The sequence below is a fragment of the Streptomyces albus subsp. albus genome, from assembly GCF_000719865.1.
Lineage (GTDB): Bacteria > Actinomycetota > Actinomycetes > Streptomycetales > Streptomycetaceae > Streptomyces > Streptomyces albus_E.
In genome coordinates, this window is record NZ_JOID01000002.1 from 1 (window position 1) to 115,343 (window position 115,343).

At 73.2% G+C, this 115,343-nt stretch carries 81 protein-coding genes and 2 tRNA genes (1 of these 83 running past the window's edge); 37 read left to right on the top strand and 46 right to left on the bottom strand.

Annotation, left to right across the window (positions count from 1 at the left end):
• Positions 1–209: 209 nt before the first annotated feature.
• A complete protein-coding gene (gene tnpA / locus IF83_RS0102355; protein ID WP_078843091.1) occupies positions 210–638 on the bottom strand; it encodes an IS200/IS605 family transposase in 429 nt (142 codons plus the stop codon).
• A 26-nt stretch (positions 639–664) separates the two neighbouring features.
• Between tnpA and IF83_RS0102360 the strand changes: the two genes are divergently transcribed.
• Positions 665–1,822, top strand: a complete 1,158-nt coding sequence (locus IF83_RS0102360; RefSeq protein WP_244176775.1) for an RNA-guided endonuclease InsQ/TnpB family protein — start codon at positions 665–667, stop codon at positions 1,820–1,822.
• 485 nt (positions 1,823–2,307) lie between these two features.
• On the opposite strand, the gene IF83_RS0102365 is transcribed toward IF83_RS0102360, so the two are convergent.
• Positions 2,308–2,868 carry a hypothetical protein gene (locus tag IF83_RS0102365; RefSeq protein ID WP_030542315.1) on the bottom strand — a complete coding sequence of 187 codons (561 nt, stop codon included), beginning with the start codon at positions 2,866–2,868 and terminating at the stop codon, positions 2,308–2,310.
• Between the two features lie 2 nt (positions 2,869–2,870).
• Complete coding sequence (locus tag IF83_RS0102370; protein ID WP_030542316.1) at positions 2,871–3,623, bottom strand: hypothetical protein; 753 nt, start codon at positions 3,621–3,623, stop codon at positions 2,871–2,873.
• Between the two features lie 360 nt (positions 3,624–3,983).
• Between IF83_RS0102370 and IF83_RS0102375 the strand changes: the two genes are divergently transcribed.
• The 6 genes from IF83_RS0102375 to IF83_RS0102395 all read left to right on the top strand — a co-directional run bounded on the left by IF83_RS0102375 (position 3,984) and on the right by IF83_RS0102395 (position 12,244).
• Positions 3,984–5,090: an LLM class flavin-dependent oxidoreductase gene (locus tag IF83_RS0102375; protein WP_030542317.1), complete on the top strand. Its 1,107-nt coding sequence runs from the start codon at positions 3,984–3,986 to the stop codon at positions 5,088–5,090.
• Positions 5,091–5,269: 179 nt separating this feature from the next.
• Positions 5,270–5,782, top strand: a complete 513-nt coding sequence (locus tag IF83_RS0102380; RefSeq protein WP_244176776.1) for a hypothetical protein — start codon at positions 5,270–5,272, stop codon at positions 5,780–5,782.
• Entirely contained in the window at positions 5,779–6,453 is a 675-nt protein-coding gene (locus IF83_RS0102385) for a hypothetical protein (protein WP_051722411.1), read from the top strand. Before IF83_RS0102380 ends, IF83_RS0102385 begins: the two co-directional genes overlap by 4 nt.
• Positions 6,453–11,333 carry a putative T7SS-secreted protein gene (locus IF83_RS29750; RefSeq protein ID WP_051722379.1) on the top strand — a complete coding sequence of 1,627 codons (4,881 nt, stop codon included), beginning with the start codon at positions 6,453–6,455 and terminating at the stop codon, positions 11,331–11,333. Before IF83_RS0102385 ends, IF83_RS29750 begins: the two co-directional genes overlap by 1 nt.
• The gene (locus IF83_RS31535; RefSeq protein WP_158710977.1) at positions 11,326–11,820 is read left to right on the top strand and encodes an Imm50 family immunity protein; all 495 of its coding nucleotides are present in this window, start codon (positions 11,326–11,328) and stop codon (positions 11,818–11,820) included. The genes IF83_RS29750 and IF83_RS31535 overlap by 8 nt, the downstream gene beginning before the upstream one ends.
• Positions 11,821–11,830: 10 nt before the next feature.
• Positions 11,831–12,244, top strand: coding sequence for an Imm50 family immunity protein (locus tag IF83_RS0102395; protein ID WP_158710978.1), 414 nt, complete (start codon positions 11,831–11,833; stop codon positions 12,242–12,244).
• Between the two features lie 488 nt (positions 12,245–12,732).
• Here IF83_RS0102395 and darG read toward each other — a convergent pair whose 3' ends face one another.
• The 3 genes from darG to IF83_RS0102410 form a co-directional block, all read right to left on the bottom strand.
• A complete protein-coding gene (gene darG, locus IF83_RS31540; protein ID WP_078843094.1) occupies positions 12,733–13,794 on the bottom strand; it encodes a type II toxin-antitoxin system antitoxin DNA ADP-ribosyl glycohydrolase DarG in 1,062 nt (353 codons plus the stop codon).
• On the bottom strand, positions 13,739–14,263 hold the full coding sequence (darT, locus tag IF83_RS31000; RefSeq protein ID WP_158710979.1) for a type II toxin-antitoxin system toxin DNA ADP-ribosyl transferase DarT: 525 nt from the start codon (positions 14,261–14,263) through the stop codon (positions 13,739–13,741). The genes darG and darT overlap by 56 nt, the downstream gene beginning before the upstream one ends.
• 344 nt (positions 14,264–14,607) lie before the next feature.
• A complete protein-coding gene (locus tag IF83_RS0102410; protein WP_030542323.1) occupies positions 14,608–15,135 on the bottom strand; it encodes a GNAT family N-acetyltransferase in 528 nt (175 codons plus the stop codon).
• A gap of 183 nt (positions 15,136–15,318) precedes the next feature.
• Between IF83_RS0102410 and IF83_RS0102415 the strand changes: the two genes are divergently transcribed.
• Positions 15,319–16,776: an FG-GAP and VCBS repeat-containing protein gene (locus IF83_RS0102415; RefSeq protein WP_030542324.1), complete on the top strand. Its 1,458-nt coding sequence runs from the start codon at positions 15,319–15,321 to the stop codon at positions 16,774–16,776.
• Between the two features lie 202 nt (positions 16,777–16,978).
• Here IF83_RS0102415 and IF83_RS0102420 read toward each other — a convergent pair whose 3' ends face one another.
• From IF83_RS0102420 to IF83_RS0102430, 3 genes are all read right to left on the bottom strand, one after another.
• Positions 16,979–17,719, bottom strand: coding sequence for a DUF6629 family protein (locus tag IF83_RS0102420; protein WP_030542325.1), 741 nt, complete (start codon positions 17,717–17,719; stop codon positions 16,979–16,981).
• Between the two features lie 287 nt (positions 17,720–18,006).
• The gene (locus IF83_RS0102425) at positions 18,007–18,672 is read right to left on the bottom strand and encodes a lytic polysaccharide monooxygenase auxiliary activity family 9 protein (protein WP_030542326.1); all 666 of its coding nucleotides are present in this window, start codon (positions 18,670–18,672) and stop codon (positions 18,007–18,009) included.
• A 338-nt stretch (positions 18,673–19,010) separates the two neighbouring features.
• Positions 19,011–20,678 carry a putative bifunctional diguanylate cyclase/phosphodiesterase gene (locus IF83_RS0102430; RefSeq protein WP_394297297.1) on the bottom strand — a complete coding sequence of 556 codons (1,668 nt, stop codon included), beginning with the start codon at positions 20,676–20,678 and terminating at the stop codon, positions 19,011–19,013.
• An 898-nt stretch (positions 20,679–21,576) separates the two neighbouring features.
• On the opposite strand from IF83_RS0102430, the gene IF83_RS0102440 reads away from it, so the two are divergent.
• Positions 21,577–22,887, top strand: coding sequence for a M6 family metalloprotease domain-containing protein (locus IF83_RS0102440; protein ID WP_244176777.1), 1,311 nt, complete (start codon positions 21,577–21,579; stop codon positions 22,885–22,887).
• A 172-nt stretch (positions 22,888–23,059) separates the two neighbouring features.
• Here the strand turns inward: IF83_RS0102440 and IF83_RS0102445 are convergent.
• From IF83_RS0102445 to IF83_RS0102485, 8 genes are all read right to left on the bottom strand, one after another.
• Positions 23,060–23,133: transfer RNA gene (locus tag IF83_RS0102445), tRNA-Lys, on the bottom strand.
• A gap of 62 nt (positions 23,134–23,195) precedes the next feature.
• Positions 23,196–24,020 carry a bifunctional DNA primase/polymerase gene (locus IF83_RS34490; RefSeq protein ID WP_244176779.1) on the bottom strand — a complete coding sequence of 275 codons (825 nt, stop codon included), beginning with the start codon at positions 24,018–24,020 and terminating at the stop codon, positions 23,196–23,198.
• A gap of 113 nt (positions 24,021–24,133) precedes the next feature.
• Entirely contained in the window at positions 24,134–24,508 is a 375-nt protein-coding gene (locus IF83_RS0102455; RefSeq protein WP_030542331.1) for a hypothetical protein, read from the bottom strand.
• A gap of 151 nt (positions 24,509–24,659) precedes the next feature.
• Positions 24,660–25,982, bottom strand: coding sequence for an AAA domain-containing protein (locus IF83_RS0102460; protein WP_030542332.1), 1,323 nt, complete (start codon positions 25,980–25,982; stop codon positions 24,660–24,662).
• 358 nt (positions 25,983–26,340) lie between these two features.
• Complete coding sequence (locus IF83_RS0102465) at positions 26,341–28,023, bottom strand: hypothetical protein (protein WP_078843127.1); 1,683 nt, start codon at positions 28,021–28,023, stop codon at positions 26,341–26,343.
• Positions 28,014–29,762 (bottom strand): hypothetical protein, encoded by a 1,749-nt coding sequence (locus tag IF83_RS34495; protein WP_244176781.1) that lies wholly within the window; start codon positions 29,760–29,762, stop codon positions 28,014–28,016. The genes IF83_RS0102465 and IF83_RS34495 overlap by 10 nt, the downstream gene beginning before the upstream one ends.
• A 686-nt stretch (positions 29,763–30,448) precedes the next feature.
• On the bottom strand, positions 30,449–31,180 hold the full coding sequence (locus tag IF83_RS0102480) for a DUF7873 family protein (RefSeq protein ID WP_030542334.1): 732 nt from the start codon (positions 31,178–31,180) through the stop codon (positions 30,449–30,451).
• Positions 31,181–31,264: 84 nt separating this feature from the next.
• Positions 31,265–32,725 (bottom strand): hypothetical protein, encoded by a 1,461-nt coding sequence (locus tag IF83_RS0102485; protein ID WP_030542335.1) that lies wholly within the window; start codon positions 32,723–32,725, stop codon positions 31,265–31,267.
• Positions 32,726–33,003: 278 nt separating this feature from the next.
• Between IF83_RS0102485 and IF83_RS0102490 the strand changes: the two genes are divergently transcribed.
• Both IF83_RS0102490 and IF83_RS0102495 read left to right on the top strand, forming a co-directional pair.
• Positions 33,004–33,525: a hypothetical protein gene (locus IF83_RS0102490; RefSeq protein ID WP_030542336.1), complete on the top strand. Its 522-nt coding sequence runs from the start codon at positions 33,004–33,006 to the stop codon at positions 33,523–33,525.
• A gap of 79 nt (positions 33,526–33,604) precedes the next feature.
• Positions 33,605–34,492, top strand: coding sequence for a spermidine synthase (locus IF83_RS0102495; RefSeq protein WP_030542337.1), 888 nt, complete (start codon positions 33,605–33,607; stop codon positions 34,490–34,492).
• A gap of 157 nt (positions 34,493–34,649) precedes the next feature.
• Here IF83_RS0102495 and IF83_RS0102500 read toward each other — a convergent pair whose 3' ends face one another.
• Positions 34,650–35,240 (bottom strand): hypothetical protein, encoded by a 591-nt coding sequence (locus tag IF83_RS0102500; RefSeq protein ID WP_107046685.1) that lies wholly within the window; start codon positions 35,238–35,240, stop codon positions 34,650–34,652.
• A 133-nt stretch (positions 35,241–35,373) separates the two neighbouring features.
• On the opposite strand from IF83_RS0102500, the gene IF83_RS0102505 reads away from it, so the two are divergent.
• Both IF83_RS0102505 and IF83_RS0102510 read left to right on the top strand, forming a co-directional pair.
• Positions 35,374–36,060 carry a response regulator transcription factor gene (locus IF83_RS0102505; RefSeq protein ID WP_030542339.1) on the top strand — a complete coding sequence of 229 codons (687 nt, stop codon included), beginning with the start codon at positions 35,374–35,376 and terminating at the stop codon, positions 36,058–36,060.
• Positions 36,061–36,151: 91 nt separating this feature from the next.
• On the top strand, positions 36,152–37,744 hold the full coding sequence (locus tag IF83_RS0102510) for a sensor histidine kinase (RefSeq protein ID WP_030542340.1): 1,593 nt from the start codon (positions 36,152–36,154) through the stop codon (positions 37,742–37,744).
• Positions 37,745–38,198: 454 nt separating this feature from the next.
• Here IF83_RS0102510 and IF83_RS0102515 read toward each other — a convergent pair whose 3' ends face one another.
• The 4 genes from IF83_RS0102515 to IF83_RS0102530 form a co-directional block, all read right to left on the bottom strand.
• Entirely contained in the window at positions 38,199–39,716 is a 1,518-nt protein-coding gene (locus IF83_RS0102515; RefSeq protein WP_078843095.1) for a GH1 family beta-glucosidase, read from the bottom strand.
• Between the two features lie 144 nt (positions 39,717–39,860).
• Positions 39,861–40,658 (bottom strand): carbohydrate ABC transporter permease, encoded by a 798-nt coding sequence (locus IF83_RS0102520; RefSeq protein WP_051722414.1) that lies wholly within the window; start codon positions 40,656–40,658, stop codon positions 39,861–39,863.
• A 124-nt stretch (positions 40,659–40,782) separates the two neighbouring features.
• The gene (locus IF83_RS0102525; protein WP_030542343.1) at positions 40,783–41,886 is read right to left on the bottom strand and encodes a carbohydrate ABC transporter permease; all 1,104 of its coding nucleotides are present in this window, start codon (positions 41,884–41,886) and stop codon (positions 40,783–40,785) included.
• 5 nt (positions 41,887–41,891) lie between these two features.
• Complete coding sequence (locus IF83_RS0102530) at positions 41,892–43,220, bottom strand: ABC transporter substrate-binding protein (RefSeq protein ID WP_030542344.1); 1,329 nt, start codon at positions 43,218–43,220, stop codon at positions 41,892–41,894.
• 252 nt (positions 43,221–43,472) lie between these two features.
• On the opposite strand from IF83_RS0102530, the gene IF83_RS0102535 reads away from it, so the two are divergent.
• Positions 43,473–44,501, top strand: coding sequence for a LacI family DNA-binding transcriptional regulator (locus IF83_RS0102535; RefSeq protein ID WP_030542345.1), 1,029 nt, complete (start codon positions 43,473–43,475; stop codon positions 44,499–44,501).
• A 165-nt stretch (positions 44,502–44,666) separates the two neighbouring features.
• On the opposite strand, the gene IF83_RS0102540 is transcribed toward IF83_RS0102535, so the two are convergent.
• From IF83_RS0102540 to IF83_RS0102555, 4 genes are all read right to left on the bottom strand, one after another.
• Entirely contained in the window at positions 44,667–46,433 is a 1,767-nt protein-coding gene (locus IF83_RS0102540) for a glycoside hydrolase family 6 protein (RefSeq protein ID WP_030542346.1), read from the bottom strand.
• An 881-nt stretch (positions 46,434–47,314) separates the two neighbouring features.
• Positions 47,315–47,387, bottom strand: a tRNA-His gene (locus IF83_RS0102545).
• A gap of 118 nt (positions 47,388–47,505) precedes the next feature.
• A complete protein-coding gene (orn, locus tag IF83_RS0102550; protein WP_030542347.1) occupies positions 47,506–48,108 on the bottom strand; it encodes an oligoribonuclease in 603 nt (200 codons plus the stop codon).
• 5 nt (positions 48,109–48,113) lie between these two features.
• A complete protein-coding gene (locus IF83_RS0102555; protein ID WP_030542348.1) occupies positions 48,114–49,430 on the bottom strand; it encodes a helix-turn-helix domain-containing protein in 1,317 nt (438 codons plus the stop codon).
• Between the two features lie 829 nt (positions 49,431–50,259).
• On the opposite strand from IF83_RS0102555, the gene IF83_RS0102560 reads away from it, so the two are divergent.
• Positions 50,260–50,781 (top strand): universal stress protein, encoded by a 522-nt coding sequence (locus IF83_RS0102560; protein ID WP_030542349.1) that lies wholly within the window; start codon positions 50,260–50,262, stop codon positions 50,779–50,781.
• 617 nt (positions 50,782–51,398) lie between these two features.
• Here the strand turns inward: IF83_RS0102560 and IF83_RS0102565 are convergent.
• From IF83_RS0102565 to IF83_RS0102585, 5 genes are all read right to left on the bottom strand, one after another.
• The gene (locus tag IF83_RS0102565) at positions 51,399–54,389 is read right to left on the bottom strand and encodes a M56 family metallopeptidase (protein WP_158710980.1); all 2,991 of its coding nucleotides are present in this window, start codon (positions 54,387–54,389) and stop codon (positions 51,399–51,401) included.
• Between the two features lie 12 nt (positions 54,390–54,401).
• Complete coding sequence (locus IF83_RS34230; RefSeq protein WP_208605837.1) at positions 54,402–54,935, bottom strand: hypothetical protein; 534 nt, start codon at positions 54,933–54,935, stop codon at positions 54,402–54,404.
• Positions 54,936–55,195: 260 nt separating this feature from the next.
• Positions 55,196–57,082 (bottom strand): glutamine--fructose-6-phosphate transaminase (isomerizing), encoded by a 1,887-nt coding sequence (glmS, locus tag IF83_RS0102575; RefSeq protein WP_030542352.1) that lies wholly within the window; start codon positions 57,080–57,082, stop codon positions 55,196–55,198.
• Positions 57,083–57,242: 160 nt separating this feature from the next.
• Positions 57,243–57,518 carry a hypothetical protein gene (locus IF83_RS0102580; protein WP_030542353.1) on the bottom strand — a complete coding sequence of 92 codons (276 nt, stop codon included), beginning with the start codon at positions 57,516–57,518 and terminating at the stop codon, positions 57,243–57,245.
• A gap of 86 nt (positions 57,519–57,604) precedes the next feature.
• Positions 57,605–58,564, bottom strand: coding sequence for a DUF4429 domain-containing protein (locus IF83_RS0102585; RefSeq protein ID WP_030542354.1), 960 nt, complete (start codon positions 58,562–58,564; stop codon positions 57,605–57,607).
• Between the two features lie 321 nt (positions 58,565–58,885).
• Between IF83_RS0102585 and IF83_RS0102590 the strand changes: the two genes are divergently transcribed.
• Positions 58,886–60,553 carry a beta-N-acetylhexosaminidase gene (locus IF83_RS0102590; RefSeq protein ID WP_030542355.1) on the top strand — a complete coding sequence of 556 codons (1,668 nt, stop codon included), beginning with the start codon at positions 58,886–58,888 and terminating at the stop codon, positions 60,551–60,553.
• A 106-nt stretch (positions 60,554–60,659) separates the two neighbouring features.
• Here the strand turns inward: IF83_RS0102590 and IF83_RS0102595 are convergent, their stop codons facing one another.
• The 7 genes from IF83_RS0102595 to IF83_RS31555 all read right to left on the bottom strand — a co-directional run bounded on the left by IF83_RS0102595 (position 60,660) and on the right by IF83_RS31555 (position 68,504).
• Positions 60,660–61,394: a phosphotransferase family protein gene (locus IF83_RS0102595; protein WP_030542356.1), complete on the bottom strand. Its 735-nt coding sequence runs from the start codon at positions 61,392–61,394 to the stop codon at positions 60,660–60,662.
• A 7-nt stretch (positions 61,395–61,401) separates the two neighbouring features.
• Entirely contained in the window at positions 61,402–61,884 is a 483-nt protein-coding gene (locus tag IF83_RS0102600) for an NUDIX domain-containing protein (protein WP_051722382.1), read from the bottom strand.
• A gap of 42 nt (positions 61,885–61,926) precedes the next feature.
• A complete protein-coding gene (locus IF83_RS0102605) occupies positions 61,927–63,339 on the bottom strand; it encodes a hypothetical protein (RefSeq protein ID WP_158710981.1) in 1,413 nt (470 codons plus the stop codon).
• Positions 63,340–63,518: 179 nt separating this feature from the next.
• On the bottom strand, positions 63,519–64,550 hold the full coding sequence (locus IF83_RS0102610; RefSeq protein ID WP_030542359.1) for a glycosyltransferase family 4 protein: 1,032 nt from the start codon (positions 64,548–64,550) through the stop codon (positions 63,519–63,521).
• A 553-nt stretch (positions 64,551–65,103) separates the two neighbouring features.
• Positions 65,104–66,186 carry an ATP-binding protein gene (locus IF83_RS0102615; RefSeq protein ID WP_030542360.1) on the bottom strand — a complete coding sequence of 361 codons (1,083 nt, stop codon included), beginning with the start codon at positions 66,184–66,186 and terminating at the stop codon, positions 65,104–65,106.
• Entirely contained in the window at positions 66,183–67,607 is a 1,425-nt protein-coding gene (locus IF83_RS0102620; RefSeq protein ID WP_051722383.1) for a protoporphyrinogen/coproporphyrinogen oxidase, read from the bottom strand. The genes IF83_RS0102615 and IF83_RS0102620 overlap by 4 nt, the downstream gene beginning before the upstream one ends.
• A gap of 153 nt (positions 67,608–67,760) precedes the next feature.
• Complete coding sequence (locus tag IF83_RS31555) at positions 67,761–68,504, bottom strand: ATP-binding protein (protein WP_347877088.1); 744 nt, start codon at positions 68,502–68,504, stop codon at positions 67,761–67,763.
• 89 nt (positions 68,505–68,593) lie between these two features.
• On the opposite strand from IF83_RS31555, the gene IF83_RS0102625 reads away from it, so the two are divergent.
• A complete protein-coding gene (locus tag IF83_RS0102625) occupies positions 68,594–69,367 on the top strand; it encodes an aminotransferase class IV family protein (RefSeq protein WP_030542362.1) in 774 nt (257 codons plus the stop codon).
• A gap of 75 nt (positions 69,368–69,442) precedes the next feature.
• Positions 69,443–70,426: an SUMF1/EgtB/PvdO family nonheme iron enzyme gene (locus tag IF83_RS0102630; protein ID WP_107046686.1), complete on the top strand. Its 984-nt coding sequence runs from the start codon at positions 69,443–69,445 to the stop codon at positions 70,424–70,426.
• Positions 70,427–70,726: 300 nt separating this feature from the next.
• Here IF83_RS0102630 and IF83_RS0102635 read toward each other — a convergent pair whose 3' ends face one another.
• Positions 70,727–71,479, bottom strand: coding sequence for an SDR family oxidoreductase (locus IF83_RS0102635; protein WP_030542364.1), 753 nt, complete (start codon positions 71,477–71,479; stop codon positions 70,727–70,729).
• Positions 71,480–72,300: 821 nt separating this feature from the next.
• On the opposite strand from IF83_RS0102635, the gene IF83_RS0102640 reads away from it, so the two are divergent.
• The 9 genes from IF83_RS0102640 (at position 72,301) to IF83_RS0102680 (ending at position 93,892) form a co-directional block, all read left to right on the top strand.
• Positions 72,301–73,362, top strand: coding sequence for a nucleotidyl cyclase domain-containing protein (locus IF83_RS0102640; RefSeq protein WP_208605838.1), 1,062 nt, complete (start codon positions 72,301–72,303; stop codon positions 73,360–73,362).
• Positions 73,359–75,842 carry a hypothetical protein gene (locus IF83_RS0102645; RefSeq protein ID WP_244176785.1) on the top strand — a complete coding sequence of 828 codons (2,484 nt, stop codon included), beginning with the start codon at positions 73,359–73,361 and terminating at the stop codon, positions 75,840–75,842. Before IF83_RS0102640 ends, IF83_RS0102645 begins: the two co-directional genes overlap by 4 nt.
• A complete protein-coding gene (locus IF83_RS0102650) occupies positions 75,839–77,302 on the top strand; it encodes a hypothetical protein (protein ID WP_051722384.1) in 1,464 nt (487 codons plus the stop codon). Before IF83_RS0102645 ends, IF83_RS0102650 begins: the two co-directional genes overlap by 4 nt.
• Before the next feature lie 196 nt (positions 77,303–77,498).
• On the top strand, positions 77,499–80,039 hold the full coding sequence (locus IF83_RS0102655) for a VWA domain-containing protein (protein WP_051722385.1): 2,541 nt from the start codon (positions 77,499–77,501) through the stop codon (positions 80,037–80,039).
• 45 nt (positions 80,040–80,084) lie between these two features.
• The gene (locus IF83_RS0102660; protein WP_167343570.1) at positions 80,085–84,740 is read left to right on the top strand and encodes a tubulin-like doman-containing protein; all 4,656 of its coding nucleotides are present in this window, start codon (positions 80,085–80,087) and stop codon (positions 84,738–84,740) included.
• Positions 84,737–87,643 (top strand): hypothetical protein, encoded by a 2,907-nt coding sequence (locus tag IF83_RS33565; RefSeq protein WP_037678375.1) that lies wholly within the window; start codon positions 84,737–84,739, stop codon positions 87,641–87,643. Before IF83_RS0102660 ends, IF83_RS33565 begins: the two co-directional genes overlap by 4 nt.
• Before the next feature lie 128 nt (positions 87,644–87,771).
• On the top strand, positions 87,772–89,832 hold the full coding sequence (locus IF83_RS33570; RefSeq protein WP_158710982.1) for a protein kinase family protein: 2,061 nt from the start codon (positions 87,772–87,774) through the stop codon (positions 89,830–89,832).
• Entirely contained in the window at positions 89,832–92,963 is a 3,132-nt protein-coding gene (locus tag IF83_RS0102675) for a hypothetical protein (protein ID WP_030542371.1), read from the top strand. The genes IF83_RS33570 and IF83_RS0102675 overlap by 1 nt, the downstream gene beginning before the upstream one ends.
• 185 nt (positions 92,964–93,148) lie before the next feature.
• A complete protein-coding gene (locus IF83_RS0102680; RefSeq protein ID WP_030542372.1) occupies positions 93,149–93,892 on the top strand; it encodes a class I SAM-dependent methyltransferase in 744 nt (247 codons plus the stop codon).
• A gap of 240 nt (positions 93,893–94,132) precedes the next feature.
• On the opposite strand, the gene IF83_RS0102685 is transcribed toward IF83_RS0102680, so the two are convergent.
• Genes IF83_RS0102685 through IF83_RS0102700 form a run of 4 tightly spaced genes read right to left on the bottom strand, consistent with a single transcriptional unit; the run spans position 94,133 to position 100,234 of the window.
• The gene (locus IF83_RS0102685; protein ID WP_030542373.1) at positions 94,133–95,293 is read right to left on the bottom strand and encodes an acyl-CoA dehydrogenase family protein; all 1,161 of its coding nucleotides are present in this window, start codon (positions 95,291–95,293) and stop codon (positions 94,133–94,135) included.
• Positions 95,294–95,298: 5 nt separating this feature from the next.
• Positions 95,299–96,267: a hydroxymethylglutaryl-CoA lyase gene (locus tag IF83_RS0102690; protein WP_030542374.1), complete on the bottom strand. Its 969-nt coding sequence runs from the start codon at positions 96,265–96,267 to the stop codon at positions 95,299–95,301.
• Positions 96,254–98,569: an acetyl/propionyl/methylcrotonyl-CoA carboxylase subunit alpha gene (locus IF83_RS29770; RefSeq protein WP_037678377.1), complete on the bottom strand. Its 2,316-nt coding sequence runs from the start codon at positions 98,567–98,569 to the stop codon at positions 96,254–96,256. The genes IF83_RS0102690 and IF83_RS29770 overlap by 14 nt, the downstream gene beginning before the upstream one ends.
• Positions 98,570–98,602: 33 nt before the next feature.
• Positions 98,603–100,234 (bottom strand): carboxyl transferase domain-containing protein, encoded by a 1,632-nt coding sequence (locus tag IF83_RS0102700; protein ID WP_030542376.1) that lies wholly within the window; start codon positions 100,232–100,234, stop codon positions 98,603–98,605.
• 199 nt (positions 100,235–100,433) lie between these two features.
• Between IF83_RS0102700 and IF83_RS0102705 the strand changes: the two genes are divergently transcribed.
• The 3 genes from IF83_RS0102705 (at position 100,434) to IF83_RS0102715 (ending at position 103,408) form a co-directional block, all read left to right on the top strand.
• Positions 100,434–101,042, top strand: a complete 609-nt coding sequence (locus tag IF83_RS0102705; RefSeq protein WP_030542377.1) for an SACE_7040 family transcriptional regulator — start codon at positions 100,434–100,436, stop codon at positions 101,040–101,042.
• 275 nt (positions 101,043–101,317) lie between these two features.
• Positions 101,318–102,475 carry an acyl-CoA dehydrogenase family protein gene (locus IF83_RS0102710; RefSeq protein ID WP_030542378.1) on the top strand — a complete coding sequence of 386 codons (1,158 nt, stop codon included), beginning with the start codon at positions 101,318–101,320 and terminating at the stop codon, positions 102,473–102,475.
• A 45-nt stretch (positions 102,476–102,520) separates the two neighbouring features.
• A complete protein-coding gene (locus tag IF83_RS0102715) occupies positions 102,521–103,408 on the top strand; it encodes an acyl-CoA thioesterase (protein ID WP_030542379.1) in 888 nt (295 codons plus the stop codon).
• Between the two features lie 183 nt (positions 103,409–103,591).
• Here IF83_RS0102715 and IF83_RS0102720 read toward each other — a convergent pair whose 3' ends face one another.
• Positions 103,592–104,380: a phosphatase gene (locus tag IF83_RS0102720; protein WP_030542380.1), complete on the bottom strand. Its 789-nt coding sequence runs from the start codon at positions 104,378–104,380 to the stop codon at positions 103,592–103,594.
• Between the two features lie 153 nt (positions 104,381–104,533).
• On the opposite strand from IF83_RS0102720, the gene speB reads away from it, so the two are divergent.
• Entirely contained in the window at positions 104,534–105,664 is a 1,131-nt protein-coding gene (gene speB / locus IF83_RS0102725) for an agmatinase (protein ID WP_244176787.1), read from the top strand.
• 88 nt (positions 105,665–105,752) lie between these two features.
• On the opposite strand, the gene IF83_RS34500 is transcribed toward speB, so the two are convergent.
• Complete coding sequence (locus tag IF83_RS34500) at positions 105,753–106,064, bottom strand: ATP-binding protein (RefSeq protein WP_051722386.1); 312 nt, start codon at positions 106,062–106,064, stop codon at positions 105,753–105,755.
• Positions 106,065–106,469: 405 nt separating this feature from the next.
• On the opposite strand from IF83_RS34500, the gene IF83_RS0102740 reads away from it, so the two are divergent.
• The 4 genes from IF83_RS0102740 (at position 106,470) to IF83_RS0102755 (ending at position 109,451) form a co-directional block, all read left to right on the top strand.
• The gene (locus IF83_RS0102740) at positions 106,470–107,324 is read left to right on the top strand and encodes a helix-turn-helix domain-containing protein (protein WP_030542383.1); all 855 of its coding nucleotides are present in this window, start codon (positions 106,470–106,472) and stop codon (positions 107,322–107,324) included.
• 11 nt (positions 107,325–107,335) lie between these two features.
• Positions 107,336–107,548, top strand: a complete 213-nt coding sequence (locus tag IF83_RS0102745) for a DUF397 domain-containing protein (protein WP_030542384.1) — start codon at positions 107,336–107,338, stop codon at positions 107,546–107,548.
• Positions 107,549–107,689: 141 nt separating this feature from the next.
• Positions 107,690–108,406 carry a S1 family peptidase gene (locus IF83_RS0102750; RefSeq protein WP_030542385.1) on the top strand — a complete coding sequence of 239 codons (717 nt, stop codon included), beginning with the start codon at positions 107,690–107,692 and terminating at the stop codon, positions 108,404–108,406.
• 85 nt (positions 108,407–108,491) lie between these two features.
• Positions 108,492–109,451, top strand: a complete 960-nt coding sequence (locus IF83_RS0102755) for an aminoglycoside phosphotransferase family protein (RefSeq protein ID WP_051722388.1) — start codon at positions 108,492–108,494, stop codon at positions 109,449–109,451.
• A 51-nt stretch (positions 109,452–109,502) separates the two neighbouring features.
• Here IF83_RS0102755 and IF83_RS0102760 read toward each other — a convergent pair whose 3' ends face one another.
• Entirely contained in the window at positions 109,503–110,417 is a 915-nt protein-coding gene (locus IF83_RS0102760; RefSeq protein WP_208605839.1) for a PIG-L family deacetylase, read from the bottom strand.
• A 431-nt stretch (positions 110,418–110,848) separates the two neighbouring features.
• On the opposite strand from IF83_RS0102760, the gene IF83_RS0102765 reads away from it, so the two are divergent.
• The gene (locus IF83_RS0102765) at positions 110,849–115,060 is read left to right on the top strand and encodes an ABC transporter ATP-binding protein (protein WP_244176788.1); all 4,212 of its coding nucleotides are present in this window, start codon (positions 110,849–110,851) and stop codon (positions 115,058–115,060) included.
• Between the two features lie 170 nt (positions 115,061–115,230).
• A protein-coding gene (locus IF83_RS0102770) for an ABC transporter substrate-binding protein (RefSeq protein ID WP_051722418.1) crosses the window boundary here: on the top strand, positions 115,231–115,343 show its 5' portion. Its footprint extends 1,135 nt past the window's final position; the window shows 113 of its 1,248 coding nt (coding positions 1–113); the start codon lies at positions 115,231–115,233; the stop codon falls past the right edge of the window.

Sequence of the window (115,343 nt, forward strand, 5' to 3'; positions counted from 1 at the left end):
AGCCGTCAGCTCAGGCACCCCGTCATCCGACCGCGACTCCAGCGACATCCCACGCTCCCCATCCCGCCAACGACCATAGCCATCAGCAAGACGAACGACGCAACCCTGCTCGAATCACGAGTTTCCCAACGGAGTCGTTCACGCCCGGGAGGAAGCGCTTCTCAAGATAGGGGTGACCCGCACCGGCGCACGGGTCTGCACTGTTGACCTCAGCCGGGTCGCTTCTGGTTCTCGATGTACTCCTTGATGATCGCCAGCGGTGCGCCGCCGCAGGAGGCGGCGAAGTAGGACGGGGACCAGAAGTGGTCGCCCCACAGGTACTTGCGGATGTGGCCGGGGAACTCCTGGCGGAGCCTGCGGGCGGAGACGCCCTTGAGGGAGCCGACCAGCCGGGAGATGGCGACCTTGGGCGGGTAGTGCACGAGCAGGTGGATGTGATCGCGTTCGCCGTTGAACTCCACCAGTTCGGTTTCGAAGTCGGCGCACACGGCCCGCATGATCTCTTCGCAGCGCGTAAGGATCTCGTCAGTGAACGGGCCGCGCCGGTACTTGGGTGTGAAGACCAAGTGAGCATGAAGGGTGCAGACGACCGTGCGGCCCCTGCGAATGTTGGGGTTTGGCTCCCAGCGTGGTGACATAGATCAACTGTAGTACGATGCCCGGCATGAAGATCGTGACACAGGTGAAGCTGATGCCGGAGGCCGACCAGGCCGCCGCACTCGGCGCGACCCTGCGCACGGTCAACGACCTGGCGTGCTGGGTCTCCGAGGTGGCGTTCGCCCATGGTGTGCCGCGTGAGTACGAGCTGCGCAAGCACACCTACGCCCACCTCAAGGAACAGGGCCTGGGCGCGCAGGCGGCGCAGCACGTCATCAAGAAGGTCCGCGACGCGTACACGACGCTGCACGCCAACATCCGGGCCGGGAACTACGGCAAGCCGGGTTCGAAGCGGCGCCGGAAGGTGGAGTCCAAGCCGGTCGCGTTCCGGCCCGAGGCTGCGCAGCCGTACGACGACCGGTGTTTGAGCTGGCAGTACGACCAGCAGACGGTGTCGATCTGGACTACCGCAGGCCGTCTCAAGGGCGTGCGGTTCACCTGCTCCGCCGACGCGTTCAAGGTGCTCCAGCCGTACCGCAAGGGCGAATCCGACCTGATCGAACGTGACGGCGTCTTCTACCTGATCGCCACCTGCGAGGTACCCGAGGCCGAGACGTACGAGCCGGACGGCTTCATCGGCGTGGACCTCGGCATCGCCAACATCGCCACCACATCCACCGGCTACCAGGCCGCCGGACGGCAGCTCAACCGCTACCGCGAGCGTCAGCTTGCCCTGCGGGCCAAGCTCCAGAAGAAGCGCACCAAGTCCGCCAAGCGCCGACTGAAGGAGCGATCCCGCCGCGAGGCGCGGCACGTCAAGAACACCAACCACATCATCTCCAAGACGATCGTGACCGAGGCTGAACGCACCTCGGCCGGGATCTCCCTGGAAGAACTCAAGGGAATCCGGCAGAGGGTACGGCTCCGCAAGCCCCAACGGGTCGCACTCCACTCCTGGGCGTTCGCCCAGCTCGGAGACTTCATCGTCTACAAGGCCAAACGGGCCGGTGTGCCTCTGGTCTTCGTTGATCCCGCGTACACGTCGCAGACGTGCGCCGAGTGCGGCCACGTCGACAAGCGCAACCGTGTCGACCAGGGGGTCCGTGCCAGTACCGTGCGATCCCGATGTTCTTACGACCGGGGAGGGAGAGCAGGGGGGAGAGCGTGCACTCGTCGTCACGGGCGAAGTAGGCGCCCTCCTGTGGTGGCACCTTCTTCCCGGTGAAGCGGATCCATTCCGTACCCGGTCCGCAGTCGTTGCGCCAGTACATGCGCGGATGGCTGGAGATGATCTCGAAGCCGCTGCGGATCAGCAGCCCCATGAAGAGCAGATTGATGAAGTGGGTCGCGCGCAGCCACGCCGGAAAGCCGAGTTCTGGGTCCGCGGCCGCGGCGACGGCAGTATCGATCACGGGGGTCCTCCTGGTCGTTGAACCGCCTGATGCCCCCTTGTTTTACATAGAATTTATTTGTTTTAACGATGCCCTGCTGGGCCTAAACGTTCCCTGCCGTTGGTCCCGGGACATGCGTCGGTATTGCTTGGGGGATGTGGGACCTTCGGCCCTGGTGCTGCCGCGGCGGAGTACCTCTCAGATGCGAGGGAGGAGACCGCGGACAGGCCCTCGGGGGCATCGCTCCCGAGGGCCTGTCCGTGCGTGGCCGGGCGCGGCGCGGAGCCGTGGAGGAGGGCACCGCGCACTCACCGGACCGCTACGTCCCGGCGCCGGTCCCCGCTCCGGCTCCGGGCCGGCTTCCCGGCGTGGGAAGAACGGGACGTGCCGCGCCGTCCTTGGGGCACACCCAGGAGGCGGTTCCGTCGACCACTTCGGCCACCGGGGGATGGCCGTGCCCGCGGACCGGGCACGGGGGGGTCGGCGTGCCGCCGGCCACCTCCTGGACGGCCTCCTGCAGTTGCCCGGCGAGGAGCGCCGCCGCCTCGGCCTCGCCCAGTCCTTCGCCGAGGAGCACGTTGACGGCGGAGCCGTCGCGGAAGGCCAGGGTGACGGCCACCGCGGCGCCCGGGCCGGCGTTCTCCCCGGCGTCCGCTCCGGTGCCGTGGGCGCGCCCCTCGTCCGCCCGGCCCTCGTTCTCAGTTCGGCCCTCGTCCGGGCGCAGCCGGAGCCGGGAGGTGAAGGCCGCCGGGCCGGTCTCCGGAGCGCCGGGCTCGTCCGGTGCGCCGGCCGTCACCTCCAGGGTGTGGCCGGCCGGGTCCCCGAGCTGGCGCAGGATCTCCTCCGCCCAGCTCCGTACGACGGTGGTGCTCAGGCGCATCGCTACTTCTTCGCCTTGACGGCGGCGGCCCAGGTGAGGGTGCCCACGCCGGGCCGCCCTCCGATCCGCACCGGGAAGGTCATGTAGTCCTGGAACTGCACGACGTCATCATGCCGGACGGGCTTGAGCGTGCCGTGGAACAGATAGTTCTTGCCCACCACGTGCCCGGCGTTCCTCGGCATGGCCTTGCCGTTCTTCCACCACGAGACGCCCCGCTCCCGAACCGGGCCGGTGATGACGGACTGTACCCGCGCGGAGATCCTGAAGCCCCAGTTGATCGTGGAGTGGCGGCAGTTGAAGCGGGCGTGGAGCGTGCCGTTGGCGTCGCTCCAGCTCGGGTTCTTGTCGCAGCGCAGGATGGCCGGCCTGCGGCGCTTCTCTCCCGGCGCCGCGGCCGGGGTCCGGGCTCCGGCCGGCGCCGCGAGGGGTACGGCCGACGGCGCGCCCAGGACGGACCGCAGCTGTTTCCGTTCCGCCGGGGTCAGCTTGGGGGCGGAGCCGTCCCGTTCCGGGGCCAGCGTGATGCGGAGGCTCGACTTCCCGTTGTCCCTGAGGGCGGTCGAGGTGAAGCTCCGCGGCCGGTCCGGGCCGCGCTCCGCGGCTCCCGGGTGGCCGGCGGCCCCGGCCGCAGCCGGCTGTTCCACGCCCGCGGCCCCCGGCTTCGCGGGTGCCGCCTGTGCCGTCCCGATGGCGGGCGCGACGAGCGCCAGCGCCACCGCGCTGATCATCGTGGTGTTCTTCATCGTCGTGCGCATGTGAACTCCCCCGAGCCGCCGCGATTCGCCGAGGGCACCCTGCCCACGGGGCGGCGGCGCGCGGGGACCAATCTAGGAGAGCAGAGGGGGCTATTGATGCTGTTCCGCAGCAATTGGCGATATTCAACCCGCTCTGTCTGATTCGCCAATTTATGTGATGAGCGGCGTGACGGGCGGCGTGGGGAGGGCGCGGAGGAAGGTGAGCCGGGGGTCGGGAATAACCGGAGTAGCTCTCCGGTTGTCCGGCCGGCACGCGGAAACGCGCACGCCGGACGACGGCACGCCACACCGCGCACGCCGGAGGGCGGCGCGCGCGCCGCGTCCGCGCCCGGATCAAGACCCACCAGGGAGGCAGGCCGCATGGCCACCGAGCACGACACCATCCGCGGCACGGCGCGGGGAACCGCCCCGGTCCCGCTGTCCGTACTGGACCTCGCCACCGTCGGCAGCGGAACCACCGCCGGGGACGCGCTGCGCACCAGCGCCACACTCGCCCGCACCGCCGAGCGGCGCGGCTACCACCGCTTCTGGGTGGCCGAGCACCACTCCATGCCCGGTATCGCCAGCTCCTCCCCGGCCGTGATCCTCGCCCACCTGGCGGCGCACACCGAGCGCATCCGGCTGGGCTCCGGCGGCGTGATGCTCCCCAACCACGCCCCGCTGGTGATCGCCGAACAGTTCGGCACCCTGGAGGCCCTCGCCCCGGGCCGGATCGATCTCGGCCTCGGCCGCGCCCCGGGCACCGACGGCGCCACGGCCGCGGCCCTGCGCCGTACCGACCGCCTGCACGAGGGCGCGGACGACTTCCCGCAGCAACTCCTCGAACTGACCCGCTTCCTGGACGACGGCTTCCCGGACGGCCATCCGTACAGCCGCATCCACGCCGTCCCCGGCCCCGTCCAGGCCACCTCGCCCGGCGGTGTGCAGTCCACCGGCCGGCCGGAGATCTGGCTGCTCGGCTCCAGCGGCTTCAGCGCACAGCTGGCGGGCTCCCTCGGGCTGCCGTTCTCCTTCGCCCACCACTTCTCGGCGGCGAACACCCTTCCGGCGCTGGAGCTGTACCGGGAGTCCTTCCGCCCCTCGGCCGTCCTCGACGAGCCGTACGCCGCCATCGGCGTCGCGGTGCTCGCGGCGGAGGACGAGAAGGAGGCCCGCCGCCAGATCATGACCGGCGCCCTGTCGATGCTCCGCCTGCGCACCGGCCGGCCCGGCCTCGTCCCGACCCCGGAGGAGGCCGAGGACTACCCGTGGAGCGCGCGGGAGCGCGACTTCGCCGACAGCTGGATCGGCAACATCGTCCACGGCACGCCGGACGTGGTGCGCGAGGGCCTCGACGCGCTGGCGAAGCGCACCGGGGCCGACGAGATGATCCTCACCTCGAACGTGCACGGCACGGACGCCCGCCTCCGCTCCTACGAGCTGATCGCCGACGCCTACGGCATGCCGGGCGGCTCCGGCACGGAGTGAGCCCCGAGGCGGCCCGGGAAGCCCGCACCCCCGCGAACAGCCCGGCGGCCCGCGGACGTTGACGGCGCGCTGCCGTCGCCCCGCGGCCCCCGGGGCGGGGTGCCCCGCTGTCGGTCGCGCCCGGTACGGTACGGAGCGTGACGGGGAGCCACGGGGAGTGTGGGGTACGGGGGGCTGCGGTGGACCTGCCGGAGCGGATCGCCGCGGTGCGCGCGGGGAGCGGTGAACCGGCCGCGATGGTCGGTGAGTTCCGGCGTACGGCGGTGCTGCTGCCGCTGTCCGGCGGCCGCTTCATGACCGGCCATGAGGGCGGGGTCCGCTGGATCTACGCCTTCACCGGCGAGCGGCAGCTCGCGCGGTTCGCGCGGGCGCGCGGGGCGGCGCCGGGCGAGGCGTGGGAGTACGCGGCGGTGCTCGGGGCGCGGGTGCTCGACGTGCTCGTCCCGGAACTGCCCGGGCCCGCCGGGGTCGCCGTCGACGTGGCGGACGAGGACGGCTCGATGCTGCTGCCGCCGGTGCGCGGCGTCGTCCCGGACGAGGCTGCCGGGGACGCGGCGGCGGCAGCGGAGGGGGCAGCGGCAGCCACGGGGGCGGCAGCGGCGACGACGACGGGGGCACCGGGGGCCGCCGGCGCCCCCGCGGGCGCCGGCCCCGCCGTACCGCGGCAGCGGCCGAGCGGGTGGGCCCGGTGAGCGGGGAGGAGGATCTGCGGTTCGGCCGGGAGTCCGTGCACCTGATCACCAAGGGCCTGAACGCGGCGATCGGCGAGCTCAAGGAGATCGGCAGCGCGACCGACGCCGTCATGGGCAGCGGTATGCGGAACCTGGAGCTCACCGCGATGGAGGCGGGCGGCGCCGAACTGGCCGACGCCTTCGAGGGCTTCTGCGACCGCTGGGAGTGGGGCGTCCGGGCCCTCGTCCAGGACGCCAACGAGCTCGCGGCCCGCCTTGGCCTCGCCGCCGGCCTGCTCCACGAGGAGGACCGCTACTGGGGCGCCACCTTCAAGGTGACCGCCAACGCCGTGGTGGCGACCGGCAATCCGCACGCCACCGAGGAGGAGATCGCCGAGCAGAGCTACCGGGAGATCGTCACCCCGGACGCCCCCGACTACAGCGCGGAGTCCTTCCGGCAGGCCGGTGAGGACATGAAGCAGACCTGGCTCGACACCGGCCGCGGCGTGGTCACCGAGGGGCAGGGCGGCCAGGCGGCCTCCGGCCTCCGCGATCTGATCGGCATGGACGACGACGCCTACGCGCAGGGCGTCGACGAGGTCTTCGGCCCCTCCCCGGAGCAGCGCGCGGCCCAGCAGGAAGCCGGGCCGGACCGGGAGCCGGCCCAGGACCCGCCCGGGAGTGAGCCCTGATGGCGGGCGTCGGGGATTTCATCCCGGACCCGGTCGAGGAGTGGGCCGAGGACCGCGCCGAGGAGGCCGGCGACTTCGTCGAGGGCCTGGGCGACGGGACGGCGGACGCACTGGAGAGCGTCGGCTGGCAGGACGGCGCCAACTGGGTCCGCGAGAAGTCCGGTTCGGCGGCCAACGCCATGGGCGCCGATGTGGCCGAGCTGGACCTCGGGCAGAGCGAGGACCCGAAGAAGCTGATCCACGGCAGCCCGGGCAAGCTGCGCTCCACGGCCGGCCATCTCGCCGATTTCCGCCGGGCGTTCGAGAACGTCGGCAACGGCCTCAAGAAGGTGGACGCCGGCGCGCTCAAGGGGGAGGCGGCCCGCGCCTTCGAGGAGAAGGTGGCCGGGGAGCCGAAGCGGTGGTTCGCGGCGGCCGACGCCTGCGAGAAGGCCGCCAGGGCGCTGAACGACTTCGCCGACACCGTGGAGTGGGCCCAGGGCCGGGCCCGGACGGCGATCGACCTGTACCAGCGGGGCAAGCGGGCCGCCGCGCAGGCACGGGCCGATCACTTCGAGCAGCTCGCGGCGTACGGCGCGGCCCTCGAGACGTACAACGCCCTACCGGCGGAGAAGCGGGACGCGGCGGACCGCCCCCGCAAGCCGGGCGACCCGGGCGACGTGGGCAAGGCGGAGTTGACGGCCGCCCGGGATCTGCTGGAGGAGGCGCGCCGGCAACGGGACGCGGCGCTGCGCACGGCCGCCGCCTCGGTGGGGGCGGCCCGCGACAAGGCCCCGGCGGCACCGTCCTACGCCGAGCAGGTCCAGGACGGCCTGCTCGGGATGCATCTGGAGGGCTCCCACCGGGTGGGCGGCCTCCTGCGCGGCAGCGCGGGCGTCCTCAACTACATCCACGCCGTCAACCCGCTGCACCCGTACAACCTCACCCACCCCGCCGAGTACGTCACCAACCTCAACGCCACCACGGCCGGCCTGGTCCAGACGGTCAACGACCCCGGCGCGACGGCCAAAACCCTGTACGACCAGTACCAGAAGGACCCGGCGGAGGGGCAGGGCCGCCTCCTCCCGGAACTCCTCGGCACGCGCGGCGCGGGCGCGGCGAAGAAGATCGCCGGCGCGGGCCGCCACACCGCCGGAGGCAAGAGCGCGGCCCGCGGGGACCTGGGCAAGGACGGCCCCGAGACCCACAAAACGAAAGACTGCGACCGGACGTGCAAGGGCACGGACCCCGTCGACCTGGCCACCGGCCGGATGTACCTTCCGCAGACGGACGTGGTCGTCCCCGGCGCGCTGCCGCTGGTCTTCACCCGCCGCGTGGAGTCCGGTTACCGCAGCGGCCGCTGGTTCGGCCCGTCCTGGTCGTCCACCGCCGACCAGCGGCTGGAGATCGACGCGGAGGGCGTCGTCCTCGTCACCGAGGACGGCCTGCTGCTCGCCTATCCGCACCCGGCGCCCGGACAGCCGACGCTCCCCGCGATGGGCCCGCGCCAGCCCCTCGACCGCACCCCCGGCGGCGACTACGTCCTCACCGACCCGGAGACCGGCCACGTCCGCCACTTCACCGGCCCGGAGGGCGCGGAGCCCGGCGGCGACGGCGAAGCCCGGCTGGCGGAGATCACCGACCGCAACGGCCACCGCCTCACCTTCGAGTACGCCACGGACGGCACGCCCCTCGGCATCGTCCACGACGCGGGCCACCACGTGCGGTTCACCACCGAGGACGGCCGGATCACGGCCCTGCACCTGGCCGCGGCCGCCGACGACGGCTCGGACCTGGAGCTGGTCCGCTACGGCTATACGGACGGCGACCTCACCGAGGTCACCGGCTCCTCCGGCCTGCCGCTCCGCTTCACGTACGACGACGAACGCCGCGTCATCGCCTGGACCGACACCAACGACCGCCGCTACGACTACGTCTACGACAACCAGGACCGCTGCATCGCCGAAGGCGGCACGGAGGGCCATCTCGCCCTGCGCATCGACTACGGCACCGCGGACCCGCGGACGGGCCACCGCACCACGACGGTCACGACCGCCCAGGGGCACACCAGCCGCTATCTGATCGACCGCCGGTCCAACGTCATCGCGGAGACCGACCCCACCGGCGCCGTCACCCGCACCGCGTACGACGCCCACGACCGGGTGATCTCCCGCACCGATCCGCTCGGCCACACCACGGCCTTCCGCTACGACGAGGCCGGCCGCCTCACCGCCGCCGTCCACCCCGACGGCAGCGAATCGACCGCCTCCTACAACGACTTGGGCCTGCCGACCGCCGTCACCCACCCCGGCGGCGCGGTCTGGCAGCAGAGCTACGACGAGGCGGGCAACCGCCTGACCCTCACCGACCCGTCCGGCGCCACGACCCGCTACACGTACGACGACCGCGGCCACCCGGCGTCGGTGACCGACGCCCTCGGCCACACCACCACCGTCCGCTGCGACCAGGCCGGCCGCCTGCTGTCCGTCACCGACCCGCTCGGTGGCGAGACGGCGTACGAGCGCGACGCCCTCGGCCGGATCGTCACCGTCACCGACCCGGCGGGCGGCCGGACCCGCCTGGCCTGGTCGGTGGAGGGCAAACTGCTGCGCCGCACGGGCCCGGACGGCGCGGAGGAGTCCTGGACGTACGACGGCGAGGGCAACTGCACGACGTACACGGACGCCGTCGGCGCCGTAACGCGCTACGAGTACACCCACTTCGACCTGCTGGCGGCCCAGACCGGCCCGGACGGCGTCCGGTACGAGTTCGAACACGGCCCGGACCTGCTCCTCCGCACGGTCACCAACCCCCAGGGCCTGACCTGGACTTACTCCTACGACGCCGCGGGCCGCCTGGTCTCCGAGACGGACTTCGACGGCCGCACCCTCACCTACGCCTACGACGCGGCGGGCCGCCTGGCCTCCCGCACCAATGCCCTCGGCGAGACCATCCGCTTCGCGCACGACGCGCTGGGCCGCATCACGTCCAAGGACGCGGCGGGCACGATCACGCACTACACGTACGACCGGGCCGGCCGCCTGACGGAAGCGTCGAACCCGGACGCGACGGTGCTCCTGCACCGCGACCGCCTCGGCCGCATCAAGTCGGAGACCGTCAACGGCCGTACGACGTCGTACCGTTACGACGCCCTGGGCCGCCGCATCAGCCGTGTGACCCCCATGGGCGCGCAGGCCACCCGGACCTACGACGCGGCGGGCCGCACCGCGTCCCTGTCCACCTCGGGCCACGCCTTCACGTACGCCCACGACCCGGCGGGCCGCGAACTCTCCCGCCACTTCGGCGAGCGGGTCACCCTCACCCAGACCTGGGACCCGGCGGGCCGCCTCACCACCCAGTCCCTCCTGGCCCAGCCGACGAGGCTCCGGGACCCCGGGACTGCGGGGCCGGACGCGGCGGCCTGGGAGCCGGGGGCGGCGGGTGCGGCCGGACCGGGCGTGATGCCGGGCGCAGGTGCGGGAAGCGCACCCGCACCGGGCACCGGGGCCGCGGCTGCGGCCGCACCGGGCGCGGGGACGGCCGGCAACGGGACGACCGGCTCCGGGCCGGCGGGGTCGTCCGGAACGACCGACGCCGCCGAGATCCGCCAGCACCGGGCGTACGCCTACCGCCCGGACGGCCACCTCACCGCCGTACACGACCAACTAGGCGGCGGCGAATGCCGCTTCGACCTCGATGCCGCAGGCCGGGTGACGGCGGTCCACGCCGCGAACTGGGCCGAGCGCTACGCCTACGACGCGGCGGGCAACCAGACCGAGGCAGCCTGGCCCTCCGCCCACGCCTCGCCCGAGGCGACGGGCCCCCGCACCTACACCGGCACCCGGATCACCCACGCCGGCGCCATCCGCTACGAACACGACGCGCAGGGCCGCATCACCCTCCGCCAGAAGAAGCGCCCCTCGCGCAAGCCGGACACCTGGCGCTACGAGTGGGACGCGGAGGACCGCCTGACGGCGGTGGTGACCCCGGACGGCACGCGCTGGCGCTACCTGTACGACCCCCTGGGTCGCCGCACGGCCAAACAACGCCTGACCGCCGACGGCTCAATCGCCGAGGAAGTGACGTTCACTTGGGACGGCACGACCCTCGCGGAACAGACGACAACATCCCTGGACCTGCCGAACCCGGTCACGCTCACCTGGGACCACGACGGCCTGCGCCCGATCGCGCAGACCGAACGCATCACGGCGGCCGGCGCCCCGCAACACGTCATCGACGCCCGCTTCTTCGCCATCGTCACCGACCTGGTCGGCACCCCCACCGAACTGGTCGACGAGTCCGGCACCATCACCTGGCACACCCGCACCACCCTCTGGGGCACCACCACCTGGGCCGCCGACAGCACGGCCTACACCCCCCTCCGCTTCCCGGGCCAGTACTTCGACCCCGAAACGGGCCTCCACTACAACTACTTCCGCTACTACGACCCGGAAACGGCCCGCTACACCAGCCCGGACCCGTTGGGACTGGCACCGTCTCAGAACCCCTCAACTTATGTCCGCAATCCACACAAGTGGGCCGATCCGCTCGGTCTTGCTCCGTGCCCGCGGAGTTTCGCTGATGCCAAGGCGCAAGCGCTACGGGACGCAGGTATACCTGAAGGCGCCGAGCCGCTCGACGTGAATGACTACGTGTCGGCCACCGGGCCTGAGTGGCAGGGTTCGAAGCAGCTCATGGATGATAACCATCAGCCGATCTATTATCGGGAAGAATACTACGAGACGCCATCCGGAGAGCTCATCACTTTCCAAGATCACTGGTTCGGCCATCAGAGGCCCGGAGAGCCCGGGTATCAGCCTCCACATGTCCACGTTCGACCATTCGATGATCCGAGGAACGGGCAACTCCCCGGGTGTGAGGAGCATTACTACTATGACTGAATCCTGGAGAGGTCTGCTGCGTAATGGCGACTTGCTCGCTCCCTATTATGTGCAAATTCCCGATATTGATCGCGTTGTAATTCACTCCACATACCTGGATCGCAGAGGCCCAACACTGGTGTTGCGATTGGACCTTCCCAGGTTTGCGGACAGGCCCTTGCCGGAGTGGATTGAGGCCGGATGTGATCGGATCCAATGCCACGTAAAGTTCCTCGCGTTGAGTGACGTCCGTATTCAGCGCGTCCGGTTTCCGGCCGAAGCAAGGATCAACATTGATCGGCGGGAGGATGGCAGGATCGGCGTCCGTGTAGCTTCGGATATTGGTGATATGGAATTCATTAGCAGTGATTCTCTTACGGTCGGGCACATCGGCGCGTTCCGATCACGTGATGGTTCGGAAGGCCGGCATTTTTTCGCGAGCAAGTTGGACAGGCGGCGGTTCGGGGACTTTCTTCCTGCTGCACATGAGAAGGGCTTCTATGGGTAAGAGCGGGTGGATGAGCAGAGTCGGCGGCGATCCAGAAGACCTTTTGGATCTGTTCGATGAGTTTCCGGAGTTGACCGGTCAAGCTCTTTTTTCAGTGCATATTGATGAGCGGGACTGTCGGATCGATCTGGGCTTCGAGAACGCTGGCTTGCCGTCCCGCCCTCGCCGGGCATGGGTGGAGCAGGGCCTCAATGCGTTTGAAATGCACCTGACCTTCTTTGGTATCCGAGACCTGGTTCTCGAAGGTTGGACAGGGACTCCGAAGCACACAGTTCACTTCGGGTGGATGGAGGAAGGCCGCACTCCCGCGCGGGATTCCGAGGTGCGGATGGAAATCAGAGGTACTGGGGAGTTGATCTGCTTCACGGCGCAGTCCGTCAAGCTGACAGACGTGAGGGCTTACCGGGCCTCGCAGGCCATATGATATGGAATTGAGGCTTTATGTCTGCCTACCACCGGGGCGGGGAGGTCCGACTCGTCCGGACGCCGGAGCCACACCCGGCTTTACGTGGATCACTTCGCTGAGAAACTGTGTTGTTGACGCTCGGGGTAGTTGAATCGCGAGTAGGGGGATGGGTGGCGTGCTTGGCGTTCGCCAAGAACTCGAGGCCGTGGTCACGGCGATTCTGCCACTACACCGTGCAGGGCGGTGCCAGGATCTCCTGGTCGAAAACCTACCTACAGGGGCTTCGCCCGTTTGGCAGCCCAACGTCCATTCAGTCAAACAGGTTGGAAAGAGTTCACGGTCACGCGCTTGCAGCCCGGCAAAGCAGCCTTGATCGCGTTCCGGCCGCCCTCGCGCAAGCGGTTCTGAGGCCGCTCAGAGCGGGCTATCGCACCGCGGTCGACGAGCTCGCACCGATGGCGGCGTCACCAGCAGTGGCGTTGCGTCGGCCCAGTGACCGGTCACACTTACACAAAGCCTGTTTCGGACAGGCGTTGCCACGCTGTTTGTACGTGGGCCTCTGTGAAGAGGCGCTCCTTCCGGTGGTTCCACGTCTTGATGCACGCCGTTACCGATTCGGGGTTTGGCGGAGGCGTCACGATTTCTTCGGCAGCGAAAAGAACGGTACTCAACAGTTCCATGCCGAACGCGTCTTCAAAGCCTGCTGTCAGGGATTCGAACCTGGCAGCGGTTTCTTCGAACTCCGGATACTGCTTCAGGAACTGTTCAGCTTCGTTGACCGAATCTTTATTGAGTTCCAGAACTGCCTGGGCTCCGCTAGTGCCGTCCCCAAATCCAGTGAGGAAGTGGCCCTCCATCGCAGACACCGCCCTGTCAAGGGGCTGTGAATATGGGCCGTAGATACCCTTCTCGAAATGAAGCCCCAATGTTAGATGCAGCTTCTGCAGAAGGTACGCAACTTTGTGGGCTTCGAGAAGTGAAACGCGTTGTTCAAAAGCGAGACCGCGTGAAATCCCACTTTTGATATACCGATTGAGTGCGGCGAGAAAAGCTGCGCGTTCACGCGTCATCTCGGGCGCCCGGGTGGCATTCGGCATCGATGATGCGCTGGGCGCTCCAGACGGTTCGTAAACACGAACTTCGACGCCGGGAATCGTGCCCAGGGTTCGGCGGATCATTGGCTCGACTTCACGCCAGGAAAGACCGCCGTTTCCACACCCGAGGGGCGGTACGGCGATGGACTTGATCCCGCGCTCAACGATTTCGTCACGCAGCGCTACGAGCCCTGAGGCGATGTCTTCGATCCGTGACGGCGCGCGCCAGTGGCGCTTCGTTGGGAAGTTGATGACGAACCGTGGGCCGCCCACTTGCCCGACCTCGTGCACGTGCATCCGACCGACCATGACATCGCCGCGATCACAGGACGCCTTGTAGTCATTGAAGTTCTCCGGATATGCCCGCTTGAACTGCAAGGCGATGCCTTTGCCCATGACGCCCACGGTATTGACCGTGTTAACAAGGGCATCGACATCTGCCAGGAGCAGGTTGCCGGTGCCACGCGTGATCATTGCTGCCCTTCCTTGGGTTCGCCCAGTACGGTGCAGCCATGATCTCCCAGTCGACGACACTTGGCATCATGCTGAGGTCGGTGAAATGTCTGGTGATCTCGCTTGCGCAGTTGCCGTCGCTGAACACGAAGGGTCTGTGGGACTCCATGACGCCGTCGACGGACGTGACCAGGTAGACAAGCGGGGACTGCCCGTCCTGGTAGGTGACGACGCCGCCCCGGCTGATGACGTAGAGCATGGGAGAGCGCGGAGCGAAGTAGAACGGGACGTAGTCGGCTGGACAGCCGTAGGGCGGAACAGTGATCTGCCGCGACCGCCGTTCGGCTTTGACCGCCCTGTCTCCGCACTCTCTCAGCACGCCCCCGCGGCTCTGCATGACGGTGTCCGAGACCAACTGCTTCTCGACGAGGATGTCACGCAGGTTGCGCACGTGCGTGAAGTGGAACAGTCGTCGTTCCCCAACGTTCATCACAAGAGCTGAGTACACCACACCTGCGCCCGGTGCAGGCTGGCTGTTGGGCCGTCAACCACTGGTGTTGCCAGCTTTTTTGCTGCTGCGGTCTCCAACGGGAACAGTGGTGGACGTTGCCGTATCTCAAGACGCAGTTCTGCAAACTTGGGGCAGAAGCGTGACTGGCGAGATGCTGCTGAGCGCTGGAGCGCATGGAGTCCTGCGCCTTTTGGCTGGCTGAGTCGGGGGAACGTATCCACCGGTTCATACGCGAGGCCAAGGCGGGGGAGTGGGACGATCTGGTCTGATCCGGGGCGGTGAGGCCGGTCCCCGCTGCGGCACGCTGCCACGTGCTCGCTTGATCACTGCTGCGGATCGGCCGGGGCGCGCGGATCTCGCAGGTCGCGCAGGTCCCGGACGAAGCGCAGGCCCGGGCGGCCGTCCAGTTCCGTTTCGCCGGTGGCGGTGAAACCCGTGCGGGCCAGTACGGCCCGGGAGCCCGCGTTGTCCAGGGTGGTGGCGGCGTGCAGCCTCGTCAGGCCGTACTCCGTGGCGGCGCGGGCGCAGATCTCGCGGACTGCGGCCGTGGCGAGGCCGCGCCCGGTGGCCCTTTCGGCGATGCGGTAGCCGAGCTCCGCCGAGCCGTCAGCCGCCGCGTCGACCAGGTTGACGCGGCCCAGCACCTCACCGTCCTCGTCCACCAGCACGTGGAAGAAGCAGACGCCCGCGGCCTGCTCCTCCAGCAGCGCGCGGAGCCGGGCGTCGAAGTGCGCGAAGTAGTCGTCGCCGCGGTCGGGGATGGAGGCGGCGAAGAAGGCCCGATTCTCCCGCTCGAACTCCAGCAGCGCGCGGGCGTGTTCGGGACGGAGGAGCTGGAGCTGCTGCGGCATGCCGTCAGGCTAGCGGTGTGGTGCGCGACGGGTCCGGCCGCTCCATGTGCGAGGCCGGGGCTTGCCGGCCTGGCGGGTTGGCCGGCGCCACGTCGTCAGCATCCGGAACCTCTCCTTTCCTACAACCCTTCAGGTTCACCAGAGGTCACCTTTGTGCCCACAGGTATCTCCTGGAAGGAACCCATGCCCCAGTCCCACCACAAGCGCTCCCGGCGTCCCGTCGTCCTGGGCGCCACCGCCGTCGCGGCAGCCCTGGCCGGCGGCCTGCTCATCGCCCTGCCCGGCGCCGCAAGCGCCGCGCCCTCCGGTCTCGCCGACGACTTCAACGGCGACGGCTACCGCGACCTGGCGACCGCCGCGCCGGGGGCCGTCGCGAACGACAAGGAGAAGGCCGGCGCCGTCGTCGTCAACTACGGCTCGTCGAGCGGGATCAGCGCCTCCCGCAAGAAGATCACGTCGCAGAGTTCCTCCGGTGTGCCGGGCGCCTCCGAGGCGGACGACCGGTTCGGCACCGAGCTGGCGCACGGCGACCTCAACAACGACGGCTACGGCGATCTCGTCGTGGGCATCCCCCTGGAGGACGTCCCCGGGGACATCGACCGTGGCACGGTGACGATCCTGTGGGGCAGCTCGTCCGGTCTGTCCGGCGGCACGACGATCAGCGATCCGAACCCGTCGGGCCACGACCGGTTCGGCCAGTCCCTCGCGGTCGGCGACTTCACCGGCGACGGCAGGACGGACCTGGCGGTCGGCTCCACCGGCAAGGACGTGTGGATCTTCAAGGGCGGCTTCACCACGTCGGGCGGCGCAGCGGGGACGCTGCGCTTCGACGCGCAGATCGAGTCCGGCGCGTATCCCAAGGGCGCCGTCCAGTTGGCCGCCGGGGACTTCGACGACGACGGGGCGGACGACGTGGTGGTGGCCTCCTCCGCGGGCAACTTCGTCTACCGTGGCGCCCCGGCCGGGCCCACGCTCCAGACCGAGGTGGGCAAGGGTTACGCGAGCGCGCTCACCGTGGCCGACTTCGACCTCGACGGGCACGACGACCTGGTCGTCGGCATTGACTCCGTCGACGTCCTGGACACGACGGCGGACGGTGGTTACGTCACCGTGTTCCCGGGCGGCGCGGCGGGCGTCGACGCCTCCCGCGGCACCGTCTTCAGCCAGGCCACCGAGGGTGTGCCGGGGGCGGACGAGTCCAACGACTCGTTCGGTGGCGCGCTCGCCGCGGGCGACGCCGACGGCGACGACTTCCCGGACCTGGCGGTCGGTGCCTACTTCGAGACCATCGGCTCCGCCTCCCACACCGGTAACGTCTGGGTGCTGCGCGGCGGCCCCTCCGGCCTGACCGCGACCGGAGCCCAGTCCTTCAACCAGGGGACCTCGGGGGTACCGGGCGCCAATGAGTCGTCCGACTGCTTCGGCGGCGTCGTCCACCTCGCCGACCTCACCGGGGACGACCGTGCCGACCTGTCCGTCGGCGCGGCCGGCGAGAACAGCGACGACGGAGCCGTGTGGATGCTGCGCGGCGCCTCGGGCGGCATCACGGCCTCCGGCGCGGTGAGCTTCAGCGGGCCGACCGTGGGCATCGCCCGCTCCGGGGACGACCCCATGTTCGGGAAGACCATGTCGGGCTCCTGAACACCCGGAAACACAGCCGGAGGGGGCGGCACCGGAGGATCCCGGTGCCGTCCCCTCCGTTGTGCCGGCTGATGACCTGGTGCGCCATGGCCGGCGACGTCGCCTGTCGCGCACCCGGTGATCGTGGTCCACAAGCGGCCGCGCCCGCTGCCGCACGGCGGAACCGTCGTCCGCGCCGGCCGCCCCCATCCGGCGCTGCCGGTCAGGAGGACAGCGGTGCGCCGGCGCCGCTTCCCGCCCGCCGCAACACCCAGACCAGCAGCAGCACGGACGCCACCGCCGCGAACGCGCACCAGGTGGAGACGAACTCCGTCCGCCACAGCGCCGCGCAGATCACCGCACCGGCCGAGAGGACGGCACCGAGCCGCCGCAGCGCGGGATCGGCGGACAGCAGCAGGGCGCCCAGCGTGGCCAGCAGATATCCGGCGAAGACCAGCGGTAGCAGCGGCACGTCGACGGCGTAGCCGATGGTGCGGCCGCGCACCTCGGCCGTGACGGCCCCCGTGGCCAGGGAGTACGCGAGGACGGCCGCGGTGACGCAGCCGGCGGCGACCGGTACGGCGGCGCCCGGCGCGGCGGCGATCCGTGCGGCGGCGGTCCGTACGGCGGTGTCCGGGGCAGCGCCGGTCCGTACGGCCGCCCGCCCGTGCCCGTGCGGGCGCCCGTGGACGGAGCCAGGGCCGGGCGGCCCGGCGAGCAGCACGCCGAGCGGGACCCACAGCGGCAGCAGCGGCAGCGCGATCACCGCCCAGGCGAGGACGACGGGGCCGGAGCCCCCGCCGTGGCGCCAGAGAAAGGACTCGACGATCTGGTGGGCACCGAGGAGCAGCGGCAGGGCGGCGAGGGGCAGATCGCCGCGGCGGCGTACCCCGGCCAGCGCGGCCGCGCCGACCGCGCAGATGCCCGCGCCCGCCACGAGATCGGCCGTCGCACTCCAGCACATGGCACCACCCGGGGAACGAAAGCCCGGGAACCGGAGGCCGGGACACCGCCGTCCCACGCTAAGTGATCACGGTGGACCCGGCCACCGGGACCCCTGCCACCGGAACCACCGGCCCCGGGCAGCGGAGAGCCCCGCCGGGCGCGGGAGGTGCCAGGCGGGGCTCCGCTCTGTGGGTGCGGCGGGCACGGCGCGGTGAACGCGCCGTGCCTCGCCGCGGGGGGTGGCCCCGCGCAGGACGGTGACGTGGGGTGTGCGTCACCGGCCCCCGCGGGCTCCGTGACGCGGGATCAGAAGGTCACGTCACTGCACAGGTAGTACGACTGGTCCATGTGCGAGGCCTGCCAGATCGTGAACACGACGTGGTTGCCGGTGCGGCCGGGGGCGCTCACGTCGAACGAGATGTTCTGCGCGGGGGCGAAGCGGCCGGTCGTCTTCACCAGCTCCAGGCTGCCCCAGGTCAGCTTCTGCGTGGCCGGGTCGAAGCCCTGCTTGGTGACGTAGACCTGGAAGAAGTCCGCGCCGTGGCTGGCCTGGTCGTACAGCTTCATCGTGAAGTTGTTGCTGATCTTGGTGGTCTTCCACGGGCCCACGGCGTCCATGGCGCGGTAGCGGCCGCTCTCGGTGTTGCCGCCGCTGCAGAGCTGGCCGTCGGGGATCGCGGAGCGGAAGTTGCCGCCGACGCCGTTGCGGTACAGACCGTTCCAGTTCCACATGGCGTTCGGGTTGTCCTGCCACGCCTGCCAGCACATCGGGTCTTCCTGCTGCATGGCGGGGTTCATGTGGTCGCCGCCCCAGCGCTGGTGACAGCTGTAGGCGCGGGCACCCGGGTCGACGATCGAGCCGTGCGCCGCCGCCGTGTCGGCCCAGGGGACCAGGCAGAGCAGCGAGGCGAAGAGCAGCGCGAAGGCGCGCAGCGCCCATCTCGGGGATTCAAGGACTCCGTGGACACGCATGGTGGGGGTCTCCGGTTTCGGCTGGGGGGACGTCCGGGTGCTCCTGGGGTGGAACCGATGTGGGAGCGCTCCCATGGTTATGGACAGCGTTACCCGGAGGCGCAGGGCCGAAAACTTCGATTCTCAACTGGTTTGATTGCAGAGCTACTTCGGCCGCATTCCGGGCCGGGGCCACCGATGGCCGGTGAGCAGTGCCTGAGGGGCCGTCAGCCCCGCATCCGTCAGCCCAGCAGTCGTCAGCCACGCCCCGGAACCCGCACTCGCGTGCCGCGTCCGTGCGGCCACCGGCCCGGCCGCGAACCGAACCGCCGGCCTCCCGCCCCGGCGCGCCCCCCGTCTCAGCCGTCCAGCAGGGACGACACCCGCTCCGGGTGCAGCGGCCGGGCGTAATACCAGCCCTGGCCGGTGTCGCAGCCGAGACGGCGCAGGCGGTCGGCCTGGTCCGCGTTCTCGACGCACTCGGCGGTCACGGTCAGCCCCAGCCGGTGGGCCAGGCCGACGAGCGCCTCGACGATGGTCTCGTCCGCCGGGTTGGCGTGGGCCTTGTCGCGGAAACCCCGGACGAACGCCCCGTCCAGCTTCAGGACGGAGGCGGGGAGCCGGCTCAGATAGGCCAGGTTGGAGTAGCCGGTGCCGAAGTCGTCGATGGCGATGGTGACGCCCATGTCGCTCAGCGCCCGCAGCGCCTGGAGGGGGCGGCCGGCGGAGCCCATGACGGCCGACTCGGTCAGCTCCAGCTGGAGCAGGTGCGGCGGCAGGCCCGTCTCGGCGAGGATCGCCGCCACGTCGGCGACGAGGTCGGAGTCCCACACCTGCCGGACGGCCACGTTCACGCTGACGAAGATCGGCCGCTCCGGCCGCTGCAACTGCCAGAGCCGGGCCTGGCGGCAGGCGTTGCGGAGCACCCAGCGCCCGAGCTGGACGATGGCGCCCTCCTCCTCCGCCAGCCCGATGAACCGATTCGGCCCCAGGGTGCCGAACTCCGGGTGCCGCCACCGCACCAGCGCCTCGACACCCTGCACGGCACCGCCGTCCAGGCTCACCAGCGGCTGGTACTCGAGGGTGAACTCGCCCCGTTCGATGGCCGGCCGCAGCGTGCTGGCCAGCGCCTGCCGGTTGACGCGGTGGGCGTTGCGCTCCGGGTCGAAGAGGGTCCAGCGGGCCTTGCCGTCGGCCTTGGCCCAGTAGAGCGTGGTGTCGGCGGCCTGCATGAGGGCGGTCGCGGTGGTCCCGGCGGCGGCGCGCTCCACGACACCGATGCTCGCCGACAGCGACAGCCGCTGTCCGGCCAGGTCGAAGGGCTGCAGCAGCGCGTGGAGGACGGCGTCGGCCAGCTCGGAGAGCTGTTCGGTGCCGGTGGACTCCTCGACCAGGACGGCGAACTCGTCCCCGCCGAGCCGGGCCACGAGATGGGCGCCGCGTCTGCCGTAGCCGGCGCGGTCGGCGCAGTGCGCCAGGCGCTGGCCGACGGCGTGCAGCAGCCGGTCGCCGATGCGGTGCCCGAGGGTGTCGTTGACGGCTTTGAAGCCGTCCAGGTCCAGGTAGCAGATGCCGATGCGGCCGCTGCCGCCGCGGTCCTGCCCGGCCGCGTCGAGCGCCGCGGCGAGCCGTTCGAAGAACAGGGCGCGGTTGGGCAGCCGCGTCACGGGGTCGTGCATCCGCAGATGGTGCAGCCGGGCCTGGAGGTCGCGCCGGTCGCTGATGTCCGCGACCGACAGCAGCGCGCGGGAGGGCGCGGCGCCGGGGCCGTCCTCCGGGAGCGGTGCGACGGTGACCTCGGCCCACAGGGGCCCGCCCTCGGGGTTCTTCAGCCGGCGGGTGCAGCGCATCCGTTCGCGGTGGCCGCGCAGCACCTCGCGGTACGCGGCCCGGGTGCGGGCGTCGTGGAAGAGGTCGAGGAGTTCCGCGGCGGGTTCGGCGGCGAGCCGGGCGGGGTCGGCTCCGAGCAGGGCGCCCAGGGCGTGGTTGGCGGTGACGACCCTGCCGTCGCCGTCGAGGACGGCCATGGCGAGCCGGGCGGCGTTGAAGGCGGCGGAGTGGTCGCGGGCCTCGGCCGGCGGCACGGAGCGGGTGGCGGGCGCGAGGCCCGGCCCGGTGGGCGGAGCGGGGGAGAGGCCGGTGGGCGGTACGGGGTCCGGACCCCGCCCCGGTGTCGTGGCGGTGGTGGGGGTGGGGCCGCCCGGGGCCGGGTTCCGCGGGGGCGAGGCCGGCGGGCCGGGCCGTGCCGCGGTGGGGGAGCCCGGTGGCGGGGTGGCCGTCCGGTGGCCGGGCGGGGCGGATGCCGGTGCCGGCCTGAGCGCGGGTGCGGGCGCCGGAGCCGAGGGGGGCGCGGGGCGTGCCGGGGCCGTGCCGCCCGAGGGCGCGCGGCGCCACACGGCCACGCCGCCCGCGATCGTGCGGCCGGTGACCGGGGCGCCGGCGGGCGCGGGCCCGCCCGCCGCCGCCGGCGGGGGAGCGGGGAGGCCGGGCGGGGGTGGCGGAGAAGCCGTCCGGGAGGCCTGGGACCTGCGGAAGATCTGGCTACTCTCCGTGAAGGTCGGCAGGGTGATTTCCGGTCCCGCGCCTGGCCTGCTGGGTGATCCGCTCACCGTTCACTCCCGCTGAGGACTCGACTCGTACGAATGGCGGAACCGGCCGCTCCGGTGCCGTGAGGGCTTCCGGGGGAGGGGTCCGCGCTGGAAATGTGCCGATCATAGAGGTTGGTGCGGTCTCGTTCCATCGAACGGCCCACGGAGGGGCGTACGGCAGAGCGGCTGTCCGATCGTTTCTGCGGGAGAGCGTCCGAAGGCGCGATGGTCAACGAGTGTGCGTGACGTTGAGTTACGCACTGGCGTGCCGGCTCACCTCACCCGACTGGATCAATGAAACATGGTGAGTATGTAAATATCCCCGCAAAGTGGACGCGTGTCCTGTCCCACGTCCGGGGAGGCCGACGTGTCGCACTCGCTGACGTCCGGGGGAGCGGAGGGCCGGTCCGTCCGGTCCCGGCCGCGGCTCCGCCGGGCGGCCGCGGGCGGGATGTCCTTCACGGCGATGCTCGCCACCTCGCTGGTCGCCGGGCCGGCCACGGCCGCCGTGCTCGACGACGCCTGTTCCCTGACGCGCACCGCCGTCCACCACTCGGAAGGGCTCGACACCTGGAACCCGGACTATCCGAAGCCCCGGAACGAGCTCCGCGCGGTCATGGTCTTCCTCTCCTTCCCGGACGCCGAGCCGGTCGTCACGCCGGACGAGCTGGTCTCCGACTACTTCCCGGAGACCGCGCGCTTCTTCGAGCGCGCCTCGTACGGGAAGTTCCGGCTCCACGTCGATCCGGTGCGCACATGGCTGAAGATGCCCGCCGCCTCGACCACCTACGGCATAGGGCGGGACTGGGACACCGAGCTGCGGGCGGCCTATCTGGGCGACGCGATGGGCCTGGCCGACCGGGTGGTGGACTTCTCGGGCTACGACATCGTCTATCTGGTCGCCGACCCGGACGCCCCGGGCGTCGACTCGGACGCCACCAAGGTCGTCAACTTCGACGAGCCCATGCGCGTCGACGGGGCGGACGTCCGGAGGATCGTCACCGTGTTCGAGCAGCGGCCGCCGGACCGCAATGTGCTCGCCCACGAGACCGGCCACGTGTTCGACCTGCCCGATCTCTACCACCGCCCGAAGCACGGCAAGGGCGACTGGGACACCCATGTGGGCGACTGGGACCTCATGGGCAGCCAGTTCGGCCTCGCGCCGGACTTCTTCGGCTGGCACAAGTGGAAACTCGGCTGGCTGGACCGGGGAGACGTCAACTGCGTCAGCGACGAGGGCGCGAGCGCGCACCTGCTCGTGCCCGTCGCGGCGCGTGCCGGGCGCGGCGCGGTCGCCGGGACCCGGCTGCTGGTGATCCGTACCGACCCCTCGACGGTGCTCGCCGTCGAGGCGCGGGCCGCCGTGGGCAACGACCTGACCACGTGCACCGAGGGGGTGCTCGTCTACCGGGTGCACAGCGAGACGGGTTCCGCCGAGGGGCCCGTCAAGGTGCTGGACGGACACCCGCACTCGGGCGCCTGCTGGGACGGCTCCGTCCTCCCGGCGCTGGCGGACGCCCCGCTGGGCGTGGGGGAGCGGCTGACGGACCCGGAGAGCGGGGTTTCGGTGGAGGTGCTCGGCACGGATACGCGCGGACGCTGGACGGTACGGGTGGACCGGCCCGCGGAGCGGTCGGCGGAGCTGTGAGCGGGGGCGCGGGGACGACGGGGGCGGGGGCAGCCCCGGGGTTCGGGCCGTAGCGGGCGGGCTGTTCCGGGGCCGCCTGCGCCCCTCCCGGGCCCCGCGAGAAGGGGCCCGTACATGACGAAAGGCTTTCCCGCCGGAGCGGAAAAGCCTTGGTCAACGGTGAAACCGTAAGTGCGCCGCCAGGGACTCGAACCCCGGACCCGCTGATTAAGAGTCAGCTGCTCTAACCAACTGAGCTAGCGGCGCCCGACGGGAAAGACATTAGCATCCGCATCCGGGTCCGCGAAAATCGGAAAGCCGCGGTGAGCTCAGCAGGCGCCGGTGGGGGCGGTGAGAGCCGGGACGGGCAGCGCCCGCCCGGCCGCGGCACCGCCCGGAACGGCCCGGGCACAGGCCCACCGCAGTGTCTCGGCGCCGGGCAGCCAGGGATGCCGGACATCGGGCGCCGCAAGCCAGCGGGAGAGCGACGGACGGGCGGAGCCGGCTCCGGACCCGGTGCCGGGAAGGCCGGCGCGGGGAAGTCCGGTGCCGGGAAGACGGGTGCCACGGTCGGCGGGGCCGGGGTCGACCAGGCCGGGGCCGGGGGCGGGGCCGGGGCCGGGGCCGGGGGCGCCGGCGTGTGCGGACGCGACGGCGGAGGGCCGGCGCTTCCCGGACGCCGTGGCGGCGGAGGCGGGCAGGCGCAGCGGCGGTACGGTCACCGCGTCGCCCGTGCCGTGGCAGAGCAGCGGCGGTACGGCCGCGCCCCACTCCGCCGCGGCGAGCAGGGCGGGCAGCCGGCGGGCCGTGCCGGGCTCGGTGAACAGCAGCAGTCGCCCGCGGTGCACGGCCACCGGGCCGGAGCCGGGGCCTTCCGACCACAGCCGGTCCAGCAGCCGGCGGCCGAACATGCCCGGAGCACTGATCACGTCGAACGCCGTCCCGCAGGGCAGCACGACCGGGGATTCCGGCCGGGCCGCCCAGAGGGCCAGGACGCGCTGCGGGGCCGGGGCGGCCGACGCGAGCCAGGCCGCCCCGGCGGCTGTGACCCGGGCCGGGACGAGGGAGCCGTCGTCCGGCGCGGGAGCCCGGAAGAGGGCGAAGCGGGTGGATCCGTCGGGGTGCTGCCACGGTCGCGGCTGCCAGTCGCTCATGGCGTCCATGTTTATCGGTCGGAGCCCCGCGTATCCGGTGCTTGCCGGAATTCGGCGGGGCGTGGCGGGATGGCTGCCCTCCGGGGCACCCCCCGCGGGCGGTCCGGCCGGGCTCAGTCCGCGGAGGAGTCGCTGTCGCGGAGGAGTTCGCGACCGAAGTCGATCATGCGCCGGGTGTAGTCCTCCGACCACTCCGCGCGCTCGGCGATGGCCGCCTCCGGCAGCCGGTCGAACCGCTTCGGGTCGGCGAGCTGCGCCGCCGCGATCGCCTGGAACTCCGCCGCCCGGTCGGCGGCCGCGCGGAACGCCAGCGTCAGCTCCGTCGAACGGGACAGGAGCTGCCGGGGGTCCTCGATCGACTCCAGATCGAAGAAGTGCTCGGGGTCCGCGACCGCCTCGGGCGGCTCGAAAAGGAGCGCCGCCGGCTTGCGGTGGCGCGGCGCCCCGCCGCGGTCGCGGTGATCGGGAGCCGAATGCGGCTCGGTCATCTACGTGCCTCCCGGCTGTTCGGTTCGCTCGGGCGCCCGGACGGGCCTCCCGCGCCCGCGCACCCCGTCCATTGTCCAGGGACGCGCAAGAGGGCCCGCGGGTGAGCACCCGCGGGGCACGGCTCACGGCTCACGGGGCACGGCTCGCCGGTCACGGCCGCCAGCGCACCCGGTGTTGCGCCAGCCGCGTCATCACGGCGTGGTTCGCCTCCCAGCCGTCGGGGAACTTCACGGTCACCCCCAGCTGCACCGGTTCCGTGGACGGGTGCCCGTCCAGCAGCTCCGTCACGCCTTCCCGGCACACCACGACGCACGCGTGCCGGTGGCGGGAGGTGAGCACGCACAGCCGGCCGGTCTCCAGATGGAAGGCCGTGGCGTCGGGACGGCCGGAGAGCGGGTGCAGCACGACCGTCACGTCGAATTCCCGGCCCTGCAGCCGGTTCGCCGTGTCCACGGTGACCTCGCCCGCGCCCAGGGCGGCGAGCGCCTCCCGCACGGCCGCCGCCTGGTCGCGGTGCGCCGTGCCGACGGCGATCCGGCCGGCGTCCAGCGGCACCGCGTCCCGGCGCTCGTCGGCCGTCACCCCGCGCCGGTCCAGCAGCCGCCGCACCACCTGGGCGACGGCGCCCACGGCCTCCGGATCGGTCCGCGGCGTGTGCCGCGCGGGCAGCTCCAGCAGGCCCCAGCCGGACCCGGCGGCCTCGTCCAGCACCCGGTCCACCGGCGAGCCGTCCGCCGCCGCGCCGAAGGACAGCCGCCGGTCGTCCGGCCCCGTGCCGCTGCGGAACGGCGTGTAGGGGTAGAAGGCGCCGGACACCAGCGGCGCCGCCGACGCGGGCAGCCGCCAGGACACCGGCAGCCGGTGCTGCGGCAGCGCCGGGTTGTGCGCGAGCAGGGTGGAGACGGCGCTGGCCGACGGGTCGTACGACAGCCCGGCCCACTGCTCGGCGCCGACGACGCTGAACGGGTCGAGCTGCCCCGGATCGCCGACGAACAGGGCGCGCTCGAAGAGGCCCGCGACGGCCAGCAGGGCGTCCGAGCGCATCTGGTACGCCTCGTCGACGATGGCGTGCCGCCAGGGCTCGGTGTTCTTGACGTGGGCCCACTTCGCGGCCGTGGAGATCACGACCTCCATCCCCGCCAGATCGGCGGCCTTGGCGGAGGTGCGGACCGCGGGGTGCCCGTCGAGGATCTTGTCGTACGGGTCGGGGTCGCTGCTGTGCAGCCGGCCGACGGGGAGCTCCGGGTCGGCGGTCGCCAGCCGGTCGACGAGATCGTCCACCTGGGCGTTCGTCTGCGCGACCACCATGAGGCGGTGCCCGGCGGCGGCCAGCTCGCGCGCGGCCCGGACGACCAGGGTGGACTTGCCCGCGCCGGGCGGGGAGTCCACGACCACGCCCCGGTACGGGCTGTGCAGGGTGTCGTGGAGGATCGCCTCCGTCGCACGGGCCGCCTCCGCGCCGGGATCGAACAGGGCACGGCCCGGGCCCGGGGGGTGCTGCGGGCCGGGGCCGCCGCTGCTCTCCGCCGGGGGACGGGCCGGTGAGGGGAGGCCGGTGCCGGTCACGGGGAATCCTTCCGGGGCATCGGACCCCGCCCCGTCGCGCGGTGGTTGGGGCGGTTCAGGGGCGGAGTGCGGGAGTCCCCGCGGGTGCGGAGGGGCCGCTCGGGACCGGCGTACGAACCTGCCGGGCGGGGGCGGCGGGCCGGAGCACGGCCGGCCCCGGCGGGAGCGGGAGCGGTTGCTCCGCCCGGGGTCGGCGCGCCCTCGCGCTCCGCGGCCGGGGTCCGGCTTCCGGTCCCGCCGAGGGGAGGAGGCGGGGACACGAGGATCACAGGAAGTCCTCCGGGGTCGTCGGATCCGGGCTGGTGTCGAGAACGGCGGGACGCCCGGCGAGGGCGGCGAGGCCGGACGCGCCAGCCGGGTTGGCGGGACCGGCCGGTGCCGGACCGCCGGCGTCCGGGACGACCGGTGGGCCGCCGTGGGTCCACGGGGTCCGTTCCGGATCGGGCAGGTCCGGCCCGCCCCGGGGAGCGTGTTCGAACAGCGTCCAGCACACGCGGTCGCCCGGCTCCGGCACCGAGCCCTCGTCCGGCACCTTGCCGCGGCCCATGCCGCCCGTCAGCCGGACGACGACGCCCTCCGGCCGCCGCTCCACGAACTCCCCGGGCTGGCTCCTGCCGTCAGGCAGCGCCCGGTACACCTTCGTCCGCTCGGCCAGATGCGGCAGGTCGTCCGTCCGGACCGTGACGAGGGGACGCGGCATCGGCCGCCGCCCCTCCGAGTACGCCATCTCCACCGCCGCGACCTCGCCCGCGAAGGCCTCGCCGGCCAGCCGCCGGGCCGCCATCACCAGCGGATCGTCCAGCGCCTCCTGCGCGTCGAGCTGGGCCTGCGCCGTCTCGCGCGTGGCGAGCTTCTGCGCGGCCGTCACCGCGTCGTCCCGCTTGGGCTGCGGCGGCTCGCCGGCCCGGACGCGGTCGCGGTGCGCCGTGTACGACCAGCGGTCCCGCTTCCAGCGGTCCGCGACCCGGCCGCCCGGCGGCAGCTCCCGCAGCAGATCGACCCCGCGCCACAGGGCGTCCCAGGTGGGCCGCAACTGGCTCTCGACCAGGGCGCGGATCTCCTCCTCGGCCGCCGTCACGTCCCGCCGCGCATCGCGCAGCCGGCGGGGAGCCCCCGCCTCCGCGGCGGCCGCCGCCTCCGACCGCGCCCGGTCGTAGCGGCCCATCGCCGGTGCCAGCCGCTTGTTGTCGAACGCGGGGTCGGTCGCCGGACCGGCGGGCGGGCACAGCAGCAGGCCGTCCCCGTCGCGCTCCACCTCCGCGCGGAGCGCCGCTTCGGCGCCGGTCAGCCCTTCCGGGGGGTCGATCCAGCCGAGCAGCGCGCCCAGATGCTGGTCCTCGGCGCCGCTCTGGCCCGTCGTCCAGTGCCGAGACAGCAGCCCCGTCATCGGCAGCAGCAGGGAAGAGCCCGGCACCCGGGACCGTTCGCCGTAGTGCGTCAGCCAGCGTCCGAGCAGCGGCACCCGGGGCGGCGCCGGATGAGGCGCCTCCGGATCCTGCTCGGCGGTGCGCCGGAAGCGCATCGAGCGGCCCAGCAGCCGGACGAACGAGACACCGGCCGCGCTCGGCACCAGCAACTGCGGCGCGTCCGCGCAGAGTTCGACCTGCACTGGCACCTTCTTGCCGGACTCGGGGTCGGTCTCCTTGCGCTCCTCCAGTTCGACGCCGTCCGCGTAGGCGTCGATGTACGGCAGCAGCGCCTCGGCAAGCTCCGCCAGGAAGGCCGACCGCAGATCGCGGTCGCGCGGCTGGGGCACGACGAGCAGCCGGGGCGCCGCGCGGTCGCTGCCGACCAGGGCGCCGAGCGGGGCACCCGCCTCACCGGCCGTGGTCAGCGGGACGAAGGCCATCGGCCGGTCCGAGAGGTGGCGGTGCCGCACCGTGGCCCCCGGCCGGGCCCGCCCGGCGGCCACGGCCTCCATCCGCGCGAGGGTGGTGATCAGCGACATGCGGGGTCCTCCTTCCGGCGCCCGGCGGCGGGGAGTTCCGTACTCCGCTCCGTACCCCGCGCGGTGCTCCCCGCGGCGGCCGGGGCCTCCGCGGTGCTCCCCGCGGCGGCCAGGGCCTCCGCGCGCAGGGCCGCCGCCCGGCGGAGCGCTGCCACGGCCGGGTCGGCCGGATCGCCGCGCTCGCCGTGGGCCGCCGCCAGCACGCTCTCCACGGTGGTCAGCCCGCCCAGCTCGCCCCGCACACCGCGCCCCAGCGCCTCCACGGCACCGGTCTCGCGGGACCGGGCCCGGCAGTGGAAGGCCAGCTCGCAGGCGGCCAGGCACTCCGGGGCGTAGGCGGCGGGCACCGCGTCGACGGCGGCCGTCAGTTCCTCCGCCGGCCGGGTCGGCGTCCGGTCGTCGTCCGCGAGCCGCAGATCGAACGTCGTGCCCTCGGGCAGCGCGGCCGCGATGTCCTCGATGCGGGTCAGCCGGTCCAACTGGCGACGGGTTACAGCGAGTTGCTTGCGCACGTCGACGGGCTCGGCCGTGGGGAGGTTGGAGAAGTCCTTGGGGCAGACCAGCAGGATCGTGGACCGCACCCGCCCGGCACCGAGCGGTCCGGCCTCCGGCCCGGTCCCGGTTCCGTGCGGTCCGGTCTCGGCTTCGTGCGGTCGGGCGTCCGGTGCGCGCCCGGTGCCGTGCGGTCGGGCGTCCGCTCCGTTCCCGGTTCCGCGCGGCCCGGCGTCGGGTCCGTTCTTGGCGCCGTCCGGCCCGGCGTCCGGCCCGGTCCCGTGTGGTCCGGTGCCCGGCTCGTTCCCGGTCCCGTGTGGTCCGGTGCCCGGCTCGTTCCCGGCTCCGCGTGGTCCGGTGTCCGGTCCGTTCCCGGTTCCGCGCGGGCCGCTGTCCGGCCTTTCCCCGGTCCCGGGGCCGTCGGCGGGCACGTCTCCGGGCCGCTGCCCGTGCGCCGCGTCCGCCGACCGGGCCCGCGCCTGCGCGGGCAGCGCGGCCGCGCCGCCGGGGCCCGGCCGCCGGTCGATCTCCTCCGCCAGCCCGCGCAGCGCCAGGACGTACACCGCCGCCTGCCGGGCCGCCGCGCCGACCTTCGCGGCGTCCGCCGAACCGTCCACGACGGGGAAGGACTTGACCTCCACGACCGTGCAGCTCCCGTCCGGATGCACGGCGACAGCGTCGGGCTCCAGCATGGCCGGCGAACCGGCGACGTCGAGCCGCACCATCGGGTGGAACAGCAGCGTCCAGCCCCCGGCGGCGAAGGCCTCCGCCAGCGCGAGCCGGGTGCGCGCCGTGCGGCCCTCCGGGCCGGGCGCGGAGAGGTCGGGCACGCTCACCTCGCCCGGCTCCGGCGCGGGCTCCGCGCCACCGAACCGTTCGCGCAGCAGCCGGATCAGCTCCGCGCCGCCGTCGGCCCGGACCCGCGCTTCGAAGACGTTGCCCCGGACGAAGGCGAACTCCGAGCGGCCGAAGCCCGCCGGGGACCCGAGGGCTCTGGCGAGAGCCGACTTGTCGACCCCGGCCCCGTCGAGCAGCGCCCGCCGGCGGCAGCCGGGGTTGGCGGCCAGCGCGGCCAGGGCGCGGGCGTCCAGCGGACGGGGCGTGGCGTCCCGTCCGCGCAACTCGGCGAGCCGCTGCCGGAGCGGCGCCACCGGTCGGTGCGCGGCCTGCGGCGACGGCGCCGGGCCGGCCGCCGGGCCGGCCGTCGCCTCGCGGCCGTGCTCGCGGTTGTGGAGGGAACCGTTCATCCGCCGAAGTCTCGCATCCCCCACCGACAGCCGCGGCGGACCCCCGCGCCCGGTGCGGCGGTCGCCGCCGCGGGGTGGGTCCGGCCGGGCGCGGGACGACCGCGCCGCCGGGGCCGTACCCGGGGGCTGTGCCTCGTGCCGGTCCGGGCCCCGCACCGGGCCTGTCTCCGGTGTCCGGCCGGTGCCGTGCGTTCCGTGCCCGGTCCGGTCCGGCGTCCCGTGAACGTGGCGGAGCCCGGGAGTCGTATCCAGCTCCCGGGCCCCTGGGGATGCCACCCAATTGCGCACGCCGATGGCGTTTAAGAGGACGGGTCAGTCATGAAGCCGTCGTGTTCTGCCTTTGAACTACCGCACCGCGAGAGGTGCAGGCGAGAGTTGAACTCGCATCCGACGGCGTGTGCCCGTTCTCGGTCGATCCGGCGATCGGTGGCGATGCTGAAGCTGGAGCGAGAGTCTGAGATTGAGCGCGGCTGCCTCTGCCGGTTGGGCCACCCCGGCCCGTGGTCCCCATGGGGACGTTGTGCCGGGGGGAAGGACTCGAACCTTCACTGACACCGCTTCTTCAGGCTGAACTTCAGTTTCAGCTTGCGCTCCGCGCGCGGACCGGTCCTCACCCGGCCCACGCCTGGTCGCGCACCCCCGCGCTCGCACGCGGGGGCGATCGTGGATGCTACCCGCGCCCGGCGTCAGCCGAACAGGTAGCCGAACACCGCGTCCCCGACACGCTGGTCGGTGACCTCGGCGCCGTTGGCCTCCTCACGGGCGAACTTCACCGCCTGCTGGAGCCTCTCGACCCGCTCCAGCACCTCGTTCACCCGCCGGGCCGGCAGCGCCCCGGAGAACTTCACCGTCGTCCAGTACCCGACGGGCACGTCCTCGTAGTACACCTCGACCTGCGCCGGGTGCTTCTCGGTGGCCTCGGCCTTGACGTGGTTCCGCGGCACCTTCTTCGTCCGGATCGTGCGGACCGCGTCCGTCTTCCACCAGTCCGTGGAGGGGTCGAGCGACCAGGACTCGGCGGCGTCCAGGACGGGAAGCTTCTTGACGAAGGTGTGCAGATCCGTGAGCTGCTTCTCCAGGAACAGCAGGTAGCTGACCGGAACTTGGGAAAGGACCGTCCGCCCGTCGACGGTGACGTCGGCGCGGGCGGTGCAGTTGGCCCAGTCCTTGGTGGCGGTCACGTCGAACAGGCGCGTGAGCGAGGCGGACATGTCGCGCAGCACGTCCTCGGCCTTGATCTGCACCCGGGTGGACTCGGGCGGCAGGACCTCGCCCTCCTCGTCCTTCGGCTGGTACGTACGCGAGATGCCGGCCAGCAGCGCGGGCTTCTGCAGCTTGTGGTGCGCCGCGGTGACGTCCTGGTACGACTTGCTCTTGACGCTCTTCTCGACAGCGATGATCTGATTGAGCTTCGCCACTGCGTCCCCCCCTTCGAACGGGTAGGAACGTACCGCATCGCACACACCCGGGCGCCAGCGATTTTCGGGCCGCCGGCCGGGCCGTCAGCCGTGCAGGGCGAGGAAGTCGGCCACCGGCGCCGACCGCCGGTACGGCAGCAGTTCGCGCGCCGTCCGGTCGAGCATGGCCCGGATCCGGGTGGACCGCACCTGCTCCAGCAGGGCGATCACCTCCCGCCCGGCCGCCGCCGCCTCCTCGATCTCCCCGCCGCGTGTCAGGTCGCCGGCGAGCTGAGCGGTGAACAGCGCCCGGTTGCGCACGAAGTGGGGTTGCTGGAGCCGTACCGCGCGCCGCGCGTGCCGGGCGGCGCGCGGCCAGTCGCCCAGGGCCGACCAGCACTGCGACTCCAGTCCCTCCAGCTCCGCCTCGCCGAAGAAGGACATCCATTCCGGATCGGCGTCCGAGGGGCCGCGGGCGAACAGGATCCGGGCGCGCAGCAGCGCCTGTTCGCAGGCGGCGCGGTCGCCGAGCCCGGCCCAGCCCCCGGCCTCGCGGAGGGCCAGCAGCGACAGCAGCCGGTGGGAGGGGAGTTGACGGGCGGCCTGCTGCGCGGCCTGGGCGGCCCGGACGGCTTCCCGGGGCCGGCCCGCGTCCCGGGCGAGGAACGCGGTGTTGCAGAAGGCGTGCGCCTCCAGGCCGGGGTCGCCGGAGACCCGCGCGGTGGCGAGCGCCTCGGCGTAGTGGGAACGGGCGTCGTCGAGCCGTCCGGAGTCGTGGGCCAACCAGCCCACGGAGAGGGCGAGTTCACCGGCGCCCACGTACAGCCGGTCGCGGACCGGCTGGCGGGGGGCGCCCGCGTCGAGCAGGGCGTAGGCCTCGCGCAGGGGCCGGGTGGACCGCCGGTAGAGGCCGTCCCCGCCCTGCCGGTCGTCCAGCACGCGGATCAGGCGGACCGATTCCTCGACGGCCTCGGCGTCGGCGGAACCGGCGCGGAGGCGGGGGGAGGCGGCGGACGCCGGTCCCAGGGCGGCGGTCGCCACGGCGGCGGTTCCGCCGGTCATGAACGCGCGACGCAGCACGTCGCTCTCCTCGGGGGTGTCGGCTGATGGACGGGGGATTCCGGCCGCGTCCGCGAGCGGTTCCGGCGGGCCCGCGAGCAGGTCCGCGAGCAGGCCCGCGGACCGGTCCTGGAGGCCGCCCGCGGGCGGAACCCGGGGCGGGCCCGGGAACGCGCCCGGCGGAGGGCCCGGAGACCGTCCGGGGAGGGCGCGCGACCCGCGGCCGCGCACCGACTCCCGGGCCTGGAATCCCATGTCCTGGAGCGTGTGCCCCGGGAACATGTGCCGGAACACCCGTTCATACGCGTAGTTGGGGCAGCGGATCTCACCGGATTCGACCCGCCCGATGTAGCGCGCGTCACACGAGACCTGTTCGCCGATCTCGCGTGCGGCGCGGCGCACCGCGGCGGCGAACTCGCCCGGGGAGCGGGAACCGCGCAGCTCGCGGAACGCGGTGTTCGGCCGCGGCGGGGGCCGGTTTCCGGAGGACGACGACGATGACGCCATGGCGAGCCCTCCCTGGCGGTGCGCGGTGCTGTGCCCCGGTCGGGGCGGGGCCTGCGGGCGGCGGGCGGGTGCCGGCACCGCCGCCGATGGCAGCAGACCGTACTCCTTGTAGCGGAGTTGTTACACGCGGTTTGATGACAAAACGGATATCCCGCCCACGATCCGCCATGAACCGCCATCCTTTCCAGCGGTGTGCCGCCGTTGCCGTTGACATCCCCCGGTCGTTGTTCCCGGTGGACACGGAGCGTTCGGCTCCCTTCAAAGGAGGGTTTCTCTTGTTGAAGTCCGGCGTGGACACCAGTGGTTCAAGGGCGGCGGCCGGATACGGCCGCGGAGCGGACCGGGGCGCCGCCGCGGAGCGCGGACAGCGCGGTTACGGAAACGCTTCCGCACACGGCTTCGGCCGCTGCGATCTCGTCACCGTGCCGGCCCGGCAGGGGCTGGAGGCGGTGGACATCCTGCGCCGCGGCGGCGCGGACCGGCGGCCGGGCGGTACCGGCGGCACCGGCGGGGCCGGTACCGGCGGCGTCGGGCCCGTCCTGCACGACGGCGGCTGCGACACCATCGGCTTCCTCGTCCCGGCGGGCACCGCCGAGCGCTGGGACCTCCCGGGCAGCGCCTGCATCCGCACCCCCGCCCCCGACTCCCGGCCGGCCACGGGTTCCGACGCCCCGCCCGTGGCCGGTACGGGCTGGCTGGTGCCGCCCGAGGCGGCCGCCGACGTCACCGACCCGGCCGCGCTGCGGGCGGCGCTGGGCGAGGCCGGCCGGCTGATCGAGGCCGTCGACCGCTGCCGCTGAGGCGGACGGGCCGTGCCGGGCGCGCTCGGCCGGGACCCCGGCCGCTGCTCCGGCGCCCCCGCCGACGGATACTGGCCCCATGGCGAAAGGCAGGGCCAAGGCCCGTACGGACGGCGGGCGCGGGCGGTCGCGGGCGGCCGAGCCCCTGGGCGAACGGGTGGACGGCGGCCTCGCCGAGCTCATCCCGGACCGCGAACGGCCCCGGGCCTGGACGCTCACCGTCGACGGAGCGCCGCAGTCCCATGTGGACCTCGACGATCCGGCCCACCTCGACTTCGCCTACCAGCGCCGCCTCGGCCACATCGCCGACCTGGCCGCGCCGCCCGGCCGCCCGCTGCACGTCCTGCACCTCGGCGGCGGCGCCTTCACCCTCGCCCGCTATGTGGCGGCGACCCGCCCCCGCTCCACCCAGCAGATCGTCGAACTCGACGCCGGGCTCATCGCGTTCGTGCGGCGCGAGCTGCCCCTGGACAGCGGCTGGCGGATCCGGGTGCGCACCGGCGACGCCCGCGCGGGGCTGGCGAGGATCCCCGAGGGCTGGGCCGATCTCGTCATCGCCGACGTGTTCGGCGGCGCCCGCACCCCCGCGCACCTCACCAGCACGGAGTTCACCGCCGAGGTGCGGCGCGTGCTGCGTCCCGGCGGCTGGTACGCCGTGAACGTCACCGACGGCCCGCCCCTCGCGCATCTGCGGGCGCGGATCGCCACCGTCCGCGCGGTCTTCCCCGAGCTGTGCCTGGCCGCCGACCCGGCCGTGCTGCGCGGCAGACGGTTCGGCAACGCCGTGCTGCTGGCCGCGGACGGGCCGCTGCCCGTCGCGGAGTTCACCCGCCGGGTGGCCGGCGACCCGCACCCCGGACGGGTCGAACACGGGCGCGCCCTGGACGACTTCACCGGGGGCGCGGCCCCCGTCACGGACGCGGCGGCACAGCCCTCACCGGCCCCTCCGCCGGACACCTTCGGCTGACGGCTGACGGCTGACGGTTCATGGTGCATGGCCGCCGGGCCCGGAACTCCGCACCGGTCGCCGGGTCGTGGCCGGTGCTGTCGCCACTGCCGGCGGCGGCCGAGAGGGCCCGCCGGTCGCGCGGATGCCGGTGAACAGCTCGGCGCAGACGGCTCGTTCAGCCCTCCACGACCTGCACCTTCGGCGGGTGGCCGTTCCAGGTGCAGAACACGGAGGTCGTCCGCGCGCCCGAGGTGAAGTTCACCCGGATCCACTCGGTCTGCTCCCACACCTGCATCTCCCAGCCCGCGTCCGGGGTCGCCGACACCAGGCTCGCCGAACGCTCACCGAGGTCGAAGACGACACGTCCGCCCGCCACGGGATAGCTCTTGACCTCGCCGTCGGAGGCGGGCGAGGAGGGGGGCGTCGACGGCTTCGCCGGCTGCGAGGGCCCTCCGCCCCCGGGCTTCCGCCCGCTGCCGGACGGCTCGGGCGACCGATCAGGCCCCTCCGGCCGCTCCGGCGGAGAGGTATCGGCGGAGGCCGGCGGCTCGGAACCGGGGCTCGCGGAGGCGCCGTTCTCCGCGCCGCCCCTCGCTCCGGCGTCCCCGCCCGCCACCGCGCCGGCACCGACCGGCAGGGCGCGCGGGCGGTCGTAGGCCGTGCCGGTGAGCGCGGTGTGGACGCCCCACCAGGACAGGGTGGTGGCGGCCCCCGTCGCCAGGAGCCAGGCCGCGCCCTGTGCCAGTCCTCGTAGCATCGCCTGCATCCTCCCTCAGCCGGCGCGACGTTGACGATCCGGCCCCCGGCCGCACTCCCACCGCACTTCCGCCGCACTCCCGCCGTACTCCCGGCCGCACCGCCGTGGGACGGCCGGCTCCGCATGGCGTACGGTGCCGCCCATGGCACGTGTGCTCGTGGTCGAGGACGACCAGTTCGTACGCTCCGCCCTCATCCGGCACCTCTCCGACGCCTCGCACAGCGTACGCAGCGTCGGCACCGCCCTGGAGGCGCTCCGCGAGGTGGCCCAGATCGGCTTCGACGTCGTCATCCTCGATCTGGGGCTGCCCGACCTCGACGGGGCCGAGGCCCTGAAGATGCTGCGCGGCATCACCGACGTGCCCGTCATCATCGCCACCGCGCGGGACGACGAGACGGAGATCGTCCGGCTCCTCAACGACGGCGCCGACGACTATCTGACCAAGCCGTTCTCCGTCGAGCACCTGTCCGCCCGGATGGCGGCCGTGCTGCGCCGCTCGCGGGCGGCCGGTGGTGAACCGCACGCGCGCGTGCTGCGCGTCGGCGGGCTGCTCGTCGATCCGCTGCGCCGCCAGGCCGAACTGGACGGGGTCCCGCTCGATCTGACGCGGCGCGAGTTCGATCTGCTGGCCTTCCTCGCCGGGCGGCCCGGGGTGGTGGTGCCCCGGCGGGAGCTGCTGGCCGAGGTGTGGCAGCAGTCCTACGGCGACGACCAGACCATCGACGTCCATCTCTCCTGGCTGCGGCGCAAGTTGGGGGAGACGGCGGCCGCGCCCCGCTATCTGCACACGCTGCGCGGGGTCGGCGTCAAGCTGGAGCCGCCCCGGTGAGCGGCCGGGCGGGAACCGCGCGTGCGGGCCTGGCGGTGAGCTGCGCGGCGGGAGCGGCGGCCGGCGGGCGGGTGGCTGTGGGGTGGCCGGTATGAGATGGGCGCTGGTCAAGATCTGTCTGGCGGTCACCGCCATGGTCGTGGTCGCCTTCGCCGTGCCGCTCGGTCTCGTGGTGGGGGAGATGGCGCGGGACCGGGCCTTCGCGAACGCCGAGCGGCAGGCCGCCGCCATCGGTCCGGCCCTGGCCATCACCACCGACCGCGCGGAGCTGGAACGGGCCGTCGCCAGCACGGAGTCGGGCGCGGACGGCCGGATCGCCGTCCATGTGCCGGCCACCGGGGGCGGGACGGGAGAGGAGGCGGCGGACGAGGCGGAAGGCGCAGCCGGAGACGCGCCGGGGGACGGCGGCGGATCCGGGTCCGGGGACAGGGAGGCCCGGGCCGCACCCGAAGCCGCAGCCCTACCCGAAGCCCCAGCCGAAGCCGGGGCCGCGGCCGGAGCCGTGGAGATCGGCCGGAGCCGCGCCTCCGGTGCCGACCTGGCCGCGGCGACCCGGCGCGGCCGGGGCTCCGTCACCGCCGTGCCGGGCGGCTTCGCGCTGCTCCAGCCGACCGCCGTCGGCGCCGGGAAGACGGCCGTCGTCGAGGTGTTCGTGCCCGACGCGGAGGTCACGGCCGGGGTGCGCACCGCCTGGCTGGTGCTGGGCGGGGTCGGGCTGACGCTGATCCTCGGCTCGGTGGCGGTCGCGGACCGGCTCGGCACCCGGATGGTCCGCCCGGCCGAGCAACTCGCCGGAGCCGCGCAGGAGCTCGGCTCCGGACACCTCGCCACCCGCGTCCCTGTCGCCGGACCGGCCGAACTCCGCGCCGCGGCGACCGCGTTCAACTCCATGGCCGACGAGGTCGTCCGGCTGCTCGCGGGCGAGCGGGAGCTGGCCGCCGACCTCTCGCACCGGCTGCGCACCCCCCTCACCGTGCTCCGTCTCAACGCGGCGTCGCTCGGCGACGGCCCCGCCGCCGACCAGACCCGGGCGGCCGTGGCCCAGCTGGAGACCGAGGTCGACCAGATCATCCGAACCGCCCGCGAACAGCGGCCGCCGGGACGGCCCGCGGAGAGCCCCGGGGCGGCGGACGGCGGCGCGGGCTGCGACGCCTCCGAGGTGATCCGGGACCGGATGGCCTTCTGGTCGGCGCTCGCCGAGGACGAGGGCCGCACCGCCGGGCTCGCCGGCGTCGAGCGGGCCGCCCGGGTGCCCGTGGCCCGCCCCGAACTGGCCGCGGCCGTCGACGCCCTGCTCGGCAACGTCTTCCGGCACACCCCCGAGGGCACGGACTTCGCGGTGGACGTCCACCACGCCGACGGCGCCGTGATCGTGCTGGTCTCGGACGCCGGACCGGGCATCGACGACCCCGAGGCGGCGCTCCGCCGGGGACACGGCGGCGGCGGGCGCGGCTCGACCGGGCTGGGGCTGGACATCGTGCGCCGGGTCGCGGAGTCCACGGGCGGTGACGTGCGCGTCGGCCGCTCCGTGCTCGGCGGCACGGAGGTGCGGATGTGGCTCGTCCTCGACGGCGGGCGGCGGCGGTCCGGCGGCCGCCGCGTGGACCGGCTGATGCGGCGCGGCCGGTGGGGGCGGCGGGGACGGCCGGGGCGGACGACGGGGGACGCCGGCACACCGGTGTGAGGCGGCGGAGTACGCCGGGCGTGCCGGGCGGGGTTCGGGACGGACGGCCGGGGTCGGCGCGGCCGGGCGGACGGCAGGCTTGGGGCCCGGGGGAAACCGCGGGCGCGCCGGCGGACGCGGCACCGTTCTCCGGGGCCGGGGTTAAGCGCGGTCGATCCCCGTCTTAAGGCAGTGATAAATGCCGAACTCCCCTGCGAAATAGGCGCTTTCGCCGGAATCCGGTTGGCTACCGTACTCCGCGTACCCGCCTCCGCGTGGCAGCGGGGGCAGGGACGGGAGAGCAGCGCGCGGCGGTGTGGGGCCTGACGGCAGGACGAGCCGGAGCCCGGAACCCGCCGCCCGTGAGCCGCCACCCCCCACAGGTGCGCCCCGGCCGGCAGCCCCCACCCCGGCCGGGGCGCGACCGCGTCCGGCCCCTCCCGCGTTCCCCGGGAGGGGCCGGACGCCGGTCCGGCTAGGCGGCCGGAACCGGTCCGCTGTCCGCGCCCGCCACCGGGTCCGGTTCCGGGTCGGTCACCGGGTCCGGCAGGACGTTCGTCCGGGACAGCCGCGCGTACCAGTGCGCGCTGCTCTTCGGCACGCGGGCCAGGGTGTCGTAGTCGACGCGGATCAGGCCGAAGCGCTTGGCATAGCCGAACGACCACTCGAAGTTATCCAGCAGCGACCAGAGGAAGTAGCCGCGCACATCGGCCCCGTCGGTCATCGCCCGGTGCACGGCGGCGAGATGGCCGTGCAGATACGCGATCCGCTCCGGGTCGTGCACCTTTCCGCCGGGGCCGGGCCGGTCCTCGTACGCGGCGCCGTTCTCGGTGACCAGCAGCGGCAGCCCGGGTGCCTCGCGGGTGAAGCGCATCAGGAGTTCGTGGAGGCCGGTCGGGTCCACCGACCAGTCCATGGCGGTGAGTTCGCCGGGCGGCTGGTGGAAGGCCACGTCCTCGGCGCCGATCCAGGGGGAGTGGTCGCTCTTCCCGTGGCCGTCCCGGCGCGGACCGTCCGCGCCGTCGCCGGCCGACACCACGGTGGGCGCGTAGTAGTTCAGGCCCAGCGCGTCGAGCGGGTGTTTGGCGGTGGCCAGGTCACCGTCGCGGACGAAGGACCAGTCGGTGATCCCCGCTGTGTCCGCGAGCAGGCTCTCCGGGTAGCTGCCGTGCAGCATGGGGTCGCTGAAGACGCGGGTCGCGAGGGCGTCGATCCGCCGCTGGGCGTCCGCGTCGGCGGGGGATCCGGTCAGCGGCCGCACCACGCCCGCGTTGAGGCTGACGGTGATCTTCCCCTGGCCGGGCAGGACGGAACGCAGCGCCGTGGCGCCCAGGCCGTGGGCGAGGTTGAGGTGGTGGGCGGCGCGCAGCGCGGCGGCCGGATCCGTCCGCCCCGGGGCGTGCACCCCGGAGCCGTAACCCAGGAAGGCGCTGCACCAGGGCTCGTTGAGGGTGGCCCAGAGCTCGACGCGGTCGCCGAGGGCCTCGCCGACCAGCCGCGCGTACTCGGCGTAGCGGTACGCGGTGTCGCGCTCGGGCCAGCCGCCCGCGTCCTCCAGCTCCTGCGGCAGGTCCCAGTGGTAGAGAGTCGCCATCGGCTGGATGCCGGCCGCCAGCAGCTCGTCCACGAGGGCGCGGTAGAAGTCCAGACCGCGCTGGACGGCGGGGCCGCGGCCGGTGGGCTGGACCCGGGGCCAGGCGACGGAGAAGCGGTAGGAGCGGTAACCCAGCTCCTTCATCAGGGCCACGTCCTCACGCCACCGGTGGTAGTGGTCCGTGGCGGTGTCCCCGGTGTCGCCGCCGGCGGTCCGGCCGGGGGTGTGGGAGAAGGTGTCCCAGATGGAGGGGGTGCGGCCGTCCTCCCGGACGGCGCCCTCGATCTGGTAGGCGGCGGTGGCGGTGCCCCAGAGGAAGCCGGGCGGGAAGCGGAACTCCCCGGAGGGCGGCACCCGGGGGGTCTCGGAGACGTCGTGGACGTCGGGCACATCGGTCATGGAAGCGCTCCCATCAGAGTCGTCGGGCGGAGCAGTGCGAGGTGCGGAGCAGTGTGATCAGGGGGAACAAGGGCGGGGTGGGCGGCGGGCGCGCGCCGGCCGGGTCCGGCCCGGCACCGGGCGGCCGGGCGGCGGGAAGGGGGGTCAGCCCTTGACGGCGCCCTGCATGATGCCACCGACTATCTGCTTGCCGAAGAGGGTGAACGCCAGCAGCAGGGGCAGCGTCCCCAGCAGCGCGCCCGCCATGATCACCGACTGGTCGGGGATGTAGCCGCGGCCCAGTCCGGTCAGCGCCACCTGCACCGTGGGGTTGTCCTGGGTGAGCGCGATGATCGGCCAGAAGAAGTCGTTCCAGGCCTGGACGAAGGTCAGCATGGCGAGGACGGCCATCGCGGGCCGGGCCGCCGGGAACACCACGTGCCACACCACCCGCAGACTGCTCGCTCCGTCCACCCGCGCCGCCTCGATGATCTCGCTCGGCAGCGCCTCCACGAGGTACTGGCGCATGAAGAACACCCCGAAGGCGCTGACCAGCGTCGGCAGGACGACGGACTGGAGCTGGTTGGTCCACTCCAGCTCGGCGATGGTCATGAACAGCGGCACCACACTGAGCTGCGGCGGGATCATCATCGTGCCGATCACCAGCATCAGCAGCACCTCGCGGAAGCGGAACCGCAGCTTGGCGAAGGCGAAGCCGGCGATGGTGCAGAAGAGGACGGTGCCCACCGTGATGGTCCCGGCCACCACGGCCGTGTTGAGCAGCGCCAGCCCCATGTGGGCGTCGGTCCAGGCGGTCTGCAGATTGGGCAGCAGATCGGAGCCGAACCAGAAGGGCGGCGGGGTCTGCGAGAGCCGGGTGTTGTCGCGGGAGGCGGCGACGGCCGTCCACACCAGCGGGAAGAGCGAGCCCGCGGTGAAGAGGATGAGCACGGCGTAGCTGATCCGGCCGCCGTACGACTGGCCGCCGGCCCGGCCGGCCCTCCCGGCCGCGCCGCGCGGCTTCCCGCCGCGCCCGCCGGCTCCTCCGGTCCCGTCGGCCGTGCCGGCCGGTACGAGGGTCTTCACGTCAGCTCCTCCTCAGCCGTCGGGCGATCAGCCAGTTGACCAGGGCGATCAGCAGCAGGATCAGGAACATCGCCCAGGCGATCGCCGAGGCCCGGCCGAGATGGAAGTTGAACCAGCCCTGCTCGTACATATAGAGCCCGAGGGTCTGGTACGCGTGGTCCGGCCCGCCCTTCTGCCCGCCCGCACCCCCGAAGAGCAGCGGCTCGCCGAAGAGCTGGGTGGCCCCGATGGTGGAGACGACGACCGTGAAGAGGATCGTCGGCCGCAGCGAGGGGATGGTCACATGGCGGAACTGCTGCCATCGCGTGGCCCCGTCCAGCGCCGCCGACTCGTACAGATCGCGCGGTACGGCCTGCATGGCGGCCAGGTAGATCAGGGTGTTGTAGCCGGTCCACCGCCAGATGACGATCGAGGCCACGGCGAGCTGCGAGGTCCAGTGCCCGGTCTGCCAGTTGATGTTCTCGATGCCGAGGAAGCCCAGCGCCCAGTTGATCATTCCGTAGTCGCGCCCGAACAGCAGCACGAAGACGAGCGTGGCGGCCGCCACGGACGTCGCGTACGGGGCGAGCATCGCGACCCGGAAGAACATCGCGCCACGCAGCCGGTAGTTGAGGATGTGGGCGAGGCCGAGGGCCATCAGGAGCTGCGGCACGGTGGAGATCACACCGATGGTGAAGGTGTTCCGCAGGGCGTTCCAGAAGAACTCGTCCTCCAGCAGCCGGGTGTAGTTGTGCAGCCCGGCCCACTCCATGGTGGTCGGTTCGTGCAGCGACACCCGGTGCAGTGAGGCCCAGCCGGTGTAGAGCAGCGGGAAGAGCCCGAAGGCGGTGAAGAAGAGGAAGAAGGGCGAGATGAAGAGGTAGGGGCTCCAGCGGACGTCGCGGCGGTAGCGCCGGCTGCGCCGCGCGGCCTGCCGGTCCGCCTTCCGCGCGGCCTTCGGGTCCGTTCTCCCGTCCGCCCTCGGGTCCTGCTTTCTGGCGGCCTGCGCGGAGGACTTCCGTCCCGTCCCGCCGGCCGCCCGGGACATCGTGCGGGGGGCCGCGTCCCCCGGTCCCCCGGAAGCGGGGGTTCCGGGGGACGCGGCCGCGGAGGAGTCGGCAGTCAACCGGCTCACCGGTCCAGCAGGTTGTCGATGTTCTTCAGCGCGGCGTCCCAGCCCGCCTCGGGCGACTTGCCCTGCTGCTCGACCTGGAGGACGCCGACGTCGGTGAACGCCGTCTGGATCGCCAGATCCTTCTCGCCGAGGACGAGGGTGGGCATGTCCTCCGCGGCCTTGCTGAAGATCTCGCCGATGGGCGCGTCACCGAAGTACGCGTGCTCCGCGCCGGCGACGTCCGGCATCTCGTACGTGGTCGGCGAGCTGGGGAAGGAGGCCTGCTCCCGGAAGAGCTTGGCCTGCTGCTCGGGCGCCGTCAGCCAGGTGGCGAGCTTGACCGCCTCCTCCTTGTTCTTCGCCGCCTCCGGCACGGAGAGGAAGGAACCGCCCCAGTTGGCGGGCCCCGGGGCCGGCGCGATGTCCCACTGGTCGGCGGCCTTGGGCCCCGCCTTCTCCTTGATGTAGCCGAGCATCCAGGCGGGGCAGGAGACGGTGGCGAACCGGCCGTTCGCGTACGCCTGGTCCCACGGCTTGTCGAACTGCTTGAGGCGGGCCGTCATCTTCCCCTCTACGGCGCGCATCGCCAGGTTCCAGGAGTCCTTGACGGCCGGGCTCTTCTTGTAGATCAGCTCGCCGTCGCGGTCGTAGAAGCGCTCCACGCGGCCGGAGACCGAGGCGTTGAAGAGGCCGGTGGCGGTGTCCATGTAGACGGTGCCGGAGGGCGCCTTCTTCATGTACTTCTCGCCGGTCTCGACGTACTTCTCCCAGTCACCGGCCCAGAGGGCGCCGACCTTCTCGCGGTCGGTGGGCAGCCCGGCCTTCTCGAAGAGGTCCTTGCGGTAGCAGATGGCCATGGGGCCGATGTCGGTGCCGAGGCCGATGGTCCGGCCGTCCTCGGCGGTGGCCTGGTCCCACTTCCAGTCCAGCCAGTTCTTCTTGTCGACGCCCTCGGCCCGGCCCAGGTCGACGAACTTGCCGGCGTGCCGGTTGACCGTCTCGGCGATGTTGCCGACCTCGATCGCCTGGATGTCCTGCAGCCCGCTGCCGGTGCCGAGGTGGGTGAGGAGCTGTGGGTAGTACTGGTCCGCCCGCTCGATGGACGTCTCCTTGATGACGACGTCCGGGTTCAACTTCTGATACTCGTCGTAGAGCCCGGCCTGCTTGAAGCCGAAGACGCCGAAGACGCCGACGGTGACGGTCTTCTTGCCGCCGGCGCTTTCCCCGGAGCCTCCCCGGCCACTGCCGCCACTGTCGTCGGCGCAAGCCGCCAACAGACCGGTGAGAAGGGCGGCGGTGGACGCTATGGCTGCCGTACGCCGGGAGATGTGGGCTGATCTGCGCATGACATCCTCCTGGTCCCTGCGTATCGTCCCCCTGCCGAACTGGTGCAACGGAAAACCATGTCGGTGGGCATGGTGGAGGGACGTACGAGAGATGTACGCGTTCTCTTCTTGAGAGCGCTCTCATCCGTGACGTCTTGAAGGTTCACGGCTCACCGGGAGAGTGTCAAGGCCGTAGGACGGAACGTGCTGACGGGGGAGTGATGTTGAATGGTCCAACAGCCACGGACGCAGGCTGGGAGCGGGAGGCGGACCATGCCGATGACGAGAAGACACGGTGGCAGGCCCACCCTGGAGGAGGTCGCCGCGCGCGCGGGGGTCGGACGCGGCACCGTCTCCCGCGTGATCAACGGATCGCCCCGCGTGAGCGAACGGACCCGGACGGCCGTGGAACACGCCATCGCGGAGCTGGGGTACGTACCCAACCGGGCGGCGCGGGCGCTGGCCGCCAACCGCACCGACGCCGTCGCCCTCGTGATCCCCGAGACCGAGACCCGGCTCTTCGCCGAGCCGTACTTCTCCGACATCATCCGCGGCATCTCCGCCGAACTCGCCGAGACCGAGATCCAGCTGCTGCTCACCCTGATCCGCACCCCCAAGGAACGCCACCGGCTGACCCAGTTCCTCGGGGCGCACCGGGTGGACGGCGTCCTGCTCGTCTCCGTCCACGCGGACGACCCGCTGCCCGATCTCCTGGAGGAGATCGAGATGCCCGCGGTCCTCAGCGGCCGCCGGGCCGCCGGGGAGTCCGTGCCGTACGTCGACTCCGACAACGTCGGCGGCGCGGCCGCCGCCGTCGAGCATCTGATCGGCCGGGGCCGCCGCCGCGTCGCGACGATCACCGGCCCCCTGGACATGTACGTGGCCCAGTGCCGCCTCGACGGCTACCACCAGGCCATCGCCGCGGCCGGGCACGAACCGGACGAGGCCCTGGTCGAGCCCGCCGACTTCACCGAGGAGGGCGGCCGCCGCGCCATGCGCCGGCTGCTGGAGCGGCGCCCGGACCTCGACGCCGTCTTCTGCGCCTCCGATGTGATGGCCTCCGGGGCCCGCCAGGTGCTGCGGGAGGCGGGCCGCCGCATCCCGGAGGACGTGGCCCTCGTCGGCTTCGACGACTCGCCGGTGGCCCGTCACATGGACCCGCCGCTGACCAGCGTCCGCCAGCCGATAGAGGAGATGGGCCGGACGATGGCCCGGGTGCTGCTCCGCGAGATCGGGCAGCCCGACTCCGGCAGCCGGCAAGTCGTGCTCCCCACCGAACTGGTGCGCCGCGGCTCGTCCTGAGCGCGGCACCCGGCGGAGGGCCGGGCGCGGAAGGGTGGGCGCGGAAGGGCCGGACGCGGAAGGGGGAGCCGGCGGGCCGCCGGCTCCCCCGGAGAGAGCGCGTGTCACGCAATCCGTCCCGGTGCGGGGGCGGGGCGTCCGGTCACCGGCCGCCCCGCCGGACCGCTACAGCGGCGGGTACGCGTTCGCCAGCAGCTCCTCGAACTGCGCCTGGAACCAGTGGCCGGAGACCGGCGCGTCCGGCAGGGCACCCGACGGGTTGTTCAGGTTGCGCGGGTTCCCCTCGTAGGTGGGGTCGCACATCTGGTCGAAGCCCTTGCCCTCGTCGTTGTCGATCTCCTTGCTGGCGCCGTCCGACTCGCCCGGGGGCTTGACCCACGCGTAGGCGTCGATGCCCGGGGCGGGCGCGGCGGTGGGCCGCTCACCGAGACCGGCACCGGCCTGGTTGCACCAGTTGCCCTGGTGAATGCGGCGGTCGACGCGGCTGCCGTTCACGTACTCGTCGACGGTGGTCTTCTCCGCCGGTCCGGTCGGACGGTCGGGGCCGCCCCAGCCGTTGCGGGAGGTGTCGATGACGACACCGACCTCCTCGTTGAAGCCGGCGGAGACCGCCTCCTCGCGGAACGCCTGCGAGAAGGTCTGGATGTCCACGTAGCGGTTCCAGTCCACCCACTTCGACTGGCGCACCATCTGGCCGTTCACGGACTCGTCGATGGAGAAGTACGGCTCCTCGATGGCGCCGTAGTTGGCGACGTTGGCGGCGAAGCCGGCCACGTCGTCGACGGTGGCGCCCTCGGAGGTGGCCGCCTCGTGCAGCAACTCGGCGGTCGGACCGAAGTTGTCGTCCCAGCCGATCCAGCCGTGGTGGCCGATGTCGATGTAGTTGTAGACGTTCCCGATGTCGCCGAAGGTGGCGAGGGCGTAGCCGACGCCCTTGACGTAGTTGCCGTTCGCCTTCATCACATCGCAGTTCTCGGTGGCCGTGGCGCTGTCACCGACGTTGGTGATGAGGTTGGGCAGCGAGTCGATCTCGATGGTGTTGACGATCCGGATGCCGGCGTACTTCGGGTCCGACAGGATCTCGGCGATCGGGTCGATGAACTCGTTCTTGTAGCGGTCGATCTCCGTCGGGCCGAGTTCGCCCTGGGAGGCCAGCGCCGCGCAGTCCCGGCCGGGCAGGTTGTACGTGACCATCTGGAACACGTCGGCGTCCTGCTCCAGGGCCGCGTCGAGGTGGTCGCGCAGGCCCATGGTGTTCTCACCCGCGGAGCCCGACTCGATCGCGGAGATGCGGTCCAGCCACACCGCCGTCGGCTGGTCGGCGATGGCCTCGCCGCCGCTCTTGGCGGCCTGTGCGGACCAGTCCGGGTTCACATAGACCTTGGCGCCCTCGAAGGGGTTGTCCACGCGGTCGCCGGGCGGGTCGGCCGGCTCACCGGGGTCCCCGTCCCCCGGACCGCCCGGGTCGCCGGGGCCGCTGCCGTCGGCCGTGCAGGTGACGCCGTTGAGCGTGATCGTGCCCGGGACGGCGTTCGACCCGCTGAACGTGGCCTGGAAGCCGAAGGACGCCGTGCCGCCGGAGCTCAGGGCACCGCCCCACGAAGGGCTGGCGACCGTGACGGCGGCGCCGCTCTGGGTGATGTCGGCGTTCCAGCCCTGCGTCACCTTCTGGTTGCCGGCGAACGTCCATCCGACGTTCCACGAGCTCAGGGCGTCACCGGTGTTGGTGACGGTGACGTTGGCGGTGAAGCCCGTGTCCCACTGGTTCTGCACCTTGTATTCGGCCGTGCAGCCCGCGGCGGCCGGGGCCGCGGAGGCGGTGCCCGTCAGCGCGGTGCCGGTGCCGGCGGCCGCGAGCATGAGGGCACAGGCCGTGAGGGCGGTACGTCTCGGCCGCTTGCGGCGGCCCGTCGGTGAGATGGTGCGGCTCATCAGCGATCCTCCTGTAGATCGTGCGATGGTGCGCGAGAACGGGTGCCGGGGCGCCCGCTGTGCCGCCGGACCGCCGTCCGGACCAGGTGGAGTGGTCCGGCCGGGCCGCCGTGCGGGCACGCCTCCTCGCCGCACCCGCCGCCACGCAGGCGGGTGTCGGTGAAGGAGAGAAACGGAGCCGTCCGTACGGGACGGCGGATGGCGCTCTTCGGAAGCGGAGCCGGGCATGACGCGGGCGGCGGCGGGGGGTGGTGCCCGCTCGCTCGCGCTGCGGCCGGCGGCCGAGGGGGGTGGGTTCTGTGGGGCGTGGAGGTGTCCGCTTCCGCCGTGGAGGTGGGGGGCATCCGCGGCGGGGAGGGGACGGGGGCGGGGGGTCTCAGAAGGGCTCCGCGGTCATCGGTCGCGTCGTGCGACGCCCTCCCAAGACTGTGGAAGCGCTCCCATTTCTGTGCCAGACCATAGCCCCGCCCTTCGAGGGTCAACAAGAGAGCGGACGGATCTTTCCTTTAAGTCCCTGTTAAACGGCGGGGAGTTGGCGGGCTCACCCCTCCCCGGATCCCGTCCGGGGCTCGCATACATGTGGGAGCGCTCCCAGAAACCGCCCTTCAGTGCGCGCTCCGGGGAAGCGCCTCCGCGGGCGCCTCCGGGCCGGGGCCGGGCAGGAGCCGGGCCGGAGGGCCGGGCAGGGCCTCGGGCGACCCGGAACTCCTCTCGACGGGGCCCGAGGGGAGGGGCCCCGCCCCTTCCCTCGGGCGGGCCGGTGCGGCGGCTGCGTTCCCGCCGCGGTCCGCCGGGCGTCCGCCGTGCCCCACCGGCTCCTCGCGGGGACCCTGCATGACGAAGGCCCGGTCTGCTTCCGCAGACCGGGCCTTGTCGTTCAGGGTGAGTAACGGGACTCGAACCCGCGACATCCTGGACCACAACCAGGTGCTCTACCAGCTGAGCTATACCCACCATGACCGGCTGTGCACCGGCCGAGAAAAAGTGTACACGTTCTGAAGGGGCGCTCGCGCCAGCCTTTCCGCGGGAGCCTCCGGACCCCCGGACGCTCCCGCGGAAGACGGTGCCGGATCTAGCCCGCGGGCAGCTTGTGCTTGGCCGCGATCGCCTTGGCGGTCGACGAGTCCGGGCCGGGCGAGGGCACGAAGACCGCCTCCCGGTAGTAGCGGAGCTCGGCGATGCTCTCCCGGATGTCCGCCAGCGCCCGGTGGTTGCCGCTCTTCTCCGGGCTGTTGAAGTACGCCCGGGGGAACCAGCGCCGGGCCAGCTCCTTCACCGAGGAGACGTCCACGATCCGGTAGTGGAGATAGCTCTCCAGGTCCGGCATGTCCCGGGAGAGGAAGCCCCGGTCGGTGCCGACGGAGTTGCCGCACAGCGGGGCCCGGCCGCGCTCCGGCACGTGTTCGCGGACGTAACGGAGCACCTGCCGCTGAGCCTCCTCCAGGGTCGTCCCGCCGTCGAGCTCGGCGAGCAGGCCGGAGGCGGTGTGCATCTCGCGCACCACCTCCGGCATGGTGGTCAGCGCCTCCGCCGGCGGACGGATCACGATGTCCACCCCCTCGCCCAGCACATTCAGCTCGGAGTCGGTGACCAGGGCGGCCACCTCGATCAGAGCGTCGTCGGCCAGCGAGAGGCCGGTCATCTCGCAGTCGATCCACACCATGCGGTCGTTCATGCGCCTCACCCTACGGGGCGGTCGCGCTGACCGGGCACGGAGGACCGCCCGACCGCCCGTCCGCCGTGCTCCGCGAGCCGTCCGGCGTACGTCTCCGCGTCGGGCAGGGACGGCTCCCCGGCCGGTGTGCCGTGGCCGCTCTGCTGCAGGGCGTTCGCGCGGCGCAGCGCCGCCAGCGAGGCGGCGGCGGACGCCGGCCCGTCCGGGCGCGGGTCACCGGCCGCCGGCCGGTCGGAGCGGTCGGGTCTGTCCGGCCGCTCCAGGCGCTCCGCCCGGTCCTGCCGCTCCGCCCGCTCGGCCCCGGTCTGGGGCCGGCGGGCCCGGTAGGCCGCCCGGTACGCCGCGGGGGAGGACCCGAGCTGGCGGCGGAAGTGCCCGCGCAGCGCGACGGGTGAGCGGAAGCCGCAACGGCCCGCCACCTCGTCCACGGAGTAGTCGGAGGTCTCCAGGAGCCGCTGCGCCTGGAGCACCCGCTGCGTGATCAGCCACTGCAGCGGGGCGCTCCCGGTGAGCGACCGGAACCGCCGGTCGAAGGTCCGCCGGCTCATATAGGCGCGCGCGGCGAGGGTCTCCACGTCGAACTGCTCGTGGAGATGCTCCAGCGCCCAGGCGACGACCTCCGCGAGCGGGTCGGCGCCGATCTCCTCCGGTAAAGACCTGTCGAGATAGCGCTCCTGCCCGCCGGTGCGCCGGGGCGGCACCACCAGGCGCCTCGCGAGCGCTCCGGCGGCCTCGGCCCCGTGGTCGGTCCGCACGATGTGCAGACAGAGATCGATGCCCGCCGCCGTTCCGGCGGAGGTCAGCACGTCGCTGTCGTCGACGAACAGTTCCCGCGGGTCCACATGGACCGACGGGTACCGCTTGGCGAGCGTCGGCGCGTACATCCAGTGCGTCGTGGCGGGCCGGCCGTCGAGCAGCCCGGCCGCGGCCAGCACGAAGGCGCCCGTGCACAGCCCGACGATCCGGGCGCCCTCCTCATGGGCCCTGCGCAGCGCCTGCAGCGCCTCCTGCGGCGGCGGCGATGTGATGGACCGCCAGGCCGGCACGACGACGGTCCCGGCGCGCGCGAGCGCCTCCAGGCCGTACGGCGCGGTCAGTTCGAGTCCTCCGGTCGTCCGCAGCGGGGCCTCTTCACCGGCGCACACCAGAAGCCGGTAGCGGGGAACGCCGGCGTCCTGGCGGTCGATACCGAATACGGACAGCGGGATGGAGCTCTCGAATATGGGGCCGCCGCTGAAGAGCAGCACTGCGACGATCTCCCGGCGGCGGCGGCCGGAAAGCTTCCGGGCGGCCTCCGGTACGGTCGTGGAGTCCTGGCTCATGGAACTAAGCCCCCCTCGGTGGTCGCGGCTCCTCGATGGTGTCGAACCTGCACGTTTCCCCTCGGTCCTGCACGAGTCCCCCGCCGTGAATGGCCAAGATCGAATCTACTGTGTCCCATGTGGTCGGCGAGACAAGTTCACCACCCACCGCTAAGTCGACATGGCAACTTGGCGTAAAGCATTCGATCACGAAGCGTCGCACTCGACGGCCCCGGTGGGAAGTGGGCCCGGTGGCCAACACGCCGCCGCCGTAGGGGGCGAGAGCCGTTCGCGGCCGTTTCTTCGCAGGTGGGAAGGGGGTTGGGGGCGGGGTTCGCCAAAGGGTGTACTGGTGCGCCAAGTTGGCCGAAAAGAAGTGGGATCAGGAGTTCGAGTCCGGCGGTTGTACGGAGCGCGCCGTGCGCGCGCGTGTGCGCCCGCCGTGCGCCCCCTCGCCGTGCGGCGCCGGCCCCCGGCCCGCCGCCGTCCGGGCCTCCGGCGGCCCGGCCGCCGGAGGCCGCCGCGGAGGCGGCCGCGCCGTCCTTCCCGCGCGGGAGCCGGCGTCGCGCGGCTTCTCCGCCGCTCCGGGCCGGCCGGCCCGGGCGCGCCGCGGACCGGCGGGCATTGCGCTGCGGGCCCGCCTCCGGCATGCTCCCGGAAAGCCGCAGCCGGCGGCTGCGCCGGTTGCCGGCCCCGGGCCGCCCGGTGGCGGAGCCTGGGCAGGCGGGGCAACTCGCCGTACCCTTGGGGCCAAGGGCTTGGGAAGTGGATTCCCGGACTATCGCCCCCGCGACCGCTCGGCCGCCAACCGCCGTTCCCTCCGCAGAGGACATTCTTCGCCGAGATACCGATGGCCGGTCACGAGATCCCCGAACCCGCCGACCGCAAGCAGGTCGCCGATCCCCTGGCGCACCTGGAAGCGGCGGACGAGACGCGCCAGACCTGCGATCCCGCCTTCCGGCACGGAGTCGTCGTCGGTTTCGACGGCTCCACCTCCAGTGAGCGGGCCCTCGCCTACGCCATCGGCATGGCCCGGCGCACCGGCAGCGGCCTGATCATCGTCCATGTGGCCAACCGGCTGCCCACCACCGTCTGGGCGGGCTGCGAACCCCCGGTCTTCGTCGATGTGCCGGACCACCGCACCGAGGTGCTCGGCCTGGAGCTGGCCTGCGCGGACCATCTCGCCGAGGTGTCGTGGATCCTGGTCGAGCGGGGCGGCGACATCTGCCACGAACTGGAGGAGGTCGGCCGGGAGTACGCGGCCGACGCCATCGTCGTGGGCTCCACGCACGGCCTGGCCGGCCGGATCTTCGGCTCGGTCGCCGGGCGGCTGACGCGCCGGGCCCGGCGCCCGGTCGTCACCGTTCCCTGACCGGGCGGCGGCCGGTTCCCGCCGTGCCCGGCCGGGGCCGCGGCCGGTTCACGCCCGATACCGGACGGGGGCGCGCACCCGGCGCGCGGCGCCAGGAGTCGCGATCGCGTACGCGGCGCGCCGGCCCGGACGCGCCGCGTGACGCGGGATGTCCGGAACCCGCCGCGCCCCCCTGCCTCCCAGCGCCCCTTTCTCGCCTCGGGTGCCGCCGCCGTCGCGGCCGGTTTCCGTCACCCCTCGCGGGACCGGCCGGCGCGGGGCTCCCGCGCCGCGATCGGCGCCGGGCTTCCGTCCCGGGAACGGCGGCCGGGGAGCCGCCCACCGCCCCGGACCCCGCCCGCAAGTGCGGAAACTACTCGCGCGTATGAGTGAAATCGGCCCAGGTGGCGGGTATTTGACCTGTGAAGTGCTGCCGCCTTCCGGACGTGACGGTCACCGGCGGGCGGCATCCGGGCCGGCGTACAGGGCAGCGCGGGCCCCGGGGGAGACCGCCCCCGCGCGTACGGTGGCACGCGCGGGGGCCGGCCCCGTCTCCCCGGCGTTCTCCGGGCCCGCGTGGGCCGGATGCCGCCGGGCGCTGCCTCGGCCGACGGGTGGAACAGCTCTGGGGCGGCAGCTCACCGAGCCGGTTCGCGCGCCTGCCGCCTGAATCTCAGGTAGTCGTCGTAACCCGCTTCGCGCAGCACTGCTTCCACCCTCCCCGCCGCCTTTCCGGCGCTGTCCCCGGCCGCGAGCAGTTCCCGCATCGCTTCGGTGAACAGGGTGATGTCCTGCTGCCGCAGGGCGTGTTCGCAGTCGGCGCTGCCCTTCTGCGCCCTGAGACCGAGGGTTTGCCAGGCGGTTTGCGCCTCGCGGTCGGGCACGCGGAAGTAGGCGTGGTTCACCCAGCCGGCGATCCTGCCGTAGTCGGCGCAGATGGGCCGGAGGCGGGCCAGGTAGGGCAGCCGGATGTTCTCGGTGTCCACGGCCGAGCGCAGGACGGTGCGCAGGTAGTCGTCGTTGGCCTCGGCGTGCTCCAGCAGAAAGCGGCCGCCCAGCCGGTGCCAGGCATGGACCTGCCGTGCCCTGGTGCCGGCGGCCACGGCGGGGGCTGTGGCCTGTATCCATTGCCGGGTGGTCTGCTGAGACGTGGCGGCGTCGGGGACCATGGTGTGGAACGCCGCCAGGGAGACGGGCTCCACCACGGCGACCGCCACCGCCGCCGCCACGGCCGTGGCCGTTCCCAGGCGGGCCCCGAGGCGGCGGGCACCGGCCGCCCGGCCGACGCGCGGTGCGGGCTCCTCGCCCGCCGCGTCCTCCGCCTGCCGCGTCCCACCCGGCCGCACGCGCCGGAGGAGTGATCCCGCCGCGGCCGCCAGGAGCGCGCTGATCGCGGCGAGCGCGAGGACGCCGTTGACCAGACGGGGCAGCGTCCACGCCATGGTGTCCCAGACCGGACGCCAGGAGCAGTCGCTCTCCAGCGTGTTCAACGGCCCGACGCAGCCGTCCGAGGAGACGAGCAGGGCCATTCCCACGAGCCCGAGCAGGGCCGAGGACTCCGCAACGATCAGGGCGGCGACCAGTCGGCGTCCCCGGCCCGACTGCGTCGCCGCGACGGAAGCGGCCACCGCCGCCGGCACCAGCAGGGCGGCGAACAACCACGTCAGATACTGCGCTTCGTGCAGGCCGGCCCCGTCCCGCGGGGCGGTCGGCGGTGCGGGCAGCAGGGCCTGCGCGCCCGCGACGGCGAGCCAGGCCGCGACCCCGCCCAGCAGCCCGGGTCCCAGGACCCGGCGCAGAGGCGGCAGCGGCTCCCCCGTCGCCCCTGGCGGGCTGTCCCCGCCCGGCAGGGCGTTGGTCACCCAGCGGGGAGTGCCAGGGGGCCGGCCGAGCGCCCAGGCCGTCAGCGGTACCACCCATAGGACGGCCAATGCGGATGGAATTAGCGGATAGGCGACGAAGCCGCCCAGGATCGGCCAGGCGGCCGCCAGGGTGGACACGACGGCCGAACCCGCCGCCTCCGTGTCACCGGTGGCACCCGCACCGCCGGAACCGGGGAACACGTTCAACACGCTCTGTCGCATGGCGCTGTCGCTGTACGACGCCCCGGCCGCCCAGGACGTGCCGTCCATGGTCCACCAGGCGAACCACGCGGACAGCACCAGCGTGGCGGCCCCCAGACCGGCCAGCAGCGGCGGGCGGAGGGAGTGCCCGCGCCAGGTACCGGCCCACAGCCGGGCGCACTGAGTGACCCACCAGGCGAACGCGACCCCGGCGCACACGACGAGAAGTAGGACGGCGGGCCGTGGCGGAACCCACTGGGCGTCGCTCACCCCGTATCCGGTGATCAGCCCGCCGGCACCGAGTCCGGCACCGAGCCACAGACCCGCCCGCACTCCCGAGGGGATCCTGTCGCCCGTGAGGACCGCGTAGGCCACCGACCGCCACAGTGCGGTCCCGATTACCCCGGCGACCAGGGCGGCCGGGGCCAGCGAGACCAACTGGATCCGCCACAGGCTGTACAGGTTGTAGGCCCACAGATACGTCAGCAGGTGGGTGGTGAGCATCGCCGCCGCGGCCCCGGTCAGGAACATCGGCAGGGCGCGGGCCCCGAAGAGCGGGGCCGGGTCCGCCAGGGCGCCTCGGCGTTCGTCCCAGCGCGGGTGCGTGCCCCAGAACTCCCGCAGCGGGCCGAGCGCGCTCCGGAGCCGGCCGCTCGCCGCGGTCGGCTCCGGGACGTCCCACTTGTGCGGGTCCGCGCCCCAGCGCACCGCCGCCAGATCCGCGAAGACCTCCCGGCCGCGCAGCACGTCCGACCGCGCGAGGAAGACGAGGGCGGCGGTGAGAGCGGGCAGCAGCAGGCCGCGGGTGAGCGACGGGAGGTCGGTGGGCTCGCCCCACCAGGTGAGGAAGCCGTGGACCCGCCTGCCCGACCAGAGGAGATAGGGCAGGAGGACCAGCGCGAGGAACACGCGCCAGACGGCGACCGTGCCGTAGGTGACGGTGATGTCCCGGTTCGCGATGTGGGCGAACTCGTGCAGCAGGACGGCCCGGAAGCGCTCCGGGTCACGGCGCCGGCAGGCGATCAGGCCACCGGACAGGCACACGGTCGGCCGGCGGTTGCGGCCGAAGACCACGGCCCCCGTGGCCACCGAGGCCCGGTCCACGATCACCCGGGGGACCCGGGCCAGGCCGGCGGTCGCCGCCAAGCCGGCCAGCAGCGCACGGATGTCACCGTCCGGATCCACCGATTCCAGCGGAACGGCACGCCGGCGCCTGGCCTTCCAGACGGGCAGCAGGACGAACAGGAGCGCGGCGGTGACCAGCAGCAGGATCGGCCAGCTGTAGAGGAGCCACGGCGCGGGCGGTGGCGCGTGCTCCTCCATACAGGCCCGGTAGGCCACGGCCTGGCTCAGGGCGTTGATCGCCGAGGCCATGTCCCCGTTACGGTCCGGATCGATCCCTGCCGCGAGGGTGCAGTCGATCGCATCCGTGTGGCGCAGGGAGTTGACGACGGGCAGCATCATCGCCCCGCCCGAGGCGAGCAGCAGGACCACCAGCAGGGCGAAGCGCACCGTGGTCCCGGCGCCCATCGCCCGTTCGTCGATCCGGGGCCGAGCGGCCGTCACCCCCATGGCGTGCTAGCCCTCCGGCGTGGGACCGGCCACGGCGGGCGGGCCCGGCTCGCCCTCGTCCGGGGGAGGCGGCTCGGCGAGGACCAGCCCGGCCACGACCGTGTTGGCGATCTCCGAGGCCTGCGGGGCGGCGAGACCGCGCTGTTCGGCGGTCTCCAGCACCAGCCGCTTCACCTCGGCGAGCTGTTCGCGGGTGAGCGGTGGCACCACGACCGGCGGAGGGCTTCTCCGGAACAGCCTGCGCAGCGCACCGGCCGACGCTCTCGACGCGCGCTCCAGGGCGATGTCGCCGATGCGCCGGGCCGCCTGGTCCAGGGCCAGCCAGACAACCGGGGTGACCAGCACGGCGATCTCGCCGACGCCGAAGCCCAGCGGTTCCCGCCGCTGTCCGTGACCGCTCAGGCGGCGGACGGCGGCGGCGTCGTCCAGCTCCAGGACCCCTTCCAGCAACGGAAGTTCCTCCGGTGCGAGTTCGGTGATGACCTCGCGGACCAGATCGCGGACCGCGCGTCCTCCGGACGCGTGTGCCTCTGCAGCCATGTGTCCCCCCGAGGACCCGGTGCTCTCCCTGGCGACCGGGTCGGCCGACGACCACTGTGGCACGTCCGCCGACCGCCTGCCGGTGATTCCCCGGTCTCCGCCGGGCGGCCCTGCGCGCCCGACGACTGGTGGGTGCGGCCCGGCGGCACCCGTCGCGCGAGTGCCGGGCCGTCCCTCTCACCCCGGCCCAACGACCGGAGAGGCCAAGCGTCACACGATCCGGCGGAAAGCCCCGGGGGCGGCCCCGGAGCAGGACAACCTCACTCCACCGTCACGGACTTGGCCAGGTTGCGCGGCTTGTCGATGTCCCGGCCCAGGGCCAGCGCCGAGTGGTAGGCCAGCAGCTGGAGCGGGATGCCCATCAGGACCGGGTCCAGCTCGTCCTCGTTCTTCGGCACCACGATCGTGTGGTCGGCCTTCTCCTGCTCCCGGTGCGCCACCGCGAGGATGCGGCCGCTGCGGGCCTTGATCTCCTCCAGCGTGGCGCGGTTCTTCTCCAGCAGTTCGTCGTCCGGGACGATCGCGACGGTCGGCACGGCCGGCTCGATCAGGGCCAGCGGGCCGTGCTTGAGCTCGGACGCCGGATACGCCTCGGCGTGGACGTAGCTGACCTCCTTGAGCTTCAGCGAGGCCTCGCGGGCCACCGGGAAGCCCCGCACGCGGCCGACGAACATCATGCTCTTCGCGTTCGCGTACTCCGCGGCCAGCTCCGCGATCCGCTCCTCGTCGCGCAGGATCCCGGCGATCTGCTCCGGGAGGCGGCGCAGTCCGGCGATGATCCGCTTGCCGTCGGCGACGGAGAGATCGCGGATGCGGCCGAGGTGGAGGGCGAGCAGGGCGAAGGCCACGGCGGTGTTGGTGAAGCACTTGGTGGAGACGACGCAGACCTCCGGGCCGGCGTGGACGTAGACGCCGCCGTCCGTCTCCCGGGCGATGGCGCTGCCGACGACGTTGACGACGCCCAGCACCCGGGCCCCCTTGCGCTTCAGCTCCTGCACGGCGGCGAGGGTGTCGTAGGTCTCGCCGGACTGGCTGACGGCGATGTAGAGGGTGTCCGGGTCCACCACGGCGTTGCGGTAGCGGAACTCGCTGGCCGGCTCCGCGTCCGCCGGGACGCGGGCCAGCTCCTCGATCAGCTGGGCGCCGATCTGCCCCGCGTGGTACGCCGAGCCGCAGCCGAGGATCTTGACCCGGCGGACGGCGCGGGCCTCGCGGGCGTCGAGGTTGAGGCCGCCGAGGTGGACGGTGGAGAAACGGTCGTCGATCCGGCCGCGCAGCACCCGGTCGACGGCGTCGGCCTGCTCGGAGATCTCCTTGTGCATGTAGGTGTCGTGGCCGCCCATGTCGTACGACTCGGCCGCCCACTCCACGGTGGTCGGGGAGGCGGAGGTGCGGCTGCCCTCGGTGGTGTAGGTGCGGTAGTCGTCGGCCTTGACGGTGGCCATCTCGCCGTCGTCGAGGGTGACGACCTGGCGGGTGTGGCTGACCAGCGCGGCCACGTCCGAGGAGACGAACATCTCCTTCTCGCCGATGCCGAGGACCACGGGGGAGCCGTTGCGGGCGACGACGATCCGGTCCGGGTAGGCGGCGTGCAGCACGGCGATGCCGTAGGTGCCGTCGATCATCCGGAGGGCGCCGCGGACCTTCTCCTCCAGGGTCTCGGAGGTGTCGCGGCCGATGAGGTGGGCGAGGACCTCGGAGTCGGTCTCGGAGCTGAACTCGACGCCGTCGGCGAGGAGTCTGGCGCGCAGCTCGGAGGCGTTGTCGATGATGCCGTTGTGGACGAGGGCGACCTGCCCGGTGGCGTCCAGATGGGGGTGCGCGTTCTCGTCGTTCGGGGCGCCGTGGGTGGCCCAGCGGGTGTGGGCGATGCCCGTGGTGCCGGAGAAGCGCTTGGGGAGGCGGGCCTCCAGGTCGCGTACCCGGCCCTTGGCCTTGGCGGTCTTCAGGGCGCCGGCCTTGCCGGGCCCGGCGGCCCCAGCGGTCTTTCCGGCTCCGCCTGCCTTCCCGGCTCCGGTCGTCTTGCCGGCCTTGGCGCCGATGGCGATGCCGGCCGAGTCATAGCCCCGGTACTCCAGCCGCTGCAGACCTTCGAGCAGCAGCGGGGCCGCGTCTCGCTGACCGATGTAACCGACGATTCCACACATGGATGTACCTCAGACCCTCGTTGTCGTGCCGCGTGCCGTGTCTGCGTGCCGTGTCTGCGTGCTGCGTTCTGCTCCGGTGGCGGACTGTTCCGCTCCGCTCGCCCGTGCCGGGGCCGGTCCTGCTGCCGGTGCTGCCGCCGTCCCGGGTGCCGGGCGGCGGTCAGCCGTAGATCATCCGGCGCAGCTGCCTCAGGGAGAGCTCGGGGGGCGCCACCGCGCGGTGCGGCAGTTCCGCCGCGATCCGGTCGTAGATCTCCGCGTTCGCCAGCCCGGCGGACCGCAGTTCGCGGTGGCGGCGGCGGACGAAGTCCTCGACCGTCTCGTCGAAGTACGCCAGGACGTCCAGCACCACCCGGACCGCCTCGCCGCGATGGAGCGGCGTGGAGCGGACCAGGTGGTCGACGAGGTCGTCGTGGGACGCGGGGCGTTCGAGCATGCGTCGATAGTGGCCGTGAACGCCATGATTCTGCAAGAAATCTGCCCGGAATCGGGCAGGGGGCGCCGGAAGAGGGTCCGGAAACGCTAGAAGCGGCCGAGTACGGCCTTCTTGGCGGCGGTGAACTCCTCGTCCGTGAGGACCCCCGCCTGCCGCAGCTCGCCCAGTTCCCGGAGCCGCCGCAGCAGCGCGTCGTGGTCCTCGCCGCCCGGGCTCCGGGGGGCGGGGAGGGGGTCCGGCGTCTTGGCCAGGGCCACGGCGGGCCGGCCGCCGGTTCCGGCCCCGCCTCCGGCTCCGTCCCCGCTCCGGTCCGGCCCGGCGGCGGCGGGCGCGGCCGGATGGGGCAGCCGGGCGGCCACGGCCGCGGCGGCCAGGGCCATCAGGGGGTCCTTGCGGAAGCCGTACAGATCGACGGCGTACGGGTCGTGCTTGGCCGGCATGCGGCTGCCGCCCGCCACGGCGCCGGACCCCTTCGGCAGGAAGCGGAGGTAGCCGTTCTCCAGCCCGGCCGACGGCGACCACTCCACCCCCTCCACATCGCGCAGGGCGAGGGCGCGGGGCCCGCCGGACTTCTTCGACTCGTCCGTCTTCCAGTTCCACTCCAGCCGGATCTGCTCACCGTCGAAGGAGACCGTGCCGTCCCCGGCGCTCGCCGACAGCGGCACGGACGGGCCGGGCAGCAGATAGCGGTCGGTGGGGCCGGAGGGCACCTGCTCCAGGAGGAGGGTGTTGCGCACCTCGTCGACGAAGTACCCGGCGAGATCGGCGCGACCCGGTTCCACGGCCAGCTGGTAGGGGTCGTTGGCGCCGTCCAGCTTGCTGCCGGTGACCTGGAGCAGCGGGTCGGCGCCGTGCCGGAGCCGCAGCCGCAGCCGGCCGCCCTTGCGCCCCGGTTCGTGCGAGACCCCGGCCACGGCCGCGAGGGGGACGGCCAGTTCGCCGAGGGTCCGGCGCAGCAGGCTGACGCTCTTGTCGTGCCCGGGCACGATCCGGACGGTCTCGCCGTCGAAGGTCCAGGTGCCGTCCCGCTGGGTGATTTCCGCCATGGGCCGATTCTGTCAAATGACGCGCGGGCGGCGGGGGTTGAGCCGGACTCCGCCGCCCGGGTCGCCCCCGGCCCCGCCCCCGGCCCCCGCCGCTCAACCGCCTTGCGGCGTACCGCCGTTCGCGCGCCCTTCGGTCGTACGGAGTCCCGCCGGCCCGGAGCCGCAGGCGGCGGGGCCGCACCGGGGCGGGCCGGTGCCGAGGCGGCGGATTGGTCTACACCTAAATTGGTCTACACCCTTGACCCCGTCGGGGCGCGCCGGTCTCATGGGACCCGTCGGTCGCTCCACCCCCACGGACAGAAACCGTCGAAAGGGATCGTCGTGCGACGAACTGGCGCCTCCAGCAAACAACCCCGATCCATCGCGAGAGTCCTCTGCGCGTTACTGCTCGTCGCCACGGGCGGAGCCGTGGCCACCGGATCCGCCTCGGCCGCGCCGGAGCGCGGCACCGGGGCCGGCACCGGGGCCGCCCCGGACGCCGGCTTCGACCGGCTCGTGCCCGCGCCCGCCTCCGTACGGGCCGGCGGCAAGCCGTACCGGATCGGCCCCAAGACCCTGATCCGCGTGGACCGTTCGCGCGAGGGCCGGCGGATCGGCGAGCACCTCGCCTCGGTGCTGCGCCCGTCCACCGGCTACAAGCTGCCCGTCACCACCCGTCCCGGCCGCGGCGGCATCGAACTGCGGCTCGGCGCCGCGGGCGGGTCCGCGGAGCAGGCCCGGGGCGGCGCGGAGGAGAAGGGCGCGGTTGCCGAGGGCTACCGGCTGCGCTCCACGCCGACCGGCGTCACCATCACCGCCCCGCGCCACGCGGGTCTGTTCCGGGGCGTCCAGACGCTCCGTCAGCTGCTGCCGGAGCGGGTGGAGGCGGACAGCCGGCAGCCCGGCCCGTGGACCGTCCCCGGCGGCACCGTCGCCGACGCGCCGCGCTTCGCGTACCGGGGCGCGATGCTGGACGTCTCCCGGCACTTCTTCACCGTCGAGCAGGTCAAGCGCTACATCGACCAGATGGCGCTCTACAAGATCAACAAACTGCATCTGCACCTCTCCGACGACCAGGGCTGGCGGATCGCGATCGACTCCTGGCCCCGGCTGGCCACCTACGGCGGCACCACGGAGGTCGGCGGCGGCACCGGCGGCTACTACACCAAGGACGACTACCGGGAGATCGTGGCCTACGCCGCCGAGCGCTATCTGGAGGTCGTCCCGGAGATCGACATGCCGGGCCACACCAACGCCGCCCTGGCCTCGTACGCGGAGCTGAACTGCGACGGCGTCGCCCCGCCGCTCTACACCGGCATCGAGGTCGGCTTCAGCTCGCTCTGCGTGGACAAGGAGATCACCTACGACTTCGTCGACGACGTGGTGCGCGAACTCGCCGAACTGACGCCGGGCCGCTACCTCCACATCGGCGGCGACGAGGCCCACGCCACCCCGCACGAGGACTACGTGGCGTTCATGGAACGGGCCCAGGAGATCGTCGGCCGGCACGGCAAGACCGTCGTCGGCTGGCACCAGATCACCGGGGCGAACCCGGTCGAGGGCGCCGTCGCCCAGTACTGGGGCACGACCGGCACCGAGCCGGAGGTGGCCGAGGCGGCCAACGACGGCACTCCCGTCATCCTCTCGCCCGCCAACCGGGCCTACATCGACATGAAGTACAACGAGGACACCCCGCTCGGGCTGAGCTGGGCCGGCTACGTCGAGGCGCGGCAGTCCTACGACTGGGACCCGGGCAGCTACCTCCAAGGCGTGGCGGAGGACAAGATCCTGGGCGTCGAGGCGCCGATGTGGTCCGAGACGCTGGAGACCAACGACCACATCGAGTTCATGGCCTTCCCCCGCCTCCCGGGCATCGCCGAACTGGGCTGGTCCCCGGCCGCCACGCACGACTGGACGGACTACCGTCAGCGCATCGCCACCCACGGCCCCCGCTGGGACGCCCTGGGCATCGACTACTACCGCTCCCCGCAGATCCCCTGGGCGGACTGAGCAGCTGAACAGACTGGTGGACGCCCTGTGTTCTGCACCGGACGTCCACCGGTTGTGGGGACGGCAGAAGAGCGGGCGCCCGCAAGGTGCCCGCATGTTCGGCCCTTCACCTCGGCTGGCTCAGAGCCGCGTCGGCGAGTCGGTGAATTCTCCAGTACAGACGCAGGCGATGCTCGGTGGCCGCGTCATGAACGTGCACGAGGTCGGCAATCGACGACAGGTCGTCCAGCCGGAGACGCACCGCTAGGCGGGCCAGGTCTGAGAGTGGGTCACCGAACGCGGCCAGCTCCCAGTCGACCAGGACCAACTGCCCAGTGTGCTGACGGATCAGATGGCCGGGCTGGAGGTCGTGGTGCAGGAGCCGGGGCTGGACGTCCAGCGCGGTGTTGTTGATCTCGTTGCGCAGGCTACGAGCTTCGGAAGCCAGGTGCGGGGCGGCGGTCTCGTAGGCTTCCAGACGGCTGTGGAGGTAGGCGGGCCAAGTCGGGTAGTGGAGAGCGCCCGCTACCCGACCCGCGTGGTCACCGGGTATGCGGTGGACCGTGTTGAGAGGAATGGCGAGTTCGGCGAGGAGTCGCCCGGCGGGGACCGACTCGGCGGTGACGAAGCGCTGTGCCGTCCACGGCGGGTCACCGCCGGTGCCGGCTCTGAGCAGTCGCGGTGCCGGAGAGCCGTGAGCGGCAAGGAGGCGGAGAGTGGCGGCCTCGTTCGTGGCGCGGGCGGCGGTGCCGTAATGCTTGAGAACGTACGGTGTCGGGGCGTCGACGAGCCAGACCCGGTTGGCCTGCCCAGTGGTGATCTCATGTGCGGTCGGTGGTACGCGGCCGTCAATGATCGGCACTGGCAACTCAGGCGACATCGCCCAGGTAACCGGTCGGGATCTCGCCTGACCGGGCAAGGGCGGCGATCGGGGCGCGGAGCGCGTGCGGCAGGAGGTTAACCGAAGGAACCCTTTCCAGCGGCACCCATTCCAGGCCGGTCTGGACGTCGTCGGCCTCGTGGCCGCCGAGGTCGTGGGGGTCACCGGTCGGAGTGCAGAGGAAGACTGTCTCGATGCGGTGGGTGGCCGCCTCCGTGGCGGCGTGCTCGTGGTTGGCGCCGATGTACTCGCGGACCCACAGCAGCCGGTCTGAGGTGACGGCCAGGCCGGTCTCCTCGTATACCTCGCGGCGCGCGGCGTCGGCGAGGTTCTCGCCCGGGTTCTGTCCGCCGCCGGGCAGGAAGTAGCAGCCCTGGCCTTCCCAGACGGCCCGGATGAGGAGGACGTGGCGATCGTGGAGGACGACGGCCTTGGCGGAGGTACGGATGACGGGGGTGACGGTCTCGGGCATGAGCTCTACGGTCTTCCTGCCTGGTCGGGTGATGGGCTGGGCTCATCGCTCGGTCTTGCCGAACGTCGTGCGGCGTCCGGTGAGCCGGCGGCAGATGAGCTGCCAGGGGCCTACGAGCCGTACGAAGGGTTGTACGGGGCTGGTGGCGATGAGCGCGGCCCATCGTAGAGGCGTAAGACGCGGGGAGGTTGGGACGGCGCCGCCCGGTGGGCGGGCGGCGGCGTGCAAGCGTGGGACCAGGGACATCAGCCGCGCCGTGAGGACCGGTCCATGCAAGGCCACGCCTACGGCCGAGACCGCTGCCCATACCGGGCCGCTCCACCACGAGGAGAGGACGGCCGCTGCGGTGATCGGAGCGCCGAACAGCCAGGCCGCTTCATCGGCCCACTCCCGCAGGACCAGGGCACCTCTTGCTGTGCGGGACAGCGAGCCCGGCAGGTGGGCGACCGCACGGGCATGCCGGTCGGGGCGCGCGGAGGCGGTAAAGGCGAGGGCGTGGAGGTTGGTCACCCCCCTGAGGTCAGTGTACGGCTCGTCCAGGACGGCGGTATCGACGGCAGTGATGCCCTTGCCGAGCAGGGTGAGGCGGTGGCCGGTACCGAGGTCCTCCATTGGCTCGGGAAAGCCGCCGAGTGTCCGCAGAGCGGGCAGATGGACGCCCATCCCGCACCCGACCCCATAGACCATCGGGCGCAGCAGCGCCCGCAGAGGCCCTGGAAGCCGGGACGTGGTCAGGTACTCGTGGAGCCGGACACGGGAAAGCTCAATGCCCAGTGAACGGCGGACCTGGTACATCCACTCGCCGGCCAGAAGCAGCCCCGCCGGACCGTCCCGGAAAGGATGCCTGAGCAGCAGGGGCAGCCTCTGCTCCTGGGCCAGGGCAGGGAAGCCACCCGTACGGCGTCGATGGGCGAGCGCGGCCTTGGCGAAGGCCCGTAGTGCGCGTACATCCGCGATTGCGTCGGCATCGTAGACGAGCACGAACGTGTCGCCTCCGTCTTGCTCCTCTCGCCAGCCCAGGGGTCCGAGTACCTCATTCAGGTGATCGACGGCGAAGTTGAGCTGACCCGCCTTCCGGCCACCGGTGTCTGGCTGGTGGAGGTGTACCAACCGCAATGCCTGGGAGGGTCTGGTACCCGTGAGTCCTGCGACAACTTGGGCGGTCGTCGGCTCCGCGTCGAACAGTTCGGTGAGGACGGCCAGCCGGTCCTCTGGCTGCACCGTGTTGACCGCAGCCGCTACAGCGCCTTGACGAGGCCCGGGGAACAGACCACGCAGACGGTCAGGGACGAGAGGGAACGTGTCGGCGAGGTATGGCAAACGAGTTCGCAGGCTCTTGCGGGCGGTGTCCTCGCGTTCGGTGGTGATGGCGACGACAGCGGCACGGTGCGACGGGTAGTCCAAGGCGGTGAACACGGTGATCACCTTTTCCGCCACGGCCTGCTCACGCAGCATGGGCAACAGCAGGACCAGCCATGGGGGCCGGTCTCCGCAGGGTTCCGGGGCTCGGGAGGCGTTGTCCAAGAGCCACCGGCCGGACAGTTCCACAGTCACGGCAACCCACACTGCGCGGGCCAGAAGGCAGGTCACCAAGATGGGAACAACGAGCTGAAACCACGAGGACGACAACGTCATCACTCCTCTCCGAGAAGGCGGTACACCTCACGTACTTGGTGCGCCACGTGGGGCCATGTGAATTCCTGAGCCCGGTCGCGGGCAGCGGTTCTGCGGGCGGTATGGCAGGCTGTGCCGGCTTCCGCCAAGAGCACCTCGGTCGCTTCCGCCGCGGCGAGGGAGTCACCCGGTGGGGTGAGGACCGCGCCCGGGCCGTTGCCCGTGTAGTGGCGGACGCCGCCAACATCCGTGGCCACTACGGGTGTCCCGCAGGCGAGTGCCTCGAGTAGTGCATTGTTAGCCGTCGCGCCGAGCAGAGGCAGCAGAACCACCGTCGCCGCCCGATAGAGGGAGACGAGCTCCGCCTCACCGATGCCTTCGAGGACACGGATAGCAGGATGCCGGTTCTGGGCGGCGTCCCTGCGAGTGACGAGCGCCAGCCGGATCTGCCTGCCGTACCTGTGGTGGAGCCGGTCGTGGACGGCGTCGAGGACGTCCCAGTCGCGGAGCCACCAGCCGACGGTCAGCACCAAGGGCGGCGCTGAGAAGTCCGGCGTGCCCAAAGGACTGAACGTGTCGGTGTCGACTCCGTGCGGCACCAGATGAATGCGTTCCTCGGCAAGGTGACGGGCGAAGAAGTCACGCTGCGAGGGAGAGACAACGATGACGTGGTTTGCGCGGGACGCCACCTTCTTCCACGCGGCATGCGGCATGAGCATGGTCAGGTTCTCGGGCGGCTGGTGGTAGGTGACCGCCGTCGGTACGTGCCGGTGGCGCGAGAACCAGAACTGCTCCTCACCGTAGAGAACATGCGCCGGGTGCCGGGAAGCCAGAATGCGCAGGTCGGTTGCGAAGTGCTCGGCCGGATAGAACGATGGCGGATGCCAGGGGCGTGCCAACTGGTGAGCGGCCGACGCAACCCGCCGGGTGAGGAGGCCGATGGGAGCGGTGACGCGGTGGACCTCGGGCAGATGGTCGAGCAACTGGTCGTAGCCGCCGTGCGTGCTGTGCCAGGGCACGCGGACGACCGAGGCGATCACGGTGCGGGACACGACGTCTCCTCGGGGGGTGGAGGGAGTAGTCCGTGGCTCCGGAGAGTTGGGCAGACGGCATTGCGCCGTGTGAGTCTGACGATCGGAGAGTGATCCGCTTCGAGAGCGTTGATATGGCTCTCCCAGCGACGGCGGTGTTGGCCGTGGTGTGCCGGCCCCCACCAGAGGATTGAGTCACGGGCAACCAGGTGGCGGTATGTCTCCCGGTTGCCGCTGAACAACTCCTCGCCGGTGGCGGCGCGATGCAGGGAACGCCTAACTAGCCTCGGGAGACAGACTCTCAGTGGTAGGTCGAGCCATATGGTCAACTCGGCTCGGTCCAGCAGCATCTCGGCGGCTGTGCCTCCGTAGTTGCCGTCTGCGATCCAAGCGTCACGGGACAAGGCATCCTGTAGACGCCGAAGGAAGAGAGGGGATGCGACCGGAGTCCAGTCCGGTCCCCAGAACAGCTCATCCAGATCTAGGTGAGACAGGCCGGTGTGTTCGGCGATGGCGGCGGCAAGAGTGGACTTGCCGGACGCCACCGGCCCGATGAGGGCGATGCGGCGAGGGGTCACGGCAGGCTCCGCAACACCGCGTCGGCGAGCTTCCGCAGCAGGTCGGGGGCGTGCACGCCTGCCGTCAGACGGATGACCGGCACGTGCGTCACGAGCAGGTCGACCAGTCGGTTGGCCCGTTCAGCCAGTTCCTCGATTGTGTTCTTCCGCGGGGCGAACCAGGGGAGGAGCCAGTCTTCGTCGTGAGGCGTGCAGCACACCGAGGCGAGCTCGGCACCGGCCTCGCGGGCGTCCAAGTACCGGATCGCCGGCTCGCCGACTTCGTCGGAGAACCGGGGCAGCACCACTGAGTGCAGCGCGGCTGAGTCGTGAACCCTGGTGCCGAATGCACGGGCGAAGCTCCGCGGTGTGCGAGAGAGCTTGACCGGTGTCCCGAAAACGTGGGGCAGACCGGGCGCTGAGAGTGCGGCCTTGCGTGTGGGCAGGCCCGTCAGTGTGCCTGCGGCGAGCCGTACTGACAGCGGAACGCCCACCACGGTCTCCGCATCTTGGGACACCATCGCGCGGTCGGAGGCCAGGATGTCGGCTCGGCCGTGCGCTGCCAGAGCGGTGAGGATGGTCGTCTTGCCCGCCCCCGAAGGGCCTGCGATCAGCACTCCACTGCCGGTCACGGAGGCGGCAGCCGCGTGGAAGGACGCCCAGTTCCGGTTCTCCCCGCACCGCAGGACCGTCTCGCGGATCATCCGCACGAGGTAGCGCTCGCCGCGAACGGCCCCCGGATGCAGAACCACGTGCAGCAGTCCCGTGGCGTCACGCGCGTAGAGATGGTCTTGCTGCAGGTGTGACTGTGGTTCGGGGCGCCACCAGACCGCGTCTTGAAGACGGACCATGCGGTACGGTTCGCCGCGGAAGGGCGTGACCGGCAGGTACGGCATCGGGGCGAGCCGGGTCATGAGAGAGGTGAACAGGCTCTCGTCACGCCGTACGCGGATACCGGTTTCCTGCCCGCACGGCAGGGCGTGGACTGCCTCCGGTACGAAGTCGAGCAGATGGGCGAGTTGCTCGGGTGCGAAGTCCGTGTCCACCGACACGTGAAAGCGATGCCCGGCGAAGAAGACGGTCGACGTTCCCGAGATCATGACCGGCCTCCGCCCACGCCTGCCGGCTTCCGTCCGGGATGGACGAGCTCCTCGGCCCCACCACGAACCAGCCGGCGGGCGATGTCGATCCCCATCTTGACCGCGTGATCCATGTTGCCGATCTCGTAACGCCAGGTGCCGAACCGGCCGCGCGGATGGATTCGCCGCGCCTCCAGCCATGGGACGACCGTGGCCAGGAGCTGGTCCCGGTCAAGGGTGGGCACGGGGTAGGCGTACGGGACAACCTCCACGTGGGTGCCCGCGAGCGGGGCCCGCTCGGGAACGAGGCCGTGACGCCGCAGTGCGGCATCGCACGCGTCGGCCAGCGCCGGGAGGTCGGCCCGGGTGCCCGGAGACATGGACGTCTCGGTCATCCACGCACTGAACGTGCTGGTGTCACCGTGGGGGACGTTGGCGGGAGCGTACTTGCCGAAGTTCGTCGCCCGGTAGAACGGCACATCCGGCTGGGGAAAGTACAGCCAGGAACGTTCGTCCGTGGTCGGCGCACGGTAGCCCAATCCGACCATGACCACGGTGTTGTGGCGCAGACGGCGACCCGCGCGCCGCACATTCCGTGGCGCGGTGGCCGTCATCGCAGCGAGCTGGTCAAGTGGAAGGGTGGCGACCAGGTTCTCGTACGGAAGCGCGGGCCCGTCCTCTATCCCCACTGTCCGCTCATCGGTGTTGATGGACACGGCACGTGTACCGGTGCGGACGTCGTTACTCAGGCGGGCGGACAGGCGGCGCCAGATCTCTCCTGTACCGCCGTGGGCGGGGAACGTGAACGTCGAGTTCGGCCCCCAACGCCGCATCGGAGGTTCAGCCGCTCCCAGGAAGGCCCGCAGGGTCTCGTCGAGATTGACCGGTGCGACGCGCTCGGTCACCCAGGAAACGCTCATCCGTTCGGGTGGCGTCGCCCACACCTTCGTGTTGTACGGAGTGAAGAACCGTTCCACGAGCGCGGAGCCGTACTGAGCCCGCAGCCAGTTGGCGAAATTCGAGCCGGGAGGCAGGGCCTGCCGCTGCAGGCAAGCGGTGACCAGGTCGTCCAGGCATTCCTGCGCTTCCGCACGTGGCAGATGGTGCAGATGTTGCTGGAACGGATACGGCACCCATCCCTTGCCGTACCGCACGAACGAAGACCGGTCGTGGTGCAACAGCTCTTTCTCGGAGAAGAGTTCTGTCAAGAGGCGGTCGAACTCACCGAAGTGGGAGAACACGACGTGGCCGCCGAGGTCCCAGGTGAACCCCGCGTTGTCGACCACGGACGATGCCAGGCCGCCGACGGTTCGAGCGGCCTCGATCAGAATCCAGTCGTTGTGTCCCAGCCGGTCGAGTTCATCCGCACAGGCGAGGCCGCAGGGCCCGGCGCCCAGGATGACGATGCGGCCGGAGCGGGGTGGCGAAAGGGGAACAGGCACAGTGGAGCTCCTACAGGGTTATGGGAAGTGCCGACTGCGGTGGAGCGTAAGGAATGCGGCCATTCCGCAGGATTGAGACGGACGTAATGCCGGCACCCGGGACGATTGCGTCGTCAGGCGGAATAGATCAGAAGCCCAGCCGCACACCCTGCTTTATAGTTCCCACAGGCCGGCCCGAGCGCGGGCCATGAAGACGGGCGGAACCTGCTCGTGATCACGATGAGCAGACGGCAGGTCAACTGGGGTGGCGGGGAGAGTCCCGTCGGACTCTTGGAGTGCGAGTTGTGCCCACACGACTTTGCCTGGGCGAGGCACCGGGAAGTAGAAGCCCCAGTCCTGGCTCATCATCGTCACCAGGAATAGACCCCGACCGCCTTCAGAGTCCGTGCCAACCCTTTTGACCACGGGCGCTCGACGGTCGTCGTCCTCCACGAGCAGCAGTAGCCGGCGACTGTCCGCCCTCAACGTCAGTGTGATAGCGCGAGCATGGGAGAGCGAAGAATGCGAGGAGGGCTCAACGTCCGGCTGTGTGTGCCTTATCGCGTTTGTGGTCAGCTCTGATACCAACAGCCGTGCCGTCTCGACGGGATCGGAGGGGAATCCCCAGCAACGCAGGACATCGACGGTGTGACGCCGGGCCCAGGACACCGCGCTCGGTGTGTCTGCCAAGATCAACTGACTTGTGGCGAAGAGCGTTTCGGACACGGAAGTGCCTCCCAGTTCGGGAGTTGAAGGGGGGACTGGACCGGATCGCCGTGGCTCCCCGGTCGGATTCGCTCTGGCGAAGGACCGCACGTAATCGGTGACGGCGCCATGGATCGTGCCGACGCCGACGATTAGCCAACGGTGTGTGACCAGAATGGCGCAGGGGGTGATGTCCTCGGTACGTCCCCGCACTGCCTCGACCCTGAACTTTCACCGAACTTCGGAGCCATCTCGCCTCATCGCGCCCGTGACCACTGGCCACGGGTGCCAAGCTTGGGAGCATGGCGGAACTTAACGGCAAGCCGGTCGGCTCGGACGCTCTTCAGGCTTTGGCGCTGACCAACTACGGCCACTTCACGTCGATGCGTGTCGAGCATGGCCGGGTACGTGGACTGTCCCTGCATCTGGAAAGGCTGGTGCGCGATTGCCGGGCGGTGTTCGACGCCGACCTGGATCCCGAGCGCGTCCTGGAGTTCGTCGGCCGGGCCGCTCCCGGGACCGGACCCTGTGTTGTCAGGGTGACTGTCTTCGATCCGGCATTGGATCTTGGACGCATCGGATCGGACGCGCACCCTCATGTGCTGGTGACCACCCGTTCGGCAGGCAACCTGCCGCTCCCGCCGCTGCGAGTCCTGTCGACTGTGTACAGCCGGGATATGCCCGAGGTGAAGAGTGTCGGGATCTTCGGTTCGCTGCGGCACCGGCGTGCGGCGCAGCGTGCAGGCTTCGACGATGCGTTGTTCGTGGACGACCGGTCTGCGATCTCCGAAGGCGGCACCTGGAACATCGGCTTCATCCAGGGCGAGCAGGTGGTGTGGCCGGATGCGGAGTGCCTGGTCGGCACCACCATGCGGCTGCTCCAACAGGTCCACGCCTCGGTCTCGACCACCGTGAGACTCGGCGATGTGGCCGGATTCGACGGGGCCTTTGCCACCAATGCCGCCATCGGCGTCCGGGTCATCACTCGCGTGGACGACCGCTCCCTCCCTGAGGCGCACCCGCTGATCGAGAAATTGCGTAAGGAATACACCGAACTTCCCGGAGACCTTTTGTAACGGCATGACAGGGGAGTGGTCTCGGTCTTGGAGCGGCGGGAAGTCGACAGCTCACAGGGGAGAGGAGTGACTGAGATGGCGACCGTCGAAAGATGGACCGGCGTCGAGGTGCGGGCCCTGCGGCAGGCCAAGCGCATGAGCATCGAGGCGTTCGCCGGCCATCTGGGGGTGAGCAGTCGCATGGTGTCCAAGTGGGAGGCCCGCGGCCAGGCCATCCAGCCCCGTCCGGTCAACCAGGCAGCGCTGGATACGTCACTGGCCGCCTCCGGTCCGGAGGTGCACGAGCGGTTCGTAAGCCTCACCAGCTCGCTGACCTCGGTTGTGTCGGACCAGGAGGCGCACCGTGCCTCGGCCATGCCGCGGCAGCACCGGATCCGGCACACCGGCGATGGCAAGCAGATGGCTCTTGTAGAGGCAGGGATTTTCCTGTCCGGCTCGGAGAACGCGCCTGTATGGCTGCCGGATTTTTATGTCGATGTTTTCCCGGTGACCAATTCGGACTACGCACGGTTCATCGTGGCCACGGGGCACCGGCCCCCGCGACACTGGCCGAAGGGCAAGTGTCCGGACAGTCTCTTCGACCATCCGGTCGTCTTTGTCACCTGGCACGACGCCCAGGCCTATGCCACCTGGGCCGGAAAGGGACTTCTCACCGGCCGACAGTGGGAAAAGGCGGCCCGCGGGCCGCACGGCGCTCTGTACCCATGGGGGGACCAGGCCACGCCGGCCAAGTGCAATAGCAGGGAGGCCGGCATAGGAAGAACCACACCCGTGAGCCGCTACCACAGCGGTGTCAGTCCGTACGGCATCTATGACCTGTGCGGCAATACCTGGGAATGGTGCGCCGGCGAGACCGAACCCAGAAGGTACGAACTGAAGGCGGGCGCGTTTACCAGTCCCTTCGCCCGGGCCACCCCCTCAGCTTTCAACGACGCGGACGCCTCCATGCAGGACGACGACACGGGCTTCCGCTGCTGCACGGCGGTGGACGAGAAGTCGCAGATCCAGGCCCTGGACCGCCCGCGGACGTTTCCCGGCGAGCTTCCGTCACTCGAGTAGCGCTGACGAGCACCGAGGCCCCCGCCGGCTGGTGTCGGCCGGGCCTCATCGGGTTCAGACCCCTCGCCCGCTCAGTTCCCCGATCGGTTCGGGGGATTGGCGAGAGCCGAGGGTCTGAGCGCGCAGGACTCAGTGGCACTGCATCACGGCGTGGACTTCGGCGCGGTGAGTGACGGGACGACCACCGCAGGCCCGCACCGGTGAGGTGTCGGCGCGGGGGTGCGCCCGAGTCCTCCGACCGGTGTGGCGGCCGTCCCTCACACGGGCCGGGCCCTCGGCTCCTTGGTGAGAGCTCGTGTGTCAGGCGGTGAAACCGCCGTCGACGTGGATCGAGGCTCCGGTGACGTACGCGCTCTCCGGACTTGCCAGGTGGGCGATGGTGGCCGCGATCTCGGCCGCTTCCGCGTAGCGGCCGACAGCGGTGAAGCCGGCGATCATCCCGGCGTTCGGCCCGTCCGCCGGGTTGGTGTCCGTGTCGGTGGGGCCGGGATGGACGAGATTGGCCGTGATGCCACGCGGGCCGAGTTCCCGGGCCAGACCCTTGGTCATCCCGACCAGGGCCGTCTTGCTCATCGAGTACAGCGCCAGTCCGGGGAACGGCGCGCGGTCGGCGACATTGCTGCCGATGCTGATGATGCGGCCGCCCCGGTCCATATGGCGCGCTGCCGCCTGGGACGCCGCGAACGGTGCCCGGACGTTCACCGCCAGCGTGCGATCGATCTCCGCCGGCCCCAGGGTTTCCAGCGGGCCGACGAGGAAGACGCCGGCGTTGTTGACCAGGATGTCGAGTCTGCCGAATACCGTGGCGGCCTCGTCCACCGCGGCGGTGAGCGCTTCGGGGACCGCGCTGTCGGCTTGAAGGGCGTGGGCCCGACGCCCGGCGGCCTGGATGCGCTCCACTACCTCGGCTGCGCGTTCCGCGCTGTTCTGATAGGTCAGGACGACGTCGGCGCCGTCTTCGGCCAGTCGTAGCGCCACGGCGGCACCGATGCCCCGGCTTCCGCCCGTGACCAGGGCCACATTTCCTTCGAGTCGGTTCATGACGTCGAGCATTGCCTGCGCCGGCGCCGGAAGCTGGCGGGAATTCGACCTGACGTTCGACCCGCTCGTGCCGGGCCCGTCGTCGATGCGCATGAGCCAACCCCCGGCGTGGACGGGCTGGACGTGCTTTCCGCGCTACTCCGGGCCGTGGCCGGGAACGGCCGAGACGGGCCGCCTCATCCGATGGTGGGGTCGTGCCCGCGTTCCGTGTGGCTCGGTTCTCGCGGACGGCCGCGGTCCGGCTTCCGGGGCGCCCTTTTCGGGTCGCGGTGGGCTTAGCGGGTGGGGCGGCGGGAGTTGAGGGTTCTGCCCGGATTTTCACTCCATCGTGTGAGGAATCCTCAAGTTCCTTGTTGCGCCCGCCGCCTGCTGCTGAGAGTGGCCACACCGCGACTGCTCGGGCCGTCGTGGTCGGAAAGGTGTGCACGGGGGGTCGAAGGTGAATGCGTTCGATCGGAATTTCTCATTCCGCTCTTTCTCGGCGGTGACCGCTGCCATGCCCGGTCGCGGTGCGCCGCCGCCGCTCGCGTCGCAGAGCTGCCCTGTCCGGTTTGCGGGTGGTGAGGTCGCGCTCCGGGGCGGCGGGGGCGTGAACCCCGTCGGTCTTCCTGGTTCGCCCCGGCAGGGGTCGGCCCGCGCTCACCGGCGGTGGCCGCCCGCGCCGGCTCGCGGTGGGTGCCTCCGGCCGCCGGCGGGGGCGCGGCTCGGAGCGTGGACCGGAGCGCGGACCGGCGCGCGGCCGAAGTTTTCCGCTCCGACTGTGTAAACGACTACATCGCCGTGCGCGGTTCACGGCCACGTTGGTATGCGGCACCACGGCACAGGGGGATCGGGTGAACACTACGGGAGCGGTCAACAGGCTCGTCGTCTTCGGCGACGCCTGCGGCTCGGGCAGGCTCGGGATGCACGCCAAGAGACGGATGCGGGACGGGATGTACGCGGCGTTCGGCGAGGCGTACGCCTCGGTGGACATCGCACCCGGACGCCTCCACCAGGAGGACCGGGGCGACGGCATCCTCACCGCCCTCGACCCGGCGGTGCCGCCGGCGCTCATGGTCGGGCGCTGGCTGGACACCCTCTACCAGTGCCTGCGCGAGCACAACGCGGGCAGCGCGGAGCGGCTGCGGCTGCGGGTGGGGATGAACGCCGGGCCGGTGATGAACGACGGCCGCGGGCTGGTCGGCCGGGCCGTGGACCTCGCCTGCCGGCTCTGCGACAGCCCGGTGGCCAAGGACATCATGGCCGGTGAACCCGGCGCGGACCTGCTGCTGGTCGTCTCCGACTGGCTGTACGAGAACGTGGTGGCCGAGGGCGGCCGGTACGTCGAGCCCGAGCACTACCGCAGCGCCCGGGTCCGGTCCAAGGAGACCGACGAGACCGCCTGGTTCCACATCCCGCGCGCGCCCGCGCCCCGGATTCCTCAGCGGGCCGAGCCGTCCCGGCCCGTGCCGGCCGAACCGGCCGCCGGCGGAGCGCCGTTGGCGGGCACCTCGCCGGAGCCGCCGGCCGGGAGCGGGTCGGCGCGGAGCCACGACACGGCCGCCGTCCGCCGTGCCCGTTCCGACGGTGGCGGCCCCGGCGGCCCCGGCGAACCCGCGGAGCGGGACGGCGGCACGCCGTCCCCCGCCGGCGGCCGGCGGATCACGGCCCGGGGCGATCTCCAGTACTTCGAGAACAACGTGATCAACGGGGGATTCACCGGTATCCGCAAAGAAGCCGGGGCCGCCGCTCCGCGGAGCCGTGAGGCGGAGGCAACGGCCGAGGCGGGGCCGGAGGTTGCCCAGGGCTACGGGCAGCGGTCCGCGCAGGGACGCGAGGCGGACGCCGGCCCCGGCCACCCGGACGCTCCGGGCCCCCGGAGAGGCGCCGCGCGGGACACCGGTGACGGCGCATGAGCGACCAGGACGGGGCGGCTCCCGCCCGCGACGCCACCGCCCGGGACGCCCCGGCCCGCGAAGCCCCGCGTGACGCGGCACGGAACGCTCCGCGCGATGCGGCACGCAACGCCGCCCGCGACGCGGCACGGAACGCGGCCCGCGACGCCCCGCGGAACGCCCCCCGCGCGGCACCCCGGGACGGCCCCCGCGACAGCCCCCGGACGCCCGGCTCCTCCCCGGACGCGCCCGACGACGACCGCCCCCCGGAGGACGGCCCGGAGGACGGCGGCCCGGAGCAGCAGCCCGAGGACCGGCGCTTCGACCAGGCCGGGCGCGATCCGCTCAGCGGCTCGGGCGGCACCGGCGGTTCCGGTACGGCGCAGGCGGCGCGCCGCACCTTCGCGGCCGGCCGGGCGGGACGGAGCATCAGCTTCGCCACCGACGGCCAGTACTTCGAGGGCAATTACTTCATCAGCCAGTCCGGCGGCGGACCGGCCGTGCTCCAGGGGCCCGTCCACGCCGAGGAGCTGGACCGCCTCACGAGCGTCTACTGCGAGACCTCCGGCTACCAGCGGATGAAACGCCGCCTGCGAGAGCGCGGCCTGCTGGTGCTGTGCGGGGAGTGCGGCAGCGGCCGTACGGCCACGGCGCTGGCCCTGCTCTCCGAGCTGACCGGCAACCGCGTGATCCGGCTCGACCCCAGCTGCAAGGTCCACGAGATCGAGGAGGTGACCGGCGGCCACGGCCATCTGCTGGAGATCACGCCCGAGGACGAGGGCGAGGGCTCCGGCGGCGCCCTCCCGGAGCGGGACGGCGGGGCGGGAGGGCGCTCCCGCCCCCGGCGCGCACGCGCCGTCCTCACCGAACTCCACCTGGACCGCCTCCGGGGCAAGCTCGCCGAGGCCGGCGCCTACGGCATCGTCCTCGTCGAGAGCGGGGACCTCGCGGACCGCATGCTCCGCGGCCGCTACGGCGTGTACTGCCCGCCGCCGCCCGCGGAACAGGTCCTGCTGCGGCACCTGAGGGTGCTGCTGAGGAACGAACCCCCGGACGCCCTCGGCGAAGCCCTGGAGCTGGCCGCCACGCCGGACGTCAAGGAGGCCCTCGGCCTGGCCGAGCTGCGGCCCGCCGAGGCGGCGCGCCTCGCCGACCACCTCGCGCGGCACCTGCGCAGCGAGCTGACGCACCGGCAACTGCTCGACGACTGCGGCACCTTCGTCCGGGCGCAGGCGCGAACCTGGTTCGCCGGGGCCGACAACCCCGGCACGCTGCCCGAGGCCCTGCCCTCCCTCGGCACCGCCGCGTTCCGCATCGCCGTCGCCGTCTTCAACGGGTCCGCGCACAGCCTGACCGCCGAGGCCGGTGAGCGGCTCGCCGCGGAGATGGCGGCCACCCTCGACCCCGGAACCGCCGTGGGACGGCGGCTGTTCGGCACCCACGCCGAGGTCCGCCCGGCCGCCGCCCGGGCCGTCGTGGAGGACGCCGAACTGGACCTCGGCGACGCCCGGGTGCCGGTGCGGGCCATCAGCTTCCAGGGCGACGCCCTGCCCACCGCGGTGCTGCGGGAGGTGTGGCACGGCCACCTCAACGTCCGCGGCCCCCTGGTGCGCTGGCTGCGGTCCCTCTGCGGCGACCCCCGCCCCCAGCTGTGGGTGCGGGCCTCCGTCGCGGCGGGCGTGCTCTGCTCCTGGGACTGGGTCCACGGGGCGGGGGAGCTGATCGGCCCGCTGGCCCGGTCCGACGGCGCGGTGCAGCGAATGGCGGCGGCCACCGCGCTGGCCGAGGCCGCCCGGGAGCCGGCCGTGCGGCCCGCCGTCCACGCCCTCCTCAAGGACTGGGCGGCCGGCGGGGAGCCGGACCTGGTGAGCACCGCCGTCATGGCGCACGGCTACGGCATGGCCGCCGGCTCCGTCTCCGCCTCGCTGGACGCGCTGGCCCAACTGGTGCGCTCCGAGGAGGATCCGGACCTGACGGCCCTGGCCGCCTTCAGCGTCGCCCGGCTGCTGGCGGGGCCCGAGCCCGGGACCGTCGTGCGGCGCCTCGCCGACTGGCTGCTGAGCGGCCGGACGGAGACGGCCGACCTCGTCCTGCTGACCGTCATCAAAGCCCTCGGGACCCGCACCACCTTCCTGTGGGGGCTCCAGGACACGGCCGAACCGGCGGCCCGCCACGACCGCAAGCCGCTGGCCCTCGCCGTGCCGGCCACCCATCCGCCGCTGGCGGGCGGCATCGCGGCGCTCGTGCGGCACACCCTGTCGACCGCCCGCTCCGGACAGGCGGCGCTCGACACCCTCGGCACCCTGCTGCGCCGCTCGGCCGGCGACGCGGAGCAGCGCGAGCTCGCCTGCGACCTGCTGCGCCGCATCGCGGTGGAGCGCAGGGACCGCGACCGGCTGCGCCACCTGCTGGCGGGCATGGTCCGGGACCGCGACGAACCCCTGGACAAGGACGACGCCCGCCTGATGTGGGACGCGGTGGGAGAAGGAGGCGGGAGATGAGCCCGGCAGAGCCTGCCGCCCGCACGGGCGGGACGGAGGAGGAGCGGCTGAAAGGGCGCCAGGCGGGCCCGCTGGTGCGGGAGTGCCGGCCGCCCTACACCCGGCGAAGCGGCCAGATCGCCGCCGTGCTGCTGTACCGGAACGGCGGGCACAGCGTGCTGTGGCCGGACCACCGGGAGGACCGGGAGAAGCCCTGGTTCCGCGAGCCGTTCACCGTCTTCGAGGTGCTCCTCGGCCGCAACGTGACGGTGTTCGAGCTGCGGCTCCCGGCCGCCGGTGACGCGCAGTTCTTTGACGCCCGGGCCGAGGTGCACTGGGAGGTCGAGGACCCGTACACCGTCGTCAGCAAACGCGTCTGGGACCTGCGTGAACTGCTGGAGGGCGAGCTGCTGTACGGGCTGCGCCAGGTGTCGCGCCGGTTCCGGCTGACCGAGGCCCAACGGGCCGACGAGGCGGTCCGGGCCGAGCTCGCCGCGGGCCACCTGGAGCTCGGCCGCGATCTCGGACTGCGGCTCACGACCCGGGTGTTCGTCGATCTCAGCGATCCCATCCGGCAGCGGCTCGGCGAGCGCGACGAGATCCACCTCGACATGACGACGGAGGAGGCGCAGGCGGAGGCCGAGCGCCGCAGGGAGGCGCACCAGCGCCGGCTCGCCCGGGACCGGGCGGCCGAGCTGGAATCCGTGCTGAGGCGGGGCGAAGAGGCCGAGATCATCTACCACATGGCGCGGAACCCCGAGAAGGAATGGGAGATCCGCCAGGCGATCCGGCAGGAGAAACGGCAGGGCCAGGCCGACTTCATCCAGCTCTTCAACCGGCTGATCGACCGGGGGATCCTGGAACGCCACGACATCGACGACGGCATGTACGAGGTGCTCCAGCATCTGCGGGAGAGCACCGGCGGGGTGCTCGGCGGGGTCACCGACCGGGTGCTGTCCCCCGGGCGGGCGCGGCGGGAGTTGGAGGACGGCCCGCGCTCCGGGCGCCGGGGCCGGTTCCGGGAGGAACTGCCGCGCGGCTTCCGAGACGAGGACGAGGACGAGGGCCGGGACGGGAACCGGGGCCGGGACGGGAACCGGGGCCGGGACGGGGCCGGGCCCGGCGGCGGTAGCCGGGACCGCGATGGTGGCGGGGCCCCCGACGGCCGCCGGGGCTCCGGCCGGCACCGGGACCGTGACGGATACGGCGACCCGGACGCCCCCCGCGCCCCGTACCCCGACGACCCGTACCCCGGCGCCCGCCACCCCGAGGACCGGTACCTCCCGCCCGAGCCGGAGCTGCCGCCCTGGGACGAGGAACCCCGCGTCCACCGCCCGACGCGCGTCGAGTCCGCCGCCGAACGGGCCCGGGAGGAACGCCGCGCGCGTGAGGAACAGCGCGAACGCGAGGAGCAGTGGGGCGGCGGCGCCCGCCGGCCCACCCCGCCCAGCGCCGACTTCGACGACTGGGACGACACATGACCGCCCGGACGAGGCCGGCGGGAGCGCCCGCGGCACCCTCCGCGGCACCGGCCCGGCCTCGCCCCGGGCGACGGCCGGTCCCGCCCGCCCCGGCCCCGTCCCCCGACGCGTACCCGCGGCCGCCCGGGAGCGGCCACCCTCCGGCACCCGCGGTGGTGCCGGTCCTTCCCCATGGCTGTGGTGAGAGACGGTTCACATGAGAAGCACGTCAAGGACGAGAACACCGGCCCGGGCCCTCGTGGGCCTGGCGGCCCTGACCGCCCTGGTCACCCTGGCCGCCGCGCCCGCTTCCCCCGCCCCGGTCGCGGCGCCCGCCCCCGGCGGCGTCCGCGCCGCGGAGACCGAGAAGGCCGCGGAAGGGGCCGATCCGATCGACTTCGCCGTGGTGGTCGACCAGTCGAAGAGCCTCTCCGCCGATGACCTGGCCCGCGAGGTCGAGGCCGCCGCGCTCATCGCCCAGGGCGAGATCTCGGAACGCTCACGGGCCGCCGTCATCGGCTTCGGCAGTTCCGAGAAGCCCGGCCAGTCGGCGGTGCGCGAGGTCTGCCGGCTCACGGTGGCCGACGCCGTGGGACGCAACCACCTGAGCGACTGCGTCAAGCAGTTGTCCCGCCGGGACGAGCGGCGCATGGGACCCGGCACCGACTTCCCCGCCGCCCTGCGGCAGGCCCTGGACCGGCTCACGGAGGACGGCGAGCCCGCAGTCCCGAAGGTCGTCTTCCTGCTCACCGACGGCCGGCTCGACGTCAGGGACAGCCGCGCCTACGGCGACGACCCGCGGAGCCGCACCGAGGAGGCCGAGGAGCAGCTGACCGAGCAACTGGCCCGGGCCCGCGAGAAATCCGTGCAGATCTGGCCGCTCGGTTTCGGCGACGTCGACCGGAGGATGCTGACCGGCATGGCCGCCGGCGGCTACCGCAACGGCTGCGCCGACCTGCCCTCGGCCCGGCCCCGGATGCGGGTGCTCGACGGCTCGGCGGAGATCGGCAAGGCCCTCCAGGAGACCTTCGCCGCCGCGCGCTGCGCCCGGGTCGCCCAGGGCACCGTCGGCAAACCGCCCGCCGATCTGACCGTCACCATCCCGGAGATCGCCACCGACGGCTCCATCACCGTCAGCAAGCACGATCCGAAGGTGACGGCCACGTACTTCGACCCGCGCGGCCGCAAGGTCCCCACCCGCGGCACGTTCGACGGCTCCGTCTTCGAGGCCACCGGGCAGAACGGCCCGGTCGAGGCGCTGCGAGTGAAGAACCCCCGCCCGGGCAAGTGGCGCGTCCACCTGGAGGCGCCCGAGGGGCACCGCGACCGCGAGGTGGCCGTGCGGGCCATCTGGCAGGGCAAGCTGCGCTCCGCCGTCACCCTCGACCCGGCCTCGCCGCGCCCGGGGGAGAAGACCGTCGTCGAGGTGCGGATGCAGACCCGGCGCGGCGTGGTCATCGACGACCCGGAGCAGCTGGAGGGCATCAAGGTCTCGGCGCGGCTCTCGGGCAGCGGCTTCGAGCCGGTCTCCGTCCCCCTCGGCGACGACGGGAAGGGGCCCGACCGGAAGGCCGGGGACGTCCGCTTCACCGGAACCCTCACCGTGCCGGAGGACGCCGACGGCGACCTCGCGCTGCGGGCGGAGATGTCCGCGCCGGGTGTCACGGGCGACCGGCGGCCGCTCAACGCCCGCGTCACCGTCGGCACGCCGCCGGTCACGGCGGGCCTGACCGTGGAGCGGGGCACCGTCCACCCCGGGGGAGAGGTGCGGGGCACGCTGGAGGTCCGCAACAGCGACTCCACCGCGCACACCCTGCGGCTGTCCCTCGCCGACCGCCCGCCCGGCGGCGGTGTGCGGATCTCCCCGGCGACCGTGGAGGTGCCCGCGGGGGCCGACGAGGCGTTCCCCCTCACCCTCTCCCTGGACCCCGGGGTCGCGCCGGGCGAGATCGGCGGCCGCATCACCGTCGCCGACGCGGACGACGGGGGGCGGGTCCTCGCCAACAGCTTCATCGGCGTCGTCGTCGAACCGGTGCCCACCCTCTGGGACGAATGGTGGGGCGCCTTCCTCGCCGGTGCCCTCCTGCTGCTGGCGCTGGCCGTTCTCGCGGCCGTGTGGCTGTGGGCCCTGCAGAAGCGGCGTGATCTCACCGGCGTCCGGCTGGAGTTGCGCGGCGACGGCATCCGGCCGGACGAGCTGACCATCCGCTCGGGGCAGAGCTCCCGCGGCGAGTTCCGCTTCACGGTGGACCGCGGCCGGGGCTCGGCGCCCGCGCTGCGGCGCGCCGGGCCGGGGGCGGCCGCCGCGCACCGGCTGCGGCGCTCCGCCTCGGGGCAGTTCCTGCTCCGGCCGGACCGGGGGCGTCAGACGTCGCTGTCCCCGGGCGGCTCCGTCTCGCTCGGCGACGGCCTGGAACTCGTCGTCCACGACCGGCGCTCGGCGGCTTCCCGGCGGGACGGCGCCGACGGCCGCCGCGGCTCCCGCACCTCCGGTGGCTCCGGCGGCTCCCGCACCTCCGGGCGCGGCGGAAGCGGCGGCAGCCGGTGGCGGGGCCGGAACGCCGGACGCCCCGGCCGCACGGACGGCACCGGCCGCGGCGGCCGCACCGGACGGTCCGGTGACGACGCCGGGCGCGTCCCGCCGCCGACCGGCGCCGGGGACCGCGGCGCGGGCGGCCGGCGCCCGGGCGGCGGCGAGGGATCCCCGTCCGCCGGTGAGCGGAGAGCCGGCGCGAGCCGCTTCGACCCGAATTTCTGAGTCACGACGGGCCGCCGGTACCCGGGCGGCCCCACGGGAGACCACATGAAGATCTACCAGCCCATGCTCTTCGTCGGCCTGGGCGGCACCGGTGGCCGGATCGGCGCCGAGCTGGAGCGCGGCCTGCGCCGCGAACTGTGCGGCCCCGACGGCACCAAGCTCGTCGCCGACGGCCGCCGGGCCCCGTTCCAGCTGCCGGACTGCCTCCAGTTCGTCTACGCCGACTTCAGCGAGTCCGAACTCGACCAACTGCCGCACCTCAGCGCCAAGGGCACCGAGGCCGCCGCGTACACCCGCACCTCGCGGGCCGTCCACGACCTGCTGCCCACCGGCTACGACACCTCCCCGGAGGTGACCCGCATGCTGCGGGTCGCCCTGCACGAGGAGACCCGCTCCTGGCTCCCGCCGGAGGCGCGGCAGCCCCGGGTGGCGCCGCTGCACAACGGTGCGGGCCAGCTGCCCACCGTCGGCCGGGCCGCGCTCTTCGCGACCCTGCGCAGCGGTCTGGAGCCCGTCCTGCGGCAGCTCCGCGCCGCCGTCGGCGCCATCGGCAACGCGGCGGGCGACCTGCGGGAGATGGGCGGCCGGCAGATCCGCGGCTGCGACGTGTTCGTGGCGTTCTCCGTGGCCGGCGGCACCGGGGCCGGCATCTTCTACGACTTCATCCACCTCATCGGGCACGAGTTCAGCCGGTCCAAGGTGCCCGGCGTGAAGATCTACCCGCTGGTGGTGATGCCCTCCGCCTTCCCGCCGGAGGCCGGCGGCGGACGGGAGGCGGAACTCAACTCCGCCCGGGCCCTGGTGGACATCTCCCGGCTCGTCGACCACCAGAACGCCCCCGACGCGCAGGCCGACTTCGGCGACGTCGTGCCGCGCACCGAGGCCGGGGTGCGCTACCCGGAGGAGGGCCTGGTCAAGCTGCGCTCCTCGACCGTGCAGACGGCCTTCCTCTTCAGCCGGCCCTCCGTGATCCGGCCGGAGGACCTGCGGCGGTCCATCACCGCGATGGTGATGTCGCTCATCGGCACGGAGCTGGGCGACGAGAACACGCAGGGGCGCGTCGAGGGCGACTACCAGTCGTTCGCCGCCAGCTTCGTCAACAAGAGCGTGGAGCGCTCCACGCCGTCCCACTCCGGCATCGGCTACCGGGGCATGTCCACCAGCCTCGCCGCCTCGCTCACCGTCCCCGTCGACGATCTGGCGGAGATCGTGGCGGGCCGGCTGCTGGCGCAGGCCGTGCGGGGCATGGCCGAGGACGCCCGGCGGCCCCGCGACAGCGGCACGGAGCAGGTCCGGGACATGTTCCTGCGGTCCGGCATCGGCCGCCTGTGGGAGAGGGACGCGCCCGGCATCCCCGTACCCGATCCGCTGCCCAAGGGCGGCAAGCCCATCGCCCAGGCCCTGCGGGACCGGATCGGCGACATGGAGGACGGCCTCGCCCGGCTCGACCGCGAACTGGACCGGGACATCTCCCGGCTCGTCGACGACTTCAAACCGGGCGTCGGAGCCCGTGAACTGCTGGGCACGCTCGGCCCGTTCCGGCTGGAACGCGTCCTCACCGGGCTCCCCGGCCACCCCCAGCGGGCGGCCGAGGCCGGATTCGCCGGGATGCTGGAGAACCGCAAGAACGACCCCGAGCGGCCCGAGGGCGTCGACGTGTCCGCCCCGCTGATCCCCCGGATCAAGGGCGGCGTCGGCGGCATGGTCCCGGCCCGCTGGGGCGACCCCGACGTCCAGGACGCGATCGGCGAGCAGGACGCCTGGTACACGTGGCGGGCCAACCGGCAGTGGCACCGCGCCTGGAAGGAGCACGAGTCCCGCTGGCGGCCCCCGCTGGTGCGCGCCCTGAAGGAGACCGGCGAACTGGTCCGGGCCCTGCGCGCCCACGAGGAGGACGAGCGGAAACTCTTCGCCGAGCGCCGCAAGGAGCTCTACCGCGACGACCGCACGGGCGTCTCCTACCTGCTGCCCCCGCAGAACAATCTGCGGGCCTTCTACGACGAGGTCTTCGACCGGCTGGTCCGGCACGGCGGCCTGCCGGAGAACACCGACCCGGCCACCCTGCTGGCCAGGCTGGTCCAGCCCGAGGACTGGCTGCGGGCCCTGGACGCCGTGCGCCGCTCCCCGCGCGCCGCCGTCAAGGAGATCAAGCAGGTACTCGAACGGCGCGTCAAGACGCTCTTCGGCGAGACGAGCGACCTGGACGACCGCCCGCTGCTGCCCTCCCTGGGCGTGCTGCTCCGGGCGGCGGCCGGCGACGAGGACGCCGAGGCGACCGTCGACAGCCGCTGGCTGGAGCAGTTCCGCTCCCGGCTGGCCGGACTGCTGCCGGTCGGCTTCACCCCCGACGGGAACGGCCCGCTGAAGGCCCTCATCGTCCATCCGCGCAGCGAGGCGGACAAACGGGCCGGGGAGTACCTCAAGCAGGAGCTCAACCTGCCCCGCGACACCGTGGGCGAGCCGGAGTGCCGGGCGGTGGAGGCGGAGGCCATCACCGTCGTGCTGTTCCGCAGCGGCATGAGCCTCACCGACGTCTCCGAGGTGCGGCACTCGCTGCGGCTCTGGGCCGAGGCGCGCGACGCGGCCGGCGGCGGCGACTTCCTGCACTGGCGGCAGCGGCTGGGCTACCGCGACGACTGGCTGGCCAGCACGGAGGACGACCGGCGGCGCATCCTGCACCGCGTCCTGTGCGCGGTGTGGAACGGGCAGGTGGACACCCAGGGCGACCCCGCCTCCCCGGACCGGATCCGGATCCGGCTCCAGGACGGGGACTCGGCCACGATGACCCTGCGGCTGGAGTCCTTCGACGAGGGCCTCTCCAGCTGGGCCGGGCTGCTGCGCGCCTACGAGCAGTGGGCCCTGCTGGACGAGGAGGGCCGGATCATCGAGGACGTCTGCGACCGGCTGATGCGGGCCCAGCCCCGCGGCCTGACAACCCGGAACGCCGCCCCGTCACCGCTCTTCCGGCAGCTCGTGCACGAGGTGGCGCCGCGGCAGCTCGCCCTGCTCGACGAGCTGTCCGGGGAGTTCGCCGCGGAGGACGAGGAATGGCTCGTCCCCCTGCGGGACTTCTGGGAGAAGACCTTCAACGGCGCCCTCGACCTGCGCTTCCCCGGGGTGAACCGGCCGACCAGGCCGACCCTGCGGGCCCTGGACGAGCGGTACGGCCGGGATGCCTCGGCCGCGTCCCGCCCGCCGGGGCCGCGCGGGGCCGAGCCGGGGGCGCACGGGGCCGGTGCGGGCTACCGCGCGGCTGGTGCGGATTTCCGTACGGCCGGCGCGGATTACCGTACGGCGGGCCCCGATTCCCGCGCGGCCGGTGCGGATTTCCGTACCGCGCCGCCGGATCCCCGTACCGCGCCGCCGGGGCCCCGCACGGTGCCGCCGGGGCCGCCCGGGGGCCGTTCCTGGGACGGAACCGCCGAGCCCCGGACCGAACCGGCGGTCCCGCGCCGAGGCCACAACGGCTCCCCCCACACCCGGCCCGCACCGCCCCGGCCGCCCCGCGATCCGGCGGGGCCGTACGGGCCGGGCGCGCCGTACGCGGACGGGGGTGAGCGGTACGGGCCGGGCGCGCCGTACGCGGACGGGGGCGAGCGGTACGCAAACCGGGGTGAGCGGTACGGGCCGGGTGAGCGGTACGCCGACGGGGGTGAGCCGTACGCCGACCGGGCCGGCCGGTACGGGGACCGGGCGGAACCGTACCCGGGCCGGACAGTGCCGTACCCGGGCCGGACCGAGGCGGACAGCGGTGCGGAGGAGTCGTTCCCCGGCCGGAACGCTCCGCGCGCCGGAGCCGTTGACGAGCCGCACACCGGAGGAAGCCGGGACGAGCGGTACGCGGACTCGGCTCAGCCGTATCCCGGCCGGGCCGCGCAGCCGTACGCCCGCCGGGCGGAGCCGGACGCGGGAAGCCGGGGCGAGCCGTACCCGGCGCGGGAGGAGTGGCATCCGGGCCGGGCGGAGCCCTCCGAGCGCGGGAGCGAGCCCCCGGCCGATGGCCGGGGGACGGAGCCGTACGCGGACCGGGGCCCGAGGTACACGGACGGGGCGGAGCCGTACCCGGGCCGGGGAGAGCCGTACCCCGGCCGGGCGGAGCCGGGCGGCGGAGACGCGGGCGAGCCGTACCCGGGGCCGGGGGAGCCCCGCGCCGGAAGCGGGGACGGCTCCCGTGCCGAAAGCACCAGGCGCGAGGCGTACCGGGGCCGGGAGGAGCCGGACGGCTGGGACGAGCCGCGTCGCGCGGCCGAGCGGTACGGCGCGAACGAGCCGCGTCGTACGGACGAGCCGTACAGCGAGGGCGCGCCGCGTCGCGCGGAGGAGCGGTACGGCGCGGGGGAGCCGCCTCGCGCGGACGAGCCGTACGGCGCGGATGCGCCGCGTCGTGCCGAGGAGCCGTACCGCGCGGACGAGCCGTACCGCGGCGAGAGCGGGGCGCGCCCCGCTCGGGAGCCGGACCGGAAGGACGAGCCCTGGGACACCGGCGACTGGGGCGATCCGCCCGCGCCGGACGACCGAAACCGTGCGGACGACCGGGACCGCGGCGACGGCCGCCGCGACGGAGACGGCGGGCCCTCCAACGACGACCGGCCCTACGGAGACAGCCGGTCCCACGGAGACGACTGGTCCCACGGAGACGGGCGGCCCTCCGCGGACCGCCGGGACAGCCGGTACGACGGCGACGAGGGGACGCGGCTGTGAGCACGGAACGCCGGTCCGCCGCGGAGCCGGTGGTCCGCGTCGACCTGCGCCACCGCGGCGGACGGACCGGCGCCCCCCAAGCGGACCTGGACGCCCGGGTGCGCGAGGCCCTGGCCCGGACCCGGACGGCCGGGACCCGGTCCTTCCTCGTCCTCGACGACGCCACCGAACTGGTCAACCATCAGGAGCACTACGAGCGGCTCTACTCGCACGGCCCCGCCCGGGTGCTGTGCCTGGCGTACGGCGGCGCGGACTCCCCGGCGCTGCTCCGCCCGCACGTCCTGCGGCCGCCCACCGCCGGCGTGCTGTGGATCCCCGACGTCTTCGCCGGGGCGGCAGCCCTGGAGCCGGAACCGGAACGGGAGCCGGAGCCGAGCCTCGCGGAAGGCGGTCGCGGTGGCGCGGCCGGCGGAGGCTTCGACGAGGGCTTCGACGGGGGCCCCGGCGGGACGACCGGTCGCGGCGGCGGTACCGGCGGGCCGGGCCCGGAAGCGGTCGGCGAGGCCCTGCGCCCGCTGACCGAACTCCTCTCCGAACCCTCGGTCTTCGGCGCCGTGCTCGGCCAGGTCGCCGAGGTCCCGCACGGGGTGGCCGTCCCCGCCGCCCGCGTACTCGAACACGATCTGACGGAGGAGGCCAAGGCCCGCGCCTGGCGCCGGGCACTGGAGGAGCTGACCGGACAGGACGTGCCCGCTCCCGCCCTCGTCGTCGAGGGTTCGCCGGGCTCCGGCTCCGGACCCGGCAGGGGCCCCGAACCCGGCTCGGGCTCCGGGCCGGGCTCCGGCGCCTCGGACGCCGTCCCCGCCGCGCTGGGCCACCTCATCGGCGACGCCGTCCCCCGCGCGCTGGCCGGCCGCGGCTGGCTGGTCCCCGGCGGGCCGGCCGAGGCGCGGCGGCTGGCCTGCGACCGTGCGCTGCGGGACGCCGAGGAGGACTACGAACACGTGCGCGGCCCGGCCGGGCTGTTCGGCCGGCGCGCCCGGTCCGTCGATCTCCCCGAACGGCTCGTCGTCCTCGCCGACGCGGTCGGCGCGTACCGCGGTTGCGTCGCCGAGGCGCTGAGCGAGGGCGGCGGCGACCGGCTCAGCCCGGAGCAGCGCAGCGCCCTGCTGCAGCGGGGCATCGATCTGCCGGAACTCCCCGAGGCCTCGCGGAGCGCGGTCGGCCCGGGGCTCCGCGCCTACACCGAGCGGATGATCGCCGGAGGGCTGCCGCTGCGCTCGGTCGCCGCCCGGCTGGGCGCGCTGTCCGACCGGTCCGCCCCGGCGGGCAGCGCGGCACGGCTGGCCCGGCTCGACGAGATCTGTCCCGAGAGCCTGCCGGCGGAGCTCGCCGCACCGCTCCCGTTCGAAATGGGCGGCCCGGCGTTCGTCCACGCCGCTCCCGTGTTCCTCCTGGCGTTCACCGCCGGGCTGTGGCCGGGGCTCGGCTGGGTGTCCGGGCCGCTGACCGGCCTCGTCCTGGCGCTGCTGACCCTGCTGATGCTGCGGCGCAGGCCCAACCGCTCGTCCGCGTATCCGCTGGACGGCGGCGGGAGCACGCGTTCGGGGCTGCGGCTGCTCGCGGGCCTCGCGGGCGGTGCGGCGGGAGGGCTGGCGGGGACGCTGCCGGCCCCGCCGGTCTGGGCGGGGGCGGTGGCGCTCGGCCTGGCCGTCGCCGGCTCGGTGGCGCTGGTCCTGCGGGACTGGACGGCGGCCGTCGACGACTGGTGGGATCGTACGGATGTGCGGTCCGTGGCCCGGAGGATCACCGGCGTGGACGACCTGCTGGCCGAAACCGCCGTGCAGGACTGGCTGTTCGCCGACGCCCGCTACCACTGCTCGGACGGTGCCCGCGCCGTCGCCCGGCTCGTACGGGGGCTCGCCGAGACGGCCGAGGAGCGGCTCGCCGCGCAGGACCCGCCGGCGCCCGGCAGGGCACGGCGCCCTGCGGGCGCGGGCGGCACGGCACCGGCCGCCCCGGGCGCCGCCGGCCCGGCCGACGACCCCTGGAGCTGGGACAGCTGGGGCACCGGCGGCGAGAACGACGGCGACGGCCACGACGCGTATGGCCACGGAGGCCAGGACGGTTACGGCGACAGCGGCGGCGCAGGCGGCCCCTGGTCCGGCACCGGAGCGGACGCCGGAAGCGGAAACCCCCGCACGGCCCCGTGGCACGACGAGCACGAGCACGAGAGCGGGAACGGGTACGGGAACGGGGACGGAACCGCGGGCCCGCGCGGCCGCGAACTCCCGTACCAGCGCGGTGCCGAGATCGCGGACGAGGCCGCGCACGACCAGGAGCACACCGCGCACGCCGCGCTCCTCGGAGCCCCGGCCGACCCGCCCTGGCTGGAGCGGGAGCGGGGAGACGGCGGCCCCGCCCTCGTCCCCACCCTGCTCGGCGATCTGGCCGGCGGCGCCACCCGCGTACTCGCCACGCGCTGGGCCGCCGTGGAGCGGGACCCCGCGGAGGCCGGACGGGCCTCCGTGCGGCGGCCGATGACCGAACTGCTGGACGAGGAACGGGCCGGGCTGTGGCGCGACGGCGCCACCTCGCCCCCCGGCTTCTCCGACGACCCCGGACAGCGCCCGGGAGCCGCCGAGCTGCTGGGCGTCTCCTCCGACCGGGCCGGACAGCTGCTCGGCCCGGACGGAGGCGCGGAGGAGGACGTCGTACCGCTCTGCCGCGCCGAGCACCGCCGGATCCTCTCCAAGGACCCGACAGCGGTACGGCAGGTGCGGTTCGCCGCCGAGGCGATGCGCCGGGGCGCGGAACCGGACCCGCCGCGGGACGGCTGGCAGGCCGCCGGCGAGGACATCGTCTGGACGCCGGGCGGACGGCACGCGGGCGTGCTGCGCCTCGTACCGCTGCGCGCCGAGGTCGTGCGCACCGTCAGGTCACAGGAGGGATGGGGCGGATGAGGACGACCGATGACGACAACGCGGTACCCGGCGCGGGTCCACGGGCCGGGGCGGGCGCCGGTGCCCGAGCCGGCTCCCGCGGCGGGGGTTCCGCCGGTGGCGCCGCCACCGGCGGAGGGAGCACGGAGTTGAAGTTCCTGACCCCCGGCGGTGACGCGCACCGGACCACCGCCCGCCTCCACGCCGACCTGCGGCTCCCCGGACGGGAGCCGCTGACGGCCCGCATGGTGACCCTCGACGACGGCCGGCGTCTCCTCCAGTACCGGCTGCCCTTCTCCGCGCAGGGCGACAACGCCGCGTACGGGGCCCTGGAACGCCAGGTCGGCGCCGGCGTCGCCATCGAACGGCGGTACGGCTCCGAGGGGTTCGGGGAGGTGTTCACCCGGCTGGCCGGCTTCGACCTCGAAGCGGCGGAGCCGTATGTGCTCTACCGCGCCCCGGACGGGGAGCCCGTCGCGGGCCGGCGGGGCTCGCTGGCGGTCGCCGAACAGCAGAAGCTGCTCGCGCAACTCGTGCTCGCCGTCCGCCTGCTGGAGGAAGCGGGGCTGGTCCACCGGGAGATCACCCCCGACACGGTCCGGTGGGACGGCACCCACGTCCGGCTCGCCGAGCCGTACGCCGCGCAGCGGATCGGCGAGCCCAGGGAGTCCTTCGGCGCCGCGCCCTGGGCGCCGCCCGAGCAGCGCGAGGGCACGGGGACCGCCGACACCCGCGACGACCTGTGGGCCGTCGGCCGGCTCGTCTACTTCCTGCTGTCCGGCCGGCCGGGCCCCGCCGCCGAAGTGCCCCACGACCTCGGGGAGTTCCGGCGGCTGGCGGCGCTGGGCGACAGCGGCCTGTTCGACCCGCGCGCGGCGAACCGGCCCGGGCCGTCCGACCTCATGCGCCTGCTCCGGGTGCCCGACCCGCTCGCGGCGGCCGCACCGGCGGATCCGCTCGGCGCCGCCCGTGCCGAATTCGACGCCCAGCGCGCCAAGAAGCGGGAGGAACCCGGCACGGCCGAGCCGCCGCAGGAGGCTTACGAGTATCCGGTCCCGCGCCGCTCCTGGCGCTTCTGGCTGCCCCGCGGCTCCGGGACCGCCGGGCCCGGGCCCGCGGACCCGCCGCCACCGCCAGCGCCCCTGCCGCCGGCCGAACGGCCCACCCTCTGCCCGTACTGCCTGCTGCCCGTCGAGTACGACGAGACGCGGCTGTTCACCCTGGACTCCAAGCGGGTCTTCCAGCCGCTGGACCTCAGCCGGGAGCGGCGCCCGATGCACCGGCAGGACGCGCTGCGGCAGGCGTACCAGTCCTGCCCGCACGCCCCGGCGGACGCGCCGCACCACCTGCCCGTCCCGTTCCTCACCAACGGCGAGCCGCTCACCGTCGCGCTGGTGGGCAGTTCGGCGGCCGGCAAGACGCATCTGCTCGCCGCGATGCTGGGCGAGATCGAGAAGGGCGGGCTGGAACCGTACGGACTGAAATGCCTGCCGCTCAACCCGGACACCCACCGGGAGTTCATCCGGGAGCGGGTGCAGCGCCTGCACCGGGGCAAGATGCTCGAGAGCACCGGCCAGATGTCGTTCGCCCACTTCGCCGACGGACTGCTGGTCACCGGCGGCGGGGTGACGCGGCCCGTGCTGTTCTTCGACCTCGCCGGCGAGGACCTGGCGCAGAACGGCGAGGTGACCAGCTTTCTGATGGGCGTGGGCGCGTTCATCTTCGTCCTCGACCCGCTGCGGGCTCTGCGGCTCCCGGCGCTGGATCCGATCCGCGCCAAGACCGGGTTCCAGCAGCGCGAGCTGGGCGACGAGGCGTTCACCACCGTCCTCAACCGGGTGCCGCGGACGGGCCCCTGGATCGAGGCACCGGCGGCGGTCGCGGTGAACAAGAGCGACCTCATCCGGTTCGACCCGTCGGTGGACCGCTGGCTGAGCCGCGGGACGGCGGACCTGGACGAGGAGGCCCTGCTCGCCGAGAGCCGCGACGCGTACGCCTTCGTGGCCCACCACGGCAGCGCTTCCTGGCTGAAGCCGTTCGACGACTGTGCCCGCTGCACGCTGCACTTCGTGGCGGCGACCGGGGCCCAGGTCCGCGGCGACGTCTATCCGCACGGCATCCGGCCGCGGCGGGTGCTGACCCCACTGCTGTCGGTCTTCGCCATGAGCGGGCTCCTCCCCGGAGCACGATGGAGAGAGGTAGGGACCTGATGGTCCGTCATGAGGAGTCGGTGGACCAGATCGTCTTCCGCTGGGACGCCGGCAACACCCTGGGGACGACCGGCTTCGGCCCGGTCGCCTGGTCGTGCGGCCAGGAGACGGCCGGGGAGTTCTTCCGCCGGGCCGCCGCCCTGCTGCGCAGCACGGCGGCCGAGACCGTCCCGGCGCTGATCAGGCTGGAGAAGGCCGGGCAGACCCTGCTCGTCCACCGCGCGCCCTGGCCCGACCCGCGGGGACAGCGGTCGAGCACGGTCTGCCACGCCCTGCTGGGACCGTCCGCGATCCTCGACGCCGAGCTGTGCCTCGGGCTGAGCCGCTGGTCGTGGGCGGGCAGCGGACTCGCGCTCGGCGACGTCCGGGGCAGCCTGGAGGCGGTCCGCCCGTCGGCGCTGCTGCCGTCCGCCGACGACGGGCAGCGGAGACTGCTGGCCGGACTCCCGGAGGCCCGGGAGACGCTGACGGCCGTGGCCGCGGAGTTCCTCCGGAACCCCGGGCAGGCGTTCACCGTGCTGGACCGGGAAGGCGGGGACAGCGCCTGCCGGGTGCTGTGGGGGCTGCACGGCATCTTCAGCGAGGTCCACCCCCGGGGCTGGACCTTCGCCACCCACGACACCGTGGAGGACCGGGCGATCCGCTTCCTCTTCGTCCGGAGCTGGCCGGGCACGGTGTCCCGGAGCACCGACCGGACCCGGACGGACCCCCGGGAGCGGCTCGCGGACCGGGCGGAGCGGGTGGCGGCCGGGCTGGTGGACCGGTATCTGCGCCGGGTCGAGGAGGGCGAGGGGCACGAATACGAGGTGGCGAAGGCGCTGGCGGCCGCGGCGGGGGGCGGGGCGGGCGGCCCGGGCCCGCGGGGCCCGGCGGGCGCCGGGGGCGGCCGGGACCTGCTGGCCGCGGCCGAGCGGGCGCTGACTCTGCTGACCCGGGCTCCGGACGGCCCGCGCCGGCCCTCCGCGCCGCGCGGCTCGTACGGCGGCGGGGACGGGTCCGGGGGCGGACCGTCCGGCGGCGCGGGCGGGCTGCGCGGCGAGAGCGCTTGGAGCGGCGAGGGCCTCCGGCGCGGCGGGGGCGGGGCTCCCGCCGGGTATGGCGCACGTGGTGGCCCGGGCTCGGGCGACGGCGCCGGCTCCCGTGCGGGGCACAGCGCGGGCGCGGGAGACACGCGCGTATCCGCCGATGCGGAGGCCCCGGGCGGCGGGGGCGGCTCGTACGGCGCGGGCGGCGGGGACGGTCCGCGGAGCGGGTACGGCGCGGGGGCTCCGGCCGGGACCGGCGGTGCGTACGGGCCGGGCGACGAGGCGTACGGGTCGGACGGCCCGCGCGGAGGCGGCGGAGCGTACGGACGGAACGGTGCGGGGGAACCGGCCGGCGGCCGGACGCAGGAGAGTGGCCGGGCACCGGCCGGCTCGTACGGAACCACCCGGCGGGAACCGCCGGTTCCGCTTCGGGCGCAGGAGCGGGACGAGCCCTATGACCAGTACCGCGGGCTCGACCCCCGGCGCTTGGACACCGAGCCGCGGACGGACGCCGGCAATCCGGATCCGGTGCACCCGGGGCGGGCCGGGCGGCCGGAGCCGGCGCGCCCCGGACGCGCCGATCCGCGTATGCCCGGCCGGCGGCCGGACCGCGTGGAGCCGGGGTCCGGGGGTCCGGGATCCGGGGATCCGAGGTCTGGGGATCCGAGGTCCGTTGAACCGGGGTCTGGGGACCATCCGGGGTCCGTGGAACCGAGGGCCGTGAAGCCGGACTCCGCTCCGGCGGAGTCCCGGCAGTCGGGCCTGCCCGCCGGACTCGAACGCGTGGGGGGAGAGCGGGCCGTCCGACCCGACTCCGTCCCGAGGGACTCCGCCGGCCCGGGTCCCGCGCGGGAGGAAGCCGTCGATCCGGGCGCCGGATGGAGAGCCGCCGCCCGGCAGGAGGCCCCGGCTTCCCCGGCGAAGACCTCCGCGTCCGGCGCGCACACCCCCCGGCGTCCTGCGCCCGAACGCCCGCCAGGGGCCGCACCGTTCACGCCCGAGCCCTCTGCGCCGGAGCCGTTCACGGCCGGACCGCGGGCATCCGGACCGCGGGCGCCCGAGCCGCGAGAGCCCGGACCGTTCACGGCCGGGCCGCGCGCGCCCGAGCCGCAAGCGACCGCAGCGCACGCGACCTGGCCGTCGCGCCCGCCGTCCGAGCCCGAAACGGCTGCCGCCGAGGGCCCCGGCGGGCTGCCGCGCGTCCGCCCCGAGTGGCCCGCGGCGCCCCGGCCCGGCCGTCTGATCCACCGTCGCCAGAAGCGGACGGTGGACTACCCCCAACTCCTCACGGCCCTGCGGCTGATGGAGGAGGAGCCGGACGGAGCGCGACGGGCCGAAGCCGCAGCCGCGGGCACCACGGACAAGCACCTGGTCATGGCGTTGCGGCAGGAGCACATCCCGTACGCGGCCGTCGGCCTGCTGGTCCGGGAGATCGCCGATCGGTACAGCGAGTGGGGCCGCGCTCCGCGCCGGGAACTGTGCGAAACCGTCCTGGACATGGGGCTGTTCGTGACGAGCCGGCCGCGCCCGGCGGCCGGCCCCCCGCCCGCCGACGAGACACGGGCCGCCAACGCCGCCGCGCTCTACCACTGGGCCGTCCGGCCGCTGGCCAGGGACGAGCGGATCAGCGGCCGGCTGGCCGCGGTGCTGCCCCGCCTCGCCCTTGGCGCCGACCTTGCGGGCCGGGCGGCGGTCGACCGGATCCTGGAGCAGAAGAACGGCCCGGGGCTGGGCGACGCGGTCTGGCTGGCGCTCCTCCGGGCACTCCGGCAGGACCGCGCGACGGAATCCCCGGGCTTCGCGCCGGCGCCCGTCGCCGTACCCGGCCCCGCACGGTCACCCGCGCCCCCACCGCCCCCACCGCTCTCTCCGCCCCGGGAGTCCACCGAGCGGGGCCGGAGCCGGATCGCCGAGCACACCTCCCCGCCGCCCCTCGCACCGCCTGCTTTCCCGCCGAGTGGCGCGATCCCCGGCCCCGGCTCCCGATACGGCGGAGACACCTTCGGGACCGCCGAGGGCAAGGACGCCCGCGTGCTGGTGCTCAGCGTGGTCGGCGCCTGCGCCCTGGCGCTGACGGTTCTGGTCTATCTCCTCCTGGCAGGCTGATCCCCTCGCAGGACAGGGAGAACGGGGAATCGCCCAACGGGGAACCGCGCAACCGGCAAGGGAAAACCGGCCAACCGGCAACTGCGGACCGGGGAACGGCCGACCCGGGAACGCGGAACGGGGGTACAGGGAACAGGGAACAGGGAACGGGCGAACCGGCCGCGGGCAACTGGCAGCCTGGACCCGTGCCGTTCGACCACAACGACCACTACCACCGCCTGCTGGTGAGCCATGTGCCCGGCGGCAGCCGTACCGCGCTGGATGTCGGCTGCGGGACCGGCCGCTTCGCCCGCAGACTCGCGGACCGGGGTATCGCCGTGGACGCGGTGGACCCGGACGCGGAGGTGGTCGAAGCCGCCCGGGCGCGGTCCGGGCCCGGAAGCGAGGGCGGGGAAGATCGCGGCGACGGTGGCGGGGGCGGGCGGCCCGAACCCCGCTTCCGCCGGGCGGACATCACCCGGACCCCGCTCCCCGCCGACCACTACGACGTCATCTCCTGCCTGGCGAGCATCCACCACATGCCTTTCGGCACCGTCGCCGCACTGCGTGACGCCTTGGCCCCTGGCGGCGTGCTGCTGATCCTCGGCTGCTACCGGGCGACGTCACCGGCGGACCATGCGTGGAGCCTCGCCGCCGTCCCGGCGAACGCGGTCGCACGGCTCACGGTCCACGCGGCGGAGACGCTCCGCCCGGCGGGCGGCGGCCCCGGCCCTGGTCCCGGCGGCCCCGGCCCCAAGCCGAGCGGAACCGGGCCGAGCGGAATTACGCCGAGCGAGGCCCCGGCCATCCGGGCGCCGGTGAAGCAGCCGTCGATGTCCCTGGCCGAGATCCGGTGGGAAGCCTCCGAACTGCTGCCCGGGGCCACCCTCCGCAGACTCCTCTTCTGGAGATACCTCCTGGTCTTCCACAAGAGCGCCGGCCGGCCGTAGGCCGCCGGTCCCGGCCGGCCGCGGAACCCGGCATACGGCCCGGGCCCGTCCGGGTATCGACCGGAGCCCGCTCGGGCCCCGCCCCGCCGGCAGGCGCCGCGATCCTCACTCCGGCCAGGGGAAGCCGAGGGCCTCCCGGGACTCGCGGCTGCCCGGTCCGGGACTCCGGGCGGGCTGCCCGGAGTCCCGGACCGGGCACGTCGTGCCGGCGGGGAGGCGGAGCCGGCGGCCGGCTTCGGCTCAGGAGGCGAAGCCCAGTTCGCGGGCGATCAGCATGCGCTGGACCTCGCTCGTGCCCTCGCCGATCTCCAGGATCTTGGAGTCGCGCCACATCCGGGCCACCGGGTACTCGTTCATGAAGCCGTAGCCGCCGTGGATCTGGGTGGCCTCGCGGGCGTTGGTGACGGCGATCTCCGAGGAGTACAGCTTGGCCAGGGCCGCCTCCTTCTTGAAGGGCTCGCCGGCCAGCAGCCGGGAGGCCGCGTCGCGCCAGGCCAGGCGGGCGGTGTGGGCGCGCATCTCCATGTCGGCCAGCTTGAACTGGATCGCCTGGTTGTCGCCGATCGGCTTACCGAAGGCCCTGCGGGTCTTGGCGTAGGACACGGACTCGTCCAGGCAGCCCTGGGCGAGACCGGTGGCCAGGGCCGAGATCGCGATGCGGCCCTCGTCGAGTATCCGGAGGAACTGGGCGTAGCCGCGCCCCTCCTCGCCGAGGAGGTTGGCGGCCGGGACCCGGACGTCGGAGAAGGCCAGTTCCCGGGTGTCCGAGGCGTTCCAGCCGACCTTGGAGTACGGGGCCGCGACAGTGAAGCCGGGGGTGCCGGAGGGCACGATGATCGAGGAGATCTCGGGGCGGCCGTCCGGCTTGCGGCCGGTGACGGCGGTGACCGTGACGAGACCGGTGATGTCGGTGCCGGAGTTGGTGATGAAGCACTTGGAACCGTTGATCACCCACTCGTCGCCGTCGCGGACCGCGGTGGTGCGGGTGCCGCCGGCGTCCGAGCCGCACTCCGGCTCCGTCAGGCCGAAGGCGCCCAGGATCTCGCCGGAGCACATCCGGGGCAGCCACTCCCGCTTCTGCTCCTCGGTGCCGAAGCGGTAGACGGGCATGGCGCCGAGGGAGACCCCCGCTTCGAGGGTGATGGCGATCGAGGAGTCCACCCGGGCCAGCTCCTCCAGGACCAGGCCGAGGGCGAGGTAGTCGCCGCCCATCCCGCCGTACTCCTCCGGGAAGGGCAGGCCGAAGAGGCCCATCCGGCCCATCTCGCGGACGATCTCGTACGGGAACTCATGGTTCTCGTAGAACTCGCCGATCTTCGGGGCGATGACGTCGTGGGCGAACTCCTCGACGGTGCGCCGGAGTTCCTCGTGCTCGGGGGTGAGGCGGTGGTCGATCGGCATGGCTTTCAGCTCTCCTGGTGGGAGGGGGTGCCGGCGAGGGCACGGACGGTGCGGGACGGGCTGGGTCGGCCCAGGTGGGCGGCCATCCACACGCTGGTGGCGGTGAGACGGCCGAGATCGACCCCGGTCTCGATGCCGAGGCCGTGCAGCATCCAGACCAGGTCCTCGGTGGCGAGGTTCCCGGTGGCGCTCTTCGCGTAGGGGCAGCCGCCGAGGCCGCCCGCGGAGGCGTCGACGGTGGTGACGCCCTGTTGGAGGGCGGCAAGGGTGTTGGCCAGGGCCTGGCCGTAGGTGTCGTGGAAGTGGACGGCGAGCCGTCCGGCGGGCACCCCGGCCGCGCCGAGCGCCGTCAGCAGCGCCGCCACATGGCCCGGGGTGGCAACCCCGATGGTGTCGCCGAGGCTCAGCTCGTCGCAGCCGAGGTCCAGCAGCTGCCGGCTGACCCTGACCACCTGGTCGACGGGAACCGCGCCTTCCCAGGGGTCGCCGAAGCACATGGAGAGGTAGCCGCGCACGCGCAGGCCCGCCGCAGCGGCCTTGGCGACCACCGGCTCGAACATGGCGAGGGACTCCTCCACCGTCCGGTTGAGATTGGCCTTGGCGAAGGACTCGGTGGCGCTGCCGAAGACGGCGACTTCCCGCACCCCGAGCGCCAGCGCCCGCTCCAGCCCGCGGTCGTTGGGGACGAGCACGGGCAGCCGCGTCCCGGCGGCCAGCTCCGGGCCGCCGAGCAGGGGCATCAGCTGCTCGGCGTCGGCCAGTTGGGGGACCCACCGGGGGTGGACAAAGCTCGTCGCCTCGATGGTGTCGAGCCCGGTCGCGGCCAGCCGCCTGATGAACTCGGCCTTGATCTCGACCGGCACGACGGCCTGCTCGTTCTGCAGGCCGTCCCGGGGGCCCACTTCATGGATCCGGACCCGCGCGGGCAGGCCGGGGGCGGGGACGGTCATGGGGAGTCCGTCAGGAAGGGACATCGCTCGCCTCCTCGGTGATCGCGGCGGCCGGGCCGTCCGGCCCGGCACCGTCCGGCTCGTGCGGTGCGACGACGGCCAGGACCTGGTCCATGGCGACGGTGCTGCCGGCCGTCACGTCCAGCTCGGCGACGATGCCGTCGTGCGGGGCGGCGATGACGTGCTCCATCTTCATCGCCTCCACGACCAGCAGGCTCTGCCCGGCGGTGACCGCGTCACCGACGGCCGCCTTGACGACGGTGACGGTGCCGGGCATCGGGGCGGTGAGCGCCCCGGCGTGCCCGGCGCCCGCGCCGCCGCGCAGGGCGGCGGCCACGGGGTCGTGGGCGGTGGCGTGCCAGGCGTCGCCGTCCCGGCCCAGCCAGTGCCCTCCGGCGCCGTCGGGCGCCTGCTGGAAGGCGTGGGTGACGCCCGCGTACTCCAGCAGCAGCCGGCCGGACGCGGACGGTCCGCCGTCCGCGGGCACGAGCCGGGCCCGGACGGCACCGGACGGCCCCCCGGCGGGGGCGGTCCCCGTGGACCCGGCTCCGGCGGGCCCGGGTATGGCCCCCGCCGGGGCGACGGCCTGCTCCTCGATACGGACCTCCGCGTCGTGCAGCGGGCCCCGGACGTGGACGGTCACCGGCTCATGGCCGGGGATCCTGACCGGGTGCGGGGTCCAGGCCGGTACGCCGCCCAGCCGCCAGCCGCTCGGCACGGAGAACGGGTCCGTCCAGCCCGGACGTCCGCCGGGCGAGGCGGGATCGGCGCCGCCCGCGGAGTCCGCGTGGCTCCCCGGGCCGCCGCCGGCCGCCGTGCCCGGCGCCCCGGCCCCGCCACCCGGCGCCCCGGCCCCGCCCGGGCCGCGGCCCGCCGCCGTACCGCCGCCCGCCGCCAGGGCGGCATGGCGGAGCAGCGCCGCTGCCGCGTACACCTCCGCCGGCACGGACGGCCGCAGCAGCGAGGCCGCGTCGCGGTCGACGAGACCGGTGTCCATCTCGCCGGAGACGACCTCCGGGTGGGCCAGCAGCCGGCGCAGGAAGCCGGCGTTGGTGTCCACCCCGAGGACGTCCGTCGCGGCGAGGGCGGCGCGCAGCCGCCGCAGGGCGGTGGCGCGGTCCGGGCCATGAGCGATGATCTTGGCGAGCATCGGGTCGTAGGCCGTGCCGACCTCGGTGCCGGCGGAGAGGCCGGAGTCCACCCGGACGCCCTCGCCCGCCGGTTCGCTGAGCAGGCGGACCGTGCCGGCGGAGGGCAGGAAGTCCACCCGGCCGCCGTCCGCCGCGCGGGCGGTCTCCGCGCAGAGCCGGGCCTCGACCGCGTGCCCGGTGAGCCGGATGTCCTGCTGGGTGAAGCCGAGCGGCTCCCCGGCGGCGGCCCGCAGCTGCCACTCCACCAGGTCCAGGCCGGTGACGAGTTCGGTCACGGGGTGCTCGACCTGGAGGCGGGTGTTCATCTCCATGAAGTAGTACGCGGAGGGATCGTTGCCCGGGACGATGAACTCGACGGTGCCCGCTCCCCGGTAGCCGCAGGAGCGGGCTGCCTGCACGGCGGCCTCGCCCATGGCGGCCCGGGTGGCCTCGTCGAGCAGCGGGCTGGGGGCCTCCTCGACGATCTTCTGGTGGCGGCGCTGGAGGGAGCACTCGCGCTCGCCGAGGTGCACCACGTTGCCGTGGCCGTCGGCCAGCAGCTGGATCTCGATGTGCCGGGGGCGGTCGATCCACCGCTCCACCAGCAGGGTGTCGTCGCCGAAGGAGCCGCGCGCCTCGCGCCGGGCGGCGGCGATCTCCTCGGCGAGCACCTCCTCGGAGCGGACCAGCCGCATGCCCTTGCCGCCGCCGCCCGCCGAGGGCTTGAGCAGCACGGGCATGCCGATCTCCCGGGCGGCGGACGCCAGTTCGGCGTCGGTGAGGCCGCTGCCGGAGGAGCCGGGGACGACCGGCACTCCGGCGGCCCGGACGGTCTCCTTGGCGCGGATCTTGTCGCCCATCAGCTCGATCGCGCCCGGGGGAGGGCCGATGAAGACCAGGCCCGCCTCCTCGCAGGCGCGGGCGAAGGCGGCGTTCTCGGCGAGGAAGCCGTAGCCGGGGTGGATGGCACGCGCTCCGCTGCGGGCGGCCGCGTCGAGCAGCCGCTCCACCGACAGATAGCTCTCCGCGGCGGCCGTGGGGCCGATCCGGACGGCCGTGTCGGCCTCCCGCACATGGCGGGCTCCCGCGTCGGCGTCGCTGAACACGGCGACCGACCGCACGCCCAGCCGGCGCAGGGTGCGGATCACGCGGACCGCGATCTCGCCCCGGTTGGCGACCAGTACGGACTCGAACATCGTCATCTCCGTTGTCATCTCGTCCGTCGCCCGTCACATCCGGAAGACGCCGTAGCCCGGCGCGGAGGGGTCCCGCTGCGGCAGCGGCGCGTTGGCGCAGGCGGTGAGGGCGAGGCCCAGGACCTGGCGGGTCTCCAGCGGGTCGATCACGCCGTCGTCCCAGAGCCGGGCGGTGGCGTAGTAGGCGTTGCCCTGGGTGTCGTACTGCTCGCGGATGGGGGCGCGGAACGCCTCCTCGTCCTTCGCGGACCACTCCTCGCCGCGCGCCTCCAACTGGTCGCGCTTGACGGTGGCCAGCACGGAGGCCGCCTGCTCGCCGCCCATCACGGAGATCTTGGCGTTGGGCCACATCCACAGGAACCGCGGCGAATAGGCCCTGCCGCACATGGAGTAGTTGCCCGCGCCGTAGGAACCGCCTATCACCACCGTCAGCTTGGGTACCCGGGTGCAGGCGACGGCGGTGACCATCTTGGCGCCGTGCTTGGCGATGCCGCCGGCCTCGTAGTCCCGGCCGACCATGAAGCCGGAGATGTTCTGCAGGAAGAGCAGCGGGATGCCGCGCTGGTCGCACAGCTCGATGAAGTGGGCGCCCTTCTGGGCGGATTCGGAGAACAGGATGCCGTTGTTCGCCACGATGCCGACCGGGTGGCCGTGGATCCGGGCGAAGCCGGTGACCAGCGTCTGGCCGTACTCCGCCTTGAACTCGGCGAAGCGCGAGCCGTCCGCGATCCGCGCGATCACCTCGCGGACGTCGTACGGGGTGCGGGAGTCGGCGGGGACGGCGCCGTAGAGCCCGGCCGGGTCCACCGCCGGATCCTCGACCGGCTCCACGGACCAGGGCAGCGACCCGCGGTCCGGCAGCGTGGAGACGATGGTGCGGGTGATGCGCAGCGCGTGGGCGTCGTCCTCCGCGAGATGGTCGGTGACCCCGGAGACCCGGGAGTGCACCTCGCCGCCGCCCAGCTCCTCGGCCGTGACGACCTCGCCGGTGGCGGCCTTCACCAGCGGCGGGCCGCCGAGGAAGATCGTGCCCTGGCCGCGCACGATGACGGCCTCGTCGCTCATCGCCGGGACGTACGCCCCGCCAGCCGTGCAGGAGCCCAGCACCGCCGCGATCTGCGGGATGCCGGCGCCGGACATCCGGGCCTGGTTGTAGAAGATCCGGCCGAAGTGCTCGCGGTCCGGGAAGACCTCGTCCTGCAGGGGCAGGAAGGCGCCGCCGGAGTCGACCAGGTAGAGGCAGGGCAGCCGGTTCTCCAGCGCCACCTCCTGGGCGCGGAGGTGCTTCTTCACCGTCATCGGGTAGTACGTGCCGCCCTTGACGGTGGCGTCGTTGGCGACGATCACGACCTCGCGGCCGGAGACCCGCCCGATGCCCGCGATCACCCCGGCCGCCGGGGCCGCGCCGCCGTACAGGCCCTCGGCCGCCAGCGGGGCCAGCTCCAGGAACGGCGAGCCCGGGTCGAGCAGGGCGTCCACCCGGTCCCGGGGGAGCAGCTTGCCGCGGGCGGTGTGCCGGGCGCGGGCCTTCTCGCCGCCGCCCAGCCGGGCCGCGGCCAGCCGCTCCCGCAGCTCCGCCGCCAGCTCGCGGTGCGCCGCCTCGTTGGCCCGCCAGGCCGCGGAGGCCGGATCGGCGGCGCTCCTCAGCACGGGTGCCTGCTGCATGGTCGAGCTCCCTTGCTCGGTCAGTGCTGTTCTCAGTGCTGTTCTCACTGCTGTGTCGCTGCTCACGTGCCGCCGTGTGCGGCGGTGCCGTGCGGTGTGGGCCCCGCGCGGTGGGGCCGCCGGTCCCCGGCGGTGTTAATGAGCGTTAACGTGCGTCTCAGGTTAACGAGCGCTAACCCCCCTTGTCTAGAATGGCTTCATGACTCCCTCCGCCGCCGCCCCGGGTGCGGCCCCCAGCCGCCGCGAGCAGATCCTCCGGGAGGCCGCGCGCCTCTTCGCGGAGCGCGGCTTCCACGGCGTCGGTGTGGACGAGATAGGGGCGGCCGTCGGCATCAGCGGCCCCGGTCTGTACCGCCACTTCCCCGGCAAGGAGGCGATGCTCGCCGAACTGCTGGTCGGCATCAGCAGCCGGCTGCTGCACGGCGGCCGGCGCCGGGTCGCCGAGGCGGCCGGGCCGCCCGGCGCGGTCCTGGACTCGCTCATCGACGGCCACATCGACTTCGCCCTCGACGACCGGGCGCTGATCGTCCTCCACGACCGCGAGCTGGACCGGCTGCGGGAGAGCGACCGCAAGCTGGTCCGGCAGTTCCAGCGGCAGTACGTCGAGCTGTGGGTCGGCGTCGTGCGCGACGCCTACCCGGACCTCACCGAGGACGAGGCCCGCGCCTCCGTCCACGCCGTCTTCGGCCTGCTCAACTCCACCCCGCACCTCGGCACCCCGGGCGCCTTCTCGCGGCGCGAGCCGATGGCGGCGCTGCTGCACCGGCTTGCGCGCGGGGCCTTCGACGCGGCCGTGCCGGCCTTCTGAGCGGCGCGGATTCCCTCGCCCTCCGTCGGCCTCCTCCCGGCTCCGTCCGGGCCCGCGCGGGCTCCTGTCCGCCCGGCCCGGCCCTCGATGCGGCCCTCCGACCGGCCGCCGCATCCGGTGCGGCGTGACGGACGTCTCTGGACAGTGCGGGTAACCGCCGGGTAGCTTTCCCTGAGCAAGCGCTTAGACATACCTGCGGGTGAGGCTTGCCCGGACCGGCACCGGTCCGCCCATCCACCGGGTTCAGCGGGTTCAGCAGAGGGAGGCGTGCGGAGATGCGTCGCACGGTGTTCAACGAGGACCAGGAAGCGTTCCGGGAGACCATTCGCGATTTCATCGCCGCCGAGGTCGTGCCCGTCTACGACCAGTGGCTGGAGGCCGGCCAGGCCCCGCGCGACTTCTACTACAAGCTCGGTGAGCTGGGCATCTTCGGCATCGAGGTGCCCGAGGAGTACGGCGGCGCCGGCGAGCACAGCTTCAAGTTCCAGGCGATCATCGCCGAGGAGTCCGCCCGCGCCGGCGTCAGCTTCGGCGGCAGCAGCGTGCACGTCGGCCTCTGCCTGCCGTACCTCCAGGCGTACGCCACCGATGAGCAGAAGAAGCGCTGGCTGCCGAAGTTCGTCACCGGCGAGATGATGTTCGCCATCGCCATGACGGAGCCCGGCACCGGCTCCGACCTGGCCGGCATGAAGACCACCGCCAAGCTCTCCGAGGACGGCACCCACTACGTCCTCAACGGCGCCAAGACCTTCATCACCGGCGGCGTCCACGCCGACCGCGTCATCGTCTGCGCCCGCACCTCCCCGCTGGACCCCGAGGACCGCCGCGCCGGCATCTCCCTCTTCGTCGTCGACACCAAGTCCGAGGGCTACGCGGTCGGCCGCAAGCTGGAGAAGCTGGGCCTGAAGACCTCCGACACCGCCGAGCTGTCCTTCACGGACGTCAAGGTGCCCGCCGAGGACCTGCTCGGCGAGGAGGGCAAGGGCTTCCTCTACCTCGGCCAGAACCTGCCGCAGGAGCGCCTCGCCATCGCCATGGGCGCCTACGCGCAGGCCGCCGCGGCCATCAACTTCGCCAAGGAGTACGTCCGGGACCGCACGGTCTTCGGCAAGCCCGTGGCCGCGTTCCAGAACACCAAGTTCGTGCTGGCCGACTGCAAGGCCGACGTGGACGCCATGGAGGCCGTGGTCGACCGCGCCCTCGACGCCCACGACGCCGGTGAGCTGAGCGCCGCCGACGCCGCCTCCGCGAAGCTGTTCTGCACCGAGAAGGCCGCCGAGGTCATCGACAAGTGCCTGCAGCTGCACGGCGGTTACGGCTACATGATGGAGTACCCGATCGCCCGCCTCTACGCGGACAACCGCGTCAACCGCATCTACGGCGGCACCAGCGAGGTCATGCGCACCATCGTCGCCAAGTCGATGGGGCTGTGACGGCGGGGCCCGCCTCCCTCACACGCGGCTGAGCACACTGACGACATGAGCGAAGCACTCCGGAGTCTCCTCGATCTGCTCGATCTGGAACGGATCGAGGAGAACATCTTCCGCGGCGCCAGCCGGCCCGCGGTGATCCCCCGCGTCTTCGGCGGCCAGGTGGCCGCCCAGGCGCTGGTCGCCGCGGGCCGCACGGTGGAGCCGGACCGCCCGGCGCACTCGCTGCACGCGTACTTCCTGCGGCCGGGCGACCCCGGGGCGCCGATCGTCTACACCGTCGACCGCATCCGCGACGGCCGCTCCTTCACCACCCGCCGCGTGGTGGCGGTGCAGCACGGCAAGCCGATCTTCCACCTCTCCGCCTCCTTCCAGCTCCACGAGGAAGGGCTGGAGCACCAGGAGCCGATGCCGGCCGCGCCGGACCCGGAGAGCCTGCCGAAGGCGGAAGAGCTGCTGCCCAAGTACGCGCATCTCTTCAGCTCCCCGGGCGTCGTGGAACGGATACTGGAGGCCCGCTCGGCCGTCGACCTGCGCTACGTCGACGAGCCGCCGTACGCCACCGCCGCCCAGGGTCCGCGCGAGCCCCGCTCGCAGGTGTGGTTCCGCACGAACGGCAAGCTCGGCGGGGAGATCGACGCTCCGCTGCTGCACGTCTGCCTCGCCACCTACGTCTCCGACATGACGCTGCTCGACTCGGTCCTCCTCGCCCACGGGCGCGGCGGCTGGGCGGTCGGCGACGTGGTCGGCGCCAGCCTGGACCACGCGATGTGGTTTCACAGACCCTTTCGCGCGGACGAGTGGTTGCTGTATGACCAGAGCAGCCCCTCGTCCTCCGGCGGACGGGGACTGGGACAGGCCCGTATCTATACCGCCGACGGCCGCCTCGCGGTGACCGTCATCCAAGAAGGGCTGGTCCGGGTGCCTCGGGTGTGAGGTGTCCCGTGACCGGGTCCGGCGGGGCCGCCGTGGAGACGGACGGCGGCCCCGTCCGGGCCGTACAGGTGCGGGAGGGCCGATGCCCTGGACCGTGGGGCACCGGCCCTCCCGTTCCGCCGTGTGCCGCCCGCTCCTGCGTCCCAGGCTTCCCCCGCTTTCCCCGCCTCCGGCCTTCCCCGGCTACAGACCGGCCGCGTCCAGCAGATACGCGGTCATCGGGTCGTAGAAGCGCGGGTCGAGGACGTGGTCGTCCAGCGGGACGGTGACGGCGAGGGTGCCCTCCGCCTCGCCCAGGAACAGCGCCGGGTCGTTGCAGTCGGCGAAGCCCACCGCGTTGACGCCGCGCTGCCCCGCGCAGCCCGCCCAGCCGTGGTCCGCCACCACCAGATCCGGCAAGGGCCGCCCCGCGTGCTCCAGGGCGTCGAGGATCGCCGCCATCGGCGCGGGGGAGTGGGTGTGCCAGAGGGTCGCGCCGCGCTCCAGCACCGCCACATCGGCGAACTGGACGACAAACCCCTCGTCGGCCCGCAGCCCGCCCGGGATCTCCATGACCTCGCAGCCCGCCGCCCGCATCCCGGCCGCGACGGCGCGGTGGACGTCCAGCAGCCCGCCCGGATGCCCGGTCGCGAAGAGCACCCGGTGCCCCTCGCCGGCGGACTTCCGCAGCACGGCGGCCATCCGGTCCAGCGCGTCCACCGTCAGGGTCGGGTCGATCGTGTCCTGGCCGGCGCGGTGCTCCGGGTCGTCCACGACGCCGCAGCGCTCCGCCATCACCGCCAGCACGTCCTGCTCGTCGGTCCACCGGTCGCCGAGCTCCAGCCCGAGCCAGTAGTGGCGGTCGCCGTTGGCGAGCTTGCGGTAGTGGGACAGGTTGTTGTCCCGCGGCGTGGCCACATTGCCCGCGATCCGCGTACGGACGAGGTGGTCGATCAGCTCGGCACGGTTGGGGGCGGGGCTGGGTATCGGCATACGGCCATTGTGACCCGTACGGACGCGGGCTGGACGTCGTGTCCAAATAGCGCGCAGGGCCACTGGCAAACGTACATGTGCGGAATCCGGCGTTCTGCCTAGGCTCGGAGGGTCCGCAGCCGTATCCGACCGCCGAGAGCAGAGGCCCCCCGCATGACCTCAGCCGACCGCAGCCACCAGCACGAGGCCCAGGGCCGGGACGAGGCCCGGGGCCGGGACGCCGGAGCCGGAGCCCGGACGGCCGGGGGCATCGGAGCCGGGGACGCCGGGGCCGGAACCCGGGACACCGGCGCCGGAGCCCCTGACGCCGGGGCCGGGAAGCGCGCCGGGCAGCCCTGGGGCCCCGTCGACTCCTCCCGCGTCCCGCGCTACGCCGGGCCCGCCACCTTCGCGCGGCTGCCCCGGATCGACGAGGTCGGCGGCACGGCCGACGTCGCGGTGGTCGGCGTGCCCTTCGACAGCGGCGTCTCCTACCGGCCCGGCGCCCGCTTCGGCGGCAACGCCATCCGCGAGGCCTCCCGGCTGCTGCGCCCGTACAACCCCGCGCAGGACGCCTCTCCCTTCGCGCTGGCGCAGGTCGCGGACGCGGGCGACATCGCCGCCAACCCGTTCAACATCAACGAGGCCGTCGAGACGATCGAGGCCGCGGCCGACGACATCCTCGGCACCGGCGCCCGGATGATGACCCTCGGCGGCGACCACACCATCGCCCTGCCGCTGCTGCGCGCGGCCGCCCGCCGGCACGGCCCGGTGGCCCTGCTGCACTTCGACGCGCACCTGGACACCTGGGACACCTACTTCGGCGCCGAGTACACCCACGGCACCCCGTTCCGGCGGGCCGTCGAGGAGGGCATCCTCGACACCTCGGCCCTCTCGCACGTCGGCATCCGCGGCCCGCTGTACGGCCGGAAGGACCTGGACGACGACGAGAAGATGGGCTTCGGCATCGTCACCTCCGCCGATGTGATGCGGCGCGGCGTGGACGAGGTCGCCCAGCAGCTCCGCGAGCGCATCGGCGACCGCCCGCTCTACATCTCCATCGACATCGACGTCCTCGACCCGGCCCACGCCCCCGGCACCGGCACCCCGGAGGCGGGCGGCCTGACCTCCCGCGAACTCCTGGAGATCCTGCGCGGCCTGGCGGACTGCCGGCTGGTCTCGGCCGACCTGGTGGAGGTCGCCCCGGCGTACGACCACGCGGAGATCACCTCGGTCGCGGCCTCCCACACGGCCTACGAACTGACCACGATCATGGCCCGCCAGATCGCGGCGGACCGGGGCTGACGCCGGGGCGGACCGGGGCCGTAGCCCGGGCCCTGTGAGACCCGCCGGTCGCGGTTCCACGGCCACCGGCGGTGCCGTCTCCCCCTCCTCACCGCCCGCACCGGTTGACGAGCTCGAACCAGACGCTCTTGCCGCTGGGCGGCCGTCCGCCGTGCCAGACGGTGCCCCAGGCGTCGGCGCACGCTTGAACGAGCAGCAGCCCGCGCCCGTGCTCGGCCGTCTCGGGCGCGGACTCCGGCGCCGTGCCGTCCCCTTGCGCCGCCTGTGGCCAAGGCATGCCGCAGGGATCATCGTCCCGCACGGAGACCCGCAACTGGTCCGCCCGCACGGTCGCTTCGAGGGTCAGCCGGTGCACCTTCGTGTGCAGACGGACGTTCGAGACGACCTCCGAGACGAGCAACCGCGCCAGCTCAACAGGGGCGTGTGCCCGGTGACCGTCAGCAGCCCGGTGAGCATGTCCCGGGCGACCTTGGCGGTCTCGGGGATGTTCGGCGCTTGCATGGTGTACGAGCGGACGGGAGCGTCGGCGTGAGAGCTGACGAGAACGGGCGTGCTCAACGGGGCCTCCGGTCGGTGGAGTTGGTGAGAGACGAGCACCGGACGCCCGCCACCGTGGCTCTGCCCGCCCGCGTGGCGGACCGGCCGCGCTGCGGATTTACCGGCATGCGTAGCGGCACGGACACGGACCGTACGGGGCAAGGATTCTCCGGGGCAAGTATGTAGAGCGGGATTCATCCTCGCGGGTGGTCTCGTGCTATACGTACGCGCATGGCCGGAGTTGCCCGAAGAGAGGACCAGCGCCCCCATGCCACCGAGGGACAACCCCACGGCCCGACAGTCGCGCCTGGGCGCAGAGTTGAGGAAGCTGCGGGAACGCGCCGGGAAGCCCGCCCGGGAGGCCGGTGCTCTGCTCGGGGTGGACCAGGCGAAGATCAGTAACATCGAGTCAGGGCGCATCGGCGTGAGCGAGGAGCGCATTCGGCGGCTGGCTGTGTATTACTCATGTGCTGACACGGCCCTGATCGACGCGCTGTGCGCCATGTCTCGTGAGCACCGGGGCCAGTTCTGGTGGGACGAGTACCGGGGAATCCTCGCTCCGGCCTTTCTGGACATCGCGGAACTGGAACATCACGCCGTTCGCCTGCGCTCGATGCAGACGCTCTCCCTGCCCGGCCTGCTCCAGACCGAGGACTACGCGCGTGCGCTGTTCAAGGGCGGTATTCCGCCGCTGCCCGGTGAGGAGATCGAGGCACGGGTCGAGCACAGGATGAGGCGGCGTGCCGTCCTTGAACGTGACGATCCGCCACCGTACGAGGCGGTCATCCACGAGGCTGCGCTGAGGATGCGGTTCGGCGGAAGGAAGGTCGCCAGGGCTCAGCTGGAGCATGTGCTGGAAATGTCGGAGTGGCCAGCTGTCACGGTGCGCGTGCTCCCTTTCAGCAACGAGCAGTTCATCGAGGTCACCCAGCCGCTGCTCTATGCCGTCGGTGTCGTACCGCAACTGGACACGGTGCAGAAGGACAGTCCTTCCGGTAGCCACCACCTTGACGCGGATGCTGAACTCCAAAAGCATCGGGCGTTGTTGGACGTCGCCGAGAGCGTCTCGCTCGATGTCGGACAGTCCCGGCAGCTCATCGCCGACATCGCACGAGAACTGTGAGGAACGGGTCCATGGAGATACCGGTGCACTGGCAGAAGTCCTCATTCTCCGGAGCGGAGGGCCCGAACTGCCTGGAGATCGCCGGTGTGCCCGGCGGTCTGCTGATACGGGAGAGCGACGTGCCCGGAACCGTCCTCGAGGTCGGCCGTGCGGCGCTGGCCGGACTCGTCGCGGGTGTCAAGGCGGGCGAGTTCGACCTGCTGAACGCTTCTGGCGAGCGGTGAGCTGACGCCTCTATCGGGAAGCCGGGCGGCGGGGCTCGGTCTGTGGGTCTTGGGCCGGTGGCCACGCGGTTGGCGGCTTTCGGCCTGACCGTACGCGTCCGGTGGGCGGAGAATGGCAGGCCCATGCCAAAGGAGCCCACCGTGAGTTCCCTGTGTTCCCAGAGACCGCTCCGAACCCTCGTCCGGGCCGTCGTCGTGCTGACGCTGCTCTTCGGCTGGTCCGCCGTCACCGGATCGGTGGCCGCCCATGCCGGGGAGCGAGCGGGGCAGCAGGCGGCCGTCGCGGTGCGCGGGGGTGACACCCTCTACGGCGCCGGGGGCACCCGCTGCACCGTGGGCTTCAACGCCCGCTTCGGCTCCACGTTCTACGCCCTCGTCTCCGGGCGGTGCGCCCAGGGAGCGCAGACCTGGTACGCCGACTCCGCGCTGACCGTCCAGGTCGGCGTCACCGCGGGAGTGAGCTTCCCGGGCGACGACTACGCGAGCATCCGGTACACCAACACGGACGTCGCCTACCCGGGCGAGGTCTCGCTGGGCGGCGGCGGTACCCACGACATCACCAGGGCGGCGAATCCCGTCGTCGGGCAGGTGATCTGCCACGTCGGGCGGACCAGCGGATACCACTGCGGGATCCTCCAGGCCGTGAACGTCACCGTCAACTACGGCGGGGGAACCGTCTACGGACTGTTCCGGTCCACCATCTGCTCCGAGCCCGGGGACACCGGCGGCCCGGCCTTCTCGGGCGGCACGGCCGTCGGCATCATCGTCGGCGGCAGCGGGAACTGCAGCTCGGGAGGGGTCACCTACTACCAGCCGGTGGCCGAAGGGCTGTCGGCGTACGGTCTGAGCGTCTACTGAAGCGGCTGAGCCGAGCCGAGCCGTCGGGGCAGGTGAGTCCCGGCTTGCCGGGCGACTCGGCGGCAAGCGACACGGGAGCTGCCTGATGACCGAGGGAACGGCCACCGAAGGCGATCCCGCGCCCGTGGAGGTGCCCGGGGCGCTGGCCGCCGCGCACGCCCGTTACGAGGGCGAGGCCGGGCGGGCGTGGGTCGCTGCGCTGCCCGGGCTCGCGGAGGCGTATCTCGGCCGGTGGCGGCTGCGGCGGGACGGGCCCGTGGCGCACGGGGTTGCCGCGCTGGTCGTGCCCGTGGTGGGAGAGGACGGCGTGGCGGCGGTGCTCAAGCTCCAGCCGGTCACCGACGAGACCGCGGGCGAGCCGGACGCCCTCCGGGCCTGGGGCGGCGATGGCGCCGTGCGGCTGCTCCGGAACGATCCGGAAACCGGGACGATGCTGCTGGAGCGGCTCGATCCGGCCCGGACCCTCGCCGGGATCAGCGACGACATGGCCGCCCTGCGCATCCTCGCCGAACTGCTGGCCCGGCTCACCGCGCGCGCCGCGCCGCCCGGTATGCGGGGGCTGGGCGACATCGCCGCCGGGATGCTCCGGGGGCTGCCCGCCGCCCGGCGCGCACTGGCCGACCCGGCCGAGCGGCGGCTGCTCGACGCCTGCGGCGGCGCCGTACGGGAGTTGGCGGGTGAGCCCGGCGACCGGCTGCTCCACTGGGATCTGCACTACGAGAACGTCCTCGCCCCGCTCCCCGGATCCGGCCGCGAACCCTGGCTGGCCATCGATCCCAAGCCCCTCGCGGGTGACCCGGGTTTCGAACTGCTGCCCGCCCTGCGCAACCGCTGGGACGACATCACGGCCGCCGGCGACGTTCCGCGTGCCGTACGCCGCCGCTTCGACCTGATGACGGAAGTCCTCGGCCTGGACCGCGTCCGCGCCCGGGGCTGGACGCTGGGCCGCGTCCTCCAGACCTGCCTGTGGGGTATCGAGACCGGCGAAAGGGCCCTCGATCCGGTGCAGCGGGCGATCGCGGAGGCGCTGTCCCCGATCGGGTGAACACCTGGCCGCCGGAGGTCTGGGACGCAGGGGCGGGGCAGTGTGTCGGTGTCAGTCGTCCCCCGGGCGGAGCAGGCGCAGGTGTTCGCGGTCGCCGAGGAGTTCCAGGCGGCGCCAGAGGACGCTGCCGGGGACGGCCTGGCTGCGGTGGCAGGCGACGGCCTTGAACTGCCGGGCGCGGTCCACCGTGACGGTGAGGTCGACAGCCTCGGGCGGGTGGCCGTCGAACGCGGCGCCGTGCTCCCGGCGGAGTTGGTCGGCCACCGCCTCGGGGACCGTCCAGCCCAGGACGGGCAGGCCGAGGCCCTCGGCCGCGCCGAGGGCGGCGGCCGTGGCGGCGGCGTGGTCGGGGTGTCCGGTGACGCCGGTGGGGTCGAAGACCAGGAGCCCGTCCGGGCCGGTCTCCTGGGCCACGGCTTCGACACGGCCTGCGAGTTCGGCGGGGTCGGCGGCAGCGAGGCGGCCGTCCGGGTAAGCCAGCAGCCGCACGTCGTCGGCGCCGAGGGCGGCCGCCGCTGCGGCGAGTTCACCGGCGCGCAACCGCTCCAGGTCTCCCGCGACACCGTGCAGCGTTGACGCCTCGCCGTGGGTCAGGCAGAGGACGGAGACCCGGGCGCCGTCCGCCGCGAAGGCGGCGAGCAGGGCGCCGAGAGCGAAGGACTCGTCGTCGGGGTGGGCGACCACCGCCAGGACCGAACGCCAGCGGGGGAGGCGGCCGTCCGGGGGCGGTGAGTGGTCGGGGGCTGATGAGACGTGGGCGGCGTCGGCCGGGTCGTGCGCTCCGTCCCGGCCGTCCGAGCCCGGGGCGCGGTGCTGGTTGTCGTACAAGCCCTGTGGACTGCCCCGGTCGTCGGGGGCCGGGCGGGGCTCCGGGAGCCGGGCGGGGACGGGTTCCGCGGGGAGGGCGCGGTTGCGGGGCGCGGCCTCGCGGGCGTCGTCAGCGGGCCGCGTGGTCGGGTCGGGCACGGCGTCTCCTTCGGTGCGTACCCGTCCGGGCTCGCGTCCGGCCGGTGCGCCACGGCGGGCCGCCGCCGTCCGAGCCGGGTGCCGGAACCAGCGGTACCGCCCTTGCGACCAGGGGAACCGCCGCGCTCAGCTCCTCATTCCCGCCGCCCCTCCCGCAGTGTGTGCCCGGTGTCTCCCGGCTCCGCGCGGCATCCCGGGGCGGTGAGCGCCGACCGGCGGGCCGAGGCGGTACGGAGCGCTAAATCACGGCACCGCGCAAGGTGGACGGCGAACCGCGCTCACGGGCGGCGGGCCCGCCCCCGCCCCCGGTCGCGGCAGTGCTCCGCCCGGAGGACCGGGACCTGCGACCGGGCGGACCTCCGGCCAAAGTGGGTACGCACGGGCGAAACAAAAACGGCCGCCCGAGGTGTTCTCGATCGTGGTGCCGTGGGATGGCCACGACACCGCACGAGCGGGGACGACGGAGGTCATCGGTGGGCGGCACGGCGACGGAGGCGGCTGATCGGCCCGGATCGGGCCCGGAGACGGGGACCGGGGGCGGCGGGCACGGGGCGGCCGGAGAGCCGGGAGGTCCCGGGGACTCCGGGAAGGCCGGTGGGTCGAGCGGCCACGGCGGCCCGGGCGGCGCCGGCGGTTCCGGCGGTCACGGCGGCCCGGGCGGCCACGGCGACCCCGGCGGCCCCGGCGGCGACGCCCCGTCCGGCGAGCCGGCCCGGGAGAAGGCGCAGCGGCCGCCGCAGGGCTGGGCCCGGCGGCTGACCGGCTACGCCTGGCGGTACCGGCGCAACACCCTTCTCGCCCTGGGCTCCTCACTCGGCGGTATGGCCGTCATGGCGCTCGTCCCGCTGGTCACCAAGCTGATCATCGACGACGTGGTGGTCGAGCACAGCCGCCCGATGGCGCCCTGGGCCGGCGCCCTGATCGGCGCGGCCCTCGCCGTCTACGCGTTCACCTACGTCCGCCGCTACTACGGCGGACGGCTCGCCCTCGACGTCCAGCACGACCTGCGCACCGACATGTACCGCTCCCTCGTCCGGCTCGACGGGCGGCGGCAGGGCGAGCTCTCCACCGGCCAGGTGGTCGGCCGCGCCACCAGCGACCTCCAGCTCATCCAGGGCCTGCTGTTCATGCTGCCGATGACGATCGGCAACATCCTGCTGTTCTTCATCTCGCTCGCCGTGATGCTGTGGCTGTCGCCGCTGCTCACCCTGGTCGCCGTCGCGATGGCGCCCGCGCTGTGGTTCCTGGCCGACCGCAGCCGCAAGCGGCTGTTCCCCGCCACCTGGTACGCCCAGGGGCAGGCGGCGGCCGTCGCGGGGATCGTGGACGGCGCCGTCACCGGCGTCCGCGTCGTCAAGGGCTTCGGCCAGGAGGAGCAGGAGAGCGGGAAGCTCCGCGAGGTGAGCCGCAAGCTGTTCGCGGGGCGGATGCGGACCGTCCGCCTCAACTCCCGCTACACCCCCGCCCTGCAGGCGGTGCCGTCCCTCGCCCAGGTGGCGATGCTGGCGCTCGGCGGCTGGATGGCCACCCGCGGGCAGATCACCCTGGGCACCTTCGTCGCCTTCTCCACCTATCTCGCCCAGCTCGTCGGTCCCGTCCGGATGCTGACCATGGTGCTCACCGTGGGCCAGCAGGCCCGTGCCGGCGTGGAGCGCGTCCTGGAGCTGATCGACACCGAGCCGGCCATCGACGAGCGCCCCGGCGCCCGGGAGCTGCCCGCCGACGCGCCCGCGACCGTCGAGTTCGAGCGGGTGACCTTCGGCTACGACCCCGAGCGCCCCGTCCTGAAGGACTTCTCGCTCTCTATCGCGCAGGGCGAGACCGTGGCCGTCGTCGGGGCCTCCGGCAGCGGCAAGTCCACCGTCTCCCTGCTGCTGCCCCGCTTCTACGACGTGTCGGAGGGCGCCGTCCGGGTCGGCGGCCACGACGTCCGCGATCTGACGTTCGACTCGCTGCGGGCCGCCATCGGCCTCGTACCGGAGGACAGCTTCCTCTTCTCCGACACCGTCCGCGCCAACATCGCCTACGGCAACCCCACCGCCACCGACGAGCAGGTACGGGCCGCGGCCCGCGCCGCCCAGGCCGAGGGCTTCATCGAGGACCTGCCCGATGGCTACGACACCACGGTCGGCGAGCAGGGCCTCACCCTCTCCGGCGGCCAGCGCCAGCGCGTCGCCCTCGCCCGCGCCATCCTCACCGACCCCCGGCTGCTGCTCCTCGACGACGCCACCTCGGCCGTCGACGCCCGCGTGGAGCACGAGATCCACGCGGCGCTGCGCGGGGTGATGGCCGGCCGGACGACCCTGCTGATCGCCCACCGGCGCTCCACCCTGGCCCTCGCCGACCGCATCGCCGTCCTCGACGGGGGCCGGCTGTCCGACATCGGGACGCATGAGGAGCTGGAACGGCGCTCCGCGCTCTACCGCCGGCTGCTGACCGACCCGGACGAGCTGGGCGGCGTCGAGCGCGACCCGGTGGCCCGGCTCGCGGACCGCGAACGGGAGGCGGGGCGCGAACGGGCCCGGGAGCGCGACGGCTCGGAGCACTCCGAGGACTCCGGGCACTCCAACCACTTCGAGGACTTCGAGGCCGAACTCGACGCCGAGGCCGAGATGGGGGCCGAGCCCGTCAGCTCCCGCCGCCGGGTCGCCGAGCGCGTCACCCCCGAACTGTGGCGCCGCGCCGGGGAGTCGCAGGGGGCCACGAGCTCCGTCGCGGCCTCCGCCGCCTCCGCCGCCCGCCCGTCCGCGGCCGGCGCGGCGGCCGGACCCGGTATCGCCGGGGCGATGGCCGGGATGCCCGCCACCCCGGACCTGCTGGCCAAGGTGGCCGCGCTGCCGCCCGCCACCGACATCCCCGGCATCGACGAGGAGCAGGCCGGCCGGCCCGAACGGGACTACGGACTGCGGCGGCTGCTGCACGGCTTCGGCAGGCCTCTGCTGCTGGCCATCCTGATGGTGGCCGTCGACGCGGGCGCCGGGCTGCTGCTCCCCGTCCTCATCCGGCACGGCATCGACGAGGGCGTGCAGCAGCTGGCGCTCGGCGCGGTGTGGGTGGCCTCCGGGCTGGCGCTGCTGGTCGTCCTCGCCCAGTGGGCAGCGCAGATCGGCGAGACGCGGATGACGGGCCGCACCGGTGAGCGCATCCTCTACAGCCTCCGCGTGAAGATCTTCGCGCAGCTCCAGCGGCTCGGTCTGGACTACTACGAGCGCGAGCTGACCGGCCGGATCATGACCCGGATCACGACCGATGTCGACGCGCTGTCGACCTTCCTGCAGACCGGGCTCGTCACCGCGCTGGTCTCGCTGCTGACCTTCTCCGGCATCCTCGTCGTCCTGGTCGTCATCGACGTGGAGCTGGCGCTGGTGGTCTTCAGCACCCTGCCGGTCCTGATCGCCGGCACGTTCTTCTTCCGGCGCCAGAGCGTCAAGGCGTACGAACTGGCGCGCGAGCGCGTCAGCGTCGTCAACGGCGACCTCCAGGAGAGCGTCGCCGGGCTCCGCATCGTCCAGGCGTTCCGGCGCGAGCCGGACGGCGTCGAGCGCTTCACCCGGCGCAGCGACGGCTACCGGCAGGCGCGGGTGCGCGGACAGTGGCTGATCTCCGTCTACTTCCCCTTCGTGCAGCTGCTGGCGTCCGTCGCCGCGGCGGCCGTGCTGGTCGTCGGCGCGGGCCGGGTCGGCGAGGGGACGCTGACGGCGGGCGCGCTCGTCGCGTATCTGCTCTACATCGATCTGTTCTTCGCGCCGGTGCAGCAGCTCTCGCAGGTGTTCGACGGCTACCAGCAGGCGACGGTCTCGCTCCGCCGCATCCAGGAATTGCTGCGCGAGCCGACCTCCACGGCCCCGGCCGAACACCCGCGCGAGGTGCGGAAGCTGCGCGGGGAGATCGTCTTCGACGGCGTCCGGTTCCGCTACGGGGCCGCCGCGGGGGACGGTGTCCCGGAGGAGGCGCTGTCCGGGGTGGATCTGCGGATCCCGGCCGGGCAGACCGTGGCGTTCGTCGGCGAGACCGGCGCGGGCAAGTCCACGCTCGTCAAGCTCGTCGCCCGCTTCTACGACCCCACCGAGGGCGCCGTGCTCATCGACGGCACCGATCTGCGGGAGCTGGATCTGGCCGGATACCGCCACCGGCTGGGTGTCGTGCCGCAGGAGTCGTACCTCTTCCCGGGCACCGTGCGGGACGCCATCGCCTACGGGCGCCCGGAGGCCACGGACGCCGAAGTGGAGGCCGCCGCACGGGCCGTCGGCGCGCACGAGATGGTCGCCTCGCTCGACGGCGGCTATCTGCACGAGGTCTCCGAACGCGGCCGCAACCTCTCCGCCGGCCAGCGGCAGCTGATCGCGCTGGCCCGCGCCGAGCTCGTCGACCCGGACGTCCTGCTGCTCGACGAGGCGACGGCCGCGCTGGACCTGGCGACGGAAGCCCTGGTCAACCAGGCGACGGACCGGCTGGCCGGCCGCCGGACGACCCTGGTGGTCGCGCACCGCCTGACCACCGCCGCCCGCGCCGACCGGGTCGTCGTCATGGACCACGGCCGGGTCGTCGAGGACGGCACCCACGCCGAGCTGCTCGCCGCGGACGGACACTACGCCCGGCTGTGGCGCACCTTCGCCGGAGAACCGGAAACCGCCGGGGTGTGACACCCGGCGGTTCCGCTTCGATACCTAAGCGATACGCACCGTGGCGTAGACCGGGGACGCTCCGCGATGGAAACTCATAAGTCGCGCCGTGTCCGGTTTTGATCGGTGCGGCGGTTTCGCATCGTGAAGCAGAAGGCGGTAGTGCAGTGCAGCGGCGTTTCCTCGGTCCGATGGCGGCCGGTCTCTCGGCCGGTCTGGTCCTGACCCTCTCGGCGTGCGGCGACAGCGCTACCGCGGAGAGCGGTGACACCCAGCTCAAGCTGATCGTCACCGAATACGGCGA

What these genes read in the sequence shown, in the direction of transcription:
- tnpA (WP_078843091.1), bottom strand. Translation starts at nt 638, where the DNA reads ATGTCACCACGCTGGGAGCCAAACCCCAACATTCGCAGGGGCCGCACG.
- IF83_RS0102360 (WP_244176775.1), top strand. Translation starts at nt 665, where the DNA reads ATGAAGATCGTGACACAGGTGAAGCTGATGCCGGAGGCCGACCAGGCC.
- IF83_RS0102365 (WP_030542315.1), bottom strand. Translation starts at nt 2,868, where the DNA reads ATGCGCCTGAGCACCACCGTCGTACGGAGCTGGGCGGAGGAGATCCTG.
- IF83_RS0102370 (WP_030542316.1), bottom strand. Translation starts at nt 3,623, where the DNA reads ATGCGCACGACGATGAAGAACACCACGATGATCAGCGCGGTGGCGCTG.
- IF83_RS0102375 (WP_030542317.1), top strand. Translation starts at nt 3,984, where the DNA reads ATGGCCACCGAGCACGACACCATCCGCGGCACGGCGCGGGGAACCGCC.
- IF83_RS29750 (WP_051722379.1), top strand. Translation starts at nt 6,453, where the DNA reads ATGGCGGGCGTCGGGGATTTCATCCCGGACCCGGTCGAGGAGTGGGCC.
- IF83_RS31535 (WP_158710977.1), top strand. Translation starts at nt 11,326, where the DNA reads ATGACTGAATCCTGGAGAGGTCTGCTGCGTAATGGCGACTTGCTCGCT.
- IF83_RS0102395 (WP_158710978.1), top strand. Translation starts at nt 11,831, where the DNA reads ATGAGCAGAGTCGGCGGCGATCCAGAAGACCTTTTGGATCTGTTCGAT.
- darG (WP_078843094.1), bottom strand. Translation starts at nt 13,794, where the DNA reads ATGATCACGCGTGGCACCGGCAACCTGCTCCTGGCAGATGTCGATGCC.
- darT (WP_158710979.1), bottom strand. Translation starts at nt 14,263, where the DNA reads ATGAACGTTGGGGAACGACGACTGTTCCACTTCACGCACGTGCGCAAC.
- IF83_RS0102410 (WP_030542323.1), bottom strand. Translation starts at nt 15,135, where the DNA reads ATGCCGCAGCAGCTCCAGCTCCTCCGTCCCGAACACGCCCGCGCGCTG.
- IF83_RS0102415 (WP_030542324.1), top strand. Translation starts at nt 15,319, where the DNA reads ATGCCCCAGTCCCACCACAAGCGCTCCCGGCGTCCCGTCGTCCTGGGC.
- IF83_RS0102420 (WP_030542325.1), bottom strand. Translation starts at nt 17,719, where the DNA reads ATGTGCTGGAGTGCGACGGCCGATCTCGTGGCGGGCGCGGGCATCTGC.
- IF83_RS0102425 (WP_030542326.1), bottom strand. Translation starts at nt 18,672, where the DNA reads ATGCGTGTCCACGGAGTCCTTGAATCCCCGAGATGGGCGCTGCGCGCC.
- IF83_RS0102430 (WP_394297297.1), bottom strand. Translation starts at nt 20,678, where the DNA reads ATGGCCGTCCTCGACGGCGACGGCAGGGTCGTCACCGCCAACCACGCC.
- IF83_RS34490 (WP_244176779.1), bottom strand. Translation starts at nt 24,020, where the DNA reads ATGAGCGACTGGCAGCCGCGACCGTGGCAGCACCCCGACGGATCCACC.
- IF83_RS0102455 (WP_030542331.1), bottom strand. Translation starts at nt 24,508, where the DNA reads ATGACCGAGCCGCATTCGGCTCCCGATCACCGCGACCGCGGCGGGGCG.
- IF83_RS0102465 (WP_078843127.1), bottom strand. Translation starts at nt 28,023, where the DNA reads ATGTCGCTGATCACCACCCTCGCGCGGATGGAGGCCGTGGCCGCCGGG.
- IF83_RS34495 (WP_244176781.1), bottom strand. Translation starts at nt 29,762, where the DNA reads ATGAACGGTTCCCTCCACAACCGCGAGCACGGCCGCGAGGCGACGGCC.
- IF83_RS0102485 (WP_030542335.1), bottom strand. Translation starts at nt 32,725, where the DNA reads ATGGCGTCATCGTCGTCGTCCTCCGGAAACCGGCCCCCGCCGCGGCCG.
- IF83_RS0102495 (WP_030542337.1), top strand. Translation starts at nt 33,605, where the DNA reads ATGGCGAAAGGCAGGGCCAAGGCCCGTACGGACGGCGGGCGCGGGCGG.
- IF83_RS0102500 (WP_107046685.1), bottom strand. Translation starts at nt 35,240, where the DNA reads ATGCAGGCGATGCTACGAGGACTGGCACAGGGCGCGGCCTGGCTCCTG.
- IF83_RS0102505 (WP_030542339.1), top strand. Translation starts at nt 35,374, where the DNA reads ATGGCACGTGTGCTCGTGGTCGAGGACGACCAGTTCGTACGCTCCGCC.
- IF83_RS0102510 (WP_030542340.1), top strand. Translation starts at nt 36,152, where the DNA reads ATGAGATGGGCGCTGGTCAAGATCTGTCTGGCGGTCACCGCCATGGTC.
- IF83_RS0102515 (WP_078843095.1), bottom strand. Translation starts at nt 39,716, where the DNA reads ATGACCGATGTGCCCGACGTCCACGACGTCTCCGAGACCCCCCGGGTG.
- IF83_RS0102530 (WP_030542344.1), bottom strand. Translation starts at nt 43,220, where the DNA reads ATGCGCAGATCAGCCCACATCTCCCGGCGTACGGCAGCCATAGCGTCC.
- IF83_RS0102535 (WP_030542345.1), top strand. Translation starts at nt 43,473, where the DNA reads ATGCCGATGACGAGAAGACACGGTGGCAGGCCCACCCTGGAGGAGGTC.
- IF83_RS0102540 (WP_030542346.1), bottom strand. Translation starts at nt 46,433, where the DNA reads ATGAGCCGCACCATCTCACCGACGGGCCGCCGCAAGCGGCCGAGACGT.
- orn (WP_030542347.1), bottom strand. Translation starts at nt 48,108, where the DNA reads ATGAACGACCGCATGGTGTGGATCGACTGCGAGATGACCGGCCTCTCG.
- IF83_RS0102555 (WP_030542348.1), bottom strand. Translation starts at nt 49,430, where the DNA reads ATGAGCCAGGACTCCACGACCGTACCGGAGGCCGCCCGGAAGCTTTCC.
- IF83_RS0102560 (WP_030542349.1), top strand. Translation starts at nt 50,260, where the DNA reads ATGGCCGGTCACGAGATCCCCGAACCCGCCGACCGCAAGCAGGTCGCC.
- IF83_RS34230 (WP_208605837.1), bottom strand. Translation starts at nt 54,935, where the DNA reads ATGGCTGCAGAGGCACACGCGTCCGGAGGACGCGCGGTCCGCGATCTG.
- glmS (WP_030542352.1), bottom strand. Translation starts at nt 57,082, where the DNA reads ATGTGTGGAATCGTCGGTTACATCGGTCAGCGAGACGCGGCCCCGCTG.
- IF83_RS0102580 (WP_030542353.1), bottom strand. Translation starts at nt 57,518, where the DNA reads ATGCTCGAACGCCCCGCGTCCCACGACGACCTCGTCGACCACCTGGTC.
- IF83_RS0102585 (WP_030542354.1), bottom strand. Translation starts at nt 58,564, where the DNA reads ATGGCGGAAATCACCCAGCGGGACGGCACCTGGACCTTCGACGGCGAG.
- IF83_RS0102600 (WP_051722382.1), bottom strand. Translation starts at nt 61,884, where the DNA reads ATGCCCGAGACCGTCACCCCCGTCATCCGTACCTCCGCCAAGGCCGTC.
- IF83_RS0102605 (WP_158710981.1), bottom strand. Translation starts at nt 63,339, where the DNA reads ATGCTGCGTGAGCAGGCCGTGGCGGAAAAGGTGATCACCGTGTTCACC.
- IF83_RS0102615 (WP_030542360.1), bottom strand. Translation starts at nt 66,186, where the DNA reads ATGATCTCGGGAACGTCGACCGTCTTCTTCGCCGGGCATCGCTTTCAC.
- IF83_RS0102625 (WP_030542362.1), top strand. Translation starts at nt 68,594, where the DNA reads ATGGCGGAACTTAACGGCAAGCCGGTCGGCTCGGACGCTCTTCAGGCT.
- IF83_RS0102630 (WP_107046686.1), top strand. Translation starts at nt 69,443, where the DNA reads ATGGCGACCGTCGAAAGATGGACCGGCGTCGAGGTGCGGGCCCTGCGG.
- IF83_RS0102635 (WP_030542364.1), bottom strand. Translation starts at nt 71,479, where the DNA reads ATGCTCGACGTCATGAACCGACTCGAAGGAAATGTGGCCCTGGTCACG.
- IF83_RS0102645 (WP_244176785.1), top strand. Translation starts at nt 73,359, where the DNA reads ATGAGCGACCAGGACGGGGCGGCTCCCGCCCGCGACGCCACCGCCCGG.
- IF83_RS0102650 (WP_051722384.1), top strand. Translation starts at nt 75,839, where the DNA reads ATGAGCCCGGCAGAGCCTGCCGCCCGCACGGGCGGGACGGAGGAGGAG.
- IF83_RS0102655 (WP_051722385.1), top strand. Translation starts at nt 77,499, where the DNA reads ATGAGAAGCACGTCAAGGACGAGAACACCGGCCCGGGCCCTCGTGGGC.
- IF83_RS0102660 (WP_167343570.1), top strand. Translation starts at nt 80,085, where the DNA reads ATGAAGATCTACCAGCCCATGCTCTTCGTCGGCCTGGGCGGCACCGGT.
- IF83_RS0102675 (WP_030542371.1), top strand. Translation starts at nt 89,832, where the DNA reads ATGGTCCGTCATGAGGAGTCGGTGGACCAGATCGTCTTCCGCTGGGAC.
- IF83_RS0102685 (WP_030542373.1), bottom strand. Translation starts at nt 95,293, where the DNA reads ATGCCGATCGACCACCGCCTCACCCCCGAGCACGAGGAACTCCGGCGC.
- IF83_RS0102690 (WP_030542374.1), bottom strand. Translation starts at nt 96,267, where the DNA reads ATGTCCCTTCCTGACGGACTCCCCATGACCGTCCCCGCCCCCGGCCTG.
- IF83_RS29770 (WP_037678377.1), bottom strand. Translation starts at nt 98,569, where the DNA reads ATGTTCGAGTCCGTACTGGTCGCCAACCGGGGCGAGATCGCGGTCCGC.
- IF83_RS0102700 (WP_030542376.1), bottom strand. Translation starts at nt 100,234, where the DNA reads ATGCAGCAGGCACCCGTGCTGAGGAGCGCCGCCGATCCGGCCTCCGCG.
- IF83_RS0102705 (WP_030542377.1), top strand. Translation starts at nt 100,434, where the DNA reads ATGACTCCCTCCGCCGCCGCCCCGGGTGCGGCCCCCAGCCGCCGCGAG.
- IF83_RS0102710 (WP_030542378.1), top strand. Translation starts at nt 101,318, where the DNA reads ATGCGTCGCACGGTGTTCAACGAGGACCAGGAAGCGTTCCGGGAGACC.
- IF83_RS0102715 (WP_030542379.1), top strand. Translation starts at nt 102,521, where the DNA reads ATGAGCGAAGCACTCCGGAGTCTCCTCGATCTGCTCGATCTGGAACGG.
- IF83_RS0102720 (WP_030542380.1), bottom strand. Translation starts at nt 104,380, where the DNA reads ATGCCGATACCCAGCCCCGCCCCCAACCGTGCCGAGCTGATCGACCAC.
- speB (WP_244176787.1), top strand. Translation starts at nt 104,534, where the DNA reads ATGACCTCAGCCGACCGCAGCCACCAGCACGAGGCCCAGGGCCGGGAC.
- IF83_RS0102740 (WP_030542383.1), top strand. Translation starts at nt 106,470, where the DNA reads ATGCCACCGAGGGACAACCCCACGGCCCGACAGTCGCGCCTGGGCGCA.
- IF83_RS0102745 (WP_030542384.1), top strand. Translation starts at nt 107,336, where the DNA reads ATGGAGATACCGGTGCACTGGCAGAAGTCCTCATTCTCCGGAGCGGAG.
- IF83_RS0102755 (WP_051722388.1), top strand. Translation starts at nt 108,492, where the DNA reads ATGACCGAGGGAACGGCCACCGAAGGCGATCCCGCGCCCGTGGAGGTG.
- IF83_RS0102765 (WP_244176788.1), top strand. Translation starts at nt 110,849, where the DNA reads ATGGCCACGACACCGCACGAGCGGGGACGACGGAGGTCATCGGTGGGC.